Source organism: Microbulbifer maximicatervae (SeqCode), assembly GCF_052467385.1.
In genome coordinates, this window is sequence record NZ_CP174311.1 from 4,843,529 (window position 1) to 4,958,871 (window position 115,343).

Genomic DNA, 115,343 nt, shown 5'->3' on the forward strand with positions numbered 1-115,343 from the left:
CGGTATTCTCAGCGCCTCGGGACAGGTTCCCACCGAAACGCTGGAACGTTATGAATTTATTGGCGAGCTAGCACTCACTGGCGCCTTGCGGGAAGTAAGTGGTAGCTTACCGGCAGCCGTAGCCTGCACCAATGAAGACCGTAAACTCATTGTGCCTAGGGAAAACGGTGCGGAAGCCGCGCTGGCTACCGGCGAAGTCAGCATTGCCAACTCCCTGCTGGAAGTTTGCGCCGAACTTCATGGGCGTGAATCTATGCCCAAAGCTGTTGCAGAGCCTATTGCCGAAGAGCACCTGTGCGCAGACTTGGCCGATGTGCGCGGCCAACTAAAGGCCCGCCGCGCGCTCGAAGTAGCAGCAGCCGGCGGCCACAATCTGCTTTTTTACGGCCCTCCCGGCACCGGCAAAACCATGTTGGCCAGCCGCCTGCCAGGTATATTGCCCCCGCTGACAACTGAAGAGTCATTAGAAGTAGCGAGCGTTTACTCCAGCGCAGGCCTACCTCACCAGAGCCTGCGCCCTTTCAGGGCCCCGCACCACAGCGCCTCACCAACAGCACTGGTCGGTGGTGGCAGCACCCCAAGGCCCGGTGAGATATCCCTCGCACACCGGGGAGTCCTTTTCCTCGATGAAATGCCCGAATTTCCCAGGCACGCTCTGGAGATACTGCGGGAACCTCTGGAGAATGGTGAAGTGCGAATCTCCCGCGCTCGAGCCCAAGTCACCTACCCCGCCCACTTTCAGCTGGTCGGGGCTATGAACCCTTGCCCTTGTGGCTATTTAGGCGAACCCCGCTGTCGCTGTACCCCAGACCAGATAGATCGATATCGTAACAAGCTCTCAGGCCCTCTGCTGGATCGTATCGATATGCAGGTAGAGGTGGGCGCTATGAATGCTGTGCAATTACAGGACTCAGCTCCCGGAGAAACTTCCGATGCCGTGAGAGAGAGAGTTTGTGCCGCACGCCAGCAACAAATACAGCGGCAAGGTAAGACAAATAACCTGTTAAAAGGCGCAGAGCTGGAAAAGCACTGTGCCTTGGGGGAAAAGGAAAAGCACCTCTTACGACAGTCGGTGGAAAAACTGGGGCTATCCGCGCGTAGTTACCATCGGGTCCTTAAAGTAGCCCGAACCTTGGCAGACCTTGCTAATTCTGAACGTATAAGCACAACTCAAATTGCTGAAGCTTTGGCGTACCGCAATCTGGACAGGCGCCAAACGGCTACGGCATAACTTGCCTATATGAACACTTACACATCCCGAGGAATCTATTCCGGTCTCGATACCTTTATTCGTAAGCTGAGGTGGATACTCAATATCAGCTCATGAAGTAATTTAAATTAGGATCCCGACTATAAGACCCCATTTCCAAAACATGGAGCACTTTACGCCCCAAATATTGTGCACCTTGTTCACGTCCCCCAACCCCATAAGGAAAGATCACATCGCTTAAAAAATTCCTCAGGTGCGCCAGATAATTAAATTGGAAAGTCCCAATATTTGGATCAAAAAATATCAAATTTTCAAGATCCAAGGCCATAGTATGCGAATGAAAACTTCGAGTGGAAATTATTCGAAATTGATTTATATCTGGCCCCTGACAGCAGTAATCACCAACCCAATTTCTAAGTCTATTGACATATTCTTTACGGGGCATATTTCCTACGAAACCGTGAGTATTCATCCACAAATGGGCATCCTTCATCTGAGTATTCGCAGCTTTTGTGGCATTAAATAATTCTATTGCCGGTGAAAGAGCATCAGCAATAACTCTCTTATTCTGCCTGACCATAGGGCCTAGATAGTCCCTGTTTTTAATTTGCCCCATAAGCCAATAAAGTGCTAGTGCTATACATATACCATCTCCAACTCCCCTTTTAGTGAGTACAGTGTGAATTTTACTTCCAGGGGATTGTGAAAACTCAACAACTCTAATACAACCCCGAGCTCTTGCTGCTAAGATAACTCTTTCTATAATTCTGCGAGTATCTCTTGCAGTTCTATTCATCCATAAAGGCATATTTATCCTCACCCAGTAAAAGCTTCGATCATCATTCAACAAATTGTTACAACCCAATTTGTCGACAACTTTTCGTCCGATTGCATGTACATGAACAATTAACCTTCATCCTACAGTGAGGCTTTACTGTATTTTTGATTTTTCTTGCTACTTCTCCCCCTAGTGATTTCAGTATTTTATAAACCCAGCCCGCTTAAAATAGGCCTGTATTCATTCCCATTAATCATTGCAATTATTGATATGGCGATCAGTTGACATAATCACCCAAATAGTTATCATGGTAATCATCGCTATGTAAAGGCACTATATGTATGAACAAGCATCTATTCATTATTGCCAAGATTTCCCCCAAGGCTGAATTCTTCATACAAGCCAAGCAGGCCATCCTGTCCATAGTGGCTAATACATTGGAGGAAGAGGGCTGCCTGAAGTTTGCAGTACACGAGGACGGGGAAAACTTGTTTTTATACGAGGAGTGGCGCAGTCAGGAAGATCTCGATAAGCATTACACTATGCCCTACATCACCCCGATATTCGAAGCCTATAAAGAGTGGCTAAAAGAGCCTGTGGAGATCAATAAACTGGAGAGGTTAGCTTAATATCCTTATGTTTTTTCTCAAAGAACTTCCCTCACAACAGATGGTTGAGGGATATTCCAAGCGATTTTCTGTAAAAGATCCCGCTGCCGTTCAGGGCGCCCTTACCATGATGCGGGATGCGAGTCTGTTATTGCGGGAGCTGGAGGGGTATTTTTCTGAACACGGAACCTCCCAGCTGCGCTTCCTGGTAATGATCGTTATCGACCGGGAGCCTCAAAGAGATAGTTTGCTGGCTTCAGAAATCGCAGAGCGCATCGATGTTTCTCGACCGGTAATGACGCGAACCCTCAAAAGTATGGTGGAAGATGAGCTCATCGTTATGGAAGCAGACTCCAGCGATGGTAGGGCAAAATGTGTAGCACTATCCAAGAGTGGAAAACAATTTTTACAGAAAATCTTACCCGGGTATTTTAAGACAATTTCTAAATTTATGGAGGAATTGAACAAATGAAGAAACCGATACTGCACGCCCTGTGCATCTGGGCATTGGTTTACCCTATTGTCACTCTATTACTTCTAGGGATGCGGGCACTGGAATTGCAAATTGCAATTAGTTTAAAAGCGCTAATAATGACCGTTATTCTGGTCCCACTAATGTATTTCTATCTTGTGCCAAAGGTGCATCAATTTTTGGCCCGGCATTAATATGCCGAGCCATGTTTTGTAGCGCAAATATCTAGTCAGCAGGATCTTTCTCAGCTTCCAGCTTTTCACTTAATTTTGCTTTCGCTTTCTCTGCATATTGATGACAGCTTACTGATTTTTTCTGTATAGCTTTGTTTTTAAACTCCCAACCGCTGGCAGGTGCATGAGGGGTAAGTAGTAAATCACAAGGTAAATCCCGCACACGGGCAAAGCTTGTGCGGAAGTCCTCTAAGATATTGGGATAGCGGCGGTTATCAATCAGTTGGTAACCGGGCGCTGTAAGGCTATCCACATAAGCTATATCTTTAGTTTTACCATCAACTTTGTCTTCCCAGGTCCAGGCCATACTGCCTGGTGTATGGCCTGGGATAAAATGTACGCGTAGACGCAAATCCCCTAGAACCACTTGCTCGCCATCGTGCAGGATACGATCCGCCTTTATTGGCGGATATAAAAGTTCGTCGGCAAAATGAATATCATTGGCACCACCGCGAGCCATTAACACCGCTGACTCGGCATTGGTTACTACCTGTGCACCAGTTACGCGTTTTAGCTCGGCTAAGGAACCTACATGGTCTGCATGGGCCTGACTGTGCAAGATTAACTTGAGATCCGAGGGGGCGACTCCCAATCTGCGCATATTCTCCAATAAATGCTCAGCCGTTTGTTCCATGCCACCGTCAATTAGAATTGATCCCTCTTTGCCTTTTAACAACAGTGAGGTAATTCCCTCGGTACCTATTTGCCACGTGTTACCTGCAATCTTTAGAGGCGCTACTGGCTGACGCCAGGATTCTGGTACTTTGTAGGTTTCCAGTTGTGGTAAGACAGCATAGTTTTCCGCTGCCGAAAAACTGGAATAAGCTGCCATTACTATTGCGGCTAATTGGATTCTTATATTCATTGATCAGTCTCAACTTTTACCGGCACCAGAGATACACCCGGGAGCTCCATTTAGTGCAGTCTTTTTGATCCATCCAGAAATTCTTTCAAAGACTTCTCCCCGGTGATTTACGCCATCCCTATCTGTCATATAGTGATCGTAACCGGAGTACTCCCAATAAGTCAGCTCACAACGTCCGGCTGATACATAGGCATCTCGTGCTGCTCGGCCGGAACTGACCGGGGCAGATTTATCTTCTGTGCCCTGGATCAATAATATGGGGGCATGGCTGTTCAATAAATCGTTGACCGGTACCCGATCGACGACATCGGCCCACCAACGCATAGAGTTTCCACCCCAGACTTCCGCGCTTTCTGGGTTAGCTCGGGCATAGGCGAGTTTGGCATCTACCTCTTTAGCTACGTGGGGCGGAACCAAGCTCTTTAGCACTTGAGCAAAGGATTCCCCCAATCCACTTGAAAAGACCACTGCCGCATCGGGATTTAGCCTCGGCGCCAGTCGTGCAACAAGATCACCACCTTCGGAACCGCCGAACAAGACCAGCTTGCCATTCCACCAATCAGCCCCGCGCAGTTCGTCGACAATCTGCTCTACATCTACCGCACGCTGCTCAACGGTATGGTTAGCTACATACTCTTTTGAACAATCTTTAAATTGCTCTTCCGGGCTGTCAGAGTGAGTTACACCATATTTTTCTACCACTAAAACAACATATCCTGCCGCTAACTCTTTAGCCTGCTGGATAGTAGTATTTTTAACAGCAGGTAGGCAGCCAGATCCCTGGGCTATCAGGAACAAGCCATATTTCCCTTTAGCCGATGGTTGCTCTAAAGACCAGTAAAGCGTTGATCCATCAGGGCGTTTACTGACTTTAAGTAGAGGTTCGGCGGACACGCCGATATGCAAAGTCGCTAGCAGAAAACCAGTTGCCGTTATAAAGGCCGATTTAAGAAAACCCATAGCGAGAACTCCCTGCCCTCACCTGAAATTAATGGTGGGGCTATATTTGCTTGGTTATTGTTGAAGAGGGGGGGTGAACCTCATATTCATCCCCTCTCCGAACCCAAGAAAAAGTAATGGTTCCCGAGCTAACTGAAGCTAATCACATCAAGATTTTTTCCAATCATCAGCACTTAAGCGATAAAGGCAGTGCCGCTGTAGATGGCTTTCGCTGGGGACCAGTGGATGTTCAAAGACGAGAGAATCCCGCCGCATACCCAGTCGCTCCATCACCCGCTGGGAACGAAGGTTTTGTAGTGCAGTAAAGGAAACGACTTCGCTGAGATTCAGGGTATTAAAAGCTACATCCAAAGATGCTTGTGCAGCTTCACTGGCATAGCCTTTTCCCCAATGGGGAAAGGCCAAGCGCCAGCCAATCTCTACCGCTGGAGTGAAGGGCAAATCTTCGGTCACATTTTTCATACCGACAAATCCGAGAAACTCGTTGGTGTCTCTCAGCTCCAAGGCCCAAAAGCCCCAGCCGTACTTCTCAATATGCGCAATACTGCGATCCACACCGGCATCACTCTGCTGTCGCGTCAGCAATGAGGGGAAAAACTCCATCACCCTTGGGTCGGCATTCATTTCCGCGAATACAGGCTTATCTTCCGCTCGCCACTGGCGCAGCTGTAAGCGTTCGGTCGTGGGTTGTATTAATTCAGGCATGAAATATTCGCGCTATTCAATATTTTGTTTCTGCTGAAAATCTACAGACGGTGCGACCATAAAATCGCACTGATCCAGCCATTTTCGCTGCCCTGGATAAGCCGCTTCCTCAAAACCCAATTTCTGGTAGAGAGTCCGTGCCGCTAGATTAGTACGCAGGACAAATAAAGAGCACTCGATTGCATCCAGGGCTCTGGCTCCTGTTTGTGCAAGCTGTACTACCAGCGCACGCCCTAATCCGGCTCCGCGATGATTGGGAGAGACAATTAGGCGACTTAGGTGGCAACGACCCAGGTGTTGGTAATACTGCCCAAAAGCCAGCACATCACCGCTGCTGTCCTGAAGTGCGTAGCTGGGCAACTCCGGCCAACGACAATCCTCCAAGAAGGACCTCCCCTCGAACGGAAACCTGAAATCAGGACCACCCCACTGTTGGCACTGCTCCCTATCAGGTAGCCAAGACATCAATGTTGGGAATTGCCACTCTTCCATTGGCTTCAGTCTCAAATTATCCACGGCAATTCTCCTTAAAGTTACTTGCGACTCTTTGCCAGCCATCTATCTAACTGATCGGCAAAAGCTTTGCGGTCCGCCTGGCTAAGGGCCGGTGGTCCGCCGGTATGCACGCCGCTGGAGCGTAGGGTATCCATAAAGTCCCGCATATTCAGACGCGCGCGGATATTGGCCTTGGTATAGCGCTCCCCACGGGGGTTAAGGGCTTCAGCACCCTTGTTCGATCACCTCTGCTGCCAGTGGGATATCGCTAGTAATAATCAGGTCCCCCGCCTCGCAGCGCTGCACTATCTCGTTATCCGCCACATCAAAACCCGCTGTCACTTGCACGGAGCGAATATAGCGCGACGGCGGCACCCGCACCGCTTGGTTGGCCACCAAAGTCAGTTCTGTGGCTGTGCGCTCAGCGGCGCGAAACAGGATTTCCTTGATGGCGACTGGGCAGGCGTCGGCATCGACCCAGAGTTTTGTCATGGCTATACAACCTTTTCGAGCGTATCGGGCGGTGCACCCTCATCGCATTTCTTGCAATTGAGCTGGAATCCCAGCATGGACTCGCGCCCTTGTTCAGTGATCACCCAGGGCCGGTTGGTCCAGGGAGGATTGTGGCGTACATGTTGGAAGTGGCCACAGGCGAGCTCCGCCACCCAGTGATTCTCTTCATCCAGGTGGTAGCCGGCGATGGGTTGTTGCATGGGGTTACACAAGCAGGGAATAAGGCGCAGTTATAGCCAATCCCAAGGGCAAAGTATACGTGTGGCCGGTGGTTCGCACTGGTACTGGGATGATTCGAGCCAAGACTGCTAGAATCTCCCGCTTTTCCGCGACGCGAAGATGCAGCCCCATCTATGACCCAGCTCAATCCCCGCCAATCCGAAGCCGTGAAGTATGTCGATGGCCCCTGCCTGGTACTGGCCGGCGCCGGCTCCGGCAAGACCAGCGTAATTACCCGCAAGATCGCCTACCTGATCGAGCAGTGTGGCTACGCCGCGCGCAATATCGCCGCCCTCACCTTCACCAACAAGGCGGCACGGGAGATGAAAGAGCGGGTCAGCAAACTGCTGGCAGGCCCGGATGGCAAGCGCTCCAAGGCGAGTCACGGTCTCACCGTATCCACCTTTCACAACCTTGGGCTGAATATCCTGCGTAAGGAATACCGCGCCGCCGGCTTTAAGCCCGGTTTCTCCATCTTCGATGCGGAAGACGCCCACGCCCTGATCAAGGAGCTGATGCTCAGGGATGGCGACCTGGATACAGACCTGTTGGATCGGGTACAAAACCAGATCTCCAACTGGAAGAACGATATGCTCACCCCGCGCCGTGCCCTAGAGCAGGCACAGAGCCCCGGCGAGCAGGCCATCGCCATTGCCTACGATCGCTACTGTGAAGCCCTCAAGGCCTACAATGCCGTCGACTTCGACGACCTGATCCTGCTGCCGGTACAGTTGTTCGACAAAGATCCAGAGTTGCTGCAACGCTGGCGCAAAAAGATTCGCTACCTGCTGGTGGACGAATATCAGGACACCAACAACTCCCAGTACCTGCTGGTGAAGCTGCTAGTGGGCGGGCGCGGCGGCCTCACAGTGGTGGGAGACGATGACCAGTCTATCTACGCCTGGCGCGGCGCGCGCCCGGAGAATATGAGTGCGCTGAAGACCGACTTCCCCAACCTTCGCCTAATCAAACTGGAGCAGAACTACCGCTCCACCAGCCGCATCCTCAAAGTGGCCAACCACCTGATCGCCCACAATCCTCACGAATTCGACAAAGCATTGTGGTCCGATCGCGGTCTGGGTGAGGAGATCCGCGTACTCAAAGTGGCCAATGAAAACGAGGAAGCGGAGCGGGTCGCCAACGAGATTTTTCTGCAAAAGAGCCGTCGCGGCTGCAAGTTTATGGATTTTGCCGTGCTCTATCGCGGCAACCACCAAGCGCGCTTGATCGAAATGAAACTGCAGGAACACCAGGTTCCCTACCAGATGTCCGGCGGTACTTCCTTCTTCGCCCGCGCTGAAATCAAGGATGTGATGGCCTACCTGCGCCTGTTGGTGAATCCGGATGATGACAACGCATTCCTGCGCATTATCAATACCCCGCGTCGCCAAATAGGTACCAGCAGCCTGGAAGCCTTGGGCAACTACGCCAAGGGCCGCGAGATTTCCATGTTCAAAGCCTGCTCGGAACTGGGCTTTAAGGAGCATATCAACGAGCAGGGCTACGAGCGCCTGAATCGCTTCGCCCTGTGGCTCGAAGGGGTACAGCGCAACTGTCGCGATACCACCGCCAATGGTGCCCTGCGTGAAATGCTGGAAGATATCGACTACGCCGGTTGGCTCTCGCAAAACGCCAGCAGCGAGAAGGTGGCCGAGAAGCGCATGGAGAATGTGTATTGGCTGCTGGAGAGCCTCAACAAGATTATGGAGGGCACCGACGATGAGCTGGAGCAGGATATTCGCCTGGAACAGGCCATCTCCAAACTGATCCTGCGGGATATGCTGGAGCGCCAGGAAGAAGAGGAAGCCACCGATAAGGTCAGCCTGATGACCCTGCACGCCGCCAAGGGCCTGGAATTCCCCCACGTATTTATGATCGGTATGGAAGAGAACTTACTTCCCCACCGCAACAGTATTGAAGACGACAATATCGAAGAGGAGCGCCGCCTCACCTACGTAGGCATTACCCGCGCCCAGCGCACCCTCACCATGACTTTGGCAGGCAAGCGCAAACAGTTCGGCGAAACCCAGGACACCACGCCCAGCCGCTTTATTGACGAATTGCCAGAAGAAGATGTGTTGTTGGAAGGGTTTGGTAAGGCGACGCCGGAGCAGAATCAGGCGAAGGGAGAGGAAACTTTGGGGTCGTTGTTGAGTATGTTTGATTAATTTCTTATTGATTAAATATTTTCAAATATTGCCGTAACTGCAAAAACAGATACTAAAAACAAAAAAGGCCGCTCAATGAGCGGCCTTTTTCCAATAGTGAAACAGCTTACTTGCTGTTATCCACCATGTAATTCACAGCAGCTTTGATCTCGTCATCGCTACAGTCCATACACAGGCCTTTGGCCGGCATGGCATTGATACCGTTAATGGCATTGTTGTAGAGAGTGTCCATGCCCTTGGCAATGCGGGGTGCCCAAGCTGCGGCATCACCGAATTTAGGCGCACCTGCAACACCCATTGCGTGACAAGTCTGGCAGCTTGCATTGTAGATATCCTGACCACTGCGAGCAGCGCCGCCGCTAGCACCCTCAGGAGCTGCCGCTACTGCCGCTGCACACTCTTCACCTTTCATGCAGGTTTCACCTGCCGGAGCAATTCGCTCTGCGATTTCTTCATTAACAGACTGCTGGGCCACTGCCGTAGCCGCACTGACGGCCAATGCCGCCACAATACCCAAAATACGCTTCATCATATTCCCCCAAAAGGACCGAAGTGAGTTGGCCCACAAACGTTCAAAATATCGTCGCAAACTCCTACGCCGCGCATTATAAGCACTGCGCCGCCACCTGCCAAAGACTATATAAGCCAACAGAATGTCCTTTAACCCGCCCCCCAGCTTCTGTATAATCCGCCTCCCATTGGCACTGATAGCCAATTAAACCGCCCGTAGCTCAGCTGGATAGAGCGTCGCCCTCCGGAGGCGAAGGTCAGAGGTTCGAATCCTCTCGGGCGGGCCATATACAAAAAAAGCCCGCTTATGCGGGCTTTTTTTGTATATGGCTAACTCCCAGGGTTTTGTTCGAACTCAGGTTCGACTCGAAGGCAGCAAAGCTGCCGTAGAGCAGCGAGCCCAAAGGGCGAAGTTAATCCTCCCGCACACCACCCACTCATGCGGGCCTCTTTGTATATGGCTAACCCCCAGGCTTTGTTCGAACTCAGGTTCGACTCGGAGGCAGCAAAGCTGCCGCAGGGCAGCGAGCCCAAAGAGCGAAGCTAATCCTCCAGCACACCACTCGCAGAAGCGGGCTTTTTAATATAGCGAACTCTCTAATTCACAATATTCTATGCAGTCGATCCTATTTATATTCACCTACTTCATGATCTACTTGAACACAGATTCAACTTGGAAGTAACTCAGCGGCTAAAGATTCGCCTACCCACAGGGAGAAACGACCTACTTAAAACACAACCGTAAATATTTTCTCTTTATATTAATACTGATGAGGAATCGGTCATCTCTATACAATGAGAAAAGGAACCTTATCAAATTAAAGAGGTTTCATAGCTGGCTTAGTCCTTAAGTTAGCCTCATACTTAGATTTATATAAAGCAACAATTTTGTAAATCAGAGAGGAGCATTATGCATCGGAAAGTAAAATTCGGTCGCACTATGCCTTTAAGCGAGTTCAAAACTAATCCAAGTGCCGCATTACACGAAGCAGAAGGTGACGCCATAGCGGTGACTTCAGATAATAAAGTCCAGTTTTATGCTGTACCCAGTCAACTGTTTGAAGACATGACTGAGTTCTGTGAAGTCGCCCAGCGTGGAACCATGGAAATGAAAGATTTACCTCCCCAAGCGACGGGAGATGCAATGGACATGGAAAAAGTGACTCGTAAAATGGCGAAGAAACTGAAAGATTCGAAGCCAAAAGATATAGGAAGTTTTGAGGAAGAGTAATGAATAAAGACTCAAGACATACCGAAGGTCGAAACCTAAATTTTCAATCTACTGAGTTCTCTGAAGAGATTATCGAGCCAAGTACTCGAAATTTCGAAATTCAAGAAAGTGAATTGAAGAAAATAGCACAGAAAACAACCCAGCACGCAAGGCTACGTCAACCTAAAAAGGATACTGGCTGGTGAAAGAAATTAGAGTCTTCACCCATACTTGGTTACGCGAGTCCATGGATGAACAAAAGAGAAAGGCACTAGTTGCGGAGTTTAAATCATATAAAGGGGAGGAAGGGATGCTTCCCCGTTCCTTTGGCCGTGATGTACCTTATGATCGCACATTTAGGCGCTCTTCCTTAGAACTGATGCATCTCCATTATAAAGAGCAAGGCTTTCCCGTGAGACTATTACAGTACCGCCGTACTAGTGGTTATGTTCTGGCCTACTGCCCTGGTTTTATGGAACCGGATACTTATCTCCTTATTGGGATAATAAAGCATTTTGATCCAAGAAAACCTGAAGAAGTAATAAATACAGATAGAGACAATAATTTGATGGCAAAACTAGAGGATATTGCTGAAAATTTTCGAGAACAGTATTAGAAATTATTCAGTCTAATTACTTTACATAGCTTGGAACCTATTACGCAATACCATTTACTACTGCCAATTGAATTTCATCAGGAAATAATATATCCCATAATTACTTAATATTTAAAATAATTATGGGATGCTTAGCTTTACCTCTTTCAAGATCAGCCTCAACTGTTCAAGCAGCTTAACTTCACTCTGTATATTTACTCAACCCAACGGCACTCTCAAAGGCTCAATCACCACCTGCTCCCCAGCCTCTACACTGCCACTCTCTCGCGCCAAAACGATAAAGCAGTTAGCAGCAGCCAGACCGGAAAGAATATGGCTCCCCTGGGTACCAACCGGTTCTACTACCAACATCCCGTTTTCATCACTGCGATATACACCCCGCTGGAAATCGGTACGGCCCGGCTTTTTCTTCAACGGTTTTAACAGTTTTGCCTGTAAGGTCTGCGGGCCAGTCCACTGATCGCCTTTCATCACACTCAGGGCGGGCACGGCCAGCTGGTAGAAAGTTACCAGGGCGGAAACCGGGTTACCGGGTAAGCCAAAGAAAGGGGTTCCCTGTAGGAAACCGAAGGCAAAAGGTTTACCGGGCTTCATCGCCACTTTCCAGAAGCTGATCTCTCCCAGTTCTTCCAACACTTCACGGGTGTAATCCGCTTCGCCAACGGAGACTCCACCGGAGGTAATAATGGCATCGGCCTCTTCGGAAGCACGTTGCAAGGCATCGGTAATGGCCTGTTTGTTATCGGGCAATATACCCAAATCCAAAATATCCAGGTCCAGCTGTTCCAGGGCGGATAACAGGGCAATACGGTTGCTATCGTAGATATCGCCCTTACCCAGGGCTTCGCCGGGCTGGCGCAATTCATCGCCGGTGGAGAAAAGTGCGACTACCGGTTTGCGCACTACAGTTACTGTTCCCACACCGGCAGCGGCGAGCAGGGCAATATGTGGAACACTGATGCGCTCTCCGGCTTTGAGCAGGCTAGCTCCTTCAGCCACATCTTCACCGCAGCGGCGAACATGGTCGCCAGTGCGAACTTCGCAATTTATTCGTATCGACTCCCCCTGGGCATCGACATTTTCCTGCATCACTACCGTATCTGCACCGGCCGGTACTGCGGCTCCTGTCATAATGCGCACGCAGGTGCCGGGGTTCACCACACCGTCAAAAGGTGCACCGGCAAAAGATTTGCCGATCAACTCCAGCGGCAAGCCACTGGCCAGGTCTTCAAAGCGCAGGGCGTAACCGTCCATTGCGGAGTTGTCGCAAGGCGGTAGGTTTACTGTGGAGATAACATCCTCAGCCAATACTCGACCGGCGGCTTGTGCCAGGGGCAAAGTCTCAGTGCCACTGATTGGGCTCAGTGCCTCAAGAAGTTTTTCGCGGGCGCTTTCGATGGGCATCAGGCCCGGTTGGCTACAGCAGTCGATAGTGGGCATGGACAATATCTCTTACTTCATTCCTTTGCGGTTGGGACAAATTAGTGGCTGCGGTTTTGGGATTCCGGTCGCTTCTGATTAACCATCCACACAGCAGCTTCTACGCGGGAGCGCATGCCCAACTTTTTCAATAAGTGTTTAACGTGAACCTTGACAGTGGCATCACTGATATCCAATTCACGGGCGATTAACTTGTTACTGAGGCCATCGGCGATCAATTGCAAGATCTGGTATTCGCGACTGGTCAGCGTCGACAGGGTATCCGCACCGGAATTGTCCGGCTTGCGCAGAGCGGAGGCGAGGATCTCGGTAAGGCGCTGGCTGATAGCGAGCTTGCCGTGTGTGGCCTGGATAACCTGATCGAGAATATCTTCCGGCTCCATATCCTTGAGCAGGTAACCATCGGCACCGGCACGAATACAGGAAACTACGTCCGCATTGTTATCGGAAACAGTGAGTATCACGATGCGAGAGGCTACATCGGCTGCACGCATTGCCCGCAGGGTATCCAGCCCGTCCATACCGCGCATATTCAGGTCCAATAGAATAAGGTCCGGCTCGTGCTGTTTGGCCAGCTCCAGCGCTTCCTCCCCGCTGCTGGCCTCAGCTACCAACTCCAGGCTGGGCTCCATAGCAAACAATTGCTTGAGACCTTTACGAAACAGAGGATGGTCATCAACCATCATTACCGTGGCAGAAGAAGTCATGGGGTGTCCTGCTTCATTGCTGTAAGTTGTACTAATTCTGAACAGTGACTTTAACACAGGGCTCAGTGCCTGCGCTTACCCCCAAATGGGTAGCTATTACGCGCGGGGGCAAAGGGGTTACTTACTGTTGGTAATTGAGCAGGGATAAGCCCCGGCCCATAGTGGCCGGACGAATCATTTCGAGGAGGAGTGGCCGCCGTGTCTGACATCTACGAGTGGGCCCCAGAGGACAGCAAGTTCTGGCAGTCCAAGGGCAAAAAAATCGCAAACCGGAATTTGTGGATATCCATTCCCAGTTTGCTGTGCGGCTTCGCCGTGTGGCTCTACTGGGGCATTATTACCGTTCAAATGCTCAACCTTGGCTTCCCCATTGCCAAAGCCGACCTGTTTACCCTGATGGCAATTGCCGGCCTCACCGGCGCCACCCTTCGAATACCCAGTAGTTTCTTTATTCGATTGTTCGGTGGGCGCAACACCATTGTCTTTACCACGGCCCTATTGATGATACCTGCCCTAGGCACGGGTATCGCCTTGCAAAATCCTGAGACCCCATTGTGGGTATTCCAGTTGCTGGCTCTGCTGTCAGGTATTGGCGGTGGTAACTTCGCCTCTTCCATGTCCAATATCAGCTTCTTTTTCCCCAAGGAAAAACAAGGGTTGGCACTTGGCCTGAATGCGGGCCTGGGTAACTTCGGTGTTACCACCATGCAGATCCTGGTACCGCTGTTTATGACCTTCGGTGCCTTCGGCGCTGCCGGCGGCGATCCCATGACCCTGGTGAGCAGCTCTGGCTCCCTGATTGGCAAAGTACCAGCCGGTTCTGAAGCGTGGATTCAAAATGCTGGTTTTGTATGGCTGCTGTTCCTGATTCCACTGGCCTTTGTAGGTTGGTTCGGTATGAACAACCTGCGCACCGACGAAGTCACCCCGGATGTGGGCAGCTCTATCGGCGCGATGTTGAAGATGACCATGATGTTGGGAATCGGCCTCTTCACCGCAATCACAGGTCTGTGGCTGTTGCTTCCCGAAGCGGCTAACGGTTCAGGCTGGGGTGTGCCCAAGGAAATCGTTCTGGTACTGGTAATCGCCGCTACCGTGTTCGGCTTGAAGCTGCTGCCCGGTGAGATTAAAACCAGCTTGCAGCGTCAGTACCGTATCTTCAACAACAAGCACACCTGGGTGATGAGTGTCATTTACACCATGACCTTCGGCAGCTTTATCGGTTTCGCAGCGGCCTTCCCCCTGGCTATCAAGGTGATCTTCGGATACAGCCACGTGATGGTGGACGGGGTTATGACTCACGATACCATCAACAACAATGGCCCCAGCGCCCTGATGTACGCCTGGATGGGTCCGTTTATCGGCGCCCTGATTCGCCCGGTAGGTGGTTGGATCTCCGACCGCATCGGCGGAGCCCTGGTTACCCAAATCTGTGCTGCAATCATGGTGGGTAGTGCCCTGGGTGTGGCTTACTACATGAAGGCCGCCTACGGCTCAGCCACTCCGGAAGAGTTCTTCCTGCCCTTCTTCCTGCTGTTCCTGGTGCTGTTCGCCGCTACCGGTATCGGCAATGGCTCTACCTTCCGCACCATCGCCATGGTGTTCCCGAAAGAGCAGGCAGGCCCGGTATTGGGATGGACTTCAGCAGTTGCCGCCTACGGTGCCTTCTATATTCCCAAGGTCTTCGGCGAGCAGATCAAAGCCACCACTCCGGAGTATGCTCTGGCAGGCATTGCTATCTTCTACGCAGTTTGCCTGGTAGTTAACTACTGGTTCTACCTGCGCAAAAACGGTGAATTCTACAATCCATAATTTGGTCTCACGGGCGGGGAACCGCTTTTGCGGGGAGGTTGAACCTCCCCTTTTTTATTTCACCTGAATCAATATCGGCGTTATATCCGAACCTTCAAGCAGGCTGGAAATCAGCTGTCTATCGGTATCCCTGCGATAGTAGATCGTCACTTCATCCAAGTCTTCAACGGTTGGCATCGTCGGGCATAGATGCCTGGCAATCGCCATACACATCTGCTCATAAAAATCTAAATCGTGCAGCTTATCCAGATAGATATGGCACCCTGCGATATCTTCAGCACTAATCGTATAGTTGTAACCTATGGGCGGCTGAAAATAGTAGGCCTGCACAGTAATAGACCCATCTGCATTTTCAGTGACTTCGTATTGGACAGGTCTGCCGCAGATACTCTGTTGGTACCCAACAAGATCCTCCGCAACTGAGGCAAGACTGTCATCCGTCTCAATGGTGCTCTCAATTTCACTGTAGGCTTGATGGATAGCTTCAAAGCAGCTCAAGCAAGACTTAACACCCGCTTCTTGCAGCTCTGGCAGCAGTTCTGTCGCCATATCTTCTAGCAATTGCACCAGCTTTTCTGCCGAGATAGCGTCGCGAAAATAGTAAGAGCCTTCTCTCTCAAGCGCCGACTGGAAGATTTTTAGCTTGCGCTCCGGGCAATAGAAATCGAGGTGGTAGAGAGGCTGTTCTGGATCGGAAGTGTGGTTATTCAGCTCTACCTTGCCCAAATACGGGATAAAAAAGGTAAAGGACCAGTACTCCGGGCAGTGAATAAATCGCCGGCAGTGCTCTTCGATATAACCGGGCAGATATTGAAGGTCGAAGAGATTAGCCAGATGATAGTTACCACCACCCTGGTATTCCGCTATGGAGTCATAGTTATAAAACGGGTGCTTGCCGTGGAAATCTATCTTAACTCTCTGCCCACTGGCTGCGCGGCAAGCCAAATGAAAGTACAAGGCATCGTCTTTGTAAGTAGAGCGGATAACGATAGCGTCGCCCTTTCGGCGAAGCTGATAGCGGAAAGTATCGATCCGGTAGGGCTCACAATCCTCAAGTAGCTCGGCAATTTTTAGCTCACCCGATTCCAGGCGGCTTACTCGATAGTTGTGCCCGCCTTCTTCTATGCAACGAGTAAGTACTGGGTGTAGATCCTCAATGGTCACGGCTTTCGCTACAGGTAAGCCCTCGACCTGTGCTTTTTCCCGGTAAAACTTATCGCCCTCGTTAAAGAGAGAAATTCCCAACACAACGCCCATAGGAGCACCACTAAGTTAGCTGATGTTCAAACTTAGCAAAAAAAATTGCTGGGGTTTTAGGGATCGAAGCAATGCACTTTCAGAAATTGCCCTGGAACTACCTACAAACCGGCAAGACTACCGGCCTTAAACTGGGCAAAGTAGGTAGTGCCTTCACGCAGTTCTAGGCGCTCGCAGGAGAGACGGGAAATATCTGCGTAGAACACCTGATCAGCAGCGGCTAACTGTAAACGAATGCGGCCGTCGGTAAGGTTCTGCTTAGCAACTAAAGTTACCGGCAGGCAATTGAGGATACTGGACAAGCCCGGCTTCTCTACACTGAGGCTAATATCTCCAGCTTCCAGCAGAAAAGCTGCGGTATCGCCTTTGCGATAATGGCCTGCCACCCTATCTGCAAAGATAGAAATCCCCCCTAAATCCAAAGTCAGCAGACCATTGTTTAGGGATTCCACTCGCGCTTCAATCCGGCTGCGGCAGCTATCCCCTACGCCGTGGTTATCCAGGCGCTGGGCAACTTCAGGTAAAGGAAGTGGTGCAGACAAGTTGGCAGAATCCATCCATAAACAACGCTGGGCCAGCAGCTGGATTTCATCAAAGTCGTGACTGGTCCAGATTACCAGCGCCGGATATCGGGCCCAGAAATCCCGTAGGGTCGGCAATAGGCGCCGCAGTACCTGGGCGCGGTCAACCGCTGAAAGCGGCTCATCAAATAATTGCAGCGGCGCGTTGTTATAAAGCTGGCGTAATACAGCCACTCGCTGGGCTTCTCCACCAGACAATAGCTCCACCGGCTGATGGAGTAGCGGTTCAATACCAAAAGCCTCTAGCAGCCGACCACACTCTTCCTCGGACAGTGGCCTGCGGCTGTAACGGCGGGCCAGTGCCAGGTTATCCGCCACCGACTGGCCGGCAAACAAGCGGCTATCCTGAAAGCCCAAAGAAAGCGTTCTTTTGTGGGTAGCCAGGGCGCGGCGTCCGCGCTGCCAAACCGTATTGGCAAAAGTGATATTGCCACGGCAATGGCGCTGGCCAGCCAAAGCAGCCAGTAATGTGCTCTTGCCGCTGCCGGAAGGACCGGTAAGGCCAAAAACTCCAGAGGCAGGCAGCTCTAATTGCCAGGGAGTCGTAGCGTTAAGCGGAGTCACCAGCCCTGTAACACTCAATCCGCTGGAATCAGAAGTGGTAGACGCAGTACCGAAAAGGGGTAAGGTGATTTCCATTAGCCCAGCACCCCCATTACCGGTTTAACGCGCTCGCTGTTTGATCCGCGCGGGGCCAAACTATGCCCCAGCCAACGGGCAGCGAGTAGCAGTACCGTAGTAATTCCCATCAACATCAAAGCCAGCCGGTGCGCCGCACCGTATTCCATCGCCTCCACATGTTGATAAAGAGCAATAGAAACCACCTGGGTCTCACCGGGAATAGAGCCACCAATCATCAGCACTACCCCGAACTCACCCAGGGTATGGGCAAACGTTAAAGCGCAGGCACTCACAATAGCGGCGCGACTCGCCGGCAAAAGAACTTTTAATAGTGCCGCCCAGGGCGGTATACCCAGTGCTGCGGCAGCCTGGGTCAAACGCTGACCATTGGCATTAAACGCGGCCAGCAGCGGCTGCACCATAAACGGTAGGGAATAAATTACTGACGCAAATACCAGGCCGGTAAAGGAAAACACCAAAGGGCCATCAAAAAGTTGTGACAGCCACTGCCCGGGAGCATAGTTAGGGGAAAATAAAAGCAGTAAATAAAAACCCAACACCGTGGGTGGCAGTACCAGCGGTAGGGTAATTAATACCTCTATGCAATGGCGCCAGCGGCTCTGCCATTGGCTCAATTTCCAGGCCAGGGGCACGCCGATAATAAACAGGAGCAAGGTAGTTAAGCCGGCCAATTTTAAAGTTAGCCACAGGGCCTGCCAGTCGGCAGCGGCGATATTCATAAGCCACTCCCTCCATCTCTACTTCGATATTGAGTCGGCAAAACACCGTAACCCAAGTGCTGTAGTTGCACCTGCACTTCCGCTGAACGCAAATAGTTAGCGAGGGATTGTGCCTTTTTAGGTCGGCGACTCTGGGTGGGAATCAGCAGCTGCTGTTCAATGGGTTTATACAAATGCTGCGGCAACAGCCAATAGTTATCGCGGCCGGCTGCTTGCATCTGGCTGGCGGCGACAAAGCCCAGCTGCGCATTGCCGGAATCCAGCATTAAATAGGCTTGGCCGGCATTGTGGGCCCGGGCCAATTGAGTTTGTTTTTTCTTCCACAAATCAAGGCTTTGCAGCGCTTGCCGTGCGGCACTGCCGAATGGCGCTACTTTCGGATCGGCTAATACAATTTTATCGGGCCAGGTTTGCAGTAACTGCTCGATATTCGATTCCGATTTTGGGTGCCAGAGAGCCAGTAAACCCAGGGCGTAAGTCTGACGACTGTTGCCCAGTGCCCCGCCCTGCTTTTCCAACAGTTCAGGTCGCTCGCGATCGGCAGACAGGAATAAATCAAAGGGCGCGCGGTGCGCTATTTGTTGGTAGAGCACCCCGGAGCTGCCGCTACTGATTTGCACCACACAGGCATGGCGACGCTCAAATTCCGGCAGTACCTCTTCCAGTGCCGGGCGGAAGCTGGCCGCTACCGCCACCCGCAAGGTGCAGTTATCCGCATTAACCGGTAGCGCGATGGCCACCAGTAAAGCGGATAGCAGCAGGCTCAGCCGGCGGACCACTTTTCCATCTCCGCAGCATCACTGGCCCGAGCTTCGACCCAGCGCTCTGAAGACTTACCCGACTCATCCGCTACCGCTTCGCGCTTCCAGAAAGGCGCCTCAGTTTTGAGGCGATCCATAATGTATTGGCAGGCGGCAAAGGCAGCCTGGCGGTGGGGGCTGGTAACACCGACAAAAACAATCTCATCGTTGATCTGCATGGGGCCAACCCGGTGGACGATAGTCACACGCCCCAGGGACCAGCGATCGCGGGCATTATTGATAATCCGTTGCAGGCTTTTTTCCGTCATGCCCGGATAGTGTTCCAGGGCCAGGCCGCAGACATCACTACCGGCATTGAAGTCCCGCACCGAACCCACAAACAGGGCGCAGGCACCATCGCCACTGTTGCCTTGCAGCGCAGTATATTCAGCCGCTACGTCGAGGGGCGTTTCACAGACTTCAATACGATCAACGGCTTTCATATTGGCACCACTAACCGCCGGTAACCGGCGGGAAAAATGCAACTTCATCCCCAGCCTTCACCTGGGCTCCGGTTTCTGCAAGCTCCTGGTTCAGGGCCATACGAATATCATCCCTTTGCAGGTGCGGGCTCCAATCCGGGCGCTGTTCACATAGGGTTTTACGCAACTCGCTGAGACTGCCGGAAAAGTCCTCCAGGGTAGTCTCACCCATGCCCAATTGCTGGCGCAGACGCGCGAAAAACAGAACCTTTACCATCGCTTTACACCTCTGAAATTTTTACGCCTTGTCCGCAGCATCGCCACGCCAGTGGCCGCGCTTACCGCCGGTTTTTTGCAGCAGGCGGGTCGGGCCGATTTCCATCGCCGGGTCCACGGCTTTGCACATATCGTAAATGGTCAGCGCCGCTACCGAAGCTGCAGTTAACGCTTCCATCTCTACCCCAGTGCGCCCGGCCAAGCGGCAGAAAGCAGTGATATGCACACTGTGCTTTTCCGGTTGTAATTCGAAATCCACCGCTACTTTGGTCAACGCCAGTGGATGGCACAGGGGAATTAAATCCGAGGTTTTCTTCGCGGCCTGGATGCCGGCGATACGAGCTACAGAGAGCACATCGCCTTTTTTGTGCGCCCCTTGGCTAAGCAGTGCAAAAGCCTCTGCACTCATACAGATGCTGCTCTCGGCCAGGGCGCTGCGGTCAGTGATGTCCTTCTCGGTAACATCCACCATGCTGGCTTCGCCGCGCTGGTTTAAATGGGTTAATTGGCTCACAAATTACCCCCGGCTCTCGCAGGGCGCGCTGGCAAAGCGCACATGGGGGATAAAGTTACAGGGCTTGTGGCGGGCATCCAGCTGCTCCAGCAATATGCCTTCCCAAGCCGTGCGGCAGGCTCCGGTGGAACCGGGCATACAACATATCAGCGTGCGATTAGCCAGGCCGGCGAGCGCGCGGGACTGCACGGTAGAGCTGCCGATATCCCCCAGGGAAATATGGCGGAACAGCTCGCCAAAGCCGTCGACGGTTTTATCGAACAACGGGCTCAGGGCCTCCGGCGTGGAGTCGCGATCGGTAAAACCAGTACCGCCGGTCACCAATACCACCTGCACTTTGGGATCGGCAATCCAGGCGGAGACCATCGCGCGCATCTGGTAAACATCGTCCGGGGTAATGCGCTTATCCGCGAGCTGATGGCCGGCAGTTTTGAGGGCTTCCACCAGGTACTGGCCAGAGGTATCAGTCTGCTCGTTGCGGGTATCGGATACGGTGAGTACCGCGATATTGAGCGGTACAAATTCTTTGCTAGCGTGTGCGGACATAATCAGTGGTCTCTCAAAAAACTGTTTTCTGGAGTTTTATCCGGCGTACTCAAGCCGAGATAATCTGCCGGCGTATTGATATTGCGATGCCAATCGCCAGCACTTTTTATGGGTATGGATTTGGCCCCCAGGTGACGCAGCAGCGCGCCGACAGAATTGCGCGCACTGCCCTCAACAGCACGGCGCAAATAATCCAGGCAGTCGCTGTTCAGAGGCAGCCACAGGGGAAAAAAGAAGTTTTCAAAATAACAGGGCCGGCCACTTGCCTGCCCCTCTGCCAATAACTCTGCGAGGTGCTCCCGCCCAAGCAAGGGCATATCGACCGGAATCACCAGGGCCGCATCGGCACCGGTTGTCAGGGCTACCGAATAAAGGCCGCCCAGAGGGCCCCGCTCTGGCACCAGGTCTTCAATCGCTCCGGGGCGAGCGCCGCTGGTGACGACTTTTTCCAGCGGAAGCCCACTCAGCAATGCCTCGGCATGCTGCAAAAAATTGCCCCGTTGGGGGTGGGCCAGCAGAGCCTTGTCGCGGCCCATCCGGCTGGAGCGGCCGCCGGCCAGCACCACACCAATTGTCGATTTACTACCAAGAGCCCTGGCCATAACCCTAGCCCCCCAGCATCGCCAGGTTGCGGGTAGCGCCAGTGAAACCTTCGTGCAGCTGGTGGCCTGCAGTCTTATCCACAATCAACTCGCGGATATGAGCTGCCAGTGCCTCGCTATCGCCATCGGCGATGATTTCGCGCATATCAAAGCCCTGGTCGGCGAACAGGCACAGATGCAGCTTGCCTTGGGCCGATACCCGCAGGCGGTTGCAGCTTGCACAGAAGTCCTTGCCGTAAGGGGTAATCAGGCCGATACGACCGGCGTAATCCGGGTGGAAATACTCCCGCGCCGGACCGGCATCGCGGGTGCGGATCACCTGCTCCCAACCTTCCCGCAGCAACAGGGTTTCTATATCGCCACCGGAGACATGGTTGCTGGCGAAGAACTCGCGGTTATCGCCGGTGCGCATCAATTCAATAAAACGCAGGGTCACCGGAGTCTCACGAACCCAAGCGAGGAAATTATCCAGCTCGGCCAGGTTGTACTGGCGCATCAGCACTGCGTTGACCTTGGTATCGATACCCAAGGCCAGGGCGCGATCCAGGCCTGCTAAGGCTTTATCCAGGCGATTGTGGCCGGTGATATGGTGGAATTGAGCCGGGTCGAGGCTGTCGATACTGACATTCACCTGATCCAAGCCCGCGCGGTGCCAGTCGTCAATCTGACTGGGCAGGCGGTAACCGTTGGTGGTGATGGCTAAGCGGCGAATCTTATCGCTAGCGCGCACGGCTTCGAGCAGCGGCACCAGGTCTTTGCGCAGGGAGGGCTCTCCGCCGGTAAGGCGTACCTTTTCCGTGCCCAGTGAAGCGAAAGCGCGCACTAATGTGCCCACTTCAGCGACTGAGAGAGGATTTTCCCCTTCCAGGGAACGTCCGCAACCGATGCCCTCGGGCAGGCAGTAGTTGCAGCGGTAATTGCAGATGTCCGTCACGGACAGGCGCAGGTAGTAAAACCTACGGCCAAAATTGTCTTGTAACATTAAACGCCTTTCCAATGTCGGGAGGCCGCGCAGTTTCCCGCTAGACCCTGGTGGCCGGTACGGCCACGGTCCCGGCACCTTGCAACGTCAATAAAAAACGACGCGGTTTAGGTAGCGGGACTCGGTGTTTAAACTGATGTCAGTGTATCAAGCTGGTTAATTTATGCTTGGGGCAAAGGTGGTACTCCCTTGGTGCTCGAACTGATGCTCCTAGGGGAGACATCAAAACGTGGAGCTTCAGTCGATTAAAATTTATAAATTATAAAAACAGGTTCAAGGTGCGGGGAAAACCCCGGCCGAAGCCGGGGGCCTCGCTAAGGAGTTCTTTCAGCCGCTTAGAAATTAGCGGTTACCATGATCCAAAGCTTGTCGGTGTCAGTGCTGTACTCATCAGCACGATAAGTTGCGTACTTAACGAGTGCAGAAATGTCGTCGGTGATTTTGTGCCCGTAGCTCAGGTTCCACTCATCACCGTAACTAACGGAGCCCTCGGCCGCTTCAAAATTGTGATAGGTCAAACCCAGCTTGCCACCGGCCACTTTCATAGAACCGCCAACATACAGATCTTCGACACCATCAGCGGGGGTTCCCAGGAATTTATCAGTGAAACCCTGGAACTTGTGCAAGGTTGCCAGCGGGGTTTTAAAACCAACGTCATTGTCGGAACCCAAAACTTCATAACCGAGTTTTGCCGCAACAGGACCCAGATCAGCGCCAAGCTCTGCCAGGTAATAATTAGCACTATAGTCATACTGGTTGTCACCAATATCTGACTGGTGCGCATAACTCAGGTTGGCTTTTACCGGACCAAATTTACCTTTGTAATCTACCCCATAAGTGCGGCTGGCATTATCGGTGAGATCTTCCAGATCCAGATTGTAAACAAAAGCGCTGATTTTATGGTTTTCAGCTACTGGATAAATCGCGTGTAACAGTTGGATATCGCCGCCCATATCGGAACCGGCACTGTCTTCACCGAAAATACGGTTAACGTTGTAGACGTAGCTATAATCCAACTGGAAGCTATCGGCACTTCCGTACTGGTAACGAACACCATCGTAAGTCTGCTCGTTTTGTCTCCAGCCAACACCGCCGACAAATCGCTGCCCGTCCAGGTTAATGCGCTGGCGACCGGCGGTAATTATGGAGTTGTCACCATTGTAGCGAATATAGGCCTGGTTAATTTCAGTTCCTTCTGGATCAACTACAGTCGGGTAGTCAGTTTTACCATTAATGGTGGAGTTGTAGCTGTCATTGCCAACCGCCGTAACATCATCCATTTCCAGGAAGCTGGTAAAGCCACGGTAGCTGCCACTGCGCCAGTTGAGGCGGGTTCTTAAAGTGGATGCAACTGCTTCATCATCAATGCCATCCTGATCAACAGTCTCTACGCGGTAACGCAGATTCAATCCGACTTCACCGGATTTCAACGCATCCACCAGAGTGGCATTTTCACTTTCCTGCGCAGCGGCCTGCAATGCGACAGTGCTGCATGCCCCCAACAGTAAGGCACCGAGAATTTTTGGGAATTTGGAAACGGTCATGACGCTTTTCCTTTGCAACAACGGAGTGAACAGTGACAAATTACAATTTTTCAGACTCGACTGAAACCATATATTTTTTCCTGCTTAATTAATCTTTACTCCCTAGCCTTTACTCAGGCGTAATCCCTTATTGGTAGTGGGCACTACCTATCCGGCAAAGCCTCGGTTTCGCTGGTTTCCTCAAGCAGGAAATTATTTTGCTGTGCGTACTGTAAACGCTGCATATAATTTTCTCTTTGAATCGCCAAATACATAACCAACATACAAATAGCGAGCACACCGTAGAGCAGCATAAAGGCCGCACTGTGGATACCTACTAAGTCCTGAGCGATACCAAAAAGAACAGGCAGGGTAAAACCACCGAGGGCACCAATAGTGGCTACGGTACCGCCAACACTCCCCATATGCGCGGGGAAATTATCGTGCAGCGCTTTGTAAACAGACGCGCGGCCAAATCCCTGGGCGATACCGATAACCAGTAGCAGTAAAGTGAACAGCTCAATACCCACTTCAATATTTAAATGCACATCCCGTTCCACCCCGTGAATAGTCATACTGGTGGGCGGGTAACTGAGGAAGAAAAGACAGACCAGGCAGGTCCAGAAAACACTCCAATTGACGGTGCGCGCACCGTAGCGATCGGCAAACCAGCCCCCCAAAGCGCGCAGTGAACTGGAAAGGGCCACAAACAGCAGGGTGAGTGCCATTGCTACTGGCGTACTGACTTGGTACACCGACAGATAGTAATTCGGCAACCACAATAAAAGCGCGAGAAAACTGCCAAAAACAAAGTAATAGTAGAGCCCATAACGCCAAACCCGGATTTGCGTTAGCGGCTTTAAATGACTGCGCAGATCCGGTTTTCCCCGGCTGCGCATATAGCGGGTTTCCTCTGGTGCAAAAAATTCGAATAAAACCATCATCAGGATAATCCCGGCTCCATAAACCGGCCCTATCCACTCGCGGCCAAACCAATTTTGAATGGCAGGAGCCAATGCCAAGGTAATTGCAGCTCCGGCATTCCCTGCACCAAAAATGCCCATCGCAGTACCCTGCCGCCCTCTTTCGAACCACGGGCTGATATAGCGAATCCCCAAAACAAAAGACACCCCGGAAATACCCAGCCACAACCCCGCCAGCAAGTGGGCCCCATAGCTATCAATTAAGGGCAACAAAAAGAGCACCGGCAGCAATAACAGCATCTGCAATAAAATCAGCTTTTTCGCAGAAAAGTATTCCACCAGTAATCCCACCGGAAAACGCAACAGCGCCCCGCTCAGAATTGGCGCAGCCAGTAGAACCCCGTATTCAGTTGCAGACAGATCCAACTGCCCGCGAATCTCTACCCCCAATACCGCATAGAGCGTCCACACAGAAAAGTTAGCGGCGAACATGGCCGAGGCAAATATCAGCGCGCGCCCGGCAAGTTGCTGTGTATATTGCACGGCAGGCATCTCCAAAATATTGGCTGTCGAAAATTAATTGCCACCCCGGTTATGCACCGCATTGAGCCCCCGCCCAAGAAAAGTGATCACAGAATTACAGCGGGGGCGAGAAATCTACAGAGGCAAGCTACTGGCAAGATGCACAAAAAATCGGCTAGCGACAATTACTCCCAAAAACCCTTTTTAATCATTATCAATTTCCGCCAAGTACCCCCACAGGGGTAGAAACGCACTAAAAACCGCCCCTACCCACTCCGAGCTACTAACCCCAAGGGGTTACTCCCTTCCATATACAAATCAATTTCCCTTCCACTTACCCCTTTTGCGCGCTTTCCCTCTGGCGCTGCTCAAATACTATCGGTCATGACCCTATCCACCTCTAAAAATTTCTGAGAAGCCGGAGAAAATAGTCATGAGTCAATCCAGCGGCCTCAATTTATTTAATTGGGGCGATCCCAAAATAAAGACGCTGCACGTTACTTGGTTTGCGTTTTTCCTGACTTTCGTGGTGTGGTTCTCCCACGCTCCGCTGATGGTCTTTATCAAGGAAGCGTTCGACCTCACCAGCCAGCAAGTAAAAGCCCTGTTAATCCTCAACGTGGCACTCACCATCCCCGCCCGTATCATTATCGGTATGCTGGTGGATAAATTGGGGCCGCGCCTGGTGTACAGCGGTCTGCTGATGACCTCATCTTTAATCTGTTTGGGCTTCGCCACCGCAGACAGTTATGAATCCCTGGCCCTGTTCCGCTTCCTGCTGGGATTTGTGGGTGCCGGCTTTGTAATTGGTATCCGCATGGTGGGTGAATGGTTCCCAGCCAAACAAGTCGGCCTGGCAGAAGGTGTTTACGGCGGCTGGGGGAATTTCGGTTCTGCTGCCGGTGCCATGACCCTACCCACCATCGCCCTGCTGTTCGGCGGTGAAGACGGCTGGCGCTATGCCCTGGGCCTCACCGGCATCATCGCCGGCCTGTACGGCATCATCTACTACCGCGTTGCCCGCAACACTCCTAAAGGTTCCACTTACTTCAAACCGAAGAAGAGCGGCGGCCTGGAAGTAACCAGCAAGCGGGATTTCTACTTCTACCTGCTGATGAATGTGCCCATGTACCTGGCACTGGCAGCGCTGGCTTACAAACTGTCTCCCAGTGGCGTAGCCCTGCTGAGCCAGAATGCCACCTACGCAATGTGGGGACTGCTGGTAGCACTGTTCGCCTTCCAGACCCGCATGATCTGGAATGTAAACAAAGACCACCTGCGCGAAGGTGTGCCCGAGCTGGAAAAATACAATTTCAAGCAGGTAGCCATCCTCGACCTGGCCTACTTCGTTACCTTCGGCTCTGAGCTGGCCGTGGTTTCTATGCTGCCCCTGTTCTTCCTGGAAACCTTTGAAGGACTGAGCCCAGTGAAGGCCGGCCTGCTCGCCTCTGGCTTCGCCTTTATGAACCTGGTGGCCCGCCCAACCGGTGGATACTTCTCTGACAAACTGGGACGCCGCCGCAGCCTGATGTTCCTGATCGGCGGCCTGGCAGTGGGTTACTTTGTACTGAGCCAGATTAACGGCAGCTGGTGGATTCCCGCTGCGGTCATCGCCACCATGTGCTGCTCTTTCTTCGTGCAGGCCGGTGAAGGTGCCGTATTCGCTGTCGTACCCCTGGTCAAGCGCCGCATGACCGGGCAGATCGCCGGTATGGCCGGAGCCTACGGCAACGTGGGTGCGGTTACTTTCCTTACTGCCCTGTCTTATGTCAGCTACAGCCAGTTCTTCCTGATTATCTGCGGCGCAGCAGCGGTGATCTTCTTCGCCTGCCTGTTCCTGGAAGAGCCCAAAGGCAATATCGCCGAAGTGCTACCGGATGGCACGGTGCAGCTGATCAGCGTGGAGTGATCGTAAAGCAGTTATCCAGCAACAAACGCAAAGGAGGGCCAATGGCCCTTCTTTGTTTTTCGCCGTTGGTCTGAGGGGACGAAAAGAGATAGGAGAAAGCTGTGAGCGAAACCAATTCCGGGGTGCAAACAGAAACCGAGGCAAACCCCGAAGCCCAGACACCGCGATTGAGCCACGGCCTCTGCACCAGTGCCGGCATCAAACCGCAGAACGAAGATGCCGCAATCTACCACTGGCCAGACAACCCGCACTTGCAGGAATACCTGGGCGCAGTCGCCGCACTGGCAGACGGAGTCAGCTCCGCCGAAGCCGGCGCCCTCGCCAGCCACACCGCTACAGAGCAGTTTGTGCGGGACTATTACAAGGTGCCGGATACCTGGTCTGTGGCCCACGCCGGACAGAAAATTCTCGCCTCCATTAACAGCAAGCTATACCGCAAGAGCCACGACTTTCCCCAACAGGAAAAAGGCTTCCTCTGCACCTTCTCTGCCCTGATTTTTAAATCCCGCACCGCCCACTACTTCCATATCGGCGACAGCCGTATCTATCACCTGCGCGGCGACAACCTTAAATGCCTCACCCGGGACCACAACATCACCCTGGCCCACCGCCAGCAGATGCTGTCCCGCGCGCTGGGAATGGATACCGGCCTGCAAGTGGATTACGGCCAGCTCAGCCTGGCTAAGGACGATGTACTGCTGATTACCAGCGACGGCGTGCACGACTTTATCAATCAGGATCTGCTGCGGGAGCTGCTGGCAGATACCCAAACAAGCGAACAGGAAACAGCAGAAACCCTGGTGCGCCTCGCCGAGGAAAACGGCAGTGACGATAACCTCTCCGCATTAGTGGTAAAGGTAAAAGCATTGCCACAAACCACCCTGGACGACTACAGCCGCCAGCTTACCCGCCTGCCCTTCCCGCCGGAGTTGGAACCGGGCATGGTATTGGATGGTTACCAGGTGGAGCGGGAGCTGTTCTCCTCCCAGCGCAGCCAGCTGTACCTGGTGCGCGACAGTGCCACCGGGGAAATCCTGGTAATGAAAACTCCCTCGGTAAATTACGAGGACGATATCCACTATATCGACCGCTTTATTCAGGAAGAATGGATAGGCCTGCGTATTCGCAGCCCCCAGGTAGTGCGCCTACACCGCCAGACCCGCCCGCGCACCGCGCTCTATTACCTGATGGAGTATGTGCAGGGCAGCACCCTGGAGCAGTGGATCACCAATAACCGCTTTCCCAAACCGGCGGAAGCGTTTCGCATCCTTAAGGAGATTGCCACCGGGCTTCAGGCCTTCCACGATCAGGAAACCATTCACCAGGATTTGCGCCCAGCCAATATCATGATCGACGGCGACGGGCGGGTAAAAATTATCGATTTCGGTTCAGTCTATGTCGCCGGCAGTGCCGAGATTTTCCGCCCCCTGGAGCACCCGGAAGCGCTAGGTACCGCCAGCTACTCCGACCCCCACTATATCCTCGGGCACAACAGCGGTATTCGCGGCGATGTCTATGCTTTGGCCACTATTGCCTACGAAATGTTTACCGGCGAATTGCCCTACGGCGAAGAAATTGAAAACTGCCGCTCCCACGCCGACTTCGAGCGCCTGCGCTACCGCACCGCCAGCCAATTTAACCCGGTAGTCCCCATCTGGTTCGACCGCGCCCTGGAACGGGGATGCAGTATCGACTTGGAACAGCGCTACTCCACCCTAACGGAATTTATGCGCGACCTGGCCAATCCTAACCCCGATTACCTAAGGGAAGATCCTACTGAGAAAGGGGATGCGTCTTTGTTTTGGAAGGTTCTTTGTGGGATTTGGGTGGCTACTTTGTTGGCGGTGGCAGCTTTGTTTTCGTCTAGTGCTTAGCAATTGATACTATGCACCATAGTCCCACCTCCAGAAGTGCTGACATGAGATCTTCACAAAATACCTAGATCTAGAAAACAAAGTAAAAAGGTATTATCTACCGCGACTTATTTGTTCTATTTGTAGCATCTGACAACTTCCTATGCTGTTATAAACAGACCAAGAACAATATCGTATTGCCCATCGAATTCTATACGCTAAAATACTTGTTTTTACTGGCTTCTACCTATAAGGAATGTAGCCAAAATATAACCACGAGACAAACTTTTTGCTAATGCACTTATCATTTTTACTTGCTATGTTCATATCTCAATCTTCCGTATATTTCAACAACTAATATGCTAAATCTACTTTTGAGTACGCAGTTTTAAATATCAATCATATATTCTTCCATTAAGTAGATCCTTAATGCTTTTATACAACTTAAAGTTATGCTGGTGGAATATCGCATTATCACCTGCATCGCCAAAGGCCACGTCGCATGCTAGTGACGAATCATATGGTCAGATCAGCGAGCACATTAAATTTCTTTTTGAAATTGAACATGTTGATTTTCTAGCTGTATGTGAGATCTCTGAAACTGATGTAGATAAAGTCCTCAACGAGTTAAATTTCGATACTATGTCAGCTCTACCATTATGTGACAAAGTCGGAAGGACAAGGTTTGATATTGCTGTTTTCTATAATAAAAATAAGATAACGATTGAAACCGACCGAAGCATTACGAAAATCATCGAAAATAACACTATAAAAGCTGCGCAAGTTGTTAACTTGTACAATCTAGATGATGGAGAAAAGATATCTATCTTTTTGTGCCATTGGGCAAGTCGCTTAAATGGAAATGGATTTGAAAGAAGAGCCAAATCAGCTCGACTCGTAAATGACTATGCAATGCAAATTATGGAGAGTGGTGAACATGTTATAGTTATGGGAGACTTTAATGATAACCCTTATGACTCTAGCATGATTGATCACTTGGACTCGTCTCGATGTATTGAAACTGTCGCAAGATATCCAAAACAGTATCTGTACAATCCATTTTGGCGGGAAATTATTTCAGCGGAAAAATACAGCCATACATCTTGTGGTCAACTATTCAGATCAGGAACGCTAAAATACAAGAGTGGTGCTGGCACTTTGTGGCATACTTACGATCAAATGTTATTCTCTGGTAGTTTTCTTGGGCAAGGTGATTGGCATTTAAACGAGCATGAGACAAAAGTACTTTCAAGAGAAGAATTTATTGAGCCTTTTGATGACAAAGACAGCTTTATTGATCACATGCCTATTGTTTCCGAACTAACTAGAGTACCTACGGAGGTAATTGAGTGAACTTTAGATTTGATGAGCTTCTACAGGAAGGCAAAGCTAACGCTGATATTGTAGCTAAAAATAACAATGAAATTCAGGCTGTGGTTGACCTCCTTGCGCGCTCTGTTACTAGTTTTCTTGATTTTAGAGTCGAAATATTTGAAGAAGCTGAATATGAAACACCAAGTTCAGCTCTTCAAAGGATTGCTTCAAATAACTTACTTGAAAGTAATAAACGTAAACCCACAGGCTATGCAGTTTTATATTTTCGAAACCCTGAGGCAGACATTAAAAAACCATTTGTTCGAATCAAGCGATCTGAAGATGGATACCCTATTAGTGTTATTCATAAGAAAAACCATATAGTTTGTGAAAACCAATTGGAATTTGGTTCTGCCCTGGGGCAAGTAATCTCCGATCCACAGCTTCATCTATCATTAAAAACATTTATTGCAAAGGTAAACGCAGAAAAATCGGATCCCGACCTTGGCTTAAGCGCACCGGAATGTTGAGCAAATCAAAGTTACCTCATAGATTTTTAGGAAAATTATTTAATTTATAATCATAATTTCTTTTTGATAAATTCTTAAATCAGGATAAAAAGCACTGGCAATTACGTAACCCGGGTAGGAAATTTTTATTTAGTAAAACATAAGCTTGCCGTACCATTGATACTGGCTCTACCAAATCATTGAAGCGGCATTCCAAATAGATCTTGAATCTCCGTAGATTGAAAGCTACGTCCTAAAAGTAAGATTATTCATATAAGTCAGATACACTTCACCTACTATGCGACTTTGACCGAGTAGCAAATAGTGAAAAGCTATAAATTTTATCTAAGCAATGGGTAGTTGCAATGATATTACTACAAGCAAATAGACCTCTTTATAAATACATGGCATGGGATCCCAGCCATGAATTCTTCTTATCTCCAAAACTGAGGTTTACACAACCTGGTGTGTTCAATGATCCCTTTGAAGGTCAAAAATCATCAGCCAGCATGCTAAAAATACTTGAAATGCACAATGAAAACGGTGCTATTACCGAACAGATAGGCCACTTAAAAAAGAATGGTATTAATCTAGTCTACGATGATATTGGTGTCCTATGCCTAACCACAAAGCCTGATAATTTGCTAATGTGGTCTCATTATGCACAAAATCATGAGGGGTTTGTTTTAGAACTTGACATTACACATCCATTTTTCAATCAGAAAATAAAAAAACATGGATCTGAGAACATATGCTCATACACAGGCACACCGCTTAAAGTTCAATATAGAACAGATAGGTATGAGGGTTCATGGACAAATGATTCTACTCATAATGCCCTTCTTGTTAAAAGCGTCGAGTGGAGCTATGAATAAGAATATAGAATGTTCCATAATATTAGTGCTGCTGATAACAAACCGATACAGACAGATACAAATGACAAAAACAATCAGCGGAGTATTGTACTTTTTAATTTACCTCCAGAATGCATTAAAAAAGTCTTCATCGGTTGTTGAGCAAATGAGAAAAACTTACGCGGAAGTACAAATCGAGACGAAATAATTAATCAAATAAATGAAGCAAATAAAGGCCAATACAATAGTATAGATGTATTTGATGTGAGCTTACACCCGAATCAATTTCAACTGAATTTTCAGCCTATCGGGAAAACAAAAAGTCACAACAGATCAACCTGATAATAAAAAAATAATTTTAAACCATCCATTTCTCTATACCGCCACAGACTAAAAATATGCAAAAGATCATTAAGAACCCCGAAGATTGTAGCGAAAGTGAAATCAGAGTATTTGAAAAATTCGTTATAGAAGGTGGTGAAGTTTCAACAGTCGGTTTAAGACAAAGAATTTACCAAGCTGAGAAACTTATCTTCATTAAAGATGATAATCAGTTCATAGCCATAGGTGCTCTCAAAAACCCAAAAGTCAGCTATAAAGAAAAGATTTTCAAAAAATCAAATGCTCAAGACCAAAGTGAATACAAGTATGAGCTGGGCTGGTTATATGTAGTAAGCTCTGCCCGTGGAAAAGGCTATGGCCGTGAATTAATGCAAGCTATTCTTTATGGTTTATCTAAAAGCACCTGTTTCGCTACTACTCGAGAAAACAATAGTCATATGCATTACCTACTAGAAAAATTTGGATTTTCTAGAATGGGGAAACCTTATAAAAGCACAAAAGGAGAGTACACTTTAGTTCTTTACGGAAACTCATCCCAATGTGAGAATAGCGACTAATAATCATGCTACTTCACAGGGCAGCCAGTTTTACGTTTAATGAAGTTGGCTCGGCTGCCGCTGCTTTGGGAGATTCCATAGTTGTGAAAAGTCTCTTAGGAGTTTATTTCCTCCAATGTCCGTTCCTCTTGAACACGTATAAATATTTCTTCACGGTGAACGGGTAAAGATTTGGGAGCACGTATCCCTATCTTCACCTGATTACCCTTAACTTCCAATACAGTGACTGAGACATTGGCTCCAATCCTTAAGTTTTCACCTGTCCGGCGCTTTAAGATCAACATAGTTATTTCCTACTGACACTCAAACCATGGGTAAACCTTCTCTGATGGAAGGCTGAGAAAGTAACTTTGTGAGGAAATACGGGGTGGTGCGCGGGAACGGTAGGCATAGAAGAAGAAAAGGCAGGCAATACGCTCCCAGAGCTTGGGGAATCGCTCCAAGCCGCTGAATGTACTCCACTTTATTGAAGACGAGCGGGTTTCTAGCGTATGATCCATATAGCCATTTTGATAGGTAGATTATCAATTTGGTCAGCTGGCCCCTGGTGTTGCTGCACCTTGGGTCAGCGCCTTTTACTTACTGTTACGTCACGCTACCGTTCTCCTTTGAGAAGATGGTTCTTTAGAAAACTCTTAGATGTCTTGATTCTCTCGAATCCCTTTGGCCTTTGGTCATCGGCCTTCAAAAGGCCACCCAATTCCGGCCAAAATACCAATAAATATCTATCGATTTTACGCAGCTTTGACACTAAAACAAACTGAATAAAATCCAATAAGATCATTTTTGTGCCTATATTTTTGATGGCGATGCCCACTCTATTAAGTGCTTCAGGCCTTAATATCCGGTACGTAAGTCCCTTTCTACTCATAAGTAATTTTTCTAACCCGGACGATCCTATCGGTAGATAGTTTTTTTCTGGATAGAAAAGCTTCCGATTTTTGGAATCAGTGGACCAAATGATATGATGCAATTTCTTTTGAGTATTCTGATTTACCTTCGGTAGGGTGTAAAAGTGTATAAGTACTTCGGGTTATTAGCGTTAATATTTGTATCTGCCTGCGCTACAAATATACCGGTAGAAAAATTAAGTGGTTTAGAAGCAAGAACACACCTTGATCATGAATACTGGAGCGTCTCACTGCCAGGCAAGTGGAGCCATGAGGATAGTGAGGGTATGATCATCGCAACATCTCCAGAAGGTCAATATGCGCTCTATATCACGGTTTATACCGCCTCAGAACCTGCATCCAGCATAGCCTGGGGCAACGAGGAGATTAAGCATCTTAAGTCTGGAAAATATTCAAGGCCGGGGTATCTTTTTGACTTTCAAAAAGAGCAGAGTTATGAAAAAAACGGCAATGCTTATTACGAGCTTGATGGTATAGATGTAAAGAATGAAATGAGGCTTTATAGCAAAGGAATACATCTGGGTAGTATATTCTATACAGTATCATTTCATGATTACTATTATACCGACTCGCAAGAATCAAACAGTATATTGAAATTGATTCTTAACTTGTTTGAGACAAGAGAAGATGAATTCAAGTGGGAAGGTACAAAAAGCTTAGTCCCAGGCAGTACAGCAAGTATGAGCTTTCAGCATGACCTTTAAGGGGAGATCACATACACCCCGACCTGTACAGATATTGAATGCCCGTAGATATCTAAGCCAATAGGATGTATAACTATTGATGAACTTAAGACCAATCAAAACTCTACTAATATATTTGCTAATCCCATGAAGAAGATAGTGATCTTATCTTTAATGATGTTAAGTTTGTATACGTTAGGATTCTTTACTCAAGCCTTAGCTTATTCTCAACTGGGTATTAATCTTAACAAGTATCTATATGCTCCATGGATCAAACATTTAGAAATGGACAACCCTATAAAGGTAACTTACAACAAAAGCGTAGAGTTCTGGTGTTCTCGTGTAGAAGGATGCAGTTATCAGAACCCTAATCTTTGATTGGCCACAGCAATCGAATCGATTTATTAATTAGATGTTATTAGTAATTAGGAATATCTCCCAATGATGTGGAGTAAGTTGAAATCTCTAGTTGAAGAAAAGTTTTCTCCATCCCTGGATGGCCGTATCTCTATCAACAGTACCAGTTATGGAAACTGTTCATGTGGACATGCCTGGTTAACTTTTGATAAGGAGGTCATAGCAAACTTCTGTACAAGGGCCTTTTGGAATAGAGCGAGTGGTAATTGCTATAGAAAAGATAATCGCTGGGTTACTGATTCCGAAGTGCCTGAGCATGTAAGTGAAAAGCAGAAACTATCCTATGGTGAGGTGGAGTATGGAGAGTTATCTCGACAAGATGCCTATCAAGCCTGCTGGGAATTCGTTCATACCCTCAAAGTTGATGAAGCTCTAAACTCCGAGAACCCATTGATTCAGTCCCTAGCCACACTGGATAAGCGTTTAGGCAAGCGTAGACTCAAAGAGATTGATGCAGCAACTTTGCATCCATTAGCAAAGAAATTATTGAGCATAAGATTAGAGTCTGAAGGTATTAAAGCCCCGGCAATCACAGAACAAACCTCTTCAACGCAACATCCATAGGTTATTTAATTATCTAAGTATCCTGCAAGCCATCAAGATAATATTACAAGGTTTAGATAGCAGGGCCGTTTACTCCAACACTTAACACCAGGCATACCCGGTACGATAGTCCACTTTTCAGAAATGTAGCTCCAAATATAGATAACGCGCTCTGATTTAACATAAAACTTTGGGCGAAGATTATCTATCACACCCCATTTTTTTATTTCTTATACTCGGTGTAATGCTATGTTATTTCTTGCGTTAGTAGCATCAAGGTCCAAAGGCTTCCAAGTGCATACCTACTATACACCGTACTAACTTTCTGATTCTTAATGATTTATGTCTGTGATTGATAAATATCAAAAATAGAAGATGTGAAATAGCTTCGTTTTTAGAGCGATATTATCAGCCAAAAATACACTATAACAAACTCAGCAGTACAGGATCTCTATTTTCACTTCCTTGACCCTAATTGGCTATTGTCATCTAATCAAATCGTTCTCGATAAGGAAATTCCACAATAATAACAACTGGGAAGTTAGGTATGACAAAGACATTTTCACAGCATGCTGTAGACAAGATTAATTCTATTATGAATGATCACAGCAATCATGTTGGTAGCCAGCTTAAAATAGGTAACCCCACAAAATATAAAAATCATATTTCTAGCGATTGTATAACAATGGCAATTTGGGTTCTTAAATATAGTTTTGAGAAGCTTGGAAAGCTTAATTCCAGCAAGCGAGTGGGTGGACTTGGAGAAAAAGGTACCGAGTTAGCAAAATACTTGATTAATACTCATAACTGGAAAGGCGTATATTATAATCCTGACGTTAAGCACCCTAGTGATGGTCTTGGTGAACATATTGCGAGCTACTACAACCAGGTAAAGAAAAGCTGTACTTATAGTGTCAGTCGTGTGCCTATAAGCAATACTCTTATTAACTATAATCCGAGTAAAAATAAAGTAACTACCTATTTGAATCTAACAAAGAAAAAAGACGCAGATTACAACACGTTTGCAAATATTCCATTTGGACTGGGAATGTCAAGTGGCGGTAGGCATGTATGGCTTTATTCAAAAGAGTTTGTGTACGAATCACACTGGGAAAAAGAAGCTGGCGATGGATTATATACTAAGACACAATTAAAAATGTTTCCCTGGCTCTCAGGAATTATCGTTGTACCGCCAGACACACACAATCTTTTAACTATTACTTCCACCAACTGTAAGTAATTATATTTATGCTAAAACCTATAAAAATCCTACTACTATTTTTAATGACATTGTCATCCTTCACCTGTGCCAGCACGGAAACGGATGATGTTAAACTGGACAAAGCTCAAGTTAATGTTGTTTTACGAGAGTGGAACAAAAAAGGATTCGGCGATAAGATTGAAACAACTACATTAACGATAATAACAGCTCCAGATTACAAGGGTGATATCGTTATTTTACGTGAAAATGAACCAAAACGTGGTTTCACTGCGGAAGTTTACAAACCAAAGCCAAATGCACTGAACCCTGAGCTATGGGAATTTGTATCTGGTGATATTGAAAAATCTATAGTTAAACAACCTAACGGTAAATTCCATTTATCCGAGATGGTTGATAAAGGGGTAAGAATTGAAGTTATCGACCTAAGCAATGAAAATAAATAGCTATGTTATTTAGAGTAGCAATCCAGAGCTCCATAGATTTGTTGTTTGCATTACTACTTTCTATGGAATTTGGGTAGCTACTCTATTTATCATAGCAAGACTATATTCATCCGGTTTAAGATCAGCGCCATCACAAGTTCCTAATATAAACCTATAAGGAACTTAATAAGGTTGGCAGTTAAATAAATTTATATAGAAAATTACCGATTATAGCTTTGCCTGCCCCCAAAAGGTTTTGCAGATTGACTTCCAAAGTTTGCCGACTAGATCCTGATTGGAACGAGAGGCAGATTCTACAATTGCTCTATGTAGCTCCTTTTCAGATTCAGTAAATTCGCTTCTATATTTTTCTTCAATCTGTGCATAGGTCAGCCCTTTTGCCTTCATAAACCAAGATAAGAGCTGCCCTAAGTAAGATATTTTTTCTCTTGTTTTTTTTAGCTCATGATTTCTCTGAAGTACAGCGCCCTCACCTAACATCTTCCAAATACCAGCTTCAATCTGTTGAGCTTGCTCTGCAGTAAGCTGCTTATCTTTAGTTGCTTCTTCAAACATTTCATCTGCAAGTGCCTGTACGTTATCTGGCATAGTTGAAAGTGGAACGGAATATTCTCGCTCTCTGATTTTATAATCTTGAATAGTTGCCTGTAATATATAAATTACCGCAGCAATTAATGTGGTGATAAATTTCATTGTTATGCCTCTGTTGATTGAAGATTTTATATAAGTATTTTGAACTCAAGCTGATCCTCTAAGAGCTAAGAAATATCGGTATAAGTTCCCCCTAAAAAGACTGGATTAGGACCCTACTGATGGATCAAGAACGGAAGACATGCACCAGATCAGAGCATAAAAAATCACATACCTGAAAAATGCTATAAATTTAATAGATAGAATTTTTACAGAAATTTATTTGATGAGTGATATATCAAATTCTATAGAATATATATCTAAACTCACCAAATAGAATGACATGCTTTTAATAGAATAAGCTTACCTGGAAAAATATCTATCAGAGGAAAAACAAACGCCAGAATTTAAATTAAAAATTTTTTAAATATTAGAGTGTTATGATTTTTTTGATACTTTTAACCTACTTTAGACAAGGCCATTCTCACTACTAGCATACTTATCTAGTAAGACTTAGGTTTACCAAATAGTAACCACATTTAATTTCCATGCTTCTTTAACGGACAATAAGCTGAATCAAGCTAGACATTAACCTTATGATATCTATGAAAAGCTCTTTCTTTCATATGTTATACAATTCTGTTCTACGTCAACATTCTGTGAGGACTTACATTATATCTACAATGTAAATATGAGATCCTGAAGGTTATTATTTGTTGAAAAATTTCTATTTAATATAGATGCCCACCAACCATTTAGGCACGGTTTTCAACGCTCAGACTTCGATTGTGCCCAATTCTTGTGCGCGACTTAAAAAAAGTAAAGTTTTTAAAATTTTAACCTCTTTTTCATCCCCCCTAATATCATTTTTTTACGTCTTCAATCTAGTTGGGCCCCAAGGAAGGCAGTTTTGGCCTTGAAAAAAAATAATAGTGAGCATAAGAGAGAGAAACTCAGTATGATGATGCGCCTTCGTAAACAAAAAAATTTGATTGCTCAAGCAATCCCCGCCGCAAACTCAAGCGATTATTCAACCCCCTGGTACAGTGTGGCGATTGCCTGTTTGGTAATAAATACTGCATCTGTGGCAGCATTTGCCCAGGAGGGGCAAGGGGACAAGCCCAGTAACTATTCTGGTTCGGCTATTGAAGAAGTTACGGTTACCGCACAGAAAATTGAGGAAAGCATTCAGGATGTGCCTATTGCAGTCTCTGCGCTATCTGGGGATAACATGGATGCTTTAAAGATCGAAGGGGGCAATGAACTGTTGCGAGCCGTTCCCAATGTTAACTTCTCCAAAACAAACTTTAGCTCATACAATTTCTCTATTCGAGGAGTGGGAACTCAGTCAATTTCTGCCAGTAGTGATCCTGCCGTTGCGGTAAGTTTTAATAATGCTTCTTTAATCAGGAATCGTCTGTTTGAGCAGGAATTTTTTGATGTACAGCGGGTAGAAGTTCTGCGTGGCCCTCAGGGCACATTATATGGTCGTAACGCCACTGCTGGTGTGGTTAATATGTTACCAATCATGCCGGAAGATGAATTCGCCTCAGAGATTGAGGTTGAAGTGGGCAATTATAATAGTAAGCGTACCAAGGGTATGTTGAATATACCGCTGGGTGAAACTATGGCTTTCCGCTTTTCTGGAGCCATGACCAAGCGGGATGGCTTTGATTACAATACTTATACCAAGAATGATGTTAACGACCGGGATCTCTACTCCACGCGTGCCATTTTTGAATGGACTCCCAGTGATAAGTTTAATGCTAATTTGATTTGGCAACACTTTGATGAAGATGACAAGCGATCCCGCACTGGTAAGCAGCTTTGTACTACTGACCCCGGTGATGCAATGGTCGGTGATACGGAAACAACACAGTTTACCCAAGCAATGACAAGTCAGGGCTGTTTGCCTAGCTCGCTATATAGTAGTGATGCTTTTAGTGCACCCAATGGGGCTGGCCTTGCTTATATAGTTGCACCGACAATGCTTATCCACCCAAATCTTTTTCAAGATGGTAGTCTCACAAACCTCCCAAATCCCTACAGTGGGGTTGATCAATCACGTGATTTACGTGAAATATCCACTAGTTTTGACCCGGTATTTCGTGCAGAAAATGATTTAGTACAACTGAATTTTGAATGGGCTTTATCTGATACTCTGACATTTTATTCTCAGTCTACCTATGCTAAGGACGATTACTACTCATCTCAGGACTATAATCGTTTTACAACCGGCGCGGTCTTTACTGACTCAGCAGAACTTGGTGATAGTTGGGCATTAGGCCCTACACCTGGAGGAATTTATACCGACCCACAACTCGGTGCCTCTGATGGTATTTTGGCAGTAGATATAAGCCGCTCTGATAATGAACAGTGGAGTCAGGAGTTCCGTTTGCAAACAGCTTTTGATGGCCCCTGGAATTTCTCCGTTGGTGCAAACTACCTCAATTTTGAAACCCAGGATGATTACTTTGTTTTTAATAACATGTTCACCATGATTTCTGAATATGTTTACAGTCGGGGATACGATGAAGATGGCAATATCATTCCGATAAATTGCATTGACCCCGCCACAGATTTATCTGGGGATGACTGTATATATGTAGACCCTAATTCGTTAAACAATGTAGATGAAATGGGTCATAATTATTTTCTTAGCCGTAATTTGGTAGAAACTAGTTCCTGGGCTGTATTTGGTGAGGCATATTGGCAAATTACTGACGATGTAAAACTTACCACTGGTCTACGTTATACCAATGATGAAAAGACCACAAATCCTGTACCTAGCCAGTTATTACTTGGTAATTATTATGAAGATGGTGATACTTATTCAGGTCGCAGCTCAGGTGGTTATTCCAATATGGGATATCCTGAGGGTGAGGAGTTTTCTCAGGATTGGCAAGAGTATACCGGGCGGGCAGTGCTAGACTGGCGAGCAGATACTCCCTTTACCGATGATACTATGTTCTACGTTTCTTTTGCCCACGGTTATAAAGGAGGCGGTTCTAACCCACCACGTGCGGTGATTGATCCAGCGCGGGTTCAATACCAAGATTTACCTAATACTTTTGAACCTGAATTTGTAAATTCCCTTGAGTTCGGCACCAAGAATGTTTTGCTTGATGGCCGTTTAAACTTAAATGCAACAGCTTTCTATTACGACTATACCGATTACCAGGTTTCCCAGATTGTTGATCGTATCGCATTAAATGAAAACTTTGATGCAGAAAGTATGGGATTGGAGTTAGAGCTGGCATGGCAAATGACAGAGAGCACCAGGATGAATATGAATGTGGGTTACTTGAGAACCCGCATAGCAGAAGGGGAGGAATCTATAGATGTTATGGACCGCACCCAGGGAAATGAAGACTGGACAGTTCTGCGGCCTAGCTTACAGGTACCCTCCAACTGTATTGCTCCGGTAGAATATGTAGAAGCTGCTATGACTGCCTTGGAAGGATTTTTTGGTGTAGTCCCCCTTTGGGCATTATGTGCGGGCTCACAGCAATGGGGCGTTTACTCTGATTCTATTGAAAATCCAAATTTCCGATGGGATCAAATGCTGGCTCTTTTCGGTTACGATCTGGGCGAATATAATCCACTTACTGATGCCCCCAATGGCGGGCGCGGTTTTTCTGCTGATCTAAGTGGCAATGAACTACCAAATGCTCCTAAGTTAACGTTTAACTTAGCAGTGGAGCATGTCATTCCCCTTTCAGATTGGGAATTAGCTTTACGTGCCGATTACTATCGACAGTCTGAAAGTTATGCGCGGGTTTATAATACCGAGTATGACCGCTTAAAAGCCTGGGATAACTTCAATGCATCAGCAACCCTAACCCATCCGGAATCAGAATTGCAAATGCAGTTATATGTGAAAAATATCTTTGATGATACGCCTATCACAAGCGCCTTTACCAATAGTGATGACTCCGGCCTTACTACCAATGTATTCACCCTGGATCCGCGTATTATAGGCTTTAGTCTAAATAAGCGTTTCTGATTTTTATATTTCCAGTAAGGCACTAATATTCCTATAGTGTCTTACTGGTTTTTCAGACTGGCTATGCCTGAAAATACCTCTATTTCTAACCTTCTTTTCACTCACATAAATCATCGACCAATCGTATAGCGGGCGGTTGATGATTGTTTGCTAGGACTAGCCACACACCTCCCAATTGTACTTTATTTTGGGAATACCCTAGTCTCCCTGCATTGTCTTCTTATTAAGGCCTAAAGTAACTTTGAGCCAAAAATGCAAGTTTATAAAATCTAAAAACAAATAGTTGGGTAAAAACTATATAGCTCTACATTTGGTACATTATTAACGTGCCGAGTTAATAAAGCGAGCGGGTCAACTAATGACAGGCATATTAAAAAGAGGATAAGAATTTTTTTTGCAGAAAATGATTGATATTTAGAAGCAGATATATTGTTTTTTTATGAATATACAGACGGGGAAAAAGTAGAGCAGCCAGTACTTTCTGACTACTCTACTTTAGATATTGACCTATTAAAGGTTACTTATGGCACGAAAGATGCCTGGGGATTTGTGGAGATAGTACCGGTTATTTTGCAATCGCTACCAATACCAACGCTTGGGAGTACCGCGGCATTAAAAGTAATTTCTCCAGTAGATTGGTTAAAACTACCGGTAATATCACCAAAACAATTGCCGGTAATAGCTGCAACAGTTACATCTTTTAGGGTTACGGTATTCCCTGCATTACCTACCAATGTATAGGGCAGATTGGTAAAACTAACTGCTCCACAAAGGAAACCAGTATTCAGTGACAAGCTGCCCACAGAGGCGTTACCTGATGAATTTGTAGTAGAACTACCGGATAGACCACAAGTAAGGTTTATACCCTTAGATACTTTTATATCACCAACATTGGCCAGGCCAATGGTACCTTGGGGAGACCAGGTGTCAGCGGCTGCACCAGTGCTAACAATTGCCAGGGCGAGCGCGGTAAGGATCTTTTTCATGATCATTATTTCCTATTTTTAGTAATTAGAATAGGTAGAAGCATGAATACGCTGAGTATTCATCCCTTACGGGTAATGCATCTACATTAATCATCGCTGGAGAAGCAAAAAATTGGGCCCACTTAAACTGCAGTAATATTCAACTTCCAAGTCCTCTTATCTCCACTCCTATAAGACGCTTTTCTTCGTCAGTTCGGAGGGATACAAATTTTGATAAACATGGTATTTGATGCCAGTTTTAGTTATATTTTTTTCGTGAGGATAAATATCGGGAGTATTTATTAATTTTATGAACTTATAAATTACTTAATGATTTTCATTTATTCGTGAATATATTTATTTATAATAAGTAAGCCACTATCTGGGGGCGTAAAACTTTTTATCTTTGTCTGCTTATCCTTAATTTTTTGTTACTAAATTTGAATACTTTTTAAATATTGAGCTTTCAGTATTCGAAGATTTTAAGATAAGTCTATTTAACTCCTATCGATGTTCGAAAATCAGATAGAACTCAGGCGATAAAGTGGCATAGAAAGTAGCGTTTTTAGGAAAAGCAGAGTACTAAGGGGAGCGGCAAGCGCAGAGTAGAAGAAAGAGAGATTTTAGCGTATAAATTACATATCCAAATTGATGTTCAAATGATCAATTTGGTTTTGTACTTCTAAAAGTTGCTCAGCTCGTTCTAGGGTTTGGCCTTCCGTTTTTGCCAACTGATTATCTCCTCACCAAAATCTATCTCTAGCTCTTATTACGCCAGTATCCCGCGATTTTGAGTGCATTGGCTTTATTTCGCAGCTTGGGTAATTCAGGTATTTGAGGGCCCTATCAGTAATAAACCGCTATTTATTTATCATATTCGGTATTTAGTCGCTGTGCCTTGCACTCAGTGCAATATTGGGAGTTAGAATAAATAGAGATAAGCATGGGTCGAACATGTGATTGAGGATAACGGTATTTATGGTTACCCTCTTTGCAGTTTGGAAAGAGACGGCGGTATCGCTCCGCCCCACCTGATGCTGATAGCCGTCGGCGTTAGCAGAAGCGAAATGGAATCAAACTCTGCATTTCTAAAAATATTTAAACGCAACTGCGCTATTTATACTTATGGTCTCGAAGGGGATATAGCAGTTATAAACTCACCCCTCCTCCTGCACCTCACCATAAACATGATAAATCTCTGGCACCTGGCCGCGGTCGTCCATCCGCATTCCCAGATCTCTAATCAGGCCGTCGCGAATATCGTAGATCCAGCCGTGCAGGCTGAGGCGTTGGCCTCGGTCCCAGGCGTGCTGGACTATTTTGGTCATGGCCAGGTTTTGTACCTGTGCCATCACATTTAATTCACAAAGGCGCGCTGAGCGGGATTCTTTATCGAGGGATTCCAGCTCTTGCCGGTGGCGGGCGTAGACATCCTTGATGTGGCGTAGCCAATTATCCACCAGGCCACATTCGCTGTGGCCCATGGCAGCCTGTACTCCGCCGCAACCGTAGTGGCCACACACCACCACGTGTTCAACCTTGAGTACTTCCACGGCGTATTGCAGTACCGAGAGACAATTAAAATCTGTGTGTACCACCACGTTGGCGATATTGCGGTGAACGAACAGCTCCCCCGGTGCCATGCCCACAATCTCGTTGGCGGGCACGCGGGAATCGGAGCAGCCGATCCATAAATACTTGGGTACTTGCAGGCGGCTCAGGCGTTGGAAAAACTCCGGGTCCTGTGCCGTCCTATCTTCCGCCCAAGCGCGATTGCGCGCGAACAGTTGGCGAATCTCTGCCACCTCAGTGGGCCTCCCCCGATAAATCCAGGCCAGAGATTTGTGCGGCCTTCACCATTTTTTGCAGGTAGTCGCTGGTCATCTGGCGGCGGCGTTTTTCGGTCAGGTATTCCTCGATGCGCTCCGAGACATATTCGTATTCCAGTGGGCGGCCCGGCTCGCATTGCTCCACATAAATCAGGTGCACACCGTAGGGAGTCTCCACGGGTTCCGCTACCAATCCGGTGCCCTGCTCGAACACTGCGCGTTCGAAGGAGGCGACGATATCACCGCGCCCTACTTGGCCGAGGCTGCCACCGGCTTCGGAGGAGGAGCAGGCTGAGTGGGATTGGGCCAAACGAGCGAAGGATTGTAGCGGATTGGAGTCGGCGCGAATCTGTTCCAGCATATTCTCGGCTGCGGTGCGTGCCTTGGCGCAGGCCTCGGAGTCATCCGGTGCAGCCGGGATCAGGATATGGCGTACTTCTGCGAGGGGATCGGAGCGGAACTTATACGGGTGGGCTTCGAAGTAAGCGCGGCACTCGGCGTCGGTTGCCGGGTTCACCTGTAGCTCGCCTTTTAATAGATCTGAGACTGCGCGATCGAAAGCCTCACTGTGCAAGTCTTCATCGGCAGCGCAGAGACCCTGCCCTGCAGCTCGATCTCGTAACAGCCAGCCGATAACCAGAGCGCGTGCGGCGCAGTAAATCGCCTGACGCGGAGAATCGGCAGGCTGGTATTGCATCTCTTGGTAGATCAGGTCGGCGGGGATTTCAGTTCCGTTAACGGCCACTACCTCGGCCATCTCAAATTCGCCGCCGGCAGCATCAGTGGCCAGTAATGTATTCATGACTCAACTCCACACTGGGCCCGCTCATGGCGGGCCATTTAATAGTTGCAGGGATTAGCGCGCAGCTTTGGCGCGGACTACCTGGTAATTGCGGCGGAAGTACTGCACCGGAACACTCCATACGTGTACCAAGCGGCTGAAGGGGAACAGCAGGAACAGTGTCATGCCGAGGAAAATATGCAGCTTGTAAATGATGTTCACTCCGCTTATTGCAGCAGCTGCACCGGCACCATCCAGCGTGACAATGGACTGAGCCCAAGCCATCAATTTGAGCATTTCAGCACCGTCCATATGGCCGGCAGATACCACAATACTGATCAGGCCGAGGATCAATTGCGCGTAGAGCATCAGCAATATGGCCAAGTCCATTTTGGAAGTGGTGGCGCGTACACGCTTGTTGGTGAGGCGGCGCTTCACCAGAATGGTGAGACCGATAAAGCAGATCACCCCGAAGAAACCACCGATCCCCATTGCCATCATCTGCTTGGTGGAAGCTTCAATGCCGAGGAAGTGCCACACCGCTTTGGGTGTGAGTAGGCCGACAAAGTGGCCCGCGAGAATGGCGATCACCCCGATATGGAACAGGTAACTGCCGATGCGCAATTGCTTGCGCTCCAACAACTGACTGGAGCCGGTGCGCCAAGTGTACTGATCCCGGTCGTAGCGGATCAGGCTACCCACCAGAAATACCGTGAGGGCGACAAAGGGGTAGATGGCGAAGAGCAGCGTATTCAGATAGTTCATCTTGTTACTCCTGTGGTGCGGGCTGGGCAGAATTCTGCGCGGCGTTGGCCCAGTTAAGGGGCTGGCCGTCGCGCAGCTGCGCATTGCTGGGCCGCGTTATTGACTGGTCGCAACTATTGGCGCCGCTAAAGCTAACGGCCTCTTCCTCCCAGATCTTGTCCAGCGCCTCGGGGGTATCGTCACGTTCTTCGTTGGCGACTTCTTCCTTGAGTGCTGTCAGATCGACATATACCCCTGCCATCTGCAAGAGCGCATCCATCAGCAGGTGATAGGGACTCTCACGCTTGGACAGGCGCGCGCTCAACAGGGCAATCACATGGGTAATATCGTGAACCCAGCCGTAGGCTGCTTCCCCCTGGGTGGCACAGAACTCTAAGTAGGTGGGCAAGTAATCCGGCAGTTCGCGCTCATTCAGCTCAAGGCCGGCGCTGCGATAGCGCGCGGTCAGGTCTACCATGGCTTGGCCACGATCACGGGATTCGCCGTGGATATGCTCGAAGATATGCAGGGATACAGCGCGGCCGCGCTCGAACAAACCGTCGTATTCGCTCTGCCAATCGAGCGCATCCATACGCTCGTAATGGGAGATAAATGCCAGCAGCTTGTCGCGCAACGGAGCATCCAGGTCCTCGGATTCAGCCAACCAGCTGGTCAGCTCATCCAGGTGCGCCACCAGCTCATCGGACGGGTAATCCAGCAGGCGGGCGATCAGGTTTAGTACTTTCATCGGTATTCTCCGCTCGACCTTAGTCGACTACTTTGGCGGGTATTACTTCGCGCACTGCGTGCTGCTTGCCACCGAAAATATTGGTGCTGTCGTTGCCGGTGCTACAGCCGTTGCCGAAGCTGAAACCACAAGAGGACTTCATGTCGTAGGCGTTTTCGGCGTAGGCCTTATGGCTTGAGGGCACCACGAAGCGATCCTCGTAATTGGCCAGTGCCATGTAGCGATACATCTCTTCTACCTGGGCTACGGTCAGGCCGGCCTCTTCCAGCAATTCGCGCTCCTGAATACCGTCCACATGGATGCCGCGCATATAGGCGCGCATCACAATCATGCGTTCCAGGGCACGGGCCACTGGCTTCTCGTCGCCGGCGGTGAGCAGGTTGGCCAGGTATTGCAGCGGGATACGCAGGGTGGAGAGATCGGGGATCTCGGCGCCGCGACCCACGGTAACGGTTTCCACTTGGCCGGCCTGTACTGCGTTCTGGATCGGAGACAGGGGTGGCACGTACCAAACCATGGGCAAGGTGCGGTATTCCGGGTGCAGCGGCAGGGCGATCTGCCAGTCGATAGCCATCTTGTACACCGGAGATTTTTGCGCAGCTTCGAGCCAGGCTTCGGGGATACCTTCGGCGCGGGCAGCTTCCTGGACCTTCGGATCGCTGGGGTCGAGGAAGATATCGCACTGGGCCTGGTAGAGCGCTTTTTCGTCTTCTACAGAAGCGGCTTCCTCGATGCGGTCTGCGTCATAGAGCAGTACGCCCAGGTAGCGGATACGGCCCACACAGGTCTCGGAGCAGATGGTTGGCTGACCCGCCTCGATACGTGGGTAACAGAAGATACACTTCTCAGATTTACCGGTTTTCCAGTTGTAGTAAATCTTCTTGTAGGGGCAGGCGGATACGCACATGCGCCAGCCGCGACATTTATCCTGATCGATCAGAACAATGCCGTCCTCTTCGCGCTTGTAGATGGCGCCGCTGGGGCATGCAGAAACACAGGCCGGGTTGAGGCAGTGTTCGCACAGGCGCGGCAGGTACATCATGAAGGTGTTTTCAAATTCACCGTAAATGTCGGCCTGCACCTGCTCGAAGTTTTTGTCCTTTTTACGCTTCTCGAATTCGGTGCCGAGAATCTCTTCCCAGTTGGGGCCCCATTCGATTTTTTCCATGCGCTCGCCAGTAATCAGCGAGCGCGGACGGGCTACCGGTTGGTGTTTCTGCTCCGGTGCCTTGTGCAGGTTCTGATAGTCGAAGTCGAACGGCTCGTAGTAGTCGTCGATCTCCGGCATATCCGGGTTGCCGAACAGGTTGGCCAGTACGCGGTGCTTGCTACCGATCTTCGGCTGCAATTTACCGTTCTTCTTGCGGGTCCAGCCGCCGTTCCATTTGTCCTGGTTCTCCCACTCTTTGGGGTAGCCAACACCGGGTTTGGTTTCGACGTTATTGAACCAGGCGTATTCAACCCCCTCGCGGGAGGTCCACACATTTTTACAGGTCACCGAGCAGGTGTGACAGCCGATACATTTATCGAGGTTCAGCACCATGCCTATCTGGGCTCTAACTTTCATTGCTACACCTCCTCTCGCGTCGGCTCTTTGACGTCTTCGCCATCCAGCCAATCGACCTTGTTCATTTTCCTGACCACCACAAATTCATCCCGGTTACAGCCCACAGTGCCGTAGTAGTTGAAGCCGTAGGACTGCTGGGCGTAGCCACCGATCATATGGGTGGGTTTCATCACCGCGCGGGTTACGGAGTTGTGGATACCGCCTCGGGTGCCGGTAGTTTCCGCTCCCGGTGTATTCACGATGCGCTCCTGGGCGTGATACATCATGGCCATACCGTCGGGCACTCGTTGAGATACCACTGCGCGGGCAGCAATGGCGCCGTTGACGTTGAAGATTTCGATCCAATCGTTGTCTTCAATACCTGCCAACTTGGCGTCGTACTCACTCATCCAAACGATGGGGCCACCGCGAGACAGGGTGAGCATCAGCAGGTTGTCGGAGTAGGTGCTGTGGATGCCCCACTTTTGGTGCGGGGTGATCCAGTTCAGCAGGATCTCCTTGTTACCGTTGGGCTTCTGGTTCAACACCGGTTGCACGGTTTTCAGGTTGATCGGCGGCTTGTACACACACATGTTTTCGCCGAAGTCACGCATCCACTCGTGATCCTGGTAGAACTGCTGGCGGCCGGTGATGGTGCGCCAGGGGATCAACTCGTGCACATTGGTGTAGCCGGCGTTGTAGCTCACATGCTCATCTTCCAGGCCAGACCAGGTGGGCGAGGAGATAATCTTGCGGGGCTGTGCCACGATATCGGCGAAGCGAATTTTTTCGTCTTCCTTGGGCTTGGCCAAATGGGTGTGATCGCGACCGGTAATCTCACCGAGGGCTTCCCAGGCCTTCACGGCTACCTGGCCGTTGGTTTCAGGGGCCAGTGAAAGAATCATTTCGGCAGCATCTACCGCACTGTCGATACGGGCGCGGCCATCGCGAGCAGTTTCGTCTTTCCAAGTGCGATTGAGCTTCTTGAGGAAGTCCACCTCATCGTCAGTGTTCCAGCTGATGCCCTTACCGCCGTTGCCGAGTTTCTCCAGCAGCGGGCCGATAGAGGTAAAGCGGTTGTAGGTGTTGGGGTAGTCGCGCTCCACCTCAATCATGCTCGGCGCGGTAACACCGGGGATCAGGTCGCACTCGCCTTTCCACCAAGCCTGTACACCGAACGGCTGGGCGATTTCTCCGGGGGTATCGTGGTGGATCGGCAGAGTCACCAGATCCTTTTCCACCCCCAGGTGGCCATCGGTCAGGTTGGAGAATTCCTTCGCTATGCCTTTGAAAATTTCCCAGTCACTTCGCGCTTCCCAGGCCGGGTCCACCGCCTTGGTGAGCGGGTGAATAAAGGGGTGCATGTCTGAGGTATTGAGGTCGTCTTTCTCATACCAGGTGGCCGTCGGCAATACGATGTCGGAGTAGAGACAGGTGGTGGACATACGGAAGTCCAGTGTCACCAGCAGATCCACTTTGCCCTCGCTGGGGGCGTCATGCCAGGCCACGTCTTCTGGTTTTTTGCCGCCTTCTTCACCCAGGTCTTTGCCCATCAAACCGTGCTTGGTACCGAGCAGATGGCGCAGCATGTACTCGTGGCCCTTACCAGAAGAGCCGAGCAGGTTGGAGCGCCAGATAAACATATTGCGCGGGAAGTTCTGCGGGTTATCCGGGTCTTGGTTGGCGAATTTGAGCGCACCGCGCTTGAGCTGCTGCACCGTGTAGTCTTTGGCAGACATACCGGCGGCGGCGGCATCTTTAGTCAGTTGCAGAGGGTTGATCCCCAGCTGCGGCGCGGAGGGCAACCAGCCCATGCGCTCGGCGCGGCTGTTGTAGTCGATGATGGAAGCCTGCCACTTGCTCTTGTCGGCCAGCGGCGAAACCACTTCATCCATCTCCAACTTCTCATAGCGCCATTGGCTGGCGTGGTTATAGAAGAAGGAGGTACCGTTCATATGGCGCGGTGGACGCTGCCAGTCGAGACCGAACGCGAGTGGGGTCCAGCCGGTCTGCGGACGCAGTTTTTCCTGCCCCACATAGTGGGCCCAACCACCGCCGCTCTGGCCGATACAACCGCACATCATCAGCATATTGATGATCCCGCGGTAGTTCATATCCATGTGGTACCAGTGGTTGAGTCCGGCACCCAGAATTACCATGGAGCGTCCACGGGTCTTGTCGGCGGTGTTGGCAAACTCACGGGCAACCTGGATGACATTCTCACGACGACAACCGGTCACCTTTTCCTGCCAGGCGGGTGTGTAGGGCTTGTCTTCGTCGTAGCTCTGAGCACAGTTGGGGTCGTCGAGGCCGTGCTCGACACCGTAGTTCGCCAGGGTCAGGTCGTAGACGCTGGCTACTTTTAGAATCTCGCCATCTTTGTTTTGAACAAGCTTCACCGGCACCTTGTAGTCGATCACTTCATCGTGTTCGGTATGCTGGAAGTAGTTGTGCTCGTGGGTCTGGCCACCGAAATAGGGGAAGGCGACCTGGGCGATTTCATCGGCGCAGTCTTTGAGGCTGAGCTTCAGCTCCAATTCTTCGCCACTGCGACCATCGCGCTGTTCAATATTCCACTTGCCACGGCCTTCTTTCGCTGAGGGCTCTCCCCAGCGATAACCCATGGAGCCCTGAGGGGAAACCAGCTGGCCATCGTGATTAACACCGATAGTTTTCCATTCCGGGTTGTTATCCTGGCCGAGGTTGTCCGCCAGGTCAGAAGCGCGCAGGAATCGGCCCTGTACCAGCTTGCCGTCGCGCTCTTCCAGGGTCACCAACATCGGCATATCGGTGGTGGTGCGCACATACTCGGTGAAGTAGGCGCTGGGTTTGTCGACGTGGAATTCTTTCAGGATCACATGGCCGAAGGCCATCGCCAGAGCCGCATCGGTACCCTGGCGCGGTGCCAGCCAGGTGTCGCCAAACTTGGAGCACTCTGAGTAGTCAGGGGTGACCACACAGGTTTTGGCGCCCTTGTAACGCACTTCACTGAGGAAATGCGCATCCGGGGTACGGGTTTGAGGCACATTGGAGCCCCATACGATCAGGTAGTTGGAGTTGTACCAGTCGGCGGACTCCGGCACGTCGGTTTGCTCACCCCAGACCTGCGGTGAGGCGGGCGGCAGGTCGCAGTACCAGTCGTAGAAACTCAGACAGTTGCCGCCGATCAGAGACAGATAACGAGCACCAGCGGCGTAGGAAACCATGGACATGGCGGGAATCGGCGAGAAGCCGGTCACCCGGTCGGGACCGTATTTCTTTGTGGTGTAGACGTTGGAAGCGGCAATCAGCTCGTTAACTTCATCCCACTTGATCCGCACAAAGCCGCCCATACCGCGACGCTCTTTGTAGGACTGCGCCTTGGCCGGGTCTTCGACAATACTGGCCCAGGCCTCCACCGGATCGCTGTGTCTCAACTTGGCTTCGCGCCAGAGTTTTACCAGACGTTTGCGGATCTTCGGGTACTTGAGGCGGTTGGCCGAGTACATATACCAGGAGTAGCTGGCACCACGGGGGCAGCCACGAGGCTCGTGGTTGGGCAGGTCCGGGCGGGTGCGCGGGTAGTCGGTCTGCTGGGTTTCCCATGTGACCAGGCCGTCTTTGACGTAGATCTTCCAGCTGCAAGAGCCGGTACAGTTCACCCCGTGGGTGGAGCGCACAATCTTGTCGAACTGCCAGCGACGACGGTAGCCATCTTCCCAGCTGCGGTCGTCATTCGTCTTTTCCCCGTGTCCTCCGGAAAAGGGCTCTTTTTGTTTCTTCAGATATTTCAGTCGGTCCAGGAAATGGCTCATGCGGTACTCCCAGGGCATCGGCATGCGGTTAAAGCATCGGTTTACCGGGAATATAAAAGGGAGGGACGGCGGGATCACCTGACCAAAAAGGGGTAGAAAAGCGACGAACTACCCCCGAATAGGTAGGGAAACGACGCCAGGAGGCCGCTATGGTGGAGCCCTATCCCAGCAATAACAGGGCCTCTGTGTAAAAAACAGGCGCCAGGTTAAATTATGTGCAAAACTGGCGATCTTTAGTGGTACCCACAACTTTGTGCGCCAATGGACGGCACAATAGAGATCAGCCATCCACAACCGCCCCAGGGCGAAGTGAATCCGATATGCTGAACCGAATTCGACAGTCCATCGTCTACCGCATCGGCACCCTGATGCTGCTCACTGTGCTGGTAGCACTGAGCTCTATGGTGGCGTCCTATATTATCTCCGATGCCGCCGAAAACGATGCCGCCGCCGTTAACCTGGCCGGCTCATTGCGGGCTATGAGCTACCGACTTGCGGCCACTGCACCCTCTGGGGATATCGAAGCCACAGCTGAGTTGGCAGACGAGGTGACCGCACGCCTGACCCGGGTACTCAGCATTTCCGACTTCACTGCCAGCGATAACCTGCCCGCAGCGCGCAATTACCGCAAGGTAATCGAAAGCTGGGAGGGAGAAATCCGCCCACTGCTGGAGTCCATTGCCGCCGGGCGCACTTCCATGGACTCCTTGCAATTGGCCAACCGCCTGGAGCCCTTTATCGGTGATGTGGATACATTGGTGTTCGATTATCAGACCATCGCCGAGGAAAAAATAAGCCTGCTGCGTTTGGTCCAGGTGGGCTCACTGTTTGCCATTGTGACCCTGGTTTATCTCTCTTTGTGCATTCTGCACCGCTCTGTGGAGCAGCCTCTCAAGCAGCTGACCAATCGCTCCCTGAGCATCGCCCAGGGAGACTTCAACCAAAACCGCCTGGAGATTAACAGCGAGGACGAGCTGGGGGTTTTAGCACGCACCATCAATTATATGAGCGATGAAATTCATGCGACTCACCGGGATCTTGCCCATCGCGTGGAGTTGAAAACCTCACAGTTACAGAAGAGCCATGAGGCATTGGACTTCCAGTACCGCTTGGCTCGGCGGATCAGCGAAGGCCCACTCTCGGGAGCGGAATTGGGCCAGTGGCTGGGAGAGTTCGCCAATGTCGCCAGCTTGAATAACCTCGACCTATGTCTGATGACACCGGAGGGGGAAGCGCCCTATGAACATTTGGTTCAAGGACTCGGTAATGCCCAGTGCACAGGCAGTGAATGCCATATCTGCGTAAACACCTGCGGCCCCTCTGATGAAGACCAACAGCGCGTGTACCGATTCCCACTGGAAGTGGACAAACGCAATTACGGTGTACTCACCTGCACCCTACCCCGAGGTGAGAGCCTTGATGAAGAACAGCAGCAACGCTTGGCTACCTTTGCCGACAGTGTCACTGCGGCCATCGCCATTAATGAGCGAGAGGCTCAGGAGCGCCGTGTTGCCCTACTGGACGAGCGCGCGATCATCGCCCGGGAGCTACACGATTCCCTGGCCCAATCCCTGTCCTATCTGAAAATTCAGGTTACCCGACTCAACCGCGCCAATCGCAGTGAGCAGGTGGACAAGTCCAAGGTAGAGGAGATTATTACCGAGCTGAAAGAGGGCCTGGATTCCTCTTACCGCCAGCTGCGCGAACTGCTCACCACCTTCCGACTGCAAATAGGTCCCGGCGGCCTGCGCAGTATCCTGGAGCAATCTATCCTCGCTTACCGGGAGCAGCACCCGCAGATTAACGTCCTGCTGGACTACCATCTGGACGAAGTACCACTAACTCCCCACGAGGAAATTCACCTGTTACAACTGGTGCGCGAGGCCTCGCAAAATGCTGTGTACCACTCCCAGGGCGATATGGTGCAGATCAGCCTGACCCAAGCCGACAACCACTCCCTCAATGTACGCATCCTCGACAACGGCATCGGTATCAGCAACGCGCCGGAGAAACGCAATCACTTCGGTATGTCGATCATGCAAGAGCGCGCCAGCAACCTGAATGGCAATCTGAATATCCGCCGCCGCGACGAAGGGGGCACCGAAGTGCGCTTCAACTTTATTCCCCTCTACGCCCGCGAGCGGGAATTGGTGTGGAAAGACGTGGGGTGATAACTCTCTACCTTTATGAAAGGTCACTCGGAACGAACACATTAGTGCCGCCCCTATCATTCGAAATCCGCCAGTATCTTTATTACTAAAAAGGGAGAAGGAGAGAATACACCGCGCTCGGGACCCTATGAGGCATGGATGCCGATTAGGAGCTTGCAGGGATGTATTCACTGCGTGTCTCGAGTGCGGTGTATTCTTTCCTTCCACCCCAGTAGTAACTATCTTCAACGACCTTATTACCTATCCAAGCGCTCTCCCATCCTGAAGCTTCTCCGACACCCAAGTAGCTATCGTCAAAAATACTGACTCTTAAATTGACCCCCAAGGGCCAATAGCGAGCCCATATGCTACAAGTACTTATCGCTAGCCTATCCCGTGATTCACACCGATGACATTGGTGAATATCAGCCCCCTCGATGGCCTGGCACCCAACCATTCCATCAAGCAATGACTATATCGATTTAATAGAGAGGAGAGGTTTATGAAACTGAGTTCATTGCCCAGAGCCACTTTCTTAATGTTGGCAGTATTTCTGCTGGCTTATTCTGCATTCACGATTTCCGATAGCCATAACAAAAAAGAGAAAGATCCATCAGCTGCCAAGCATGGGGCTGGTGGTGAGAAAGCCTGGTCCAAAGCGGGCAATGACAAGATGTTCACCATCTTTAAATCTGACTTAACCACCGCTAATGAGAATATGCTCGGCAAGAAGGTGAATCCGCAAACCCCCAAAGATGCCGATGGCTTCTTTATTGGCGCCTACGACAAACAGTCACATATGCTGCACTTTATGGTGGGCTACAGCGATCTATCAAAGGGCGGGGTGGCAATGTCGCACTTCCATATGCAATGTACAGGCGATGGCAAAGAGCCCCCTATTTGCAAGCCGGGTAAACCTAGTGGCCCGATTATCCAGACTATCTGCGGAATGCCCAATCACCCGGGTATGGTCCCGGACTGGCCCGAGACTAAAACTGACAAGGGCAAGCACGGCCTGGCAAAAAAATGTGCTGAAGGCACCAGTGGATATATTATGGGCAAGTGGATGGTGGAGGAGCCCTATCGCAAGGCGCTAATGGATGGGAAGGTCTTTGTTAACTTGCATACCCAGCTGGACCCCAAAGGTGAGGTTTCTGGCCTGTTAACAATGGATAAGTAGATTACAAATTTACTGACGCGTCTATAAGTCAGAGTTTACTGGTGAGACAAGAAAAAGCTGGGCTTCGTTATGTACAAGCCCAGCTTTTTTATATCTACTTGAAAATTGTTAATTAACAAAAATCAGAATTTTGCTGTAAGCATCAACCAGAGCTTATCGGTATCCTCACTATATTCATCTGCATCGTAAGCGGCATACTTTACCAACGCTGAGAAATATTCATTAAACTCGTGACCGTAACTGATATTCCACTCAGTCCCGTAATCTGCTGAACCTTCATTGGCCTCAAAACTGTGGTAAGTAATTCCCAAATCTCCCCCGGCAAGCGCCAGGCTGGCACCGAGATATAAATCTTCAACACCATCTGCTGGAGTTTCAATGAACTTATCTGTGTAGCCTTGGAATTTGTGTAGTGTAGCCAGTGGTGTGCTAAAACCCACACCGTCGTCAGAACCCAGAACTTCATAACCCAATTTGCCTTTTACCGGCCCTAATGGCGCGGCAACTTCAGCAAGGTAATAGTCGGCTGCAAAATTACTGGGATTATTGCCGATATCCTCCTGGCGGGCATAACTCAGCTGAGTTTCAAACAGGCCAAAATCTCCCCGGTAAGCGGCACCGAAAGTACGGGATGAGAAGCTCTCAGCGTTATCCAGATCCAAGTTGTAGAAGAAGGCAGTTAACTTATGCGCTTCTACCAATGGATAGCTGGCATGAAACAGTTGAATATCCCCATCCAGGTCCGATAAGTCACTGTCTTCACCAAAAATACGGTTTACATTGTAGATATAGCTGTAATCCAGCTGTAACTCCCCTTCCCCGCCAAATTGGTAACGCAGGCCGTCATATGTCTGTTCATTCTGACGCCAACCCACGCCACCGATAAAGCGCTGATCGTCCAGGTTAATTCTCTGTCGACCGGCAACCACCATGGAGTTAAAACCACTGTACTTTAAATAGGCTTGATTAACCTCAGTGCCCTGGGGGTCGACAACGACGGGGTGCTCGGTATTGCCATTCACTGTGGAATTGTAATTGTCGTTGCCAATTTCACTAATGTCATCCACTTCAAAAAACGCATCAAAACCACGGTAGTTGCCACTGGTCCAATTCAGGCGGGTTCTCAGGGTCGAGGCGATAGCAACATCGTCCATATTGTCCTGGTCAACGTTTTCTACCCGGTAACGAAGATTCACTCCCACCTCTCCTGAAGTCAGTGCATCAGTGAGTGTGGCGCTTTCATTCTCTGCTGCGATAGTCTGGTAGCTGGAAATCCCAAGGATGATGGCCGCGATTACGGTGGACAATTTCTGTTGTTTCATTCGCCGTTCCTTTGCAAAAATATTTTGGGTGGAAGGCAACTGCACAAATATGATCGAAACCATTCCCGATCACAGCAGTTATCCCAGTGCGAGTGCATTATGCAGGCGGAGTACCCAGCGATTTATTGATGTATATCAGATTGATGCCTCGCTTTTAGAAAGATTTCCTAGAGGTTTCTGAATAAAAAATTGTTTTGGAAAATAACATTGATTAAGCGAAGTTAAATAAATCAAAGATGGCGGCTACTAACAAAAAAAACCGTAAAAGTTTTCATATTTATCGGACAAATTAATGGGCTTTAAAAACTTGTGAAATTAGTGCCAGCTGCTAAAAGTTATATTCAAATTAGCTCCAGCAATAATAACCAAAAGGGAAATACAATCATGCCTGACTACACCACCTCTTTCTTAAGCCCAGTCACTCAGGAAGAAGCTTACCGGGCAGTTGCTGAAAAGATGTCCCAATGGTGGACGCCAACTAGCGGCCCTTTCCTGGCGGTGGGCGATACCGCCAAGACCGGATTTGGTGGCGAGTCCTACTGGGTGTTTCGCGCCAAAGCTTTGGTACCGCAGAAGTTAATCGAACTTGAGTGTATAGAGTCTAATATGGTTTCTGAGCAGGTTGATGATCCCCAAGAATGGCAAGGCAGTACTCTTCGCTTTGAATTTGCTAACGAACCCGGTGGTACCCGCCTCACCTTTACCCATATCGGTCTCTCACCGGAGATGAAATGCTGGAAGATGTGCAAAAGCGGATGGGATTACTATTTGCCAGGAAGCCTTCAGGATTACCTCAAAGATGGGACTGGCAAACCAAATAACTATTAGTGAGATAGGAGGACCCCGCAGGTGCGGGGAACAAAAGGTGTGAAAACAGGGCTTTTAATCGCCTTCCGGTTTACCGCTGCATCTACAGAGAACACTAAAACTCTAACCTATTGTTTTTAAACAATTTTTCGACGGCTTTGGCAATATCTCAGGGCTGGGGCAACCCAGCCCCTTGTACCTAACATCGGGCTTTCTTTTCTCTTAGCAGTTCTCAACCACTACTCGCCACTGGCCCTCTCCCACTTGGTGCAAATCGATAGCCACTCCTGTTATCTGACGCACAACTTCGATATTGGTCAAGAGGTGGAGGCTCGGCTTCAGGGTAGTGAAGCTTCCACCGGCACCCAGCACCAATGGGAGTATCAATTGGTCGGCCAGATGTTCGCCCACAGGTACGCCAGCGTGTATATAGCGCTGCATCTGCCGAATCGCGCGATCGGCAACGCGCTCAGCGCTAACACCCTGCTGCCCCATAGCCTCAAACACCTCAGTCACTTGCTGGGACTGCAGACGCAGGGAGAGTACATTGCCAGGCCCTTGGGACTTCACCTGCCTTTGATGCAGACGCTCCGATCGCCATTCGCACTTCTTTCGTACCTGCGCCAGCTCCCGCTGGGCCACATGAGCAGGAATATGGGCCGAGGTCGCCACAGCTTCAGCATTCAGAAGTTCACCCCGTTCTGTCAGCTCCAGTTTTGACCACTGCGATAGCGGCTGGATACGTGTGCGCCATGAACCACCCCCGGCAGGATAGAAACCATAATCATCCAGAGCCACCTCCACACCAGCGCCCATACGAGCCAACAGGGGTAAATATGCCTGGGCTATAAAATCAAAGCTAGGAGCCTTTTTATTGTGAGTGCCGCCTTCAAGACACAGCTCACTGACACCATCGGACAATAACAGCGGTAGCAACACGGTTTGAAACACCAAACAGGTACTTCCGGCCGAGCCAATAGGAAAGTGGTATTTACCGGGACGCACTTTTCCCGGTGCAAAAGTAATTTTCGAAGCACCCAATTGTTCGCCGCTGACTTCGGCATGGCTAATTGCTTTGGCTGCTCGCAAGCAGGCTAGGTGCTGACGCAACAAACCGGGTTTTTTACGACCTGCTCGAATATTCTTAATTCGAACCGGTACCCCTAAACAAACAGACAAGGTGAGGGAAGTCCGCAAAATCTGTCCGCCGCCCTCCCCCTGGGCGCCGTCTATCTCAATCACTGTTTAATTCCTTAAAATTTACATCTTTTTTTGGTGAATGGCGCCTTTAAGCCGTAGGACGTAACTTCACCAACTCATTCATCACCCCATCGAGACCGCCATATACGGAAATTTTATCGATGCGGGTACTGACCCGTTCCAAAGCTTCCAGTTCTTTCAAGCGCAACAATACCGGGTTGTTATCCATCAGCTTGGCGGTATTGTGCAGAGATCTCATTGCTTGGGTTTCTTCTCTGCGCTTAATCAGATTTGCCTCAGATTCCTTCTGCGCTTCTACAACCTGATTAAGGATCATCTTCATATCGCCGGGCAAAATAATATCCTTAACCCCGACACTGGTAAGCTCGATACCATATTTCGCCAGCTTGTCGCGGATGCCAGTCGCAATCACAATATTCAACCTGTCCTTATCAGCCAGAAGGCTATCCAGGGTTTGAGTACCCACTGCCTCGCGCAAGTGCAGCTGCAATTCGCGATAAATAAAACCTGTACTATCGCTGAGCTTTAGCGCTACTTTTTTTGCATCGGCAATTTTGTAAGCACCAGTCAAGTTGATACGCAGGCTGACCCGATCCTTGGTCAGGATTTCCTGGCCGCTGACTTCGATGGTTTTCAACCGCAAGTCCAGTACCTTGACCTCGATAGAGCGGTTGTATTTCCAGTAGCCATAACAGCCGGGCTGTAACACCTTTTCCAACTTACCGTTGACCATTAACAGGCCCACGTGCTCATCGGGAATCTCGTTGTAGCTTACCGCCTGAAGGGCGGTGCGCATTTGTCCAGCACGTACACCTCGCCCCAGTAAGCCCAGGACTTTTTTATCGATGGCGTATTCCTCAGAGATGTCCAGGATTTCCACCCGCACGGATTCACCGCCCTTCCACACAGCACGAAAAGTACCCGGTGGCAAAATATCGACCAGGTGATTATCCCGGTAAAACAATCCCACCTGATGGTCTGACAATTCATAGGATTGCAGGTATTCACCAAGGACCTCACCATAGGTGTTTAACAAAAATTTGGCTTTGATTTCACCGAATACCACATCGGTAATATCATAAGTTTCTGCCCGTACATCACCGGACAATAGGGATATACGATGGCTGCCAGGTGGCAGCACCCCTTCAAAACGGTTGCGGCGAAATAGCAACACTCGCTCGCTATCCGCAACATCCACGTTCTTCCATATTTTGAACAGAGATATCATGGTTCTTATCTTTTATTCCGTTTCCATACTGCGCTACCGCAATGGGTGGGGCCCGTCCAGCGACAGGTGGTAAACCGTTTGTGCCGAGTGGAGCCCAGCGGCAGAGGAATTACGATTTTCTCAACTTAGCTCCCCTGAGCCTGCAGCCAAAATCCTTGGCCAGGAGACACAATCATAAATCTTGCCGCTGGATCGCACAGGGCAGACCCACGATTAACGACACAGTTGCCAGAATGCCTCCGCAGTAAATCGCTAAATCCTATTTACCGTATCGAGAGGCTATCGGGCCCCAGGTAGATTTTTAATGGGGAGTCGAACCCCAGGCTCTCGCCTCTTTCCAGGTCGTTTGGATAACGATGGGACTTTGGCAGGAATCGAACCTGCTACAAATCGATAAGTTATCGACTGCTCTACCAAATGAGCTACAAAGTAGGCGTTTGAACTTCTACCCCGTGGGTACACCTGCCGCCATAGGCGGTGGTGCCGGGCCGGGATTCAGAACCGGCTCCGTTGACGGGCTAAAGGCCTCAAACTCGGTTGCGGCAACCCGGCAAATTCGCCCGGCAACCTGCATGCTTGGCAATTGCTTTAGTTCGGCCGATCCCTGGCCTAAAACGCGTCAGCCTTTGACGCAAACCACTTGCTTGAGGGTGTAGACGATTTCCACCAGGTCTTTCTGTGCTGCCATAACCTTTTCGATAGGTTTGTAGGCCGATGGGGTTTCATCGATCACACCCTCGTCTTTTCGGCACTCCACATCGGCGGTGGCCGCGCGATGCTCTTCCAGGGAGACCAGCTTTTTGGCCTTGGTACGGGACATCACTCGTCCGGCCCCATGGCTACAGCTACAGAAGCTTTCTTCGTTACCCAGTCCCCGCACAATAAATGACTTGGCCCCCATACTACCGGGAATAATACCCATTTCGCCGGCACGCGCTCTTACAGCGCCTTTCCGGGTCACCAACACATCTTTGCCATAATGATGCTCACGGGAAACGTAATTGTGGTGACAATTCACCGCTTCCATCCGTGCCTCAAAATCCATCCCCAGGGCCTGCTTCACCGCGCTAATAGTTCGCACCATCATTACTTCGCGATTGATACGGGCAAACTCCTGCGCCCACTCCACCGCCTGCACATAGTCATCAAAGTGCTCTGTACCTTCCGGGAAATAGGCCAGGTCACTGTCCGGTAAGTGGATATGCCAGCGCTCCATATCCCGCTTGGCTTTCTCAATAAAGTAAGTACCTATTCGATTTCCCACTCCCCGAGAGCCACTATGCAACATCAACCACACGCTACCCTGTTCATCCAGGCACATCTCGATAAAGTGATTGCCTGTACCAAGTGTTCCCAAGTGATTGATATTATTAGTATTTTTTAATACCGGATGCCTCTCTTTGAGCAGTTCAAACTGGGCGGCTAGAGGCGCCCAACCGGCAAGTGCATCGTCCGGTGGATTCTCCCAGGCCCCCTTGTCCCGCCCTCTCCCCCGGTGCCGGCCAGTGCGGCCGTGGGGCACGGTGCGTTCGATGGCGCTGCGCACTCCAGCCAGGTTGTCCGGCAGTTGCGCCGCCGTCAGGCTGGTGCGAACCGCCATCATGCCGCAGCCAATATCCACCCCTACGGCAGCGGGAATTACTGCCCCCAGAGTTGGGACCACACTGCCAATAGTGGCGCCTTTGCCCAGATGTACATCAGGCATCGCCGCGACCCATTTATGGACGAATGGCATCTGCGAGATATTTTTGAGCTGCGCTTTGGCTTCATCTTCAAAAGGCACACCCAGGGTCCAGGACTTAATCGGTACCCCACCTGCCTGCATTACTTCATATGGCATTGGTTTCATCTTCCACTCCTTTTGAAACCGCGCTTGGTATTCATGTGTTTCATTTAGTTATTGATATAGCGAATTGGGTGCCAACTTTTGCAAACAGCTGAAAAATACTTGTAACTTATTGTTTTTTAACGATTTATTTTCTATCTCAGGGTTTTTTAGTAGATTTCTTGAGACAAGGGATTCATAAATATCTATCTTTTTTGATAGTTAAATCATATTTTAGATAGCATGAAGACAATCGCTATCAGTATTCTCGGTACCAGTAAGGACCGGCGCGGCAAAGGCGACAAGCGCTGGGATAAGTGGCGCCCAAACATTTCCATGTGCCAGCACGATGACCTATTGATCGATAGGCTGGAGCTCCTTTTCGACAACCACTCGAGAAGCCTGGCTGACCAGGTCACAGAAGATATTGCGCGGGTCTCTCCAGAGACCGAAGTGGTCCACCACCGGGTGAACTTCAATGACCCTTGGGATTTCGAGAGCGTGTATAGCAATCTGCTGGATTTCGCCCGCGCCTATAGCTTCAAGCCGGATGACGAGCAGTACCTGGTGCATATCACCACCGGTACCCATGTAGCTCAGATCTGCTTGTACCTGTTAACAGAGGCGGGGTATTTCCCCGGGCGTCTGCTGCAAACTTCCCCGGCGCGAAAGAACAGTAGCTTGCCGGGCGAATACCAAATCATCGATTTGGACCTGTCCAAATACGACCAGATTGCCTCGCGCTTCCAGAGGGAACACCAGGAGGGCACCACCTATCTGAAGGGGGGAATCGAGACCAACAATCTCGCTTTTAACCAGATGATCGAGCAGCTGGAGCAGGTATCGATTCGCTCCGACGCCCCCATACTAATTACCGGTCCCACAGGGGCAGGTAAATCCCAGCTGGCCCAGCGTGTCTTTGAACTACGCAAGCAGCGGGGCAAGCTGGAAGGTGGCCTGGTAGCCGTTAACTGCGCCACCCTGCGCGGCGAAAATGCCATGTCCGCCCTGTTCGGCCATCGTAAAGGCGCCTATACCGGTGCCACCACCCACCGTCCAGGCTTGCTAATGGAAGCAGATAAGGGCCTGCTGTTTCTCGATGAAATCGGTGAGTTGGGACTGGACGAGCAGGCCATGTTATTGCGTGCGATTGAGCATAAACGCTTTATGCCTTTCGGCTCTGATAAGGAAGTAAGCAGTCACTTCCAGCTGATCACCGGTACCAACCGGGATCTGGTACAGCTCTGCCAAGAAGGTAAATTTCGTGCGGACCTGCTCGCCCGTATCGATCTGTGGACCTACCGACTTCCTTCTCTACGAGAGCGTATTGAAGACCTGGAACCCAATATAGATTTTGAGCTGGAGGCTTTCTCCAGGAAATCCGGGCATCTTGTCAGCTTTAATAGAGCAGCACGGGAAAAGTACCTGAGTTTTGGGCGCTCCCGCGAGGCCAGCTGGTCTGCGAACTTTCGCGACCTTAACGCCAGTATCCTGCGTATGGGTACCCTCGCCGACGGTGGGCGTATCACGACTCAGGTAGTGGAAGAGGAAATCCATAGGTTGCGAATTAAATGGCAAAACCCACTCACAGATTCATCGCTACCCCTTGCCCGTATCGAAACACTGTTGGGGCGTGACCACATCGAGCAGATGGATTACTACGAGCAAATCAAACTAGCTGGGCTAATTCAGGTTTGTGCAGATTCCAATTCGATGGCAGAGGCCGGACGCAAATTATTTCAAGTGAGCCGCACCTCAAAAAAATCCAACAACGACTCACACCGGGTACGCCAACTTTTAGATAAATACGGTCTTAAATTCGACCAGTTGAATAAAACATAGAGGCCCTCTGGCATCTTTTTTTGTTAGTCTGATTCCAAAAGCCGGACGCTGGATCATGGAATGAGATACACCTATTTGACTCCGTTTATTTTCTTACTCAGCGCCTGTGAGCCAACCCAGTTCGCAGGTGGTACCGCCTTGCCAGATGGCTCTGTTTACAAAGGCGAGATGCTTAACGGTCTGTTTCATGGGCAGGGTCAGCTCGAATGGCCCAATGGCAGCCATTATCGTGGCGACTTTCGAGAAGGTCGCATGACAGGTGAAGGTGAGTTAACTGGAAGTGATGGCTGTAGCTATGAAGGGGAGTTCCTAAACGGAGAATTCCATGGCAAAGGCCGCTATAACTGTGATGAAACCGAATGGGCGGGAGAATTCCATGAAGGGGAGCTGCAAAGCGGTACTTTAAATTGGGATGAAGATGGGAGCTATCATGGTGAATTTTTAGACTTTGATCCCCACGGTGAAGGCAAACTCACTGCAGAAGATGGCAGCTTTTATCAGGGCAGCTTTGAAAACGGTTTTTTAATACAAGGTAGCTATTCGGATAGCGATGGTCATCGTTATACCGGCAATTTCGAATACGGCTCCTATTCCGGCGAAGGTGAACTCACACAGCCCGACGGTACGATTATCCGTGCTACTTTCCGCTATGGAGAAGCAGAAGGTGAAGGTATGCGAATTATTGCCGATGCTGAAGGTAACAAAATTGAAGAGCCTGGTTATTTCTCCGATGGCACTTATTACCCCAGCGAAGACGCCTGGCGCGCACAGACGGATATTCCCGGTGCCCAAGCAGAAGCCAGGCTCTACAGTGAGAGTGAGCGCTTACATAATGCTATAGAAGCCCTCCCCTCACAGAGACCTGGCGTACGCGATACTTACACCCTACTGATAGGTGGTGACGGTACCTCTCCAGTATTTGCCAGGGAGCTGGACTGGGTGGCAGAGCGCCTCGATGAAGCCTTTAGCATTGACCAACGTATGCTACGCCTCAGTAACGGCGGCGGATACGGTTTCCCCCTGGCTACCCGCACCAGTATCCAGGAAAGCCTTAATGCAATTGATCAGTTAATGGACCCCAAAGAAGATTTACTTCTCATACACCTGGTCAGCCATGGTGCTCGAAATGGAGATTTCAAAATTGCCGAGGGGGAGATTCCCCTAAATGATTTCTCACTGAAAGATGGGCAACGATTGCTGGACAATATTAACGCCCAGTACCAGTGGATCGTTGTTTCAGCCTGCTTTTCCGGTCAATGGGTAGAAGCCCTACATAGCCCCAATCGGGTCATCTTTACTTCGGCCGCTGCGGATCGCAGCTCCTTTGGATGTAGCGATGATTCCGAGCGCACCTGGTTTAGTTCCGCGCTTTACGGTGAAGCCCTCAATCAGGGAGTGAATAATCCTGAGGCATGGTTTGAAGCCGCCAAGTTAAAAGTAACCGAGATGGAACAGGAACAGGGGATTAAAAGAAGCCGCCACTCCCTGCCCCAATATTCAGTGGGAGAGAATTTCCTAATGTGGTGGCATGGAAAAAAATCGATTTATTAATTTTGGAATTCCGGTGCAAACCGACTAAAAAATTATTTTTGGTACTATTCACTATCTACCATAATACCAAGCGAAAGGAGATACCTTCTTGGAGTTCGCTAGCCTCTCTGTAGAGTTATTGTTTATATTGTTTTTCGTCGCTGTTATTGCGGGCCTACTTGATACACTAGCAGGTGGGGGCGGCCTGATAACTGTACCGGCCCTTATTCTTAGTGGCGTCCCGCCACTAGCTGCCTTGGGCACCAATAAATTACAAGGCAGTATTGGTACTGCAACTGCTACCTACATGATGCTTAAAAACAACAAGATCAGTTGGGATGGAATTAAAAATCTAATGCTATTTGCCTTTATTGGCGCAGCCATGGGCACAATAGCAGTACAGTTCATTAATACTGATGTTTTGTCATTTATTATCCCTGCTGTTCTTTTATTTATCGCTATTTATTTTATAGTTTCTCCATCCCTTACTCATAGTAGTACTAAACCCAAGGTCTCAAGAAAGAAATACCAATATGGCGTAATCCCATTTATTGGTTACTATGATGGTATGTTTGGCCCCGGAACTGGATCATTTTTTGCCTTATCAGGCGTTGCCTGTAGAGGACAGGATTTACTAACCTCCACGGCCAATGCAAAACCTCTCAATTTTTCCACTAATATCGCATCTTTAATCGTATTCTTATTTGCCGGTCAAATTTTATGGGTTGCGGGAATCTTAATGATGATTGGACAAGTTATAGGTGCCTGGCTGGGATCTCATTTTCTATTTAAAATTAATCCTGGTTATTTACGGGGAATGGTAGTTCTTATGTGTGGTGGAATGTTAATAAAATATATCCACTCTATGGGATGGATAGATTATATCTTCTGAAGGGTATGGAGGTGGCTGGAACTCAGAAAAATCAGATTAAACATTGAGACTTTGGATTGTTTTATGGAGCATCTAAAAAGATCTTTAATGAACTTCTTTTTTAAGCTCCATCAACTCCTTCTTGATCTCGGTGATTTGATTCGATAGCTTGCTCTCAAAATCCTCATTGATTATCGACATATACTGCTCAAACCGGCTCTGTTTTATTAGATATTCTAATCTCTCTAGCAATTCATCATTGGAAACTCTTCTCCTGGCTCGTTTCCTGGTTAATTTTATCAGTGGCTTTACCCAGTCAGGCAGTCGATAATAAATATTTTGAAACCCTCTGCTCATGGAGTATCTAAAACCATTTTTCCGTATATAGCTAGATAGCTTTGATGGTAGCAACCTATAAAATAGATTTAAATATTTATCCATCTTATTGCAGTCAGAATACCACTCTTTCACCAAACTCTGCTTATCTCTGTCCAACTTCAGATTGCCCAAAGCTTCATTAAATTCTCTTTTTGTATATTTTTCGACTAATTTTGATTTGGTTAATAGAGAAATTACTTTTTTATCACCATAAAGCGGTCGTAATTCTATCAAATACAGCAACCAACATCCCAGAAGATCATTCTTATAATCCGCATCTCTAGCATTTTTTGTTAAGTAGTCAAATACAAAGTGGTATTGATTCACCAATCGCTGAACCATTAGATCACTTTTCTTTTCATCTATGTTGACTAAACTATACGACCCAATATCTGGTAAAACTAATATTGATTTAGCCTTGACGGTTGTTATCCAATGTAGAGAGTGACCATTAACGCAGGAACCCAAAATAAATTCGAATAGTTTATTTCCACAAACAAAGTCCCTGCGATAAAACCTCCTGACATTTATAGAATTTATTTTTAAAACAAACCTGGATTTATCATCAATGGATTCTGAGAATTTTTGTAGGGGTTTATTATGGCTAAAAAATACTACATCAGGATTCTCACTATTGACTATATCCTGTAATTTAGGAATCAATGTAGGGTACCAACAATCTCCCTCATCGATAAATCCAACATACTCTCCTAAAGTATTTTTTACTCCAAATTCAAAAATTAGCTGGTCATCAATCTGTGAAGTACTCGGAATATGAATACTTCGAATTCTGGGCATTGAACCTGTAAAGTTATTAATCCGGCTTCGCTCATCATTTTCGCAAAAATGAAGAACAAGTATCTCTATGTCCTTGTACTGCTGTCGAATAATACTCTGTAGACAGGTATTGAGATAGACACCGCTAGACTTTGAAATAACGACAATCGAAATCATGCGTATACCACTGAAGTTCGGTAATCTAATACAGAATTAGCAATATCTGGATCTTTGTCAAAGAGCATTCTCAAATCCGCATTACTCAATGATAGAAAAGATCTTGTAAACTGAGATTTAAAGCTCCCCCTATACTCTTCGTCAAGATTACGCCAGCACCAGTTAAACAATGCTAACTTGCTTTTGACATACAAGTGGTAAAATCTATCTCTAAGATTAATATTCTTATTAAAGAAGTCTTCAATCTCATCAAAAACCTGTAATACAGATATACGCCGTGCATCTGAAATATTTGACAGCCTATTTCCTGTGGAATCTACATTATGAGTACAAAAAGGGGATTCAAATAATGCAATATCTTTAGCATTTGTAAGCAAATTCCAATGTGCTAACACATCATTATGTACAGGCGTTTGTGAAAATCTAAGGGAAACCCTTTTTGCATAACTGGTTTTAATCAATCTATTCCAAGGGAAGGGTGTTAAACATAGAATGCTATCATGATCAAAAGTGGAAAAAGTCCTGTTACCAAAGGTTCTAATCGCCCTATAGAAAATGAAATTGTCATCACCTGCCATACCGAGATTAATAGTGCTTCCCGGAAATCTACACTGATAGGCCATCAACAATACATCACTGTTAACTTTTGTAGCCATTGAAACAGCTCGATCCAACATATTTGGGAGGATTAGATCATCGGCATCAAAAAATAAAGTCAGCGGTTCAGCTATTTCATCGAGAGCACTATTCCTACAGTAGCCTGCCCCATTGTTTCCATCGTTTAAAATAATTTTATATGGGATTCTATTTTTCTGAAGAAAATCAGCGGCCAACCCAACCGTGGTATCTGAGGAATTATCGTCAGATAAGTAAATTTTTACATCAGTCGTATTATTATGAACAATAGAGTTCAACGTATTAACAATATTATTTTTTTCATTGTATGTTGGTATCACCACCCCAACTTTACTGTTAGGCATACAAACTCTCTTTATAATTCTCTCAATTATCCCAAAGCAGCAGAATTAAATGTAAACTCAATAAGTAAATTAATTTGAATATAATCAAGTCTGATAAAGGCTGTACCACTTAAAGTAGACAGCTATACACCTTTTTTCAAACTTATTGATCGATGATTTGCTTAAGCTAGATGATTTCGGGAAGGCTAAGGTATACAGCAAAAGAATTAGACGCCTACTCAAGGCGCCTAGATTTACCAGAACCAATTCTTAGAGTTTTGATTAGGTGCTATATGGCAAGAATAATGTCTTCAATCGGCTTATCAAATTTTATTAAATCTTTATTTTTCTCATCCTTATAAAGCTTGATATAAGCTTTAAACATAGCTGAAGGTGATTCCTGCAAAAGTGAAATCAGATAATCCCTACCCTTTAACTCTTCGATTCTATTGCCGATATAGAAACCTACAAAATACAACGGGCTATCCCATACTGCAGAAAAACCCAAATGATAGATTTTGTTGAAGTCTAAACTTGAGTCACGGCATGCACGAAAAAGCACTGTTTCAAATAAAACAAAGTTACTATCTATTCGCTGTAAATTTCTTTTAAATTTTTTCTTAAACCATTCTGTGTACTCTTTTCCGCCTGTAACACTTAATGGAGAACCCACAATAGAGGCTATCCCCTCCAGGCGGGTTTGATTTAAGATTTTCTCACAATTAGAGTCTGGATTTTTTTCCTTCCCATAAAAATTTGACTGCGCAACGTGATATAACTCATGTGTTGAAAGTGTCAGTAAACCTTCATAATCGCCTTTAAAATACTGCAGCGCAATATAAAAGTTATCATCATGGGCCCAACCGTCAGAAGTTCCCCCAACTACTATAAAAATATTAGTATCAAAGAAAATATCTTTAGGAGAATAATCACCAACGCCCCTCTTTACACTGTTTAAGTATTGCTGAGGATTGCGCTTTATTATCTTGAGTATATCTTCAACTTCGGACAACCGTTCATTTAACTGTTGAAACCTAAAGGGATCATTTTTAACTGGATTACCTTCAACAACATCGATCAAACTAGACCGAAATGACTCTGCATTGGCTTTATTGTCAAATCTTGAGGTTTGATGGATCGTTGCTCGTATCCCCTGCAAACTCATTAGCTGATCTAATTGATCATCAGATACTTTGTCTCCAGATAAAATATCAACTAATCTATCAGCACTCTCAAAATCAATTGTTATATTATCGGTTACTTTCGCTGAGGAAAAAGCCGTAAGGCTTATCAGTGACAAGCCTAAAAAAATCACGCACTTAAAGATATTCATTTTACCTCTCGTAAAAATGTAAAGAAAAGAATAACCAGGTATTTAATCTAAAAAGAATGCTTATTGTGTGATTATTAGACCTTTATTGCCTACACAACCTCCACTCCGAATATGAGACAAAAATATTGCATTTTACGCCACTAAAGGAGCTTGTGTTTTCAGCTATCTAAAAGAAAGTTTTGCTTACGACAGAGGACATCTTGACAAGATTGAATCCCACCCGCAGATTGTGAATGGGATTCAGGGTAGGCTTAGGCAGACTTCTGCTCTTCAATAAAGCGCTGCATCCGCTCTTCCAGCATCGAAAGAGGCAAAGCACCATTACTTAGCAGTGCATCGTGAAATGATCGCAAATCAAACTTATCGCCAAGCTCTTTTTCCGCAAGAGCTCGCAGCTGTCGAATTTTAATTTCCCCCATCTTGTAAGATAGCGCCTGACCCGGCCAGGATATATAGCGATCTACTTCTGCACGTACATTAGCCGGAGAGAGGGATGTATTATTGGAAAGAAAGTTTAATGCCTGCTGTCGTGACCACCCCTGAGAATGAATGCCAGTATCAATTACAAGGCGTGCGGCACGCCACATTTCATAGCTGAGTCGCCCAAAGTGCTCATAGGGAGTGGTGTACAGTCCCATCTCTTTACCCAGTCGCTCTGAATAAAGGGCCCAACCTTCTCCATAAGCACTCAGATAAAGGTTGCGACGAAAGTCCGGTACATTCTCAAGCTCTTGCGAGAGAGCATTTTGTAAATGATGCCCCGGTACTGCTTCATGCAAGGTAAGAGCAGGTAGCTCATACAAGGGACGCTGGTCCAGCCCGTGAGTATTCAACCAGTAGGCACCACCGCGAGTACCGCCAATGGCGGCTGGATTATAGGAGGCCGTAGTGTAGTTAGGTGCTATTTCACTGGGAACTGGTACCACGCCATAGGGAGTACGCGGCAATAAATTAAAGAACTCCGGCAATACATAGTCAATCCGCTTGGATATATAGGCCGTTTCCTTGAGCAGCTGTTCCGGCGTTTTAGCGTAAAACTGGGGGGCTGTGCGCAGGAATTGGGTGAATTCTGTAAAGCTGCCCTTAAAGCCTGACTCCTTGATCAGAGCTTTCATTTCCGCGCGGATTCTCTTCACTTCGGCAAGGCCCGTGCGATGAATCTCCACAGGGTCCAGATCCAGGGTCACGTAGTAGCGAATGTTGTGGCGATAGTAGTCGCTACCACCAGGCATCTGTTCAGCACCCAAAGTCTTTGTGGCCGCCTTCAGGTAGTCGCCCTCAAGGAAATCCGCTACCCGTCCAAATGCGGGAATAGCTACTTGCTTAATCACAGCTAAGCCCTGCTCTCGCAGACGCTTCTGCTCATCGGGCGCGATGTTTTGCGGCATCTCAGCAAAAGGCTTATACAAGCTGCTTTTACTGGGATCTTTATATACTTGAGCGCGAACAGTTGGCGCTATACCTTCTACAACGATTTTGGGCAACACAAAGCCAGAGCGAATACCTTCGCGCATGTTGGCAATGTTCTCATCGAAGTAGCGACCAAATTCACCGATACGGGCAATATAGTCCTCGTAGTCGGCGATATCCCTCATCGCCAAACCACTATTTGCCTCAAGCGCACTTGCGTAAAAACTTGAGAAGGTGTTTAGGGGAATTCGGTCGAGAAACAGTTCCTCTTCCTCAACTGAGCTGGCAAGAACCCAAGAGAGAAGCTCACTATTGACGCGGTCTGAAGCACTTAACTTACTTTGATCGATAGCCTCAAGGCGCCGGATAAAGGCCTGCTCAGCCTCTATACGACGTTGACGATCCTCTGCAGTCACCCCGGGCAACTCTCGATTGTAATCGGAAACGCCAACTCGCCCTGCAGTAATCGGGTCTTCCCTCAGCGTGTATTGCCAGTGATCGTTAAGAACACTTTGAAGCTCTTCTGTAGCAGTTGCTGCCCAGGCTGAGGGCATCAATAGGCTAGTGGCAATAAGCGGTCCTGTTAGGGACTTGAGGTAGTAAGTAAGTGATTTCTTGAATTTCACCCTTGGCTCCGTAGTGCTGTTGGTATCTAAAAAGAACAACAGAGCTTGCTCTTTTAGTTACCCTACAGAGTAGGCGTGGCAAGCTTGTACCAGCACTATACACGAAGGATGGATAATAGTGACTCAGCGGAATAGACATACCGCCACAAGCAGGGTGGAGGAGTATAATTTCCTCCACCAAGCGGTCAATCAGCTGGCTTGCGACTCAGGTGGCATGCGCATAACAGCGCACGTCATAGCTCCCACTCAGACCAATGGCATACATAGATGTATTCCAGAAAGAGTTTACAAACCAGTTGCGGAATGCGTTCTTGGTTGGGAACCAGAATTCTCCAAAATTTGGGTCGAAAAACAACACATCTTCCGCAACCCAAGCTGCCATGGCGTGGGCCCCCACCTTACCTGAAATACCGATTTTCTTGTAAGAGCCAGCGCTTCTCGTCGGCTCCCTAATAATTTCATCAGCAAGCGCTGCAGAGTTGCGCATAGTAGTTTGCCCACGATCTAACCGAGGGCCTGTGACCACGTGAATTTGGCGCTGACCATTTGGCCCAGCAATACCCACACCGCCATTATTCTGAAGAGGCAGAATATTGTGAGATTGCAGCCACGTCTCTGAGACCTGATCCTGGTTTGGTGCATTTCCACCAATCTGGTGCAAGGTCATCACATGGAAAAGATGCTGCTCACTCAATGTATTATTGGGGAAGAGCCAATTCCAAAGGCTTCCATCCTCTGCGTGAAATTTGATCCAGTGGGCACTCAGGGATTCACAGACTCCGCCAGCAGTATCCTGGTGTATGGTGATCTGTGCCTTCACCGGATCCAAACATTGACTGAAATTATATTGAAGTGTGCCACCGTGCTGGGCCACAGATCGCTGAACAGGACCAACCCTTGTCCCGGTAAGTGCAAGTACTGTTTTATCAAACCAAATCGGCATGTCCATCTCCCCTATATTCACAATGTAGAAACACTTATTCAGCGATTAGTTAACTGCTTCTGAGAAGTGCTTTCCGGTATATGCATTAGATTGAAACAGAAAATTTACAGGGCAGATAGATGTCCATTTTTTTTTAAAATCGACTCTGGCACTCTTTTATCAGTGCCATAGATAGCAACTCGAAATAGATTGAGGCGCAAGTATTTATTTGACTCTGGCACTATTTTTTATGGGTAGAAATATCATGACTATTTCCTATTAATTCCATGTTAGAACAGACCCAACTACGCTTGCCAGTCAGATTACACGGGCCCTTTAATTCGACTCTGGTACTATTTTTGGTGCAAAAAATTGACCTATGACATGGAAACTATCTAAATGGAAATGTTTTTTTGTAGTTGGCGACAATTGGTTTTATCTTTCCAGAGATAGAGCTTATTACCTCCAGATAATTGCGACTTGAAAATGAGTCAATGATAAGAAGTGAAATAGGTAGAAGTGGTGACAACTAAAAAAGGCAGCCGGGTGAACCCGGCTGCCGAGCGCCCATGGGGGAAGGGCTAAGAGGAAAAAATTGGTAGTGGATTGCTAACCACTAAAAACAGCTACTGCCAATTTATGTGCGGCGAGCGTAAGAACGAACTTCATAGCCACCGCTTAGCCCTACAGAATACATAGAGTTATGCCAAAATGATTGGGTAAACCAATTAAAGAAGGAATTTCTGGATTCGAACCAGAATTCACCAAAGTTGGGGTCAAAGAAAGTAATGTCCTGCGCAACCCAGGCAGCCATTGCATGACCTGCAAAAGTGCCATCAAGACCTATCTTCTTATAGCATCCAGCACCACCCGTCTGATCCAAAATAATCTCCCTGGCCAAAGCATTGGGAGAGAAAACGCCACTCTGGCCTTGCGCTCTACGGGGATTGTGAATACCCCGGATAGTATTTCCTCCCCGGCCATTCGGGAAAGCTCCACCAAATACATTTTGACTGGTAGGGAAGATATTTTGTGTGCTCAGCCAGGCTTCTGTAGTTCTGTCCTGGTTATTCTGTGTGCCCGCCTGTTGCAGGGTCATTACGTGAAATAAGTGCTGTTCATCCAGTGCACCCGCCGGCATTAACCAATCCCACAAGCTCCCTCCATCAGAGTGATACTTGATCCAAAAAGCGGAAAGCGCTTCACAAACACCACCGGAAGTATCTTCGTGAATAGTGATTTGTGCTTTTACCGGATCCTTACACTGGCTGAAGTTGTATGTCAGTTGACCCCGATGATTGGCTACAGATTGTTGTACGGGGTTTACGCGTGTTCCAGTTACAGCGAGAACGGTTTTATCGACCCAAATAGGCATATTCGATCCCTCATTTTATGAGATAAAAACGCTGCACAAATCCTTTTTTAAAAACTGAAAATTTGTAGCGCCTGTGAATTGGGCGGGCATTGAACCAGAAAAGTTCCAGGGCCAACAGAGTATAAAAGCGCTTTTTAAATCGACTCTGGCACTATTTTTTTATCCAGCGTTAATCTTGCCTGAATCCTACTTTGTTGAAATCTATTAGCCGATAATAATCTGGCAACAGACAATATTTAGCCGTTTCTAACTGCGAAGACAAAATAGAGATAAGAAGATATTATTACTTATAAATATTTATCATTCTTAATCTCAAATAAGACGCATAGCAATTTATAGAAAGTACACTTTTACAAAACTCATCAGTTTAAAAAAGTGGCTTGTAACAGCAAACTGCTAGAGTAGGTATGCGAGTAAAAAGCTATGCAATAAATTGCATAAAAAACTAAGCAACAACGTCTGTGCCGGTCTCTTTGCCAGCACACTTTTAGCCACTCAATACAGCACTATAAGTTAGTTGTGAAAAATTTAGGCAGGAATGATTCAACAGCAAAGTGATAGGTAAGATGCCTCGACCAAATTCTGTCCCTAGGCCGTTAACTCCAGGGGATAAAATCCGATCGAGGTTTGGCTAAGCGGTGTTATACCTGCTCTACAGTCTGCTCAATACGTCCAAAGATAGATTGCCCTTGATCATCGAGCATTTCGATGGAAATGGTATTTCCAAAGTCCATAAATGGCGTGCTTGCAGAGCCATTCTGGATGGTCTCAATCATGCGAATCTCGGCAATACAGCTGTAACCAACACCGCCTTCTGCTACAGGCTTACCGGGGCCGCCATCCAACTTATTGGACACCGTTCCAGAGCCAATAATGGTGCCTGCGCAAAGTGGACGAGTTCTGGCCGCGTGGGCGACCAGTTGCCCGAAGTGGAAGGTCATATCCACACCGGCATTGGGCTCGCCAAACTTCTCACCATTCAGATGGGAAACCAGTGGCAGATGCAATTTACCCTCGCTCCAGTTTTCACCCAGCTGTTCAGGGGTTACGCAAACAGGGGAGAAAGCACTAGAGGGTTTGGACTGGTAGAAACCAAATCCTTTGGCCAGTTCCGCAGGTATCAATCCGCGCAGGGATACATCATTGACCAACATTACCAACTTGATATGGGACAGTGCATCCTCAGCGGACACCCCCATAGGAACATCGTCGGTGATCACGGCAATTTCTGCCTCGAAGTCGATGCCAAAGCCATTGCTTTGCGGCATCTTTACCGGCTCGCGTGGATCCAGGAAGGTATCGGAGCCACCTTGATACATGAGCGGATCGCTGTAGAAGCTCTCCGGCACCTCAGCACCGCGGGCTTTGCGCACCAGCTCAACATGATTCACGTAAGCACTACCGTCGGCCCAGTGATATGCGCGCGGTAAAGGCGAAGCACACAGAGTTTGGTCAAAGGCTTCCCCTTGAAGCTCACCATTTTGCAGGTGCTCGTGTAGCTTCTCCAACTCGCTGCTGACTGATGCCCAATTGTCCAACGCACTCTGCATGGTGGGGGCAATATCGCCAGCTGGCACCATACGGGTAAGATCGTCGCTAACAACAACCAATTGGCCATCGCGGCCGGATTTAAGGCTGGCTAACTTCACTGTGCCTCCCCTTCAGTTTTTTCCACAAATTCTTCTTCCCCATGCATCCAGGCGGCGTGCCTTGGGGCTTTTTTAGTACGTGACCACTCTTCCAACATATCCTCAGCAACCCGCTTCAGCTCTTTATGCATTCCGGGCTTGGCGGTATTGGCGGCCAGCTCGATACGATGGCCGTTGGGGTCGAAGAAGTAGATCGACTGGAAGATAGTGTGATTGGTAGGGCCGAGTACGTCGACCCCGGCCGCTTCCAGTCGTGCTTTGGTCTCAAGCATTTCTTCCATGGACTCCACTTCGAAAGCGATGTGCTGCACCCATTTGGGTGTGTTCTCATCGCGCCCCATCTCCGGGGAGTTGGGGATTTCGAAGAAGGCAAGCACATTCCCCATACCCGCATCCATAAAGACGTGCATGTAAGGGTCCGGCTCACCGGTTGAGGGTACCTCGTTTTCGGCAATGGCCAGCTGGAAGTCCATGCCGAGAAGATCGCGGTAGAATTCCACTGTCTCCTTGGCGTCCCTACAGCGATACGCCACGTGGTGAATGCGCTTAATGCCCATTGAAGCCTCCGTTATTATTCCTTTTCTTTAATGACGCCACGCTTGAGCTGGTCGCGCTCAATGGATTCGAACAGGGCCTTAAAGTTACCCTCACCAAACCCTTCATCCTCCTTGCGCTGGATAAACTCAAAGAATACCGGGCCGAGCATATTAGCGGAGAAAATCTGTAGCAGCAGACGTGGTTGGCCGCCCTCAGTGGTGCCATCCAGCAGGATGCCACGGCTCTGGAATTCTTCAGTAGGTTCACCGTGCCCAGGCAGGCGCTCTTCCAGCATTTCGTAGTAGGTGTCCGGCGGCGGGGTCATAAACTCCATGCCGCGCTCTTTCAGGCGATCCCAACAGGCAATTAAGTCATCACAAGCAAAGGCGATATGCTGGATACCTTCGCCGTTGTACTTCATCAGGAACTCTTCGATCTGGCCGCCACCACCAGCTGCTTCTTCGTTCAGCGGAATACGGATCTTGCCATCCGGTGCAGTCATCGCCTTGGACAGCAGGCCGGTGTATTCGCCTTTGATATCGAAGTAACGAATCTCGCGGAAGTTGAACAGGTCTTCGTAATACTTGGCCCAGTAATCCATACGGCCGCGATACACGTTGTGGGTAAGGTGATCCAGAGTGTGGAAACCACAACCTTCGGGGCGGCGCTCTACGCCCTCTTCCCAGATAAAGTCGATATCGTAGATGGACTCACCATCTTCGTAGCGGTCAATCATATACAGGGTCGCACCGCCAATACCTTTGATTGCCGGCAGGTGCAGTTCCATCGGGCCAGTATTCACATGAACAGGCTGTGCACCTTTACGCAGGGCCTCTTCGTAGGCGAACTTGGCATCTTTTACGCGGAAGGCAAGGCCACAAGCGGAGGGACCGTGCTCTTGGGCGTAGTAATAGGCGTGGCTGTTGGGCTCGTAGTTAGTGATGAAGTTGATATCACCCTGGCGCCACAACTCCACTGCCTTGGAGCGGTGACGGGCGATTTTCTCAAAGCCCATGGCGGTAAAAACGGTTTCAAGGATGCCTTTTTCCGGCGCTGTAAACTCTACGAATTCGAAGCCGTTAAGTCCCATCGGGTTTTCAAATAAGTCGGCCATGCGGTCCTCCATTTCTTATCATCGCAGCACTTCAATGCGGGGCTGCGGATTGTGGATTTAAAGCGCAAACGAAGTTAGTTGCAGATGTAACTAATGTCAAGGAACTCTGGATCAGCTAAAAAATGAGTACTAGAAGAGTGTTTTTAGTCACCAGCCTCCAAAGCTAGCGCCTGGGAGAATAACCAGCTGGCAACGGGTCCTTGGACAGGATCGGGAGAGTAATCGGGAGCCGGGTGCGACACAGTGGTTGCGCCACACCCGTGCACAGCCGACCTTATTTACGCGTGCATTTACCGGTATCAGTACGACACATATGATCCTTGTGAAACTTGCCGGTCATCTGGTCGCACTGGGATTTGCTCACATCTCCGGCACAGGCATTTTCGGCATGCTGGCAGCAACCGGTTTCCGCGGTGCCCATTCCTTTATTGCCGTCCATCCCTTCATCTTTCTTGCGCTGTTCGCAGGCAGACAGGGTCAAAACCATCGCCGCGGCCAGTATCCCAATTGAAGCTTTGAGTCTCATAAAGGCCTCCTAAATACCCGGCTTAGCGGCCGGTGACATGGATATCGCGGAATCTGCCGCGCATTGCTTTGTGCGACCCGCGTAGATTTACCCGACATCTCCACCAGCTCAGGGATTTTGCGATTAGGCGCGCCATCCCATTATCACCCTGCAGATTTACCGGGCCATGCATTGACTGTAGCCCACACTGGCAGCGAAACCATCTGACTGACGGGACATTTACGTTAATTTGCCCCTGACAGCCCATCCAAATAACTGAATACCTTTTTGTATTTGCCAGAGCCGGTACAATCGGCCCCCGTTTGTCGGGTAAAAACCCCGCCTGAATGTATTTATTGAGGACCCCCTATGCTTCTCGCCGCTGCTGCCATCATTGCTGGCTTTATTGTGCTGGTCTGGAGTGCCGATCGTTTTGTGGATGGAGCTGCCGCCACTGCTAAACATTGCGGCATGCCCACACTGTTAATAGGCATGGTGATTGTCGGCTTCGGTACTTCCGCTCCGGAAATGGTGGTCTCAGCCATTGCCGCCTTGAATGGCAACCCCGGCCTCGCCCTGGGTAATGCCTACGGTTCCAATATTGCCAATACCGGTTTGATTCTCGGTTTCAGTGCCCTGCTGATCCCACTATCGGTACACTCAAAGATTGTGCGTAAAGAGCTGCCACTGCTGCTGGCAATCACCCTGCTCAGTGGTGCCTTCCTGTGGAATGATCGCTTGGAGCGCTGGGAGGGTATTGTTCTGTTATTCGGTTTCTTCGCCTTGATCGGCTGGAGTATCTTTTCTGCCATGCGCAATAAAGGTGACCAGCTTGAGGGAGAAGTAGAAACTGAGCTGGAAGACAACCCTATGCCACTCGGAACTGCCATATTTTGGTTGGTAGCGGGGCTGGTACTATTGATTGTCAGCTCCCGAATCCTCGTATGGGGAGCAGTAACCATTGCCGAATCTTTGGGGGTCAGTGACCTGGTGATAGGCCTGACTATTGTTGCCCTGGGAACCTCACTGCCGGAACTGGCCGCAACTTTAGTGGCCGCACGAAAAGGTGAGCACGATATCGCCATCGGTAACGTTGTCGGCTCCAATATGTTCAATCTACTGGCGGTGGTTGGCATTGCCGGCACCATTGCTCCCATGAACAACGTACCCCACGAGGTGCTGTCCCGGGACTGGCCGATGGTTCTGGGCCTCACAATTGCCCTGTTTATTTTTGCCTACGGCTTCAAAGGCCAGGGCCGAATCAATCGCTGGGAAGGCTCCGCGCTGCTAATGGCTTACCTCGTATATACCGGCTACCTGGTGGGAACCATTACCAAAGCTGCACTCTGATAATATTCGGGGTGGTGCCGCACCACCCCATAGTTACTGCCTGAATTCACCATAATTCGCCACCTCTACGCCCATTTCTCTTCCCAAAAACTGACTAATATCTGCAACACCTTCCAAGGAAAGTGCAGAGCAGCTTGATGAAGAGAAGCACCATTAGCAAAAGCGTAGCGCTAACAGCCCTATTTGGACTCGGTGCAATTTACCTACTCAATGCCTCTTGGCTGGCGACAGCCCAGCAAGGGGAACCGGTCCTGATTGCCCATCGCGGCGTCTACCAAACTTACAACCGGGATAATTTAACCCGTGATGAATGCACCGCAGTCCGTATCTATACCCCGGAACACCGCTATCTGGAAAACACGATTCCCTCTATGGAAGCTGCCTTTTCTCATGGCGCGGACATTGTCGAAATCGATGTCCATCCCACCACTGATGGCGACTTCGCAGTATTTCACGACTGGACCCTAGACTGCCGCACGGATGGAACAGGTGTCACCCGGGAACAGTCCATAAAGGACTTAAAGAAGCTGGATATTGGTTACGGCTATACCTTTGATGGCGGCAAGACATTTCCTTTTCGTGGCCAGGGGGTGGGTTTACTTCCCACTTTAAAAGAGGTCTTGCTGCACTTTCCCGGCAAGCAGTTTCTAATCAATATTAAGAGTAATGATCCAACAGAAGCAGAGCGATTGGATAACTATCTTCGGCAACACCAATTGCCTATTAATTCCCGGCTCATGGTCTACGGTGGCGATCGCCCAATTAAAAGGATACGGCAGTTGCGGCCAAATGCATTGGCCTTCAGCAAGACAAGCGCCAAACAATGTGCTTTGCAATATGCACTGTTCGGTTGGAGTGGCTACTTTCCCGAGTCTTGCCGGAACAGTATTGTTGTTGCACCCAATACTTGGCGATGGGCTTTGTGGGGCTGGCCCAATCGCTACTCTGAACGAGTGGCCAAAGCCAATAGCTTGGTGATGGCAGTGGACCATAAAAATGGCAAGCGGGGCTTGCCCGGTATTTACACACTGGAAGAGCTCAGTTTTCTACCCGAAGGATATAGCGGAGCTATTTGGATTGAGAAGATCGAGCTGATTGGCCCATATCTAAAATCAAGACAATAGATAACCTTAGCGTTTTCGACCTTTCTCCAGCCGTGCCAGATGCGCCTGAAGACGCTCTATTTCTTCCAACAGCTCTATCGCTAATGCAGCGCCGGCAAGATTTACCCCCAGATCTCGCTCCAGGCTGTAAACCCGGCGCACACGGCGCACACAAATTCCGCTAAAGCGCCACTGCACTTCCCTGCTACGCGGCTCAATAATTCCCTCCTCAACCAAGGCAATAATGCGCTCCGCCGGTACACCACAAGCCCGACACAGTTCACTCAAAGTTAACTCACTCTCTTCATCCAGGAGAACACCGCTAAGCTGCTCAACCTTTTTAGGCATCACAATTATCCTCCCATGGACTGGCGGGGATTGAAGTTGAATGCGTCGCCAAACTGACGGTATGCCTCGCGTTCATTATCAGTAGTGGCTGGCGGCGTAACAGTTTGCATCACTATATACATATCCCCCGGCTGCTTTGCCGGGATACCGCGGCCCTTGAGGCGCAGTTTTTTACCATTGGTGCTGTTTGCTGGAATGGTCACTTTAATGGGACCATCGGGAGTGGGTACCTGAACCTTGGCTCCAAGCGTTATCTCCCAGGGAGCCAAAGGCAAATCCAGGTAAACCGTTTTACCTTCTGTATGGAAAAGGGGATGAGAGTTGAAAGCAATTTCCAGGTAGAGATCACCAGGCTTACCTTCTCCAATGCCAGGCTCACCCTGTCCAGCCAAGCGAATCTGTTGCCCTTCAGTGATCCCCTTGGGAATTTTTATATTAAGAGTGCGCTCACGCAGTTGCGGTCGCCCATCTGCACCCAATACCGAGTGCTTTAAGGTTACTTGGCGTGTACCGCCACGATAACTATCTTCGAGATCTACTGTGATGCGGGCATAGGTATTTTCACCCTGGGCACTGTAAGAGCGGCGCTGCCCTTGCCCATAAGCCTGACGAAACCCGCCGCGGCCAAACAAGCTTTCAAAGAAGTCACTAAAAGCTTCAGGATCAGCTTCGGTATATCCACCACCGTGAAACTCAAAACCCTGGTCCCAATTGGGGGGTGGTCGGAAATCCTGGCCAGACTGAAAACCACTGCCGAGCTGATCGTAAGCAGCTCGCTTCTCTGGGTCCTTCAATACTTCATAGGCCTCATTTACTTCCTTAAAGTGTTCTTCGGCGCCCTCCTCTTTGCTGACATCCGGATGATATTTACGTGCTAATTTTCGATAGGCACGCTTAATCTGTGCCTGATCCGCACTCCGATCCAGGCCGAGTATTTTGTAATAGTCCTTGTATTCCATGGCTTTAATAAAAGCCAAAGATGGTCCATTTTGCCATGCATAATTTAATTAACTAGCAGAAGAATATGTCAGTGATGAGTAAATCTGCCAACCTAATTTAAGAGTCATTAGGATGCGGAACAAACAGCATTAGGGTGAAGACACTGAGGATAATTATTAAACTTCAATATGGCGCATTTATACTTTAAGTCCAGCAGGCATACCGCAATACATATATTATATTTGACGCCGAATTAAATTCGGCGCCAAATACCACAGGTTAATGACCTGTTTCATACCACATATCAGCACTCACATACTCAATACTGCCATCAACATAGTGAATATATGCTTGGCCTTGATTTGTTGAATAGGCTCTTACTGTCACACTGCATGAGAGGCCTGAACTACAACCTTTTATCCAATTTATTCGATCAATAGACTTGGTTATATTCGTAATGGTCCATTTACCAGAGGTGGAATTTCCAAAACTAAAGTCTATCCCCGTGCAGCTAGAGGTGCCATTGCCAAAAACTTGACCTCCAGACTTTACATTGAGCTGACACACAAGATTAGCAGATAGCGCAGGCAACGAAATAGATGCACCCACTAATAGTAAACTTGCCAGTAATAATTTTTTGATATCCATATACCTAACCTTAAATTTAAATGTCTCTATTATTTTTTTAAGTAAACAACGAAATTGAGGTTATCATTGAACAGTTGCGCTTCCTATACGACTCCAAAAATACGCCATAAAAATAAGCTAACCAGTTATCAAATCAAGACAATTAAATTCCATTAATTCAAAAAAACAATGTAACCAAATTAAATCTGTAATTTTTCCGGATATGATCGATTGAAAATAAATCTGTTTTTACATGAGAGTACAATGGAGCTAATATTTCAGGGAAGCCACGTTAGTCAGCCTCCCTGGAACAGGACATATTGATTAGGCGTTAACGTTCAGCAGAGTAAGGATCTTCCGCATTTAAATAGGCCAAAACATCTGCTTTCTGTTCGGTTGAATTAAGCCACTTGCGAACTTCTTTAGCTTTATCATATAAGTCATCGCCAAATTTACTCCGATACATTTCAGAAAAAGTCTCTTGGGCCTTGTTCTCCCTGATCTTTTTCTGCCATTCATGAGTAACTAAAAAGTTAAGTGAGCCAGCAAGTCCTTCAGCTTTTAGTAAATCCCACTCGCCTTTATCTAACCAAACTCCACCGACAACAGTGCTGTAATCAATACGGTGCTCACTACTAGCAATAATTTTTATCTTTTGCATTATGGAGCCAGACACCGGGCACAAGATAGCTCGTTTAGTATCTTCGGCGACCACATCATTCAGATTACTAATATCTTCTGGAAATTTGTATTCAGGATTTTGTCTTTTCCAGCTTAAGTAATCTTCAATAAGAATCCAGTTACCCTCACAGGAAGAACAAGTATATCCACGAAATAACTCTTCGATAGATCCTGGTTTAAGAACGCCATCTTTACAGCTGGTACAATTATGCATATTAAACTCTAAAATATAATTTCCTAATTAAGAATAAATATCACACAAACTAAACCATCTTACAGACAATTTAATCAACTGAGATTAAACACACTTAATTTAACTTCCTATTTAATACTCAGCTTCTATGTGCTTTATAAGGAAGGCCGCCAGGACGGCCCTTTCAAGTTCAATAGATGTTGTTTTAGGTTTTCAAATCAGCACTTAACATATTAGAAATTTTCTCCCCCCCTACTTCCTTAGAGAAGTCATAAAGGGAAATGCCTTCTTCTACATAGAAATTTGCATTTGCTCCAAAACTTAACAACAGGCTAACCATTTCAAAATCTTTTAAGTAAACCGCGTATGTTAACGGGCGATAATAATTATTTATAGTGCTCTTGTTTACATTGGCACCATTAGTTAAAAGGCGACTTACCCTATTTATATCACCGCTCTCTATCGCCAACAATAAAGCTGTTTTACCACCATCAAGTTCATGATCTATATCTTTCCCTAAATCAATTATCTTAGGAATTATTTTTGATGCTTGATCACTATCAGAAAGTTCAAAAAATAGATAGCCGTCTGAATCAGCAGCAGCCTCCGCCCGTCTTAAATTTGATTCTGCTTGTTTTCGGTTAAAATTATTGTCTAGCTGATGTACCCACTTCATATAATACGAAACAGCCAGAACTGGACTATTCACTTTACAGCCGGCTTTTTTAGCTTTAATGGAACTATCTATTGCCCCATCATACCATTGCATATAATGAAGCCTTAGCTTTGCCTGCTGCTGTAAAAAACATTTTTCAGAGTGAATTTTATCAGCAGAAAATGAGTACAAATCATCAGCTTTTTTTAATTCACCTTCGGAAATTAAGAATTCAAATAACTTGCTATTTCTTAGAATCCAATAAATTGGCCTCTGATTACGAGATACATCTGAAGACTTATCAATTGCCATCAAATATTGATTAATAGATTTAGTTTTTTCGCCTTGCATTTCATAGTTCAAACCCCAATTTGCATACAACCATAAATTGTCAGTTCCAAGTTTTTCAGCAAGGATATATTCATCATTTGCAGCAGAATATTTTCCCTGATGTGTATATACATATCCCAATAGGACATGAGTATCAGCAAATTCAGGTTCAAGATCATTGGCAATAAGAATTAATTTTTCAGCTTTTTTTACACCAGCTGGCCAGTTCGTTTTCATATGAAATCTAGCCAACTCTAAGTACGCCCTATAGTACTCTGAATTCAAACTTAATAATTCATCCAAAATTGCTTTGGCTCTATATATGTTCTCCCTATAACCTGTATCAATTAAATTATAGGCCTCCTTATACATCCTGTCTTCGATTTCACTACCGTTTGGAACGTCAAAATTAAGAATTCGAGAAAGACTATCGACACTTAAATTCTTTTGCTTTAGAGAAGTTAATTCTTCAGCTTCAATTAAGTTATCGCCTGATATATGTTCGCCAGAACCTATATAAACTTCCCCAACTTTCACTTCAGAATTTTTTACTTTAATTAGGGGTGTACCGTTTGTAGATATCGCAAAAACTCTACTTATGTTTTTAATCGTATCAATATCTAAAAATCGGCTTAATGTTAAATTATTTTTAGAGAAATCATATGCAGGCCTAAATGTATTAAGTTTTTCAATTGGGAAGCCGTTAAGTAAAAAATTTTCTATTAAGTTTTCAGAATATGAGAGATTTCTATTTACATTTAACTTATCCACGCCTGCATATTCTAACTTATTGATAGTTCTAGATTTTAGGATTTTGTCAGCATGTTCTGGACCTGGCCAAGTAATTTGTAGAGGAACAGTTTCCTTTAAAAAAGTGTCCTCGCGACTATATATATGTACTTCTATTTGAGAAGTTTTTATAGCAGAAAACTTATTTCTATTTCTCTGTATATACAACTTTAATGTATTAAATCCTGGATTAACTCTCAGAGGCGCATACCCCCCAGTTATTTCAGAGATGTCGTAGCCTAAATTTGCATGCCCTATATTTTCACTTACCCATATATCCAGAATAACTTCTGCTTCAAAATAATCTACCCTTGCGAGGGATACATCAAGTACTTTAGTTCTATTATCAGAAAAATCATTGGCTGAAATATTTACAGAACATGAAAAAAAATAAAGAATAGAAAGAATAATATATAACTTCCTTTTCATAAATGTACCTATAGTTTCCGCAATTAAAATCTATGCAAGGTATAATTATAAAAAGAGTTTTTATTAATAGATAGGATAAAGGACAGTGATGATAACTATGTCACAAAAATGTGACTCAAAGGCTAATCACAACTTAGCTAATACTTAGAATAATAAAGAGAGAATACTCTCTCTTTATTATTTAATTAAAGATTGACCAAGTTATTAAGCTTCTATCTCTCTTGAAGCACTGAAATCAGCTACACCAGCTTCTTTTAACAACGAATCGACTAGTGGCGCCATAGCCCGATGTTTTAGAGCACTACCCACCAGAGCCTCAGGCAAGCTTTGTCCTTTGGATTCAGCCTCGCCATCTAAAATGCCGCTGCTTGCTCTACCATCAACACCATTTAAGCCTTCAACAGAGATAATTTTCATTCCCTGAATACTTTCCATCGGCTTAACGCTTTCACGGATAATATTGGGAAGATTTTCGTGCAGACTGAGCACCTTCTTAAGTGCGATCTGGGCCTCATTAAGGCTATTGAAAGCCTCATTCATCAGGCGCTGCCCCTCAGCATCCACCGCATATTTTTCACGATCAGCTTCAACTTTAATACGAATAGCCTCAGCTTCAGCTGCAGCCTGCAAGCGCAATGCTTCAGCCTTATCCTCTGCAGCTGCTTTCTCTGCATCGGCCATTACCTTAATACCCGTGGCCTGACGCTCCGCTACTTTTTGAGCTTCGATAATTTCAATGCGCTTATCACGCTCTGCAACTTCAACATCCTGAGCCGTGCGAACTTGCTCTTCGGCTTTTACTGCTTCAGCTCGAGCTACGTTGGCCTGTTGGTCCGCAAGAGATTGCTCTTTGGACTTTTCTGCAACAGCAATTGCACGTTCCTGCTTGGCAATTTCCACTGATTTCTCTTTGGAAATACGCTGCTCATCGAGAATACGCTCACCTTCAATCTCTTGTTCTTTCAAGCGACGCTCTTTCTCGATTTCCAGCAACTTAGTTGCCTGTTCCGCAGCAATTTGGGATTGACTCACTTCACGCTGGGCTTCAATTTCAGCCTTGCGTGCTGCGCGTTCCTGCTCTGCTTGTTCACGGGCAATATCCGCCTTCTGAGCAGCTTCACGATTTTCCAGCTCGCGCTGCTGCTCCAGATGTGCGTAACGTTTTTCTTTATCAATTTCTAACTTTTGGCGTTCAGCTTCGAGGTTTTTCTTCTCGATCTGTACCATAGTTTCTTGCTCGACATCATTGACCTCTTTACGACGCGTCTCAATAGAGCGGGTCATGCTGGCGAGGCCCTCAGCATCAAACACATTATCCTGATTGAAGAATTCTTTATGGGTTTGATCCAAACCGGTCAAAGATACAGCCTCGAGTTCCAATCCATTTTTTAATAGATCTTCGGAAACTACCTGCTGAACTTTTTGTACAAACTGACTGCGCTGCTCATGCAATTCAGCCATTTCCATTTCAGCTGCTACAGAGCGTAACGCATCAACAAATTTACCCTCGATCATTTCTTTTAATGCTTCGGGGTCTAAAGTACGCAGCCCCAAAGTCTGTGCAGCATTGGCTATCGCATCTACATCCGGTTTTACCCGCAGATAAAATTCAGCAAGTACATCAACACGCATACGATCCTTGGTGATCAGCGCTTGATGCTCTTTACGGGAAACCGCCAGGCGTAAAGTATTCATGTTCACAGGAATAATTTCATGTAGAACCGGTAGTACCAATGCACCTCCATTCATTATGACTTTTTGACCACCCATACCAGTACGCACAAATGAGCGCTCTTTTGAGGCTCTCGTATACAGGCGAGCAAAAATAGTTCCAATAACAATTAAGGCCACTAGTACAGCCCCGGCAATAAATACCATAACCGGTAGGTTTCCTATCACTTCTAGATTCTCCATTTAGTTATTCTCCATAAGATGTATACTGCTGGGGCGTGTTACTCGAAAATGTGCTCCCAGCTCTTCAACCAGTAACACCTTATCCCCCTGATTAAATGTTTCACTTTCATCCGGTTCCACCATCACATAATGTGTAGTTCCGTATTCATCACTAAAACGTGCTTCTGCTGGTGAACCGATTTCTGCTTTACCGATCGTAATAATAGCTACACGGCCAATAAAGGAATTTCTCTCAACTGCCTCGGATTCATCACCCACAGCAAAGCGCCGCATAATGTTGCCAACAAAACGTACCTGAGGTAGCGCAAGAAAAAAGACTGCCACAGCAAGTAAACCGCCTGGCAATAAATATCCAACAACAGACTCTATGAGCATTTGGGCTACCAGGCCGGTCACTCCAAAGCTAACCAGAAAAGTTACTAACAGTATAAGTGCAGGAACTTCACCGAAACGCAACCACCCAAGCAGCTTAGTCATCCCCCCAGACAACCCTGTATCTGGCACGTCAACATCAAAATCTGGTAATAAATTATCCAGTAAATCTGAAATACCAACACCAATCAATGTCATGACGCCTTCAAGAAGCGCTATCATAAACATTAAAATCAGCGCACCGGTAAAGATCAGGTTTTGGTCTTGCAATAAAAATATCATCAGCCCCCCGATTTAATCTTGGCTAAACGTTCTTTCACACGATTATTTCGCGCGAACTCCTCAAGTTCTGCTAATTTGCTGGCATCTATCCCAGAGTCGAATGTCGATATAGCTGTATTACCTACTGCTCGATTAAATGCATCGGTAGCTTGTTCTACCTGGGCTTTTGGCTTTCTATCCCTGCCATATTCATCCGCAGCAACTCTATTATCTACCTTTTTATTGATTGCAATAAATTCTTGTAATTGTTCACACATTTCACGTTTCTTACCTTGCAGGGCAAGAATATAGGAACCTAGTTCCTTTATTTCTATCTCATTTTCATTGATCGCTTTTTCTAAGATTGGAAGTTGCGCCTCAATATCCATTTGTTTGGCAATGGCGACTTCAGCCAAATCATCACGACCTTCATTTATAGCAATATCAATTTGTTCAGCTAAACGCTTATGACGAGCATTTTCATCGCTTAACGCTCTACTGTTTAGATACTTGGATGCCTCAACTTTCCCTAGCTGATCTCGCACATCTGCAATTGCATCATCCACCTCCCGAATTGCCTGCTCCATCACTGACTCTGGTGCAGTGGCTTCAACCGAGTCCACGACGGCATTGGCGGACACAGAGATTAAACGTGATATGCGCTTTATAAACCCTTCACTCATAACTTATCTCCTGCTCCCAAATACAAGAATCCACCTTATCATTAGCTACAAATTTCAAGTGATGTCGAAACAGTATCCAATCTCTCACCATGGATACTGTTTATGTTTTCCTGCTGTGACGACAAGACAATTTTTCTGCAAAGTATTACGAGTCTGCAGCAGAGTTTTTATAAGTAGCTCAATAGGATTGGAATCAATACTAAATTATATCAATGCCGTACTCTCTACGAGCAATTCCAATATCATTCAAATTAGTAAACTGCGATGACTTTTCCCAAACAACAAGTCATTAATGGAAGGAACGCTTCTACACAGGAAAGTTATGACCGGGCAGATTTTTTTGCTCTGCCGAACCTCTCTCTACAGCAACCAATTTACGCATTTTTTACTTTGTGTGACAGCGCTACTGTGATCGATCGACACCATGGTAGGCATAGTCATCCGCCGGTAAACACGCCGAAATTTACTGGAGTTCATTGAGCATGACGTTCCTTTGCCTCACATGCATATAAATGTACACATACCAATAGAGTAGGTCAATCAATAGGAGGTAAAATGAGTGGATGACAAGTTTTTAAACGTGGGGCGCTTGCTTTTATGCTTTGCTAAAGTAGCAGCTATTAGCGCTGTAAAACTGAACATTGTGGTTGGCATATAATTCAAAAATCAATTACACGCTATAACAGCAGGCAAATAGTGACATAAAATCGACGCCAACTTATGGTTTTGAAAATATGAACGCGCCCGGCTCTAATTCATCCTTTGAGTGCTTGGGAAATCCTATTCTCAATGTCGATAGCTATAAAACTAGTCATTATCTGCAGTACCCCCCAGGAACATCACATATTAGTAGTTATGTAGAGTGTCGTGGTGGTGAATTTGCGTCGACGGTATTCTTTGGCTTGCAGGCGTTTATCAAGCAGTACCTGAGCACCCCCATCAGTTCTCATCACATTGATGAAGCTGAAAATATTTTAAACCCCCATGGACTACCATTTAACCGTGATGGATGGAATCATATTTTAAATGACCATAATGGTTTAATGCCTCTTGAAATTACAGCGATTGAAGAAGGACAAGTCATTCCAGTAACCAATGTTTTAGCTCAGGTTGTAAATACCTGCCCCTCCTGCTTTTGGCTCACCACTTATATTGAAACTGCACTTTTACGAAGTATCTGGTATCCATCAACCGTAGCTACCCAGAGCCGCGAAATAAAGAAAATTATCTCACAGTATTTATTTGAAACAGCGGAAAATCTGGATACGCTGGAATTTCGTTTACATGATTTTGGGGCTCGGGGAGCCAGCAGTCTCGAAACAGCCATGCTGGGAGGCATGGCTCACTTAGTTAATTTTAAGGGGACTGATACGATATCCGGAATATTAGCCGCAAAAAGATTTTACAACGCCGTTGTACCTGGAGCTTCCATTCCCGCCGCTGAACACAGCACAATTATCGCTTGGGGACAGCAGCATGAGGAAGATGCTTACCGTAATATACTTGAGCAATTTTCTGGGGAAGGAAAAACTGTGGCTGTTGTCAGCGATAGCTATGATTTCTGGAATGCTATAGAAAAAATCTGGGGAAAAAAATTAAAGGATAAAGTTACTCACTGTGGCGGCACATTAGTAATAAGGCCTGACTCCGGCAACCCAGAAGAAATCGTGATAGAAGCAATAGAAAGGTTGATGCGGATATTTGGCTCGCAGAAGAATAAAAAAGGGTATCGATTACTCCCCCCCTTTATTCGCGTTATACAAGGAGACGGTATCACCCGCTTTGTAATCCCGAAAATTCTCCAAGCAATGAAAGAAAACAAGCAAAGCACAGAAAATCTGACCTTTGGTATGGGTGGAGGATTACTACAAAAAGTTGACCGCGATATGATGGGGTTTGCAATGAAAGCCAGCGCTATCTGTATCAATGGCAGTTGGTACGATATTTTTAAGAATCCGAGAACCGGACCCGAGAAAAGGTCCAAGGGTGGCCGCCTTGCCTTGATTCGCGGCGATGATGGTGTACTTCGAACTATTGTGCAGAGCGACCTAAAATCAGAGGCTAACCTGCTGAGGCCCGTTTACCGCAACGGTATCCTGCTTAAGGATATTACTTTCGACAAAGTTCGAAGAAATGCTGCCCTCTGATTCCCGTTCCACCCTCACAACGTCTTACCCCTACGAAACTTCACTTTACCGAGCGAGTACTTTACAACTTTAGGTTGGTCCTGTTAGTTGTGCGTATCCAAAGTCTGACCTCCGCGCACACACGGCCTCCAGCGTCAGTCGTAATAACAATAAGTACCCGCAGAGAGTGCTCGTGCTCTCGTGGGGTAAAGGTAGCCAATGGAAAGAAGAAAATTCCTCAAGATCGCCGGCGTCGGCTCCAGTGGTATTTTGTTGCCTCTACAGGGCATTCAGGTCAGCGCGGAGCAGCTGCTCAATGAGGGCATGCACAGCTCCCATAAAAGACACCTGGCGGATGTAGTCCTGAATACGGCGCGCAAGGCCGGGGCCAGTTATACCGATGTGCGTATCGGCCGCTATCTGAACCAGTACGTTATGACCCGCGAAACCAACGTGGAGAATATCATCAACACAGAATCCCTTGGCGCAGGTATTCGTGTGATTGCCAATGGTACCTGGGGCTTCGCCGCCACCAACGACCTTACAGCGGATGGCGTTGCCCTTGCCGCGCGCCAAGCAGTTGCCGTAGCTAAGGCCAATGCGAAGTACCAAACTGAGCCCGTGCGTTTGGCACCAGTAAAAGGGGTGGGCGAGGTTTCCTGGCAGACACCTATCGAACAAAATGCCCTGCAGGTCCCCATCAGTGAAAAAGTCGATTTCCTGATGGATGTTAACAATGGGGCACTCAAAGCCGGGGCCAGCTATATCCGTTCTTCCCTGTATTTGGTGAATGAGCAAAAGTACTTTGCTTCTAGCGACGGCTCCTATATTGACCAGGATGTCCATCGCCTATGGGCACCTATGCAGGTGACCGCTGTTGATAAGCAGAGCGGTGCTTTCAAGACTCGCAACGGTCTCAGTGACCCAGTGGGAAGAGGCTATGAATACCTGGCCGGTCACGACAAAGACAAGATTCGCGGTCAGACCACGCTCTACAAAGCTTCCTATGATATGGCTGAGGATGCAGTGCTTGCAGCCGAGCAAGCCCAGGCCAAGCTATCAGCCAAGTCCATCGATCCGGGCAAGTACGATTTGGTACTGGAACCCTCGCATCTGTGCCTGACCATCCATGAATCTGTGGGTCACCCATTAGAGCTGGACCGCGTGCTGGGTTACGAGGCCAACTATGCGGGAACTTCCTTCGCCACCCTGGATAAGTGGCGCAGCGGTAAATTCCAGTACGGCAGCGATAAGGTCACCCTGTTTGCCGACAAGGTGCAACCGGGCTCCCTCGGCGCCGTCGCCTATGACGACGAGGGGGTAAAAACCAAGCGTTGGGATTTGGTAAAAGACGGCATCCTGGTGAACTACCAGGCTACCCGCGATCAGGTGCATATGATCGACCAAAAGGAATCCCACGGTTGTAGCTATGGCGATAGCTGGTCCAGTGTGCAGTTCCAGCGCATGCCCAATGTCTCTTTGGCGCCAAGCGAAAAAGAATACTCGGCAAAATCCATGATCCGCGATGTGGAAAAAGGCATTTACATTGTCGGACGCGGCTCTTATTCCATCGATCAGCAGCGCTACAACTTCCAATTCGGCGGGCAGCTGTTCTACGAGATCAAAAACGGCGAGATCGTCGGCCAGGTTGAGGACGTCGCCTACCAGTCCAACACCCAGGAATTCTGGAATTCCTGCTCGGCGATTTGCGACAGCAGCGATTACCGCTTGGGCGGAACCTTCTTCGATGGCAAGGGCCAGCCGAGCCAGGTGAGTGCAGTCTCCCACGGCTGTTCCACCACTCGTTTTGACCAAATTAATGTAATCAATACCAAGCGCAAGATTTCCTGAGCGGCGCACAAGAATAAGTAATTGGAGAAAAGGCAATGGCCATTCTGAGTAGAAGTGAAGCGAAGCGTATTCTCGACAAGGTTTTAAAATACAGCCGCGCTGATGAAGCCAGCGCGCAGCTGGCCGGCAGCGAAACCGGCAATATTCGCTACGCGCGCAACAGCGTTTCCACCAGTGGTATCGTCAATGATATCGAGCTGGCCGTAGAAGCCCGTTTCGGCAAGAAATCCGGTGTGGCCACTATCAATGAATTCAGTGATGCCTCCCTGGAAAAAGTGATGCGTCGCGCCGAAGAGTTGGCCAAGCTATCTCCGGAAAACCCGGAAGCCATGCCGATGCTGGGACCGCAGAAATATGTCAGCGTAGACGGCTTCGCCAAGTCCACTGCAGATATCACTCCAGACCAGCGCGCCAAGGCTGCGGCAGATTCCATTATTGCAGCCAAGGAAAAGAAAGTGGTTGCCGCAGGTTACCTGGAAGACCAGCGCTCTTTTGCTGCAGTCGCCACCAGTAAACGCTTGTTCGGCTACCACGCTTCTACCTCTGCCAATTTCACTGTAACTATGCGCACCGAGAATGGCCTGGGTTCTGGTTGGGCCGAAAGTGACGTTACCGATTTCGGTGCAATGAATACCGGCAGCACCTCCTCTGTCGCCATCGACAAAGCGGTCCTGTCCCAGGAAGCCCGTGCCCTGGAACCGGGCAAGTACACCGTGATCCTTGAGCCCAATGCGGTGTCCGGCCTGGTGGGTTACATGATGAGCGGCTTCGATGCGCGCAGTGCCGACGAGGGCCGCAGCTTTATGAGCAAAAAGGGCGGCGGCAACCGGACCGGCGAGAAGATGTTCGACAAGCGCGTAAATTTCTACTCCGACCCCACCAGTCTCGATGTGCCGGCTCAACCCTGGACCGACGGTGACTTTATGCAGCTGGGACGCACCGAATGGGTGAAAGACGGCGTAGTGAAAAACCTGGCGCGCAGCCGCTACTGGGCCGAGCAAAGCAAAGGCGAAGTGGTCCCCGAGCCCAACAACCTGATTATGATCGGCGGCGATAAAACCACCGAAGAACTGATCAAAAATACCCGCCGCGGTATTTTGGTATCCCGCACCTGGTATATCCGTATGGTCGATCCACAGTCCATGCTGCTCACCGGCCTCACCCGCGACGGCACCTTCTATATCGAAAACGGCAAGATCAAATACCCGGTGAAGAACTTCCGCTTCAACGAGAGCCCGGTAATCATGCTCAACAATATCGAAGATATGGGCGTCCCCCAGCGAGTGGGTATGTGGGGCATGTCCGCCATGATTCCCGCGTTGAAAGTGCGCGACTTCACCTTCAGCAGCCTTTCCGACGCCGTATAACAGCCAGCACCCATCGAGGATAACGAAATGGAAAGAAGAAAATTTCTCCAGCTCAGCGGTGCCGGCCTGGGTGTTTCCATGTTGCCGCTGTCCGGCAATCTGGTCGCCGAGAGCAAACTGACACAAAGCGGTATTGATCTCTCTGTAAAAAAAGAATTTGCCGATGTCGCCCTGAATACCGCCACTAAACTCGGCGCCACTTATGCCGATGTGCGTATTGGTCGCTACCTGAACCAATACGTGATCACCCGCGAGATGAAAGTGCAGGACGTGGTGAACACCGAATCTATCGGCATGGGGATTCGGGTTATTGCCAACGGCACCTGGGGCTTTGCTGCCACCAATGACCTGACAGCCGATGGCGTCGCCCGCGCCACCCGCCAGGCAGTAGCTACCGCCAAGGCCAACTCCAAGTACCAGCAGGAGCCAGTACAGCTGGCTCCGGTAAAAGGCCACGGCGAGGTGAGCTGGCAGACACCGATCCAGAAAAACGCTATGCAGATCCCCCTGGCCGACAAGGTGGACCTGTTAATGGACGTGAACAAGTCCGCTATGGATGCCGGCGCCAGCTATATCAATTCCATGTTGTACCTGGTGAATGAACAAAAGTATTTTGCCTCTACCGACGGCTCCTATATCGACCAGGATGTCCACCGTTTGTGGGCGCCCTTCTCGGTCACCGCAGTGGACAAGAAAACTGGCGGCTTCCGTACCCGCCAGGGCCTCAGCCAGCCGGTAGGACGCGGCTTTGAATACCTGGATGGCCGCGCCGAAGACAAGATCCAAGCGCAGACAGTGCTCTACCGCGACTCCTACGATATGGCCGAAGACGCACGCCTGGCGGCGCAACATGCCAAGGAAAAGCTCACGGCTAAATCGGTCAAACCGGGCAAGTACGACCTGGTGCTGGACCCAAGCCACCTCTGGCTCACCATCCACGAATCCGTCGGCCACCCACTGGAGCTGGACCGCGTGCTCGGCTACGAGGCCAATTTTGCCGGTACCTCTTTCGCCACTATCGATAAATGGCGCAGCGGCAAATTCCAATACGGCAGCGACAAGGTCAACCTGTTTGCCGATAAGGTACAGCCCGGCTCTCTCGGCGCCGTCGGCTACGACGATGAAGGCGTGAAGACCCGCAACTGGGATCTGGTAAAAGACGGTGTGCTGGTGAACTACCAGGCCACCCGCGACCAGGTACATATGCTGGGGCAAAAGGAATCCCACGGCTGCTGCTACGCCGACAGCTGGTCCAGCGTGCAATTCCAGCGCATGTCCAACGTTTCGCTGTTGCCTGGCAAGGAGGAGCTGAGCGTCGACGATATGATCAAGGATGTGGAGAAAGGCATTTATATTGTGGGTGCCGGTTCCTTCTCCATCGACCAGCAGCGCTACAACTTCCAGTTTGGTGGACAGCTGTTCTACGAGATTGAAGACGGCAAGATTACCGGCATGGTGGAGGATGTCGCCTACCAGTCCAACACCCAGGAATTCTGGAATGCCTGTTCGCAGGTCTGCGACCAGAATGATTACCGCCTGGGTGGTTCCTTCTTTGACGGTAAGGGACAGCCGATGCAAACCAGTGCGGTATCCCACGGTAGTTCCACTGCGCGCTTCGACGGTATCAATGTGATTAACACCAAGCGCAAGCTGGGCTAGCCATTGATCCAGGCGGGAGCTGGCCAGCAAACCAGTCAGCTCCCAGCATTGAAAATAAATGGGTAGAAGGAAAGAAGGTGCTCCGTTCGAGACCGAATGAGGCATGGATGCCGATTACGAGCGTACAGGGATGTATTTACAGCATGTCTCGAACGGAGCACCTTCTTTCCTTTGCTCTCAACAATAAAAACCAACGCAGTAACAGAGTTATCTCGTGTCCCTCACCCGCAAGGCTTTTCTTCAGCGCCTGATCCTGGGTAGCTGCGCCGCAGCGCTGCCTCTGGGCACACGCGCACAAAATACAGCACCGGGTAGTGCACAGGAGCACTACGATTTTTATTTCACCCGCTTGATGTACGAATCCGGTGACTGGGATGTGGATCAGCGCATGCCTTCCAACCTGCTCAATTCACTGGTGGAATACACCAATCTCAGGGTTGATCCCAAAGAGCACATAGTGCCGCTGGCCGATAAGAAAATGCTGCTGGCGCCTTTCTGCTACCTGGCCGGACACAAGCTGGTGCAATTCACTACGGAAGAGGCAAAGAATTTTCGCGATTACGTCAATCGCGGTGGCTTTGTATTTGTCGACGACTGCAACCACGATATCGACGGTCTCTTTGCCAAATCCTTCGAAGCGCAAATGGCCGAGCTGTTTGGCGAAGACTGCCTGCAAAAACTCCCGGACAATCACGACCTCTACCGCTGTTTCTTTCAATTCGATGAATTGCCGGTAACCAGCTTTGAATTAAATGGCTGGGGTGATGATCTGGTACACGACTACCTGAAAGCCATTGTTGTAAACGGCCGTATCGCCGTGCTCTACAGCAACAAAGATTTCGGCTGCGAATGGGACTACGACTACCGCAACAAACGCTGGCTCGCCATCGATAACACAAAATTTGCGGTGAACATTGTTATTTACGCACTGACGAGCTGATTATGCTGACCACCCTGGAAAATAGTATCGAAGAACAACTGCACAGCCTCGACAATCTCCAACAAGAGATTGCGCGAGTGATTGTCGGCCAGAAACCCGTGGTGGAGCAGATGTTGATCTGCCTATTGGCCGGCGGCCACGCCCTACTCGAAGGGGTGCCGGGGCTGGGTAAGACCCTGCTGGTAAAAACCCTCGCCGATGCCAGTGCGCTGGATTTTAAGCGGGTACAGTTCACCCCGGATTTAATGCCCGGAGATATTCTCGGCAGTGAGATCCTCGAGGAGGATCACAGCACCGGCAAGCGCTTTTTTAAATTCCAGCAGGGCCCGGTTTTCACCAATATCCTGCTCGCCGATGAAATTAACCGCACGCCGCCGAAAACCCAGGCAGCCCTATTGGAGTCCATGCAGGAAGGCTCGGTAACGGTGGGCGGTAAAACATTGAAGTTGCCCGATCCCTATTTCGTACTGGCCACACAAAATCCCATCGAGCAGGCTGGTACCTATCCACTGCCAGAAGCTCAGCTGGACCGCTTTCTGTTAAATATTCATATCGACTATCCCGATGAGCGGGATGAAGTTGAAATCCTGCGCTCCACCACCGGTGCCAGCAGGGTCAAACCCAGCCCCAGCCTGGATGCAGAGCAATTGCGGGAAATGCAGCAACTGGTGCGGGAAATTCATGTTAGCGACGATTTGTACTGCTACGTGGCGGCACTAGTGCGCGCTACCCGTATGGAAACCAGCGGCAGCGATACCCTGCAACAGTGGATCAAGTGGGGCGCCGGCCCCCGCGCGGGGCAGGCTCTGATTCTCGCCGCCAAGGCCCGCGCCCTTTTACAACGACGCCTCGCCATCACCCGCGAGGATATCCGCAGCCTGTTACTGCCAGTGCTGCGCCACCGGGTGCTGCTCAGCTTCCAGGCCCAGGCCGATGGCGTGCAGATGCCACAGCTGATTGATGAATTACTGACGGCGGTGCCGGAACCGGGCCGGGACTGATCAGCGTGGAATACCTGTCCCCCAAAACCCTGGCCAGTTGTCGCGATCTGGTATGGCTGTCGCGGCATATCGCCGAGGGCGTAATGCTCGGTGTGCAACACAGCCAGCGCCGTGGCACCGGCCTGGAATTTCACCAATACCGAGGTTATCAAGCGGGTGATTCCATCCGCCATATCGACTGGAAACTGTTCGCCCGCAGCGATCGCTACTATGTGCGCGAGACCGAGCAGGAGAGCCGTATGCACGTGTGCTTTGTACTCGATAGCAGCGCCTCCCTGGGCCAGGCAAGTTTTATCGAGCCCAGCCTGAATAAACTGCATTACGCCAAGTGCTGGATCGCCAGCCTGTGCTGGCTGCTCAACGCCCAGGGAGACAGCTTTTCCCTATTGGCGTTTAACAGTAGCAGAACGGTTTATGTGCCCGAAGGCCAGGGCGAGAGCCACCAGCGTCAAATCGCTCTTCAGCTACAACAACTCGACGCCAGCGGCCACTGGCCAGATCGCGCTCAACTGGCGCCGCTGTGGCAATACTTTGAACGCCCCTGTCAGGTGGTGTTACTGAGTGATTTTTTTCAACAGGGCAATGAGATCGGCGATTTTGCCGCACGCCTGCATGCCGCCGGCCGCCCCTGCCTGCCACTGCAGTTGTTAGTTGAAGCCGAGCAGACTTTTCCTTTTGTCGGAGAGCTAAAGCTGCTCAATCCAGAAGTAAGCGCCGGTACGCCCGCAACTTTAGAAGTAGACGCCGAGCGGCAACGCCAGTCTTACCTGGATACTTTTGCTCAAGCACAGAGCGAGTTAAAAGCACGCTTTGCCGCACAGGAGTGTTCACTGCAGACCGACCTTATCGAGAAGCCTGTGGAAAAGTCACTGCGGCAATTTATTCAGCTGCACGGCAGGTTGTGCTGAGATGTTGTGGATAAATAACTTATTTCAATCCCCACAGTGGCTATGGCTATTCACAGCCCTGATTATCCCTATCGCCATTCATTTGCTGCGCCGAAGTAATCCACAGCAGATCTCCTTTGCTGCGCTGCAATGGGTACAAAGATATTCACAGAGTCGCGCGCGCCGCCCTATTGTGGATAACAAGTGGTTGCTGCTATTGCGCCTGCTAATCGTCGTACTGCTGGCAGGTTTATTGGCACAGCCGCTGATTAAACGGGAAATTTATCCCCAAGAGGGCGTGATACTGGTAGACCCCAGAATTGGGGCGGGCGAAGCGAATACATTTATCCACAATTCACTGCCACAGCTTGTCGGGGAAGGTTATAAAGTACTGTGGTTATCCCCAGAAACACCTTCCGTAACCTCACCCCCACCACAAAATGTGGACCTGTGGAAAACTCTATCAGTACTATCACGCCGGGCGGATTTGCGCAGGGCTCATATCCTGTTGATAAACAACGGGGTTCCAGCATCCCACCAGGCACTAAGAGTCAGTCCCCATTGGCAGTGGCACGGCCTCGACAAAACATCCATAGCTCCGAGCCCGGTATTACCGAGTATCGCTTTAATGGGCAAACCACCCAGCTGGTGGGCGCCAGTGCTGGAAGACTGGCAAAGCAATATGCCGGGACTATCGGTGCATATTCAGGAACAAGAAGAGACACCCAATGCCGAGCAGGCAGATTGGTTGATCTACACGGGCCCCGCTCCCCTGCCACAAGCCGTGCTGGAATTTGTTTCAGATGGCAGCCTGTTAATCACCGACAACAGCATCCCCCCTGCCGATAATCTCAACTTCGTTGCTGTGGATAACAGCCAGTCAGCTCAAGCGGCCTCAGTGGGACGGGGAAGTTGGCTGCGCTACGAAAGTGACTGGTACAGCGAGGCCTTTTATCGCCGCGCAGATTTACCTGAACGTTTATGGCAGCACTGGTCTGGGCAAGACTGGGCTCTGCAACACCAAAATCGTGGCCACTGGTCTGCCAATAAAGTAGTGGCAGACATAGCTGGGGCAGGCCTTCCTGTAGAAGACAGCGAGGTAGAAAACCGCCGTATTGAACAACTACAACCCTGGTTAATAGCCGCCCTACTGTTACTTCTGGCTTTTGAACGCCTAATTGCCCTATCTCGTCCCCCAGCCATCATGGCAATCGATAGTAATAGGGAGGCCGACCATGCATAAGCACCAGTCCACCCTTAACGCTGTGCGCAGGCGCTGGCAACTGACAGCCCTGTGGCCCTATCTCTGGCTTGCCACTGGCCTCAGCCTTCTGGCGGGCTTGGGCATTTTTGTATTCGGCTGGCCACAGTGGCTATTGCTCGCCTGGCTCGGAATTATTGTTGTAGCAATTCTATTGGATCGCAGCTGGCGCCCAAGCCCTGAAAGCCTATGTCGACAATTGGATGGACAATATCCACAGCTGCAAGACAGCAGCCAGTTGCTTAGCCAACAGAAAACCAACCTAAGTCCATTGCAGCAATTACAGCGCACGCGTATCGAAACAGAGCTGCAACAACTGCTGGAAAGTGGCGACCGGTCGTTTTTCGGTCCAAAAAAACTCCGCAGTACCCTGACAAATGCTTTTGGTGCCTGCCTGGGACTATTGTTATTTGTACTGAGCGATTCTCACTTCACCGGGGATAAAACTGAGACCACGCAACAAAATACGGCTATTCCCGTTGCCGAAAAGCTCGCCATAACCCGCGCGGCAACCCATATCCAGCCGCCCGCCTACACTGGGCTCGCAGCCGACAGCCAATCCCTACAAGTCGACGTGCCGGAGCAGTCTGCGGTCGAGTGGCAACTTGAATTGAATCAACCGGTGCAAGGGCTGGAAATGCTGGCCGAAACTGAGCGCTTCGCCTTTTCTCCACTAGGTGATCTACCCAGTAAAAAATGGCAATTACAACGCACAATCGCTAAAGCAGACTTTTACCAGCTCTCAGTACAACTCGCGGAGAGCCAAATGCTATTGCCGGAAATTCATAATATTCGGGTGCAAAAAGACAATGCTCCGGAGTTTACCTTTGAGGCACCCAGCTTGCGCGTCGATACGATTCAAGGCAGCGCTCAAAGTATTCCCGTGAAAGTAATCATTAATGATGATTACCAGGTGAGTTCTGCGGATTTATTGGTCACCCTCGCCAGCGGCACCGGGGAAAATTTACGCTTTCGCGAAGAGCGTATTGCTCTCACCAGTTTGCAACCCACTGCTTTATTAACAAACTCCTCGGAAGATAAGAAAGCAGCTCGCTACGATTTCCTCCTGCCCATCCACCAGTTTTCCATGGAAGCGGGAGATGAACTCTACTGGTATCTGGAAGCCAGGGATAACCGCGAGCCCAGCGCCAACGTTGCCAAGAGCCAACACTTTATCTTGCGCTGGCCGCAAGAAGAGATTTTCGGGCTGAGTGACAGCGAGGGGATGGCGATTAAGATATTACCGGAGTACTTCCGCAGCCAACGCCAGCTGATTATTGACACCGAGGCCCTACTAGCCGAGCGAGAGCAGCTGCATCCACAGGAGTTTCGCAAACGCTCCGAGGGTTTAGCCTATGAACAGAATTTGCTGCGCATGCGCTACGGCCGCTTTCTCGGCGAAGAGGATTCGGAAGCGGAGCATTCTGGCGCAGAGAGCGAGAAGCACGATGATAAAGAAGAATCCGAACACGGCCATAGCCACGATCATACAGAACAAGGTGAGCACCAATCACATGGCGAAGAAAATGCCACTCCCTTTGCACAGCGAGACTCCCATTTCCAACAGGCAGAGCGCATAGCTGCTTCTGCCGGACACCGGCATGACAGCTCAGAGCATGCCACCCTGTTCGATCCCCAAACCAAGGAGCTACTGCGCAACGCGCTGAATGCCATGTGGAGTTCCTGGCGCGACCTGTCGGTTATAGAGCCCCAAGCCTCCCTGCCCCACCAGCACCGGGCTCTGCGCTTTATCAAGGAGGTACAGCAGGCTTCGCGTATTTACTTACAAAGAGTCGGGTTCGAGGCGCCCCCCATAGACGAAAGCCGCCGGCTTAGCGGTGAACGGGAAGACGTAACGCTAGAAACTGTCGACAGTGCCTTTGAACAAAAACAAAGAGCACAGGTACTCGCCCTAATGGCCCAAGTAGACTCTGGCGCCGAACTCGATACCGATCTGCTGGTGCAGATAAATGAGCTAGCTGCAGAGCAATCAATAGATCTCGGCCTGGAACTGTCCAAACAGCTGCGTTTATACCAGCAGCGCCACCAGCAACCGAATTGCATCGATTGCACGAACTCCCTGAATCAGCTGCTCTATCAGCTACTGCCAGCACCGGAGTCTGCGCCTTCACTGCCTTTGCAAACTGAGGCCGACGGCCATTTCAGCCGTTGGCTACACCAGCAAGGGGAGAAATCATTGTGATTGATTTCTTGATACCCGGCCTGTGCCTGTTGGCCTGTTTAACATCACTCGTACTGTTGCGCCGCCGAGGTACCAAGCCGTTCGACTATGGCTTGCAATTGGCGATTTGGCTGAGTGCCTGGATGCTCTGGCAGCCGCCGGCGATCATTCCCACCGAGCGCAATATCTCTATCAACAGCAAACAGCTGGCGAGCTCACATCCAATAAATCTCAATGGTGTGGAAAATATCTCTCTCAATGGGGAGCCACTCGGCCGCGACAAACTTCGGGACCTGGCACCGGTGCGTCTGGAGTTATCGAAGATCCTGGAATCTGATGGCCGCTGGGAATTGGACTGGCAGCGGCAAATTACCTTTGGTGATTCTTTAAAGTTAAAGGTTCACAACAACCAGCCACTGACTGAAAACGTAAAAATTAGCCTGCTCAATCCCTACGGCCATATTGAAGACAGTCTTGAGCTGAAAGTGGGAGAAACAATTCAGGCACAACTCACTGCCACTCCAAAACTCGCGGGCCCCCAGCTATACCGGGTACGGACGGAAAGCGAAGCCGGCGAAACCCATACAGATCCTTTACCCATCCTGGTGCGAGAACCGCTCCAACCCAAATTATTACTGTGGCTGGCACGCCCCTCTTTTGAGACGGCAGCCCTCTCTCGCTGGCTGCGCCAATCCGGTGTAACAGCACAAGTGATGACCCAGTTGGCACCTGAAATCATAAGAAAAGAAACTCTCAACGGCCTTCCACTTACCGGGTCTGCAGATTTATTCACGAATGAAAGTCCCTTCGATTTAGTGATACTCGACAGCAGTTTGTGGCCACAATTTTCTGCTCTGCAAAAGCGTCAGCTCAACGAGCTGGCCACTACAAAGTCACTGTTGTGGTTAGTCACTAGCGATAGCTCTGAAGAGTTTCTCCAGTACGCTGCTGCCCAATCCATGCCTCTACAAAAGGAAGAAGCCACCCACTTACATTCCGGCTTTGGCTACCAAAAAGCGGACAATCCAGAGATTCCCCCACTGCGTAATCTTGGCTTCAAAGTCACACAGCCCGGCTCCTACGACTTTTTACTGGGCAATGGAGAGTCCCCACATTTCTGGGGGCGTTCGACTGAGACACAACACCTGGGGTTTATCCTATTTAGTGACAGCCATCGCTGGCTAACCAGTGGCTTTACTACTGAATTCGCCAGCCTGTGGAAGTCCATTATTGATTACCAACTCAAGCATTTGGGTAGTCAGCAGCCAGTAATCCTCTCCAATGAGTTACCGCGTACACAAGAACGCATCACCCTATGCAGCCCACTTTTTTCTGATCAGAGTCCATTCTTATCAGAGTTTCAAGATAGCTCCCGCTCTACCAAAGGAATCGCCGCAAGCAGAAGTTCCCAGGGTCAGTGCTACAGCTTCTGGCCCCAAAATTCAGGTTGGCACCAGCTTTGGACTGAATTGGAAGGGGAGTCGGTACTAGACTTCTATATCTTTGCCAAAGAGGACTGGCCTCTATGGCAGCAGTCCCTGAATGCCAGGGAAACCCAACTAATGTCTGCCGCACGTTTGGGGCCAGAAGCAAATAATCAGGCAAACAGGGTTTTGTTGGGGCGCCAATGGCCGGCCCTTATATTGCTGTTACTAGTGTGTATAAGCTGGTGGCGGGAACGCAGGCTTTTGAACAGATCACGACCCTGAGGGCTGCACCGAGGGCTTATTTCCGGGCTTAGCCTCTTGCTTGGGAAATATCATCTGGTCGACGGGATACCCCAAAGCTTTGGCCTTCTGTAAAAACTGCTCCAACACATCCTTGGGCATGGTTGGGGTGCGGGACAATATCCACAGATAGGATTTATCGTAGCCAGATACCATCGCGTATTGGTAGTCATCCGATAGAGCAATCACGATATAGGATGAGTAAAAGGGGCCAAGAAAAGAGACTTTCAAATGGCCCACATTTTTCGGGCCGACAAACTCGGCCCTCCCCTCCGCCATTTGCCAGGCATCACGCGCTTTTGAATAGCCGGTATTAATCACCGCGACAGAACCATCATGGTTGAGACTGTAGTCGGCAGTTACCTGGGTCAGGCCGCGCTCGAATGAGTGATCCAATCGAGCAATCTCATACCAGTGACCTAAATATCGCTGAAGCTGGAAGTTTTGGACAGGCTCAACCCCCTCCGGCACCCGGGTACAGGCACCCAGCCAGAAAAAGGAAATCAGTAATACACCCAGTGAAAACAGCTTCATCTAGCCACTCCCAGCAAGCTCCCCTCAAGTCAGAATAGAAGGCAGGGGTTTCACAAGATCAGGATAGTTTCGGGAATCTGTATTTCACCCATAAAAAAACCACCGCGAGGGTGGTTTTTTTATCGCTGGACTGACCAACTTATTTTTCGACGAAAGCGCGCTCAATCACATACTCGTGAGGTACACCTGCGCGGGTCTCCTTGAATCCCCAGTCATCGAGGATATTGGTGAGATCCTTCAGCATTGCCGGGCTGCCGCACAGCATAAAGCGATCTTCCTCAACACTCGGCTTGGGCACACCCAGATCGGTGAAAAGCTTTCCGGACAGCATGAGATCAGTCAGGCGGCCAGTATTCCGATAGGGCTCACGGGTCACGGTTGGGTAGTAAAGCAGTTGCTCGCGTACCATCTCGCCAAAGTACTCGTGTTCCGGCAATTCGTTCTCGATCTGCTCCTGGTAAGCCAGCTCAGAAACATAGCGAACACCGTGAGTAAGGATTACCTGGTCAAAACGCTCGTAGACCGTGGGATCTTTGATGATGCTCATGAAAGGTGCCAAGCCAGTACCCGTGGACAGCAACCACAGGCGTTTGCCCGGCAGCAGGTGGTCCGCCACCAGAGTACCGGTGGGTTTTTGGCTCACGTAGATCTCATCGCCCGGCTTAATCTTCTGCAGGCGGGAGGTCAGGGGGCCATCGGGAACCTTGATACTGAAGAATTCCAACTCATCTTCGTAGTTGGCACTAGCAATAGAGTAGGCGCGCAGCAGTGGACGGCCATTGTCCTGCTGCAAACCGATCATCGTGAAATGTCCGTTCTCAAAGCGAAAACCCGAATCCCGGGTGGTCTTGAAGCTAAACAGTGTGTCGTTCCAGTGATGGACTTCCAACACCTTCTCTATATTCAATTTGGACATAAACTTAAAACCGGTTATTCCACGAGTCTCTTGATAGTTGAATTTTAGCCCTAGAAGATCTATTGGCAAAGTGGGATATTTCGATATTCCTTATCTATTTTAACGATCAACTGGAGATATCCCTTTGCGCTACACGCTCCGCCAGTTAGAGGTGTTCCTTGCCTGTGCCCATCACGAAAATGTCAGTCGTGCTGCGGAGAGCCTGAGTATGTCCCAGTCCGCAGCCTCCACAGCGCTGAAAGAGTTTGAACAGCAGTTTGAGTTGCGCCTGTTCGAGCGCACCGGTAAGCGATTGCGTCTCAATGAACTGGGACGGCAATTGTGGCCAAGGGCGGAAGAACTCCTGGAGCGAGCCCAGGAACTTGAGCAGACACTGGCCACTCACCGGGAACTGGGAAGCCTGAAGATCGGAGCCACCCTGACCATTGGCAACTACCTGACTGCCAGCGTGATGGCTCGTTATATGGAAGAGCAGCCCGGTACTCAAGTACAACTGGAAGTTGCCAATACCGCAGCGATTGCCGAGAGGGTGCTCAATTTTGAATTGGACCTGGGATTAATTGAAGGAGAGATCAATCACCCGGATCTGGAAATCATCCCCTGGCGCCATGATGAGCTGGTTGTTTTCTGTGCACCAAACCACCCTTTGGCAGGCCGCAAGCGCCTCGCCGATAAAGACCTGATCAGTGCAACCTGGATCACCCGGGAATCGGGCTCTGGAACGCGACAGACTTTTGAAAGAGCCATGGCAGGGCTATTGCCACAACTACATATCCTATTGGAATTGCAGCATACAGAAGCGATCAAGCGAGCCGTAGAAGCGGGATTGGGAATCAGCTGCCTTTCCCGTGTTTCATTAACTGATGCTTTAAAGCGCGGCTCACTTATTGAGCTACCCGTACCACATAGAGACTTTCATCGAGAGTTTTATTTTGTCCTGCATCGACAAAAATACAGAAGCGCGGGAATTAAGCGATGGATGGAATTATGTGACTCAGCAGGATAAAAAAAGATTAATTATTTGAGAAAATTTGTATTTAAATCATAGAGTTATCTAGCTTTCTTAAAATCAGTAGAATTACACCATTTCAGCCTATAAGCCATATGGGCTAACCCTGAATTTTGCATATGATGAGTTCTCATCCATGTCCATCATCAATTCAAGATCTACTACCCATCTACTTATTTTGGTAAATTACGCAACCTAAGACGACCTCCCCAACTTATAGTTTTATCTATGATTATTTAAGTGGTCTGCTCCTTACTTACAAAGAGATTATATGAAGATTAAAGGAATTTTATTGTTTGGTGCTGTTTTCGGCCTCTCACTATCCGCTTACGGAAATGGCCTGATTTCCATCAATAAAAAAGCCGAATATCACGACGAAGAATTAATTGCATCCAATATAGTTAAAGAGTGTAATAACCTTGGTTATCAATTTTCTAGCTCAACCAAGAAATTTCTTGGTAAACATGGAGTTGCCAGTTCACTAGACCCAGAGTTGGATATTCAATCAGAGGGATACAGTCTTAAATTAACAATTCTCAATGCATATAGCGGAAGATATATTTCAGGTAGCCATCAAAAATCAGTCTCAATTGAGGCTGAACTCTACAAAAACGGCGACTTAATAGATACTCTCAAGACCACCAGAAATTCAAGTGGAGGTTTATTTTATAAATTCAAAAGCTCCTGCAGTGTTCTCGAACGTTGTGTTCACACCCTTGGTAATGATGTAGCCAAGTGGATCTCTAGAAACCATAAAATTTAGCTTCACCCCAATAAGGAAATTTCATGAATTATATTATTAAATCTATATCTATTGCAGCCTTTGCATTAATAGTATCTGGCTGTACAAGTAATCCGGTTATGAATATTGAAAGTAGATTAATTCCCGATCGTCTTGACGGGTCAGCTCAAACTCAAGATTCAATTAAAACATCAATTATTGCAGGATGTATCGCGAGAAACTGGACTTGTCAACAAGTTGCTCCTGGGAAAATATTAGCCACCATTAACGTTCGCAAGCATCATGCTGAAGCAGATATTATATATAACCTTAATAGTTATAGTATCACCTATAAAGACAGCGATATGCTTGACTATAGTGAAAAATATTACACCATTCACAGAAACTACAATCGCTGGGTTAGAAATTTGAATGACGCAATTATAAAAGAACTGTCCATTTGATAGCTTTTATATCCCCAGTAGCTGTGACTACTGGGGAACTATCTTAACTGGAAATCAGATTTTCATGCCCAAATTAATAACAAACGGAATATCTATTCCATCATTGTCACTGAACAGGTTGGCGTTGGAGAAGTGTTTCCAGGAAACCATTAGCACCAGATCTTCTTTCCCTCTCCAGTTAATTCGCGCAGCATATCCAACCTGTGCCTGGAAAGAAAAGTTATTATCCTGACGACGGTTTCCCAATTGGTTGCTGGAAATATAGCTAGGACCCAACGCTCTAACAAAGAAATAAGGTTGCCCCCAACTTCTTTGCCTGGGATATAGATTCAATTGAGGATAGATGGAAAACGCTCTTATACGTTTATTTTCATCAGCATCAGTAGTTAGCTCAGTATAGCTAACACCTATATCAATATGCTGACGGTAACTCTTTTTAAATGTTTTAAAGGAATAATCTATCCCGTAGGTTTTATTATTCTGACTTGAATCAGGTTGCGGGCCACCGCCAAAACTCACTAAGAGTTCATCAGCAGTAACTGGCTGAGCCAAAAGAATTGTCGAAACTACAGCCAGTACCCACTTCATATGCTATCCCTAGGTTAAAGCTCTCTAAGAGAAAAATTAAATACGTCTTTTAAATATTAAAGATGTATTGATTCCGCCAAAGGCAAAATTATTACTCATCACATACTCAGTATCGATGTGCTTTCCACTGCCCTGGATATAATCCAATTCCGCACAGTCAGAATCAACCTCTGCCAAATTAATCGTGGGATGGAACCAACCGTTACGCATCATCTGAATGCTTATCCAAGCCTCCAATGCGCCACAGGCACCCAATGTATGACCGGTATAGCTCTTAAGTGAGCTTATGGGTACTGCACGCCCAAATGCATTACGGGTTGCGTGACTTTCCGCAATATCGCCTCGGTCCGTAGCTGTGCCATGCGCACTGACATAACCTATTTCGCTAGTCTCTACCCCAGCCTGTGCTATTGCCTGCTGCAATGCCACCTGCATAGTTGCCGATTGAGGTTGGGTAACGTGGCTGCCATCAGAGTTGGTTCCAAACCCTACGACCTCTGCATAAATCCTGGCTCCACGGGCAATCGCGTGCTCATACTCTTCCAAGATAAGTGTACCGGCGCCCTCGCCGATAACTAATCCATCCCGGTTGCGGTCGAAGGGACGAGGAGACAATTCAGGGGTGTCGTTCTTTGTTGAAGTCGCATATAAGGTGTCAAAGACCGCAGCCTCAGTTGCACACAACTCCTCTGCACCACCGGCCACCATAATGGTTTGGCTACCATTGCGAATTGCCTCATAGGCATACCCAATCCCCTGGCTTCCAGAGGTACAAGCGGAACTTGTGGTATAAACCCGTCCACACAAACCGAAAAATACCCCAATATTGACCGCCGCCGTATGGGACATCATTTTTATATAACTGGTCGCATTGAGGCCGTCGGTGCGGTGATTTATCAACATATTGCCGAAATCAGCCACTGCTGACGGAGTGCCTGCTGACGAGCCATAGGAGACTCCGACAGCACCACTTTTGAGAATGGGGTCATCCAACAATCCCGCATCCTCAAGCGCAATCTCACTGGCGCGAACCGCCATTAATGAAACGCGCCCCATGCTACGCACACGTTTACGGTTGTAGTGAGCCGGTTTTTCGAAGTCCTTTACCGGCGCGCCCAGTCGGGTTTCAAGCCCCTCATACTTATCCCAGTCTTCCATGTAGGAAATGCCTGAAAGACCGCTCTGTAAAGCCTGACTAACCGAGTCCCAACCCTGGCCGATAGGGGATATTCCGGCCATTCCTGTAACAACCACGCGCTTCATTAGCAGAGACCACCATTTACTGAGATAACTTGACGGGTGATGTAAGCGGCACGTTCGTGCATCAGGAACGCTACAGTTGCCGCCACTTCTTCTGGTTTACCCATTCTGCGGGCAGGCACCATTTTTAAAATTTCTTCAACGGGCAAGTCTTCATCCAACATATCGGTGTCAATGAGGCCCGGAGCAACACAATTCACGGTAATCTTTCGCTTGGCTAACTCCAACGCCAATGCCTTACTCGCACCGATCAAACCCGCTTTGGATGCGGAGTAATTTACCTGGCCGCGATTTCCAGCAATGCCGGATACAGAAGTCATCACGACAATACGGCCGGGCGCACGGCGCCTGACCATTGGCATGGTTAAGGGGTGTAAAACATTGTAGAAACCATCCAGATTGGTGTGTACAACAGAATCCCAATCTTCTGCAGGCATCGCAGGGAAAGCATTGTCAGCAGTAACACCAGCATTGCACACAATGCCGTAGTAGCAGCCATTACTCTCGACATCTTCCAATAAGACATCCCGTGCTTGCTCCCGGTCGGCAATATCAAACTGCAAAATTCTGCTTTTTCGCCCTAACTTAGCAATCTCTTCTGCTGTTTCCTCTGCTTGATCACGGCGGCTGCGGCAATGTAAAACAATATCGTAGCCATCTTCAGCTAACTGAAGTGCAATCGCCCGGCCAATACCACGACTGGAACCGGTAACTAAAACCCACTCTGACATTTAGTTTCTTTCCTTCAAATACTGTTCTACGTTATCCGGCTGATAAACATTAAGCCGCGCGCTCTGCTCGATAGATGAGCCGGTTATCACACACTCAAATGTCGCCATGCCATTTTCAGCCTGGAGAATGCGCTGGACATCAATTGTTAATTCTTCCCCGCAGCGATAACTCTCGATATTTGACAGGAACTTGCGAGTACCCAGTAAAAAACCCAGGCGAACGTCTTTACCCTGTTCTTTTGCATGATATCCGGAGAAGGCTGCGATGGATTGGGCCATATATTCAATGCCCACGTAAGCGGGAACACGACCGTTGCGGGAAAATATTCCATCATCACGAACTCGCAACTTTGCCTGTAGCTGCTCCTCGCCTACAGAGATCACTTCATCGAGGAGTGACATATTTCCACTGTGTGGAACCAGTTCTTCAGCAGTATATTTGTGCATCTATTTTACCTCTGACTGCCCAAGATTACCGAGCAATTACTCCCACCAAAGGCAAAAGAGTTACTCATTACATAGCGCAATTTTCCAGGAGCCTCGTGGCCTTGATACAGGTTCAGTCGCACTATCTCCGGATCATAGTGGCCATCATACTGATGGCGGGGAAATTGATCATATTGTAAGGCAAGCCAACAAAAAGCCGCTTCAAGAGCGCCTGCAGCACCGAGTGTGTGCCCGGTGAGAGGTTTTGTGGAAGAACACGGTAGCTTGCTTCCAAACACTCTTTCAACGGCTAGAGCCTCCATAGAGTCGTTATGTGGCGTTCCCGTACCATGAAGATTCAGGTAATCAATGTCGGCGGTATCCAAGCCAGCATTCTCCAGAGCCCCGCGCATACAGGCTTCCGCACCACGTCCTTCTGGGTCTGGGGCCGACATATGGTGGGCATCAGACGTGGCAGCAACACCGGATAGAACCACAGGACCAGGCTCTTTGCTAAGCACAAACATTGCTCCAGCTTCACCGAGGTTAATACCATCCCGATTAACGCTGAAAGGATTGGTCTGGCCGGCACTAAGTGCCCCCAGGCTATGAAAACCCCGGACTGTCATGCCACAGAGGGAGTCCACACCGCCAACAACAACGGCATCACAAGTACCGGTTGAGATAAGGCGCCGGGCACAGGCAAAAGCATTGGCACTGGACGAGCAAGCTGTGGAGACGGTGAGCTGAACGCCTTGGATTCCCAGGTACTTCGCAACAAAGGTACTTAAACCAGCCATTTGCTGTTGAAGCCGATAATTATATCCGGTCTCTTTCTCACCACTTAAGTAGGCCTCACCTGAGTCTATTCCCGAGGTTGAGGTTCCCATCACAACGCCAATTCGGCCCGCACCATGTTTTTCTATTAGTTCAGCGACTGCACTTTCAATTTGAGTCAGCACAGCCATAGCCAGCTGGTTATTGCGGCAGTGGTAATCTTGCAACGAACTCGGTAAATCAGGCAGCTTCCCGTGTACAATACCCAGATTCCCTCTGTATTGTGGCAAATAGGTTTCATCGACCTGCATATGAGAACTCTCATCACCGAACAAGGAATTAGCTACTGCCTCAGCAGTATTTCCCAGAGTGCAGATGATCCCCATATGATTAAGATAGAAATTTTTCATACTTAGAAATTCCTAATGCTTAACCTATAACCCAGTAGTTTGTGCTCCAGCTCAATTTGGGCCCTCCAAATATCTTTACTGCTATAGCGAGCCACTGAATTCACTTCACCATTGCGTGAGAGTTTTCGCGTGTAAATTCCCTCGACAATAGCCTCGTCCAAATTCCAGCCTACGGGTAATACTTCACGAAGCTGGGCAATTGGCCAGTATACAAACTGGATATCTGCCAGCAATTTCTCTGGTGGCACTCTCTCTGCTCTACTCATGTGGTAATGGGTGCTGACCTCATTACCATCGTATGTAACATCCAGCAGGCTTATCCCTTCAGGGCTGAGAAGAGATAGCTTTAAACTCTCCATAGTGTGGAAAGTAGCCGCCATCAATTCATACTCATCGCCTTGATAGACAATGCGTAAATGTTGATTGAGCTGGCGCGGTCCCTCGCTCAATAACGGGGCCAAAGGCCAACTTTGCAGCTCTTCTTTCCTCCCCCCTGTGGACATACACCCCACCAGAGTAAGAAAGCTCAAAAACAGTATTACTTGGCGGAACATATTTCTACCAGCGTATTCAATCGACGCTCAGCAGCGGCAACAAACGGATTTTTTTTATCCCATGCATAACCAGCCAAGATTGAGCAAATCATGCCTTTTATTTCTTTTTGGTCGGTTTGATAAAAAATTACATCCTGGAAACGACCGTCATACCAAGCTTTGACATAGGTTTTAAAAACTTCCACACCGTGCTTCAGGGGTTCAATAAACTCTTCATCCCAATCAACCGCTTCCCCTGAGAGCTGGCGATGCAGGCACTCAACTGCTAACTCTGAAGATTTCATTGCAATGGTAACACCGGATGAAAATACCGGGTCTAGAAATTCACCGGCATTCCCCAAAAGCGCAAAACCAGGGCCGGCCAGTTTGGTCACATCACTGGAATATCCGCGAATACGTTGTATTTCTGTATCGAATTTGGCATTGCGCAGAGTTTTTGCCAACTCGGGGGCGGAGGCAATAGCCCCTTTCAATATCTGTTCCGGATCCTGCCCCCAGGTCGAAATCTTTTCTTTCTCACCTACAACCCCAATAGAAGCTCTTCCATCTGCAAAGGGAATCAACCAGTACCAAATATCCCGCTCACTGGGATGCACAGTGATTAAGATTTTATCCCGGTCAAAATGGCTATCATCAATATTGTCTTCAACATGTGTAAATACGGATTCTCGAACAGGAAACTCTGACGGACGATCGAGATCAAGTAATCGCGGTAAAACTCTGCCAAAGCCACTGGCATCCAATACAAAGCACGCCTGGAAAACCAGGTTTTCGCCGTCATTCTCGGCAATTAACTTTGCGTTATTCTCAGCAATATCAACTGACACTACAGAATGGCGATAATAGACCTTAACACCCTGGCGCTCTGCTTCATCAGCCAGGATTTTATCAAACTTAGCTCGCTGTACCTGGAAGGTGGTGCCATGCCCAGGGGAGAACTTCTCCCGGAAATCAAATGATGTACGAGCACCATCCCACTCAAAAGCAGCACCATTTTTATATTGAAAGCCCGCTGATTTCACAGCTTCTAACATATCTGCTTTTTCAAGATACTCGATACATTGAGCCAGTAGGCTTTCACCAATAGAAAAGCGAGGAAATTCTTCCCGCTCAACTATCGAAACTTGCCAACCTTTTTTAGCCAATAACGCACCTGCGATAGCTCCGGCAGGACCGGCACCAATAATAACAACGTCAGACTTAATTTCTTTCATTGGCTAATATCCCTTACCCCGTGTACAAAAAAATAAAAATGCCAACAACAAAGTTAATACTGTGCCCACAGCCAGGACTAACCCAAAATTTGCTATCGCCGGTGTGCCAGACAATGCTAACAAACCAAACCCTAAAAAAGTTGTTAACCCAGCCATAGCTATCGCCAGCAGGGTATAATGCTGCTCAGCCTTCCTGCTTGTATGGCTAAATATTGCGTAATCTATACCAATACCAAAGACAAGTAATAAAGCCGCAACATGAAATAAATTAATTGCTGATCCCTGTAAAATCACTATCGCCAGGGTGCCTAGTACTGCGCTGGATGGAAGTGCAACTATACTTAAGGCTTGTTTTATTCCTGTTTTAGTTGCAGTTACCAGAAATACAACAATGAATATTAATGGCAGTAATTGCAGCAACAGATCACGCTGTTGTGACATAACATTAGAGATACTTCTGGTAGTATCAACATAGGTTACTCCAGGCAGTAACTCTAAAGATGACAAATCTTCTTTTAAGCCATAAATACGTACCACAGAATAACAGTGATTATTTTCACAACCCAACCATAGTCCTTTATATTGCCGACCTGCAACTGGCAACCATTCAGAGAAATTAAAGGTATTGAATGCCTGTATTTTAGAACTTAACTGCTGGTTAATATCTTGTTCAGAATAACCCAATTGCTGATAAAAAGACCTGACAGCATCCCCACTGTAAAACTTCGACAATAACTTCCAGTCAGCTTCTTGAACCTCTTTTGGAGGTATCCGGTTAGTTACCCCCTGAAAACCACTAATAATTTCCTTTTCTACTAAATAGCCTAGTTGATTTCTAAGTTCCCATTCTCGTGTTAATACCTGTTGTTCATCTTCACCAAAAACCAAAAAATAACGGGAGTCTGGCCGGGATTTAATCAGAGAATTTAGCTCTATTTCATCTTGTGTAAGAAATTCTGGAGGCTGGTAAAACAGTTTTAGGTCATCATTAAATTGAATTTTCTGAAGCGCCGCAGATCCAAACATCAACAGCCCAACCAATGGAAACAGGTAGTACCTAATATTGAGTTTAGGAAACTGACTGGAAAACGATAAAGGCCTATGCTTAATATTAATCCAGCGTGGGAATAGCAGGATCACAGTCAACCAAGCCCCTATTAAACCACAGCCGACAAAAACCCCTATTTGTTGTAAAAGCGGAAAAGGTGTTAATGCAAGAGAGAAAAATGCCAAGCAGCTTGATATCAAGCCCAGCAATAGCCCAGGTAATATATCCTTATCTTTTGGCTTGCCCAGCCTCAATCTATTACAAATAAAGTGAAATGCGTAGTCAATCGCCAATCCAGAAACCGTTGTACCAAATACAAAAGCCAGTATATGAATTTGGCCCAAAATAATAATAACACCAGATATACCACTGGCCACGCCACATAGAATTGCGAATGTACAGGCTAGTAGAGGTTTTAATGAGCGAAAGACAACAATACATAGACAGCAAATAGCAAGGATCGAAAGGGAGCCAATCAGGCGTATTTCATCCTGTGCCATAGCAGCAGCATACTCTGTATGCAGGGGGGCTCCAGCTACCAGCAGCGAATAACCATTTTTTTGAGCCCATTGCTTTAATTCTGACTGTAAAGAAAGAAGTGATATATCGCTCTCTCCAGTCAAATCAACTGGTGCGGCCAGCGTATAAAGCAGGGTAAAAACTTTATGTCCTTCTGTATGTACCGGAATTCCATCAAAGACTTGTGGAGTAATTCCAATATCTGCGGTAAAGTAATTGCGAAAAGTTGAGAAAGTATCTTTCTCCAAATCAATTCCAGCGCCGTCAGGCCCGTATAATTTACTCAATTGACGCTGTATAAGTTCCTCTGGCGTAACGTCTAATAACGC

The 115,343-nt window shown here is 48.4% G+C and carries 104 protein-coding genes, 2 tRNA genes, 1 pseudogene and 1 riboswitch (2 of these 108 running past the window's edge); of the genes and pseudogenes, 42 read left to right on the forward strand and 65 right to left on the reverse strand.

Annotation, left to right across the window (positions count from 1 at the left end; translation table 11 throughout):
• A protein-coding gene (locus tag ACJJIR_RS20690) for a YifB family Mg chelatase-like AAA ATPase (protein WP_444906656.1) crosses the window boundary here: on the forward strand, positions 1 to 1,231 show its 3' portion. It extends 260 nt beyond the left edge of the window; 1,231 of the gene's 1,491 nt are visible here — the last part of the coding sequence; its start codon lies off the left edge, out of view; it ends in the stop codon at positions 1,229 to 1,231.
• An 85-nt stretch (positions 1,232 to 1,316) separates the two neighbouring features.
• Here the strand turns inward: ACJJIR_RS20690 and ACJJIR_RS20695 are convergent, their stop codons facing one another.
• Complete coding sequence (locus ACJJIR_RS20695) at positions 1,317 to 2,018, reverse strand: YopT-type cysteine protease domain-containing protein (protein WP_444906657.1); 702 nt, start codon at positions 2,016 to 2,018, stop codon at positions 1,317 to 1,319.
• 311 nt (positions 2,019 to 2,329) lie between these two features.
• Here ACJJIR_RS20695 and ACJJIR_RS20700 point away from each other — a divergent pair, with 311 nt between their 5' ends.
• Genes ACJJIR_RS20700 through ACJJIR_RS20710 form a run of 3 tightly spaced genes read left to right on the forward strand, consistent with a single transcriptional unit; the run spans position 2,330 to position 3,262 of the window.
• Complete coding sequence (locus tag ACJJIR_RS20700; protein WP_444906658.1) at positions 2,330 to 2,617, forward strand: putative quinol monooxygenase; 288 nt, start codon at positions 2,330 to 2,332, stop codon at positions 2,615 to 2,617.
• A gap of 7 nt (positions 2,618 to 2,624) precedes the next feature.
• The gene (locus ACJJIR_RS20705) at positions 2,625 to 3,068 is read left to right on the forward strand and encodes a MarR family winged helix-turn-helix transcriptional regulator (protein WP_444906659.1); all 444 of its coding nucleotides are present in this window, start codon (positions 2,625 to 2,627) and stop codon (positions 3,066 to 3,068) included.
• A complete protein-coding gene (locus ACJJIR_RS20710) occupies positions 3,065 to 3,262 on the forward strand; it encodes a putative antibiotic biosynthesis monooxygenase (RefSeq protein ID WP_444906660.1) in 198 nt (65 codons plus the stop codon). Before ACJJIR_RS20705 ends, ACJJIR_RS20710 begins: the two co-directional genes overlap by 4 nt.
• A 31-nt stretch (positions 3,263 to 3,293) precedes the next feature.
• Here ACJJIR_RS20710 and bla read toward each other — a convergent pair whose 3' ends face one another.
• From bla to ACJJIR_RS20740, 6 genes and pseudogenes are all read right to left on the reverse strand, one after another.
• Positions 3,294 to 4,160 carry a subclass B3 metallo-beta-lactamase gene (gene bla, locus ACJJIR_RS20715; RefSeq protein ID WP_444908442.1) on the reverse strand — a complete coding sequence of 289 codons (867 nt, stop codon included), beginning with the start codon at positions 4,158 to 4,160 and terminating at the stop codon, positions 3,294 to 3,296.
• Positions 4,161 to 4,175: 15 nt separating this feature from the next.
• Entirely contained in the window at positions 4,176 to 5,126 is a 951-nt protein-coding gene (locus ACJJIR_RS20720) for an alpha/beta hydrolase family protein (protein ID WP_444906661.1), read from the reverse strand.
• A 147-nt stretch (positions 5,127 to 5,273) separates the two neighbouring features.
• Entirely contained in the window at positions 5,274 to 5,831 is a 558-nt protein-coding gene (locus ACJJIR_RS20725) for a GNAT family N-acetyltransferase (protein ID WP_444906662.1), read from the reverse strand.
• Between the two features lie 12 nt (positions 5,832 to 5,843).
• Positions 5,844 to 6,347 carry a GNAT family N-acetyltransferase gene (locus tag ACJJIR_RS20730; RefSeq protein WP_444906663.1) on the reverse strand — a complete coding sequence of 168 codons (504 nt, stop codon included), beginning with the start codon at positions 6,345 to 6,347 and terminating at the stop codon, positions 5,844 to 5,846.
• 17 nt (positions 6,348 to 6,364) lie between these two features.
• Positions 6,365 to 6,818 (reverse strand): annotated as a pseudogene (locus tag ACJJIR_RS20735) (YaiI/YqxD family protein).
• Between the two features lie 2 nt (positions 6,819 to 6,820).
• Positions 6,821 to 7,039 carry a DUF3565 domain-containing protein gene (locus ACJJIR_RS20740; RefSeq protein WP_252084134.1) on the reverse strand — a complete coding sequence of 73 codons (219 nt, stop codon included), beginning with the start codon at positions 7,037 to 7,039 and terminating at the stop codon, positions 6,821 to 6,823.
• A 153-nt stretch (positions 7,040 to 7,192) separates the two neighbouring features.
• Here ACJJIR_RS20740 and rep point away from each other — a divergent pair, with 153 nt between their 5' ends.
• Complete coding sequence (gene rep / locus ACJJIR_RS20745) at positions 7,193 to 9,226, forward strand: DNA helicase Rep (protein ID WP_444906664.1); 2,034 nt, start codon at positions 7,193 to 7,195, stop codon at positions 9,224 to 9,226.
• A gap of 106 nt (positions 9,227 to 9,332) precedes the next feature.
• Here the strand turns inward: rep and ACJJIR_RS20750 are convergent, their stop codons facing one another.
• Positions 9,333 to 9,755, reverse strand: coding sequence for a c-type cytochrome (locus tag ACJJIR_RS20750; RefSeq protein WP_413665824.1), 423 nt, complete (start codon positions 9,753 to 9,755; stop codon positions 9,333 to 9,335).
• 191 nt (positions 9,756 to 9,946) lie between these two features.
• Here ACJJIR_RS20750 and ACJJIR_RS20755 point away from each other — a divergent pair.
• From ACJJIR_RS20755 to ACJJIR_RS20770, 4 genes are all read left to right on the forward strand, one after another.
• Positions 9,947 to 10,023 (forward strand) — tRNA-Arg (locus ACJJIR_RS20755).
• A gap of 623 nt (positions 10,024 to 10,646) precedes the next feature.
• A complete protein-coding gene (locus ACJJIR_RS20760) occupies positions 10,647 to 10,967 on the forward strand; it encodes a hypothetical protein (protein ID WP_444906665.1) in 321 nt (106 codons plus the stop codon).
• On the forward strand, positions 10,967 to 11,152 hold the full coding sequence (locus ACJJIR_RS20765) for a hypothetical protein (RefSeq protein ID WP_444906666.1): 186 nt from the start codon (positions 10,967 to 10,969) through the stop codon (positions 11,150 to 11,152). The genes ACJJIR_RS20760 and ACJJIR_RS20765 overlap by 1 nt, the downstream gene beginning before the upstream one ends.
• On the forward strand, positions 11,149 to 11,562 hold the full coding sequence (locus tag ACJJIR_RS20770) for a type II toxin-antitoxin system YafO family toxin (RefSeq protein WP_444906667.1): 414 nt from the start codon (positions 11,149 to 11,151) through the stop codon (positions 11,560 to 11,562). Before ACJJIR_RS20765 ends, ACJJIR_RS20770 begins: the two co-directional genes overlap by 4 nt.
• A 198-nt stretch (positions 11,563 to 11,760) precedes the next feature.
• Here the strand turns inward: ACJJIR_RS20770 and moeA are convergent, their stop codons facing one another.
• Positions 11,761 to 13,002, reverse strand: coding sequence for a molybdopterin molybdotransferase MoeA (moeA, locus tag ACJJIR_RS20775; protein ID WP_444906668.1), 1,242 nt, complete (start codon positions 13,000 to 13,002; stop codon positions 11,761 to 11,763).
• Positions 13,003 to 13,043: 41 nt separating this feature from the next.
• The gene (gene narL / locus ACJJIR_RS20780; RefSeq protein WP_108731363.1) at positions 13,044 to 13,709 is read right to left on the reverse strand and encodes a two-component system response regulator NarL; all 666 of its coding nucleotides are present in this window, start codon (positions 13,707 to 13,709) and stop codon (positions 13,044 to 13,046) included.
• 198 nt (positions 13,710 to 13,907) lie between these two features.
• On the opposite strand from narL, the gene ACJJIR_RS20785 reads away from it, so the two are divergent.
• Complete coding sequence (locus ACJJIR_RS20785) at positions 13,908 to 15,521, forward strand: MFS transporter (RefSeq protein WP_444906669.1); 1,614 nt, start codon at positions 13,908 to 13,910, stop codon at positions 15,519 to 15,521.
• Between the two features lie 54 nt (positions 15,522 to 15,575).
• Here the strand turns inward: ACJJIR_RS20785 and ACJJIR_RS20790 are convergent, their stop codons facing one another.
• From ACJJIR_RS20790 to ACJJIR_RS20845, 12 genes are all read right to left on the reverse strand, one after another.
• Positions 15,576 to 16,778: a hypothetical protein gene (locus ACJJIR_RS20790; RefSeq protein WP_444906670.1), complete on the reverse strand. Its 1,203-nt coding sequence runs from the start codon at positions 16,776 to 16,778 to the stop codon at positions 15,576 to 15,578.
• Between the two features lie 101 nt (positions 16,779 to 16,879).
• On the reverse strand, positions 16,880 to 17,998 hold the full coding sequence (locus tag ACJJIR_RS20795; protein WP_444906671.1) for an ATP-binding cassette domain-containing protein: 1,119 nt from the start codon (positions 17,996 to 17,998) through the stop codon (positions 16,880 to 16,882).
• Positions 17,998 to 18,720 carry a molybdate ABC transporter permease subunit gene (gene modB / locus ACJJIR_RS20800; RefSeq protein ID WP_444906672.1) on the reverse strand — a complete coding sequence of 241 codons (723 nt, stop codon included), beginning with the start codon at positions 18,718 to 18,720 and terminating at the stop codon, positions 17,998 to 18,000. The genes ACJJIR_RS20795 and modB overlap by 1 nt, the downstream gene beginning before the upstream one ends.
• Entirely contained in the window at positions 18,717 to 19,499 is a 783-nt protein-coding gene (modA, locus tag ACJJIR_RS20805; RefSeq protein WP_444906673.1) for a molybdate ABC transporter substrate-binding protein, read from the reverse strand. The genes modB and modA overlap by 4 nt, the downstream gene beginning before the upstream one ends.
• A complete protein-coding gene (moaE, locus tag ACJJIR_RS20810; protein ID WP_444908443.1) occupies positions 19,484 to 19,963 on the reverse strand; it encodes a molybdopterin synthase catalytic subunit MoaE in 480 nt (159 codons plus the stop codon). The genes modA and moaE overlap by 16 nt, the downstream gene beginning before the upstream one ends.
• A gap of 10 nt (positions 19,964 to 19,973) precedes the next feature.
• Positions 19,974 to 20,219, reverse strand: coding sequence for a molybdopterin converting factor subunit 1 (gene moaD, locus ACJJIR_RS20815; protein ID WP_444906674.1), 246 nt, complete (start codon positions 20,217 to 20,219; stop codon positions 19,974 to 19,976).
• A gap of 21 nt (positions 20,220 to 20,240) precedes the next feature.
• Positions 20,241 to 20,732, reverse strand: coding sequence for a cyclic pyranopterin monophosphate synthase MoaC (gene moaC / locus ACJJIR_RS20820; RefSeq protein ID WP_282951931.1), 492 nt, complete (start codon positions 20,730 to 20,732; stop codon positions 20,241 to 20,243).
• Between the two features lie 3 nt (positions 20,733 to 20,735).
• A complete protein-coding gene (moaB, locus tag ACJJIR_RS20825) occupies positions 20,736 to 21,278 on the reverse strand; it encodes a molybdenum cofactor biosynthesis protein B (protein WP_444906675.1) in 543 nt (180 codons plus the stop codon).
• 2 nt (positions 21,279 to 21,280) lie between these two features.
• Positions 21,281 to 21,880: a molybdenum cofactor guanylyltransferase gene (gene mobA, locus ACJJIR_RS20830; RefSeq protein WP_444906676.1), complete on the reverse strand. Its 600-nt coding sequence runs from the start codon at positions 21,878 to 21,880 to the stop codon at positions 21,281 to 21,283.
• Positions 21,881 to 21,884: 4 nt separating this feature from the next.
• Positions 21,885 to 22,862 carry a GTP 3',8-cyclase MoaA gene (gene moaA, locus ACJJIR_RS20835; RefSeq protein ID WP_413664021.1) on the reverse strand — a complete coding sequence of 326 codons (978 nt, stop codon included), beginning with the start codon at positions 22,860 to 22,862 and terminating at the stop codon, positions 21,885 to 21,887.
• A riboswitch (molybdenum cofactor riboswitch) is annotated at positions 22,851 to 23,001 on the reverse strand. It overlaps the preceding gene by 12 nt.
• A 196-nt stretch (positions 23,002 to 23,197) precedes the next feature.
• Complete coding sequence (locus tag ACJJIR_RS20840; RefSeq protein ID WP_444906677.1) at positions 23,198 to 24,406, reverse strand: alginate export family protein; 1,209 nt, start codon at positions 24,404 to 24,406, stop codon at positions 23,198 to 23,200.
• Between the two features lie 143 nt (positions 24,407 to 24,549).
• Complete coding sequence (locus ACJJIR_RS20845; RefSeq protein WP_444906678.1) at positions 24,550 to 25,851, reverse strand: MFS transporter; 1,302 nt, start codon at positions 25,849 to 25,851, stop codon at positions 24,550 to 24,552.
• Between the two features lie 412 nt (positions 25,852 to 26,263).
• Between ACJJIR_RS20845 and ACJJIR_RS20850 the strand changes: the two genes are divergently transcribed.
• From ACJJIR_RS20850 to ACJJIR_RS20875, 6 genes are all read left to right on the forward strand, one after another.
• Positions 26,264 to 27,739 (forward strand): NarK family nitrate/nitrite MFS transporter, encoded by a 1,476-nt coding sequence (locus ACJJIR_RS20850; protein WP_444906679.1) that lies wholly within the window; start codon positions 26,264 to 26,266, stop codon positions 27,737 to 27,739.
• A 101-nt stretch (positions 27,740 to 27,840) separates the two neighbouring features.
• On the forward strand, positions 27,841 to 29,613 hold the full coding sequence (locus ACJJIR_RS20855) for a bifunctional protein-serine/threonine kinase/phosphatase (RefSeq protein WP_444906680.1): 1,773 nt from the start codon (positions 27,841 to 27,843) through the stop codon (positions 29,611 to 29,613).
• A 408-nt stretch (positions 29,614 to 30,021) separates the two neighbouring features.
• A complete protein-coding gene (locus tag ACJJIR_RS20860) occupies positions 30,022 to 30,945 on the forward strand; it encodes an endonuclease/exonuclease/phosphatase family protein (RefSeq protein ID WP_444906681.1) in 924 nt (307 codons plus the stop codon).
• Positions 30,942 to 31,436, forward strand: a complete 495-nt coding sequence (locus ACJJIR_RS20865; protein ID WP_444906682.1) for a hypothetical protein — start codon at positions 30,942 to 30,944, stop codon at positions 31,434 to 31,436. Before ACJJIR_RS20860 ends, ACJJIR_RS20865 begins: the two co-directional genes overlap by 4 nt.
• 344 nt (positions 31,437 to 31,780) lie before the next feature.
• Positions 31,781 to 32,290 (forward strand): DUF2971 domain-containing protein, encoded by a 510-nt coding sequence (locus tag ACJJIR_RS20870; protein WP_444906683.1) that lies wholly within the window; start codon positions 31,781 to 31,783, stop codon positions 32,288 to 32,290.
• Between the two features lie 377 nt (positions 32,291 to 32,667).
• Complete coding sequence (locus tag ACJJIR_RS20875; RefSeq protein ID WP_444906684.1) at positions 32,668 to 33,168, forward strand: GNAT family N-acetyltransferase; 501 nt, start codon at positions 32,668 to 32,670, stop codon at positions 33,166 to 33,168.
• A gap of 95 nt (positions 33,169 to 33,263) precedes the next feature.
• On the opposite strand, the gene csrA is transcribed toward ACJJIR_RS20875, so the two are convergent.
• Positions 33,264 to 33,452, reverse strand: a complete 189-nt coding sequence (csrA, locus tag ACJJIR_RS20880) for a carbon storage regulator CsrA (RefSeq protein ID WP_444906685.1) — start codon at positions 33,450 to 33,452, stop codon at positions 33,264 to 33,266.
• A 9-nt stretch (positions 33,453 to 33,461) separates the two neighbouring features.
• Positions 33,462 to 33,668, reverse strand: coding sequence for a hypothetical protein (locus ACJJIR_RS20885; protein ID WP_444906686.1), 207 nt, complete (start codon positions 33,666 to 33,668; stop codon positions 33,462 to 33,464).
• A 515-nt stretch (positions 33,669 to 34,183) separates the two neighbouring features.
• On the opposite strand from ACJJIR_RS20885, the gene ACJJIR_RS20890 reads away from it, so the two are divergent.
• The 4 genes from ACJJIR_RS20890 to ACJJIR_RS20905 all read left to right on the forward strand — a co-directional run bounded on the left by ACJJIR_RS20890 (position 34,184) and on the right by ACJJIR_RS20905 (position 37,387).
• Entirely contained in the window at positions 34,184 to 34,783 is a 600-nt protein-coding gene (locus tag ACJJIR_RS20890; RefSeq protein ID WP_444906687.1) for a hypothetical protein, read from the forward strand.
• A 420-nt stretch (positions 34,784 to 35,203) separates the two neighbouring features.
• Positions 35,204 to 35,743 (forward strand): SF0329 family protein, encoded by a 540-nt coding sequence (locus ACJJIR_RS20895; RefSeq protein WP_444906688.1) that lies wholly within the window; start codon positions 35,204 to 35,206, stop codon positions 35,741 to 35,743.
• Positions 35,744 to 36,269: 526 nt separating this feature from the next.
• A complete protein-coding gene (locus ACJJIR_RS20900) occupies positions 36,270 to 36,962 on the forward strand; it encodes a hypothetical protein (protein WP_444906689.1) in 693 nt (230 codons plus the stop codon).
• Positions 36,963 to 36,970: 8 nt separating this feature from the next.
• The gene (locus ACJJIR_RS20905; protein WP_444906690.1) at positions 36,971 to 37,387 is read left to right on the forward strand and encodes a hypothetical protein; all 417 of its coding nucleotides are present in this window, start codon (positions 36,971 to 36,973) and stop codon (positions 37,385 to 37,387) included.
• 207 nt (positions 37,388 to 37,594) lie between these two features.
• Here ACJJIR_RS20905 and ACJJIR_RS20910 read toward each other — a convergent pair whose 3' ends face one another.
• Complete coding sequence (locus tag ACJJIR_RS20910; RefSeq protein ID WP_444895515.1) at positions 37,595 to 38,080, reverse strand: hypothetical protein; 486 nt, start codon at positions 38,078 to 38,080, stop codon at positions 37,595 to 37,597.
• Positions 38,081 to 38,927: 847 nt separating this feature from the next.
• Here ACJJIR_RS20910 and ACJJIR_RS20915 point away from each other — a divergent pair.
• Positions 38,928 to 42,023, forward strand: coding sequence for a TonB-dependent receptor (locus ACJJIR_RS20915; RefSeq protein WP_444906691.1), 3,096 nt, complete (start codon positions 38,928 to 38,930; stop codon positions 42,021 to 42,023).
• Positions 42,024 to 42,544: 521 nt separating this feature from the next.
• Here ACJJIR_RS20915 and ACJJIR_RS20920 read toward each other — a convergent pair.
• The 7 genes from ACJJIR_RS20920 to ACJJIR_RS20950 form a co-directional block, all read right to left on the reverse strand.
• Complete coding sequence (locus ACJJIR_RS20920; protein WP_444906692.1) at positions 42,545 to 43,009, reverse strand: PraA/PraB family alkane oxidation protein activator; 465 nt, start codon at positions 43,007 to 43,009, stop codon at positions 42,545 to 42,547.
• Positions 43,010 to 44,145: 1,136 nt separating this feature from the next.
• On the reverse strand, positions 44,146 to 44,793 hold the full coding sequence (gene can, locus ACJJIR_RS20925; protein WP_282930420.1) for a carbonate dehydratase: 648 nt from the start codon (positions 44,791 to 44,793) through the stop codon (positions 44,146 to 44,148).
• A gap of 1 nt (position 44,794) precedes the next feature.
• Positions 44,795 to 45,619 carry a peptidylprolyl isomerase gene (locus tag ACJJIR_RS20930; protein WP_444906694.1) on the reverse strand — a complete coding sequence of 275 codons (825 nt, stop codon included), beginning with the start codon at positions 45,617 to 45,619 and terminating at the stop codon, positions 44,795 to 44,797.
• Between the two features lie 54 nt (positions 45,620 to 45,673).
• Positions 45,674 to 46,363 (reverse strand): respiratory nitrate reductase subunit gamma, encoded by a 690-nt coding sequence (gene narI, locus ACJJIR_RS20935; protein WP_282930422.1) that lies wholly within the window; start codon positions 46,361 to 46,363, stop codon positions 45,674 to 45,676.
• A 4-nt stretch (positions 46,364 to 46,367) separates the two neighbouring features.
• Positions 46,368 to 47,090 carry a nitrate reductase molybdenum cofactor assembly chaperone gene (gene narJ / locus ACJJIR_RS20940; protein ID WP_444906695.1) on the reverse strand — a complete coding sequence of 241 codons (723 nt, stop codon included), beginning with the start codon at positions 47,088 to 47,090 and terminating at the stop codon, positions 46,368 to 46,370.
• Positions 47,091 to 47,109: 19 nt separating this feature from the next.
• Positions 47,110 to 48,657 carry a nitrate reductase subunit beta gene (narH, locus tag ACJJIR_RS20945; protein WP_444906696.1) on the reverse strand — a complete coding sequence of 516 codons (1,548 nt, stop codon included), beginning with the start codon at positions 48,655 to 48,657 and terminating at the stop codon, positions 47,110 to 47,112.
• 2 nt (positions 48,658 to 48,659) lie between these two features.
• Positions 48,660 to 52,454, reverse strand: a complete 3,795-nt coding sequence (locus ACJJIR_RS20950) for a nitrate reductase subunit alpha (protein WP_444906697.1) — start codon at positions 52,452 to 52,454, stop codon at positions 48,660 to 48,662.
• 296 nt (positions 52,455 to 52,750) lie between these two features.
• Here ACJJIR_RS20950 and ACJJIR_RS20955 point away from each other — a divergent pair, with 296 nt between their 5' ends.
• A complete protein-coding gene (locus tag ACJJIR_RS20955) occupies positions 52,751 to 54,601 on the forward strand; it encodes a histidine kinase (RefSeq protein WP_444906698.1) in 1,851 nt (616 codons plus the stop codon).
• Positions 54,602 to 55,082: 481 nt separating this feature from the next.
• Positions 55,083 to 55,760 carry a CHRD domain-containing protein gene (locus ACJJIR_RS20960; RefSeq protein WP_444906699.1) on the forward strand — a complete coding sequence of 226 codons (678 nt, stop codon included), beginning with the start codon at positions 55,083 to 55,085 and terminating at the stop codon, positions 55,758 to 55,760.
• Between the two features lie 122 nt (positions 55,761 to 55,882).
• On the opposite strand, the gene ACJJIR_RS20965 is transcribed toward ACJJIR_RS20960, so the two are convergent.
• A complete protein-coding gene (locus ACJJIR_RS20965) occupies positions 55,883 to 57,082 on the reverse strand; it encodes an alginate export family protein (RefSeq protein ID WP_444906700.1) in 1,200 nt (399 codons plus the stop codon).
• A 384-nt stretch (positions 57,083 to 57,466) separates the two neighbouring features.
• On the opposite strand from ACJJIR_RS20965, the gene ACJJIR_RS20970 reads away from it, so the two are divergent.
• The gene (locus ACJJIR_RS20970; RefSeq protein ID WP_444906701.1) at positions 57,467 to 57,910 is read left to right on the forward strand and encodes an SRPBCC family protein; all 444 of its coding nucleotides are present in this window, start codon (positions 57,467 to 57,469) and stop codon (positions 57,908 to 57,910) included.
• Between the two features lie 201 nt (positions 57,911 to 58,111).
• On the opposite strand, the gene rtcA is transcribed toward ACJJIR_RS20970, so the two are convergent.
• From rtcA to ACJJIR_RS20990, 4 genes are all read right to left on the reverse strand, one after another.
• Positions 58,112 to 59,131, reverse strand: coding sequence for an RNA 3'-terminal phosphate cyclase (rtcA, locus tag ACJJIR_RS20975; RefSeq protein ID WP_444906702.1), 1,020 nt, complete (start codon positions 59,129 to 59,131; stop codon positions 58,112 to 58,114).
• A 46-nt stretch (positions 59,132 to 59,177) separates the two neighbouring features.
• A complete protein-coding gene (locus ACJJIR_RS20980; protein WP_444906703.1) occupies positions 59,178 to 60,338 on the reverse strand; it encodes a slipin family protein in 1,161 nt (386 codons plus the stop codon).
• A 359-nt stretch (positions 60,339 to 60,697) separates the two neighbouring features.
• Positions 60,698 to 60,769 (reverse strand) — tRNA-Ser (locus ACJJIR_RS20985).
• A 188-nt stretch (positions 60,770 to 60,957) separates the two neighbouring features.
• Positions 60,958 to 62,187 carry an RtcB family protein gene (locus ACJJIR_RS20990; protein WP_444906704.1) on the reverse strand — a complete coding sequence of 410 codons (1,230 nt, stop codon included), beginning with the start codon at positions 62,185 to 62,187 and terminating at the stop codon, positions 60,958 to 60,960.
• Between the two features lie 219 nt (positions 62,188 to 62,406).
• Here ACJJIR_RS20990 and rtcR point away from each other — a divergent pair, with 219 nt between their 5' ends.
• The 3 genes from rtcR to ACJJIR_RS21005 all read left to right on the forward strand — a co-directional run bounded on the left by rtcR (position 62,407) and on the right by ACJJIR_RS21005 (position 66,427).
• Positions 62,407 to 64,005: an RNA repair transcriptional activator RtcR gene (rtcR, locus tag ACJJIR_RS20995; RefSeq protein WP_444906705.1), complete on the forward strand. Its 1,599-nt coding sequence runs from the start codon at positions 62,407 to 62,409 to the stop codon at positions 64,003 to 64,005.
• 60 nt (positions 64,006 to 64,065) lie between these two features.
• Positions 64,066 to 65,556: a C13 family peptidase gene (locus ACJJIR_RS21000; RefSeq protein WP_444906706.1), complete on the forward strand. Its 1,491-nt coding sequence runs from the start codon at positions 64,066 to 64,068 to the stop codon at positions 65,554 to 65,556.
• Between the two features lie 88 nt (positions 65,557 to 65,644).
• Positions 65,645 to 66,427: a TSUP family transporter gene (locus tag ACJJIR_RS21005; protein ID WP_444906707.1), complete on the forward strand. Its 783-nt coding sequence runs from the start codon at positions 65,645 to 65,647 to the stop codon at positions 66,425 to 66,427.
• Between the two features lie 84 nt (positions 66,428 to 66,511).
• Here ACJJIR_RS21005 and ACJJIR_RS21010 read toward each other — a convergent pair whose 3' ends face one another.
• The 10 genes from ACJJIR_RS21010 to ACJJIR_RS21055 all read right to left on the reverse strand — a co-directional run bounded on the left by ACJJIR_RS21010 (position 66,512) and on the right by ACJJIR_RS21055 (position 78,189).
• On the reverse strand, positions 66,512 to 67,738 hold the full coding sequence (locus ACJJIR_RS21010; protein WP_444906708.1) for a glycosyltransferase family 2 protein: 1,227 nt from the start codon (positions 67,736 to 67,738) through the stop codon (positions 66,512 to 66,514).
• Complete coding sequence (locus ACJJIR_RS21015) at positions 67,735 to 68,718, reverse strand: glycosyltransferase family A protein (RefSeq protein WP_444906709.1); 984 nt, start codon at positions 68,716 to 68,718, stop codon at positions 67,735 to 67,737. Before ACJJIR_RS21015 ends, ACJJIR_RS21010 begins: the two co-directional genes overlap by 4 nt.
• A 268-nt stretch (positions 68,719 to 68,986) precedes the next feature.
• Positions 68,987 to 70,030 carry a DUF5700 domain-containing putative Zn-dependent protease gene (locus ACJJIR_RS21020; RefSeq protein WP_444906710.1) on the reverse strand — a complete coding sequence of 348 codons (1,044 nt, stop codon included), beginning with the start codon at positions 70,028 to 70,030 and terminating at the stop codon, positions 68,987 to 68,989.
• Between the two features lie 251 nt (positions 70,031 to 70,281).
• Positions 70,282 to 72,066 (reverse strand): DUF885 domain-containing protein, encoded by a 1,785-nt coding sequence (locus ACJJIR_RS21025; RefSeq protein ID WP_444906711.1) that lies wholly within the window; start codon positions 72,064 to 72,066, stop codon positions 70,282 to 70,284.
• A 205-nt stretch (positions 72,067 to 72,271) separates the two neighbouring features.
• The gene (locus ACJJIR_RS21030; protein WP_413663975.1) at positions 72,272 to 73,009 is read right to left on the reverse strand and encodes a YopT-type cysteine protease domain-containing protein; all 738 of its coding nucleotides are present in this window, start codon (positions 73,007 to 73,009) and stop codon (positions 72,272 to 72,274) included.
• 616 nt (positions 73,010 to 73,625) lie between these two features.
• On the reverse strand, positions 73,626 to 74,363 hold the full coding sequence (locus ACJJIR_RS21035) for a YopT-type cysteine protease domain-containing protein (RefSeq protein ID WP_444906712.1): 738 nt from the start codon (positions 74,361 to 74,363) through the stop codon (positions 73,626 to 73,628).
• A gap of 641 nt (positions 74,364 to 75,004) precedes the next feature.
• On the reverse strand, positions 75,005 to 76,012 hold the full coding sequence (locus tag ACJJIR_RS21040) for a fumarylacetoacetate hydrolase family protein (RefSeq protein WP_444906713.1): 1,008 nt from the start codon (positions 76,010 to 76,012) through the stop codon (positions 75,005 to 75,007).
• On the reverse strand, positions 76,009 to 76,512 hold the full coding sequence (locus ACJJIR_RS21045) for a VOC family protein (RefSeq protein WP_444906714.1): 504 nt from the start codon (positions 76,510 to 76,512) through the stop codon (positions 76,009 to 76,011). The genes ACJJIR_RS21040 and ACJJIR_RS21045 overlap by 4 nt, the downstream gene beginning before the upstream one ends.
• Before the next feature lie 71 nt (positions 76,513 to 76,583).
• Positions 76,584 to 77,663 (reverse strand): 4-hydroxyphenylpyruvate dioxygenase, encoded by a 1,080-nt coding sequence (gene hppD / locus ACJJIR_RS21050; RefSeq protein WP_444906715.1) that lies wholly within the window; start codon positions 77,661 to 77,663, stop codon positions 76,584 to 76,586.
• 274 nt (positions 77,664 to 77,937) lie between these two features.
• Complete coding sequence (locus ACJJIR_RS21055) at positions 77,938 to 78,189, reverse strand: hypothetical protein (protein WP_413663971.1); 252 nt, start codon at positions 78,187 to 78,189, stop codon at positions 77,938 to 77,940.
• Positions 78,190 to 78,537: 348 nt separating this feature from the next.
• Here ACJJIR_RS21055 and ACJJIR_RS21060 point away from each other — a divergent pair, with 348 nt between their 5' ends.
• Both ACJJIR_RS21060 and ACJJIR_RS21065 read left to right on the forward strand, forming a co-directional pair.
• Entirely contained in the window at positions 78,538 to 79,518 is a 981-nt protein-coding gene (locus tag ACJJIR_RS21060; RefSeq protein WP_413663970.1) for a calcium/sodium antiporter, read from the forward strand.
• Between the two features lie 137 nt (positions 79,519 to 79,655).
• On the forward strand, positions 79,656 to 80,642 hold the full coding sequence (locus ACJJIR_RS21065; protein ID WP_444906716.1) for a glycerophosphodiester phosphodiesterase family protein: 987 nt from the start codon (positions 79,656 to 79,658) through the stop codon (positions 80,640 to 80,642).
• A 6-nt stretch (positions 80,643 to 80,648) separates the two neighbouring features.
• On the opposite strand, the gene ACJJIR_RS21070 is transcribed toward ACJJIR_RS21065, so the two are convergent.
• From ACJJIR_RS21070 to ACJJIR_RS21105, 8 genes are all read right to left on the reverse strand, one after another.
• Positions 80,649 to 80,969, reverse strand: a complete 321-nt coding sequence (locus ACJJIR_RS21070; protein ID WP_413665909.1) for a chaperone modulator CbpM — start codon at positions 80,967 to 80,969, stop codon at positions 80,649 to 80,651.
• 5 nt (positions 80,970 to 80,974) lie between these two features.
• On the reverse strand, positions 80,975 to 81,946 hold the full coding sequence (locus tag ACJJIR_RS21075; protein ID WP_444906717.1) for a DnaJ C-terminal domain-containing protein: 972 nt from the start codon (positions 81,944 to 81,946) through the stop codon (positions 80,975 to 80,977).
• 241 nt (positions 81,947 to 82,187) lie between these two features.
• Entirely contained in the window at positions 82,188 to 82,556 is a 369-nt protein-coding gene (locus ACJJIR_RS21080; RefSeq protein WP_444906718.1) for a hypothetical protein, read from the reverse strand.
• A 310-nt stretch (positions 82,557 to 82,866) separates the two neighbouring features.
• The gene (locus ACJJIR_RS21085; RefSeq protein ID WP_444906719.1) at positions 82,867 to 83,430 is read right to left on the reverse strand and encodes a TFIIB-type zinc ribbon-containing protein; all 564 of its coding nucleotides are present in this window, start codon (positions 83,428 to 83,430) and stop codon (positions 82,867 to 82,869) included.
• Between the two features lie 184 nt (positions 83,431 to 83,614).
• Positions 83,615 to 85,612, reverse strand: a complete 1,998-nt coding sequence (locus tag ACJJIR_RS21090; RefSeq protein ID WP_444906720.1) for an ankyrin repeat domain-containing protein — start codon at positions 85,610 to 85,612, stop codon at positions 83,615 to 83,617.
• Positions 85,613 to 85,816: 204 nt separating this feature from the next.
• Positions 85,817 to 87,526, reverse strand: coding sequence for a flotillin family protein (locus ACJJIR_RS21095; RefSeq protein WP_444906721.1), 1,710 nt, complete (start codon positions 87,524 to 87,526; stop codon positions 85,817 to 85,819).
• Positions 87,527 to 88,180, reverse strand: a complete 654-nt coding sequence (locus tag ACJJIR_RS21100) for a YqiJ family protein (RefSeq protein WP_444906722.1) — start codon at positions 88,178 to 88,180, stop codon at positions 87,527 to 87,529.
• On the reverse strand, positions 88,180 to 88,842 hold the full coding sequence (locus ACJJIR_RS21105) for a PspA/IM30 family protein (protein WP_444906723.1): 663 nt from the start codon (positions 88,840 to 88,842) through the stop codon (positions 88,180 to 88,182). The genes ACJJIR_RS21100 and ACJJIR_RS21105 overlap by 1 nt, the downstream gene beginning before the upstream one ends.
• Before the next feature lie 734 nt (positions 88,843 to 89,576).
• Here ACJJIR_RS21105 and ACJJIR_RS21110 point away from each other — a divergent pair.
• The 10 genes from ACJJIR_RS21110 to ACJJIR_RS21155 all read left to right on the forward strand — a co-directional run bounded on the left by ACJJIR_RS21110 (position 89,577) and on the right by ACJJIR_RS21155 (position 103,825).
• The gene (locus ACJJIR_RS21110) at positions 89,577 to 90,989 is read left to right on the forward strand and encodes a nicotinate phosphoribosyltransferase (RefSeq protein WP_444906724.1); all 1,413 of its coding nucleotides are present in this window, start codon (positions 89,577 to 89,579) and stop codon (positions 90,987 to 90,989) included.
• A gap of 198 nt (positions 90,990 to 91,187) precedes the next feature.
• Positions 91,188 to 92,819: a TldD/PmbA family protein gene (locus ACJJIR_RS21115; RefSeq protein ID WP_444906725.1), complete on the forward strand. Its 1,632-nt coding sequence runs from the start codon at positions 91,188 to 91,190 to the stop codon at positions 92,817 to 92,819.
• Between the two features lie 35 nt (positions 92,820 to 92,854).
• Entirely contained in the window at positions 92,855 to 94,186 is a 1,332-nt protein-coding gene (locus ACJJIR_RS21120; protein WP_444895545.1) for a TldD/PmbA family protein, read from the forward strand.
• A gap of 27 nt (positions 94,187 to 94,213) precedes the next feature.
• Positions 94,214 to 95,845 (forward strand): TldD/PmbA family protein, encoded by a 1,632-nt coding sequence (locus ACJJIR_RS21125; protein ID WP_444895546.1) that lies wholly within the window; start codon positions 94,214 to 94,216, stop codon positions 95,843 to 95,845.
• Positions 95,846 to 96,059: 214 nt separating this feature from the next.
• Positions 96,060 to 96,785 (forward strand): DUF4159 domain-containing protein, encoded by a 726-nt coding sequence (locus tag ACJJIR_RS21130; RefSeq protein ID WP_282930459.1) that lies wholly within the window; start codon positions 96,060 to 96,062, stop codon positions 96,783 to 96,785.
• A gap of 2 nt (positions 96,786 to 96,787) precedes the next feature.
• Entirely contained in the window at positions 96,788 to 97,786 is a 999-nt protein-coding gene (locus tag ACJJIR_RS21135) for an AAA family ATPase (RefSeq protein ID WP_282930460.1), read from the forward strand.
• A gap of 5 nt (positions 97,787 to 97,791) precedes the next feature.
• The gene (locus ACJJIR_RS21140) at positions 97,792 to 98,694 is read left to right on the forward strand and encodes a DUF58 domain-containing protein (protein WP_282930461.1); all 903 of its coding nucleotides are present in this window, start codon (positions 97,792 to 97,794) and stop codon (positions 98,692 to 98,694) included.
• Position 98,695: 1 nt separating this feature from the next.
• Positions 98,696 to 99,916, forward strand: coding sequence for a BatA domain-containing protein (locus tag ACJJIR_RS21145; protein ID WP_282930462.1), 1,221 nt, complete (start codon positions 98,696 to 98,698; stop codon positions 99,914 to 99,916).
• Positions 99,909 to 102,137 (forward strand): hypothetical protein, encoded by a 2,229-nt coding sequence (locus ACJJIR_RS21150; protein ID WP_444906726.1) that lies wholly within the window; start codon positions 99,909 to 99,911, stop codon positions 102,135 to 102,137. The genes ACJJIR_RS21145 and ACJJIR_RS21150 overlap by 8 nt, the downstream gene beginning before the upstream one ends.
• Positions 102,134 to 103,825 carry a hypothetical protein gene (locus tag ACJJIR_RS21155; protein ID WP_444906727.1) on the forward strand — a complete coding sequence of 564 codons (1,692 nt, stop codon included), beginning with the start codon at positions 102,134 to 102,136 and terminating at the stop codon, positions 103,823 to 103,825. The genes ACJJIR_RS21150 and ACJJIR_RS21155 overlap by 4 nt, the downstream gene beginning before the upstream one ends.
• On the opposite strand, the gene ACJJIR_RS21160 is transcribed toward ACJJIR_RS21155, so the two are convergent.
• Positions 103,814 to 104,377 (reverse strand): lipocalin family protein, encoded by a 564-nt coding sequence (locus ACJJIR_RS21160; protein WP_444906728.1) that lies wholly within the window; start codon positions 104,375 to 104,377, stop codon positions 103,814 to 103,816. The two genes, ACJJIR_RS21155 and ACJJIR_RS21160, sit on opposite strands and share 12 nt — an antisense overlap.
• Before the next feature lie 139 nt (positions 104,378 to 104,516).
• Positions 104,517 to 105,293, reverse strand: a complete 777-nt coding sequence (locus ACJJIR_RS21165; protein WP_413663957.1) for a ferredoxin--NADP reductase — start codon at positions 105,291 to 105,293, stop codon at positions 104,517 to 104,519.
• Between the two features lie 124 nt (positions 105,294 to 105,417).
• Here ACJJIR_RS21165 and ACJJIR_RS21170 point away from each other — a divergent pair, with 124 nt between their 5' ends.
• From ACJJIR_RS21170 to ACJJIR_RS21180, 3 genes are all read left to right on the forward strand, one after another.
• Positions 105,418 to 106,299, forward strand: a complete 882-nt coding sequence (locus ACJJIR_RS21170) for a LysR family transcriptional regulator (protein WP_444906729.1) — start codon at positions 105,418 to 105,420, stop codon at positions 106,297 to 106,299.
• Positions 106,300 to 106,573: 274 nt separating this feature from the next.
• Entirely contained in the window at positions 106,574 to 107,065 is a 492-nt protein-coding gene (locus ACJJIR_RS21175) for a hypothetical protein (protein WP_444906730.1), read from the forward strand.
• 23 nt (positions 107,066 to 107,088) lie between these two features.
• Positions 107,089 to 107,487 (forward strand): ApeA family protein, encoded by a 399-nt coding sequence (locus tag ACJJIR_RS21180; RefSeq protein ID WP_282930469.1) that lies wholly within the window; start codon positions 107,089 to 107,091, stop codon positions 107,485 to 107,487.
• Positions 107,488 to 107,541: 54 nt separating this feature from the next.
• Here the strand turns inward: ACJJIR_RS21180 and ACJJIR_RS21185 are convergent, their stop codons facing one another.
• The 8 genes in view from ACJJIR_RS21185 to ACJJIR_RS21220 are tightly spaced (at most 36 nt apart) and all read right to left on the reverse strand, a layout consistent with a single transcriptional unit that may run on beyond the window.
• The gene (locus ACJJIR_RS21185; RefSeq protein WP_444906731.1) at positions 107,542 to 108,075 is read right to left on the reverse strand and encodes an acyloxyacyl hydrolase; all 534 of its coding nucleotides are present in this window, start codon (positions 108,073 to 108,075) and stop codon (positions 107,542 to 107,544) included.
• A 36-nt stretch (positions 108,076 to 108,111) separates the two neighbouring features.
• A complete protein-coding gene (locus ACJJIR_RS21190; protein WP_444906732.1) occupies positions 108,112 to 109,338 on the reverse strand; it encodes a beta-ketoacyl-ACP synthase in 1,227 nt (408 codons plus the stop codon).
• A complete protein-coding gene (gene fabG / locus ACJJIR_RS21195) occupies positions 109,338 to 110,066 on the reverse strand; it encodes a 3-oxoacyl-ACP reductase FabG (protein ID WP_282930472.1) in 729 nt (242 codons plus the stop codon). Before fabG ends, ACJJIR_RS21190 begins: the two co-directional genes overlap by 1 nt.
• On the reverse strand, positions 110,067 to 110,513 hold the full coding sequence (locus tag ACJJIR_RS21200; protein WP_413663951.1) for a hotdog family protein: 447 nt from the start codon (positions 110,511 to 110,513) through the stop codon (positions 110,067 to 110,069).
• A 5-nt stretch (positions 110,514 to 110,518) separates the two neighbouring features.
• On the reverse strand, positions 110,519 to 111,679 hold the full coding sequence (locus ACJJIR_RS21205; protein WP_444906733.1) for a beta-ketoacyl-ACP synthase: 1,161 nt from the start codon (positions 111,677 to 111,679) through the stop codon (positions 110,519 to 110,521).
• Between the two features lie 2 nt (positions 111,680 to 111,681).
• Positions 111,682 to 112,182 carry an ApeN family LolB-like membrane protein gene (locus ACJJIR_RS21210; protein WP_444906734.1) on the reverse strand — a complete coding sequence of 167 codons (501 nt, stop codon included), beginning with the start codon at positions 112,180 to 112,182 and terminating at the stop codon, positions 111,682 to 111,684.
• Between the two features lie 35 nt (positions 112,183 to 112,217).
• The gene (locus ACJJIR_RS21215) at positions 112,218 to 113,447 is read right to left on the reverse strand and encodes an NAD(P)/FAD-dependent oxidoreductase (protein ID WP_444906735.1); all 1,230 of its coding nucleotides are present in this window, start codon (positions 113,445 to 113,447) and stop codon (positions 112,218 to 112,220) included.
• 3 nt (positions 113,448 to 113,450) lie between these two features.
• Positions 113,451 to 115,343, reverse strand: partial view of an MMPL family transporter gene (locus tag ACJJIR_RS21220; RefSeq protein ID WP_444906736.1) — the 3' portion only. 372 nt of this gene lie beyond the right edge of the window; only the last 1,893 of its 2,265 coding nucleotides appear in the window; its start codon lies off the right edge, out of view; it ends in the stop codon at positions 113,451 to 113,453.

Bases quoted from the DNA above. Each gene is read 5' to 3' on its own strand.
- ACJJIR_RS21085 (WP_444906719.1), bottom strand. From the start codon at position 83,430: ATGCATAATTGTACCAGCTGTAAAGATGGCGTTCTTAAACCAGGATCT.
- ACJJIR_RS21080 (WP_444906718.1), bottom strand. From the start codon at position 82,556: ATGGATATCAAAAAATTATTACTGGCAAGTTTACTATTAGTGGGTGCA.
- ACJJIR_RS20955 (WP_444906698.1), top strand. From the start codon at position 52,751: ATGCTGAACCGAATTCGACAGTCCATCGTCTACCGCATCGGCACCCTG.
- ACJJIR_RS21020 (WP_444906710.1), bottom strand. From the start codon at position 70,030: ATGAATATCTTTAAGTGCGTGATTTTTTTAGGCTTGTCACTGATAAGC.
- ACJJIR_RS20885 (WP_444906686.1), bottom strand. From the start codon at position 33,668: ATGGATCATACGCTAGAAACCCGCTCGTCTTCAATAAAGTGGAGTACA.
- ACJJIR_RS20795 (WP_444906671.1), bottom strand. From the start codon at position 17,998: ATGGAAATCACCTTACCCCTTTTCGGTACTGCGTCTACCACTTCTGAT.
- rtcR (WP_444906705.1), top strand. From the start codon at position 62,407: ATGAAGACAATCGCTATCAGTATTCTCGGTACCAGTAAGGACCGGCGC.
- narI (WP_282930422.1), bottom strand. From the start codon at position 46,363: ATGAACTATCTGAATACGCTGCTCTTCGCCATCTACCCCTTTGTCGCC.
- ACJJIR_RS20710 (WP_444906660.1), top strand. From the start codon at position 3,065: ATGAAGAAACCGATACTGCACGCCCTGTGCATCTGGGCATTGGTTTAC.
- ACJJIR_RS21180 (WP_282930469.1), top strand. From the start codon at position 107,089: ATGAATTATATTATTAAATCTATATCTATTGCAGCCTTTGCATTAATA.
- ACJJIR_RS20870 (WP_444906683.1), top strand. From the start codon at position 31,781: ATGATATTACTACAAGCAAATAGACCTCTTTATAAATACATGGCATGG.
- ACJJIR_RS20950 (WP_444906697.1), bottom strand. From the start codon at position 52,454: ATGCCGATGCCCTGGGAGTACCGCATGAGCCATTTCCTGGACCGACTG.
- ACJJIR_RS20850 (WP_444906679.1), top strand. From the start codon at position 26,264: ATGAGTCAATCCAGCGGCCTCAATTTATTTAATTGGGGCGATCCCAAA.
- ACJJIR_RS20920 (WP_444906692.1), bottom strand. From the start codon at position 43,009: ATGAAAAAGATCCTTACCGCGCTCGCCCTGGCAATTGTTAGCACTGGT.
- fabG (WP_282930472.1), bottom strand. From the start codon at position 110,066: ATGTCAGAGTGGGTTTTAGTTACCGGTTCCAGTCGTGGTATTGGCCGG.
- modB (WP_444906672.1), bottom strand. From the start codon at position 18,720: ATGAATATCGCCGCTGCCGACTGGCAGGCCCTGTGGCTAACTTTAAAA.
- ACJJIR_RS21135 (WP_282930460.1), top strand. From the start codon at position 96,788: ATGCTGACCACCCTGGAAAATAGTATCGAAGAACAACTGCACAGCCTC.
- ACJJIR_RS20895 (WP_444906688.1), top strand. From the start codon at position 35,204: ATGATGTGGAGTAAGTTGAAATCTCTAGTTGAAGAAAAGTTTTCTCCA.
- ACJJIR_RS21210 (WP_444906734.1), bottom strand. From the start codon at position 112,182: ATGTCCACAGGGGGGAGGAAAGAAGAGCTGCAAAGTTGGCCTTTGGCC.
- moaA (WP_413664021.1), bottom strand. From the start codon at position 22,862: ATGTTACAAGACAATTTTGGCCGTAGGTTTTACTACCTGCGCCTGTCC.
- ACJJIR_RS20790 (WP_444906670.1), bottom strand. From the start codon at position 16,778: ATGGGCGTTGTGTTGGGAATTTCTCTCTTTAACGAGGGCGATAAGTTT.
- ACJJIR_RS20760 (WP_444906665.1), top strand. From the start codon at position 10,647: ATGCATCGGAAAGTAAAATTCGGTCGCACTATGCCTTTAAGCGAGTTC.
- ACJJIR_RS21215 (WP_444906735.1), bottom strand. From the start codon at position 113,447: ATGAAAGAAATTAAGTCTGACGTTGTTATTATTGGTGCCGGTCCTGCC.
- ACJJIR_RS20990 (WP_444906704.1), bottom strand. From the start codon at position 62,187: ATGAAACCAATGCCATATGAAGTAATGCAGGCAGGTGGGGTACCGATT.
- narJ (WP_444906695.1), bottom strand. From the start codon at position 47,090: ATGAAAGTACTAAACCTGATCGCCCGCCTGCTGGATTACCCGTCCGAT.
- moaD (WP_444906674.1), bottom strand. From the start codon at position 20,219: ATGGTAAAGGTTCTGTTTTTCGCGCGTCTGCGCCAGCAATTGGGCATG.
- ACJJIR_RS21200 (WP_413663951.1), bottom strand. From the start codon at position 110,513: ATGCACAAATATACTGCTGAAGAACTGGTTCCACACAGTGGAAATATG.
- csrA (WP_444906685.1), bottom strand. From the start codon at position 33,452: ATGTTGATCTTAAAGCGCCGGACAGGTGAAAACTTAAGGATTGGAGCC.
- ACJJIR_RS20720 (WP_444906661.1), bottom strand. From the start codon at position 5,126: ATGGGTTTTCTTAAATCGGCCTTTATAACGGCAACTGGTTTTCTGCTA.
- ACJJIR_RS20700 (WP_444906658.1), top strand. From the start codon at position 2,330: ATGAACAAGCATCTATTCATTATTGCCAAGATTTCCCCCAAGGCTGAA.
- moaE (WP_444908443.1), bottom strand. From the start codon at position 19,963: ATGAAAGCCGTTGATCGTATTGAAGTCTGTGAAACGCCCCTCGACGTA.
- ACJJIR_RS20875 (WP_444906684.1), top strand. From the start codon at position 32,668: ATGCAAAAGATCATTAAGAACCCCGAAGATTGTAGCGAAAGTGAAATC.
- moeA (WP_444906668.1), bottom strand. From the start codon at position 13,002: ATGCCCACTATCGACTGCTGTAGCCAACCGGGCCTGATGCCCATCGAA.
- ACJJIR_RS21165 (WP_413663957.1), bottom strand. From the start codon at position 105,293: ATGTCCAAATTGAATATAGAGAAGGTGTTGGAAGTCCATCACTGGAAC.
- ACJJIR_RS21090 (WP_444906720.1), bottom strand. From the start codon at position 85,612: ATGAAAAGGAAGTTATATATTATTCTTTCTATTCTTTATTTTTTTTCA.
- ACJJIR_RS21105 (WP_444906723.1), bottom strand. From the start codon at position 88,842: ATGAGTGAAGGGTTTATAAAGCGCATATCACGTTTAATCTCTGTGTCC.
- ACJJIR_RS21205 (WP_444906733.1), bottom strand. From the start codon at position 111,679: ATGAAAAATTTCTATCTTAATCATATGGGGATCATCTGCACTCTGGGA.
- ACJJIR_RS21175 (WP_444906730.1), top strand. From the start codon at position 106,574: ATGAAGATTAAAGGAATTTTATTGTTTGGTGCTGTTTTCGGCCTCTCA.
- ACJJIR_RS21035 (WP_444906712.1), bottom strand. From the start codon at position 74,363: ATGCCTATTTGGGTCGATAAAACCGTTCTCGCTGTAACTGGAACACGC.
- ACJJIR_RS21145 (WP_282930462.1), top strand. From the start codon at position 98,696: ATGTTGTGGATAAATAACTTATTTCAATCCCCACAGTGGCTATGGCTA.
- mobA (WP_444906676.1), bottom strand. From the start codon at position 21,880: ATGGCCAGGGCTCTTGGTAGTAAATCGACAATTGGTGTGGTGCTGGCC.
- ACJJIR_RS21110 (WP_444906724.1), top strand. From the start codon at position 89,577: ATGAACGCGCCCGGCTCTAATTCATCCTTTGAGTGCTTGGGAAATCCT.
- ACJJIR_RS20910 (WP_444895515.1), bottom strand. From the start codon at position 38,080: ATGAAATTTATCACCACATTAATTGCTGCGGTAATTTATATATTACAG.
- ACJJIR_RS20725 (WP_444906662.1), bottom strand. From the start codon at position 5,831: ATGCCTGAATTAATACAACCCACGACCGAACGCTTACAGCTGCGCCAG.
- ACJJIR_RS20695 (WP_444906657.1), bottom strand. From the start codon at position 2,018: ATGCCTTTATGGATGAATAGAACTGCAAGAGATACTCGCAGAATTATA.
- ACJJIR_RS20765 (WP_444906666.1), top strand. From the start codon at position 10,967: ATGAATAAAGACTCAAGACATACCGAAGGTCGAAACCTAAATTTTCAA.
- ACJJIR_RS21000 (WP_444906706.1), top strand. From the start codon at position 64,066: ATGAGATACACCTATTTGACTCCGTTTATTTTCTTACTCAGCGCCTGT.
- ACJJIR_RS21010 (WP_444906708.1), bottom strand. From the start codon at position 67,738: ATGATTTCGATTGTCGTTATTTCAAAGTCTAGCGGTGTCTATCTCAAT.
- ACJJIR_RS21055 (WP_413663971.1), bottom strand. From the start codon at position 78,189: ATGAGACTCAAAGCTTCAATTGGGATACTGGCCGCGGCGATGGTTTTG.
- ACJJIR_RS21065 (WP_444906716.1), top strand. From the start codon at position 79,656: ATGAAGAGAAGCACCATTAGCAAAAGCGTAGCGCTAACAGCCCTATTT.
- ACJJIR_RS21015 (WP_444906709.1), bottom strand. From the start codon at position 68,718: ATGCCTAACAGTAAAGTTGGGGTGGTGATACCAACATACAATGAAAAA.
- ACJJIR_RS20965 (WP_444906700.1), bottom strand. From the start codon at position 57,082: ATGAAACAACAGAAATTGTCCACCGTAATCGCGGCCATCATCCTTGGG.
- ACJJIR_RS20980 (WP_444906703.1), bottom strand. From the start codon at position 60,338: ATGATATCTCTGTTCAAAATATGGAAGAACGTGGATGTTGCGGATAGC.
- ACJJIR_RS21060 (WP_413663970.1), top strand. From the start codon at position 78,538: ATGCTTCTCGCCGCTGCTGCCATCATTGCTGGCTTTATTGTGCTGGTC.
- ACJJIR_RS21120 (WP_444895545.1), top strand. From the start codon at position 92,855: ATGGCCATTCTGAGTAGAAGTGAAGCGAAGCGTATTCTCGACAAGGTT.
- ACJJIR_RS20970 (WP_444906701.1), top strand. From the start codon at position 57,467: ATGCCTGACTACACCACCTCTTTCTTAAGCCCAGTCACTCAGGAAGAA.
- narH (WP_444906696.1), bottom strand. From the start codon at position 48,657: ATGAAAGTTAGAGCCCAGATAGGCATGGTGCTGAACCTCGATAAATGT.
- hppD (WP_444906715.1), bottom strand. From the start codon at position 77,663: ATGGCCGACTTATTTGAAAACCCGATGGGACTTAACGGCTTCGAATTC.
- ACJJIR_RS20960 (WP_444906699.1), top strand. From the start codon at position 55,083: ATGAAACTGAGTTCATTGCCCAGAGCCACTTTCTTAATGTTGGCAGTA.
- ACJJIR_RS20705 (WP_444906659.1), top strand. From the start codon at position 2,625: ATGTTTTTTCTCAAAGAACTTCCCTCACAACAGATGGTTGAGGGATAT.
- ACJJIR_RS21115 (WP_444906725.1), top strand. From the start codon at position 91,188: ATGGAAAGAAGAAAATTCCTCAAGATCGCCGGCGTCGGCTCCAGTGGT.
- ACJJIR_RS21150 (WP_444906726.1), top strand. From the start codon at position 99,909: ATGCATAAGCACCAGTCCACCCTTAACGCTGTGCGCAGGCGCTGGCAA.
- ACJJIR_RS21160 (WP_444906728.1), bottom strand. From the start codon at position 104,377: ATGAAGCTGTTTTCACTGGGTGTATTACTGATTTCCTTTTTCTGGCTG.
- rep (WP_444906664.1), top strand. From the start codon at position 7,193: ATGACCCAGCTCAATCCCCGCCAATCCGAAGCCGTGAAGTATGTCGAT.
- ACJJIR_RS21190 (WP_444906732.1), bottom strand. From the start codon at position 109,338: ATGAAGCGCGTGGTTGTTACAGGAATGGCCGGAATATCCCCTATCGGC.
- ACJJIR_RS20930 (WP_444906694.1), bottom strand. From the start codon at position 45,619: ATGAATACATTACTGGCCACTGATGCTGCCGGCGGCGAATTTGAGATG.
- ACJJIR_RS21030 (WP_413663975.1), bottom strand. From the start codon at position 73,009: ATGCCGATTTGGTTTGATAAAACAGTACTTGCACTTACCGGGACAAGG.
- ACJJIR_RS20900 (WP_444906689.1), top strand. From the start codon at position 36,270: ATGACAAAGACATTTTCACAGCATGCTGTAGACAAGATTAATTCTATT.
- moaB (WP_444906675.1), bottom strand. From the start codon at position 21,278: ATGTCCGCACACGCTAGCAAAGAATTTGTACCGCTCAATATCGCGGTA.
- ACJJIR_RS20860 (WP_444906681.1), top strand. From the start codon at position 30,022: ATGCTTTTATACAACTTAAAGTTATGCTGGTGGAATATCGCATTATCA.
- ACJJIR_RS20840 (WP_444906677.1), bottom strand. From the start codon at position 24,406: ATGACCGTTTCCAAATTCCCAAAAATTCTCGGTGCCTTACTGTTGGGG.
- ACJJIR_RS21185 (WP_444906731.1), bottom strand. From the start codon at position 108,075: ATGAAGTGGGTACTGGCTGTAGTTTCGACAATTCTTTTGGCTCAGCCA.
- ACJJIR_RS21125 (WP_444895546.1), top strand. From the start codon at position 94,214: ATGGAAAGAAGAAAATTTCTCCAGCTCAGCGGTGCCGGCCTGGGTGTT.
- ACJJIR_RS20750 (WP_413665824.1), bottom strand. From the start codon at position 9,755: ATGAAGCGTATTTTGGGTATTGTGGCGGCATTGGCCGTCAGTGCGGCT.
- ACJJIR_RS21100 (WP_444906722.1), bottom strand. From the start codon at position 88,180: ATGATATTTTTATTGCAAGACCAAAACCTGATCTTTACCGGTGCGCTG.
- ACJJIR_RS21095 (WP_444906721.1), bottom strand. From the start codon at position 87,526: ATGGAGAATCTAGAAGTGATAGGAAACCTACCGGTTATGGTATTTATT.
- ACJJIR_RS20740 (WP_252084134.1), bottom strand. From the start codon at position 7,039: ATGCAACAACCCATCGCCGGCTACCACCTGGATGAAGAGAATCACTGG.
- ACJJIR_RS21070 (WP_413665909.1), bottom strand. From the start codon at position 80,969: ATGCCTAAAAAGGTTGAGCAGCTTAGCGGTGTTCTCCTGGATGAAGAG.
- narL (WP_108731363.1), bottom strand. From the start codon at position 13,709: ATGACTTCTTCTGCCACGGTAATGATGGTTGATGACCATCCTCTGTTT.
- ACJJIR_RS20905 (WP_444906690.1), top strand. From the start codon at position 36,971: ATGCTAAAACCTATAAAAATCCTACTACTATTTTTAATGACATTGTCA.